Consider the following 114,077-nt stretch of genomic DNA (forward strand, 5'->3'; position numbering starts at 1 on the left):
CGCGAACACCATGGCTGGCTGCTGGGCTGGCTGCGCCGCCGCACCCACAACGCCGACTGCGCCGCCGACCTGACCCAGGACACCTTCCTGCGCCTGCTCAGCCGGCGCGTCGATCCGTCCGAACTGCGCCTGCCGCGCGCCTATCTCAGCACCATCGCGCACGCCCTGCTGGTCAACCACTGGCAGCGCGCGGACCTGGAGCGCGCCTATCTGACCGCGCTGGCCGCACAACCGGAGCCGGTGCATCCCTCTGCGGAGGAGCGCACGCAGGCGCTGCAGCTCCTGCATGCCATCGCTGACATGCTGTCCGGCCTGGCCGAGCGGCCACGGCGTGCCTTCCTGCTGGCCCGGCTGTCCGGACTGGGCTATGCGGAGATCGGCCAACAGCTGGGCGTGTCCGAGCGCATGGTCAAGAAGTACATGGCGCAGGCGATGCTGCATTGCCTGCGCCTGTCCGGCGACGCCCCCGAATGAGCACGGCATTGGCCAGCCCGGCGCTGGAGCAGGCGGCAGAGTGGTTCGCGCTGCGCCAACAGGGCTGGAGCGACGACGACCAGCAACACTGGCGTGCGTGGCTGCAGGCCGATGCTGGTAACGTCGATGCCTGGCGCCGGGTCGAGGCTGTCTGGCAATCGTTCGCTCCCCTGTCGGCACCGGCGGCCGCAACCGCATTTGATGCTGCGCGCCTTCGCCGGCGGCGGGCGCTGCGCAGCATCGGTGGCGCGCTCGGCATCGGTGCGGTCTCGCTTCTCGGCCTGCACGGGCTGCAGGCGCAGCGCCACCTGCAGACGCAACGCACCGCTGCCGGGCGCACCGGTCATTGGATGTTGGCCGATGGCAGCCAGTTGTGGCTCAACGCCGGCAGCGAAGTGACCGTCGACATCGGCAACGGCAACCGCGCCCTGCATCTGCTGCGCGGCGAACTGCTGCTGCAGACCCGCCACCACCCAGCATTCACCGGGTTGCCCCTGAGCGTGCATGTACCCGGCGCGCGCCTGCAGCCAATCGGCACCCGCTTCGCGGTCGGCCGCGAAGCCCAGGACAGCCGGTTGGACGTGTTCGAGGGCGTGGTGCGGTGCCTGCCGATGTTCGGCGCGGCGCTGGATGTGCCTGCGGGAAGTGCGCTGCAGATCGGACCGATGGGGGGACTCACATCGGTGGCCGCTGATCCTCTGCGCGGCGACTGGCAGGACGGACGCCTGCAGGTGCAGGACACGCAGCTGATCCGGGTGATCGACGAACTGGCCCGTCACCATCGGGGCTATCTGGGCTGTGATCCGGCACTGTCCGCATTGAATGTCACCGCGGTATTGCCGCGCCTGGACAGCCTGCAGGCCCTGAAACTGCTGGCGCGCGCCCTGCCGATCCGCATCGAGCAGCGCTGGCCATGGTGGACCGTTGTGCGTCCGATCTGAAATGGCGGTTCCCTTTCTGCGCGCTCGGCGGGCCCTACAAGGGAACCCATTGCGGATGTCGCCGCCCCCATGAAACTACCCTGCCCTTCCCCTCGCCCGCTTGCCATCGCACTGTGCCTGGCCCTGGCGACGCCGTGCCTGTTGCCGGCCGCCGCCCACGCACAGGATGCTGCCGCTGCCGTCCGCTGGCAGATCCCGGCCGGTCCGCTCGACCAGGCCTTGACCGCGTTCGGCCAGCAGTCCGGCCTGTCCATCGCTGCCGATGCGCGCCTGACCCGCGGCCGGCACAGCGGTGGCGTGCAGGCCTCGCTCAACACCGAGGCCGCGCTTGCACAGCTCCTCGCCGGCACCGGCCTTTCGTTCCAGCGTGATGCCAGCGGCGTGGTGCTGCAGGCCGCCCCCGCCACCGACGCTGGCGTGCGCCAGATCGGCACCCTGCGTGTGGCCGGCCAGGCCAGCGAAGGTGCTTCGCCGTGGGGGCTGGCCGATGCCGACGCCGTCTACCGCGACAGCGGCTCGCGCGTGCACCTGGACCACCAGCAGCTGGAGCGGTTCCGCGGCCAGTCGATCGGTGATGTGCTGGCCGGTGCGGTCGGCGTGCACACCGCTGACGTGCGCAACGGCGGTGCCCTGGACGTCAACATCCGTGGCCTGCAGGGCCAGAACCGGGTGCCGGTGATCATCGACGGCGGCCAACAGGCCATCGATGTCTATCGCGGCTATGCCGGCGTGCAGCAGCGCAGCTACCTGGACCCGGACCTGATCAGTGCGATCAGCATCGAGAAGGGGCCGAGCCTTGCCGCCAATGCCGCCAGCGCGATCGGTGGCGTGGTCTACATGGAAACGTTGAAGGCCGAGGACATCCTCGACGACGGCCAGGACTGGGGGCTGCGCGTGCGTGGCGGCGTGGCCGACAACAGCATCGACCGCACCCGCACCTTCAAGCAGATCGCGCGTGGCAGCGACAACCGCAACAGTCTGCGCGACCCGCGCGACTGGAACGGCAGCGTGGCCTTCGCCCAGCGCAGCGAGGACTGGCAGCTGGTCGCGGCCTACGCACGGCGCCGCCAGGGCAACTACTTCGCCGGCAGCAATGGCGCCCACCGCTACGACGACCAGCATCTGTCCAGCGGTGGTACCGGCATGTCCAGCCAGGCGGTCTCGGACATGTACCACCCCGGCGATGAAGTCCTGAACACCCATACCGACAATGAATCGGCGCTGCTGAAATTCACCTGGACGCCCAACCCGGACCAGCGCCTGGAGTTGAGCCACCGCTACTTCAACTCCAGCTTCGGCGAGATCATGCCATCGGCGATCGGCCGCGTGGGTGAGTCCAACGAATGGGTGACCTACGTGGACAAGGCCAACACCATGTTCCAGTTCGAGCCCGGGAAAATGCGGCTCAACGCCACCTCGCTGCGCCATCGTTACCGCCCCGAGGCGCACCCGTGGCTGGACCTGAGCAGCACGCTGTGGTTCACCACCGCCACCAGCCGCATGTTCAACAGCAACATCGCCAACACGCCGCTGTTCAAGGACGTGCCCAACGATCAGATGCCCGACACGCTGGGCGAGACCTACGGCCCGGGCCTGCAGTCGGACGTGAAGACCCGGCGCTGGGGCCTGGACAGCAGCAACACCACCCGCTTCAGCAATGATCTGGGTGACTGGACGCTGCGCTATGGCGCGTCCTTCCAGCACGAAGACACCGCACCCAACTCGCCGGTGCTGCCGGTGGACTACAACAACAACCGTTACCTGCGCTCGGGCACGCGCCGCGAGGCCAGCGTGGTGGCGTCGTTGCAATGGCAGCCGTGGGACTGGCTGTCGCTGACCGCTGGCGGCCGCTTCATCGACTACCGCACCCGCGACCGCAACCGCGTCGCCTTCGTCAGTGAATCGCGCGACCTGCGCTACACCTTCGCGCGCCTGAGCAAGGGCGGCCAGCTGCTGCCGGGCTGGTACAAGGAGTGGTACCCGGATGCACAGGGCAACTACACCTACGACTCGCTGCGGGCCACGCCCTACGGCGACCGCACGCTGGGCCAGAGCTACGACTTCGATGGCTTCATTCCCGACCCGCGCGGCGCGAACGGTTTCTACACCAAGCAGATTCCTACCGCGTGGGGCTACAAGCCGGCGATCCGGCGTTCCGGCCACGGCTTCGCACCCTATGCAGAGGCCCGCTTCAACCTCGACGAGGACATGTTCTTCTACGTGAAGTACGCACAGGGCTGGAAGATGCCCAGCCTGTTCGAATCGACGCTGGGCAACAGCACCTCGGCGCCGGTGGCCGACCTGAAGCCGGAAAAGAACCGCTCCTGGGACATCGGCTTCAGCCTGCTGAAGCAGGACCTGTGGCGCGACGGCGACCGCCTCGCGTTCAAGGTGGCCTGGTTCAAGAACGATATCGACAACGCGATCACCCGCCGCTTCGACTCCAGCAACTGGGCGTTCTACGTCGACAATGTCGACAACTACACGGTGTCCGGCTACGAGCTGCAGTCCGGCTATGACGCCGGCATCGCCTACCTGGACCTGTCGGCCAGCTACTACCAGCGCGCGCGCACCTGCGATGCGGCCACCGCCAAGCGCCTGCGCGAAGACCCGTATGCGAAGTGGAGCAAGCTGGACACCACGCCGGACTGCGTGGACGGCGGCTTCGGCACCTCGTTCGTCAACGCGCAGAATCCGCCCAAGTACTCGATCCACAGCACGCTGGGCTTCCGCCTGTTCGACAAGCGGCTGGATACCGGCATCCGCCGCACCTACAACAGCGGCCCCACCCATGAACTGGACAAGCCCTGGAACACCACCGGTTCGACCGGCCTGCAGAACATCTACCTGCCCACCGCGATCTATGACTTCTATGCGCGCTGGCAGTTCACCCCGAAGGCCGAAGTGGAACTGGTAGTCAGCAACCTGCGCAACACTTACTACATGGACACGCTGGCGATGAGCCTGATGCCGGGCCCGGGCCGCACCACGCGACTGAACTTCACCGCACGTTTCTAACTGCGGCAGAAACAGCAAGGCCCCGGGGAAATCATCCCCGGGGCGCTTGCCTGCGGCGACTCAGCACTGGCAGATGCCAACCTTGGTTGGCACGGCGACGCGTTACTTCGCGGTACTCAGCAGCAGTACCGCGACGGTCACCAATGCGATGCCGACCCAGCCGATCGGGCGCAGTCGGTTACCGAACAGCAGGCGGCCGCAGGTGGCGGTACCGATCACGCCGATCGCACCCCACATCGCATACGCGGTGGCCAGGTCCATGTAGCGCACGGCCTGGCCCAGCAGGGCGAAGGCGATCCAGACCATGACGATCGCACCAACGCCCCAGCGCCAGCGGCGGAAGCCCTCCGACTTTGCCACCATCATGTTGGCGGCAACGTCGATCAGCGCCGAACAGATCACGAAAAACAATGCCAGGGTGTTCATCAGTGCGCCTCCCCGAGGGTGACGCAGACGATGCCGACAACCGCCAGCACCAGGCCGGCCAGCTGCTGCAGCGACAGGCTCTCGCCGAACACGGTGAGGCCGACCACGGTCAGCAGGGTCAGGCCCAGGCCTTCCCACACCGCGTAGGCCACGCCCACGGCGATGCGGCGCACCGACTGCGCCAGGAAGAAGTAGGACAGCGCCAGCGCGCCGGCCATGATCAGATAACCGGTCCAGCCGCCATCGCGGGCGGCATGGGCCATGAACGAGGTGCCGACCACTTCGGCGACGATCGCCACGGCCAGGCAGGCCCAGGCGACCAGCGCGCCACGGGCGGGAACAGTATGGGACATGTGAAACTCCTTGCAGGACGGGGACCACGCCGCCTCATCAATAGATCCACGGCATGCGTGGAGGGCCCGGAACGCCCCGCAGACAGGGGCGACGGCGACCAGTATCATCGGCTTTTACGGTGGGATCAAAATGGATTCCATCGACAGGAGCGATGGATCAATGCCCTACTCCCCTGAATCCCTGCAGGCCTTCGTGGAAGCCGCGGCGCTGGGCTCGTTCTCGGCCGCCGCGCGACGGCTGCGCAAGACCCAGTCGACGGTCAGCACCGCCATTGCCCACCTGGAGGCCGACCTGGGCGTGCACCTGTTCAATCGCAGCGGGCGCTATCCGCAGCTGACCGAGGCCGGGCGCCAGGTGCTGGGCCACGCGCAGGAGATCCTGGCCGCCGATGCCCGCCTGCAGCAGTTGAGCGTGCGCCTGGCGGCGCCGGTCGAGCCGCGCCTGACCGTGGTGTTCTCCGACGTCTACCAGCTCGATCCAGCGCAGCGGATCCTGCAGCGCTTCGCCGAGGCGTTCCCGGAGATCGAACTGGAGTGGCTGGATGCCGAGGGCGAGGACGTGCTGGAGCTGGTCGGCAGTGGTCGTGCCGGGCTGGGCCTGCTGCCCAGGCAGGAGCGCTATCCCGATGGACTGGTGGCGCGGCCGCTGGCGCACCACAGCGAACTGTCGGTGTACGTGGCGCGCGAACACCCGCTGGCCAGCGCCGGCCGTCGCGCCGCCGCACAACTGGCGCGGCATCGGCAGGTGCGCCTGAGCGCGGAGGTCGATCAATCCCGCGTGGTCACCGGCCTGGCCTGGACCGCCACCGACTACCTGATGGTGATGGAGATGGCCGAGGACGGCATCGGCTGGGCCGAGCTGCCGCGGGCGCTGGTGCAGCGCTATGACCGTGGGCGACTGGTGGAACTGGTGCTGCCCGGCTGGCCGAGGCGCATCCACAGCGACCTGCTGTGGCGCCGCGACACCCCGCCGGGACCGGCCGCCCTGTGGTGGGCCGACGCATTGGGATGAACCGAAAAAGGGGACGGAGGGGATTAAGTCGTTTGTGGCACAAACGACTTAATCCCCTCCGTCCCCTTTTACGTGTCAGCGGTGGGCGAGCGCGTATTCCAGCGCCGAGCACACCGCAGCCACCTGCGCGTCGTTGCACTGCTGCGGGGTCGCCCGCGGGCTGTCCGGGTAGACCTCGGTGGTGGTGGTGTACTTCGCGCCGGTGATGCCGGCGCACAGGCCCAGCTTCACCAGCGGGTACTCGATCACGCCATGGGCCACCACCGGCGAACCGATGATCTCGCCCTTGTCGTCGGCGGGGGCGATGTGGGTGACCTTCTCCACCGCAGCGATCACCGCCTGCTGGAAGGCCGCCTGCGGGGCCTCGCTGTCATCCACCAGATAGAAGCCATCGGGAATCAGGCCCGGCTCGAACGGCTTGCCGTCGCGCGCCGCCAGCGCCGGGCGGAACTCGCTCTCGTCGCTGTCGGTGGTTTCGTGCAGATCGATGTGCAGCACGAACTGGCCCTTGTACGGCGCGATCAGTTCGATGACGGCGGTCGATTCACGCGCCGGGCCATCGTTGCGGAAATTGCGGTTCGGATCGATCGCATCGAAGTTCCAGCGGTTGATGCGCTCGAATCCCCACGGGTTCACGCACGGCGCCACCAGCAGGTTGGCCTTGCCGGCATAGTCGGCGGCGTGCTTCTCGAGGAACTCCAGCGCGCCCATCACGCCGCTGGTTTCGTAGCCGTGCACACCGCCGGTGATCAGCGCGGCCGGGAGTGCCGGGTTCCAGTCGCGGCTGCGCAGGGCGAACAGGGTGTAGGTCTCGCCAGCGTAGTCGAGCTGGCCATAAGCCACCTTGTCGAAGCGCGAGGCCAGCGCCTCGATGCGGGGCAGCACCTCCTCGTCGTAGCGACGCAGGCGCTGCTGGCGGCCACGCCACGCCTCCCGTTCCGCCGCTCCCCACGGCTGGCCAGGGGTTCCGACGGGGTAGAAAGCGGCTTGGGACATGGCGGATCTCAGCGAGTCAGGAAGCAATCGCCCACTCTACCACCGGGGGAACAGCGTGAACTGGCGACGCATTCCATTGGCGAATGGAATCAGCAATAATTCTCATTTACCACCTTCCACAGCCCGCACCGATGCCCATCCCTGCCCTGCAACCGGCCCGCCTGCCGCTGGCCGCCGCCCTTGCCCTGTGCCTGCTCCCGACCGCCGCCGCCTTCGCCCAGGACGGCGCCACCACGCTGGACAGCATCCAGGTCTCCGGCAGCTGGCTGGGCACCGGCCTGCATGACAGCGTCAAGAGCTTCGCCGGCGCACGCACCGTGGTCGACCGCCAGCGCATCGAGGCCAGCGGCGCGGCCAGCATCGGTGATGCCATGCGCCGCATCCCCGGCGTGCAGGTCACCGACAACTCCGGCACCGCCGGCAGCTCGGTGTCACTGAACATCGGCGTGCGCGGCCTGACCGGGCGCTACTCGCCGCGCTCGACGGTACTGCTGGACGGCGTGCCGCTGGCGGTCGCGCCATATGGCCAGCCGCAGCTGTCGTTCGCGCCGACCAGCCTGTCCAACATCGAATCGATCGACGTGGTGCGCGGCGGCGGCGCGGTGCGCTACGGGCCGCAGAACGTCGGTGGCATCATCAACTTCAGCACCCGCGCCATCCCGACCGGCGCGGGCCTGCACGGCGAAGCGGGCGTGCGCTACACCGCCTACGACCATGGCGGCGGTGACAGCACCCAGTACAACGCCTTCCTTGGCGGCACCGGCGACAATGGGCTGGGTGTCGCCCTGCTGTACTCCGGCCAGGACGGGCGTGGCTGGCGCCAGGGCAGCGATGACCGCTTCAACGATCTCGCGCTGAAGTTCGCCTACGCCATCGACGAACAGCAGGAGCTGCGTGCCAAGCTGTCGTACTACGACGTGCGCTCGCTGACCCCGGGCGGCCTGACCCGTGCGCAGTACGAGGCCGATCCGTTCCAGAACACCCGCCCCACCGATTTCTGGAAGGGCCACCGCACCGGCATCGACCTGGGCTACACCAACACGCTGTCGGCCAACAGCGAATTCGAGGTGCTGGCCTATTACAACGAAAGCAGCCGTGCCAGCTCGCTGATCAATGCCGCCAATACCCAGCTGACCGTACAGCCGCGTGACTACCGCGTGCTCGGCATCGAGCCGCGCTACACCCAGCGCCTGCACTGGGGCGCCAGCGTGCACGACATCACCGCCGGCTATCGTTTCCTGCGCGAGCGCGGCAACGACCGCAGCTACACCGTCACCCGTCGTACCGGCGTGGCCAGTGCCACCAACCGCTTCGACAACGCCACCGACGCCCACGCGTTCTACATCGACGACCGCATTGCGATCGGCCAGTGGCGGATCACCCCGGGCGTGCGCATGGAATGGATCGACATGGACCGCCGCCAGGCCGGTGGCACGGCGACCTTCAGCAGCCGCAACGACAAGGCCCTGCCCTCGCTCAACATCGCCTACCTGCTGACCCCGCAGCTGACCGTGTTCGGCAACTACACCACCTCGTTCGGGCCGGTGCAGAACATCCAGCTGAACTCGCAGACCGCCAGCAATCCGCTGAACCCGGAAATCGCCAAGACCACCGAACTCGGTGCGCGCTGGCAGGACGGTGCACTGCGCGCGGAAGTGACCGTGTTCAAGATGCGCTTCGACAACCAGATACTGCAGGTGCCGGGCATCACCCCGCCGACCTTCCAGAACATCGGCGCCACCGACCACAAGGGCGTGGAGAGCGCGCTGGAGTACCACTTTTCCGAGGACGGTGCGCTGGCCGGGTTGGAGCTGTACGCCAACTACACCTGGACCAAGGCGATCCAGCAGTCGGGCGACAACCGTGGCCTGGACGTGCCCTTCTACTCGCGCGACACCGACAGCGTCGGCGCCCGCTACGCGCTGGCCGGCTGGACCTTCAATGTCTCCAGCACCCACCAGAGCGGCCAGTACTCCGATGCCGCCAACACCTGGGCCGAGAGCGCCGATGCGCGCGTAGGCCGCGTGCCGGGCGTGCGCCTGTGGAATGCACAGGTGGCCTGGCAGGTGCCGGGACTGGGCGACAGCGAGATCGCACTGGGCGTGAACAACCTGGCCGACAAGCGCTGGTACACCCGCAACGTCGATGGCAACGCCGGCCGCATGGTGGCCGCGCCGCGCACCTTCTACGTGCAGGGCCGCTACCGCTTCTGACGCCGTAACCGCCCGATGCAGTGACGGTGGCGATCACGGTGGCGGCGTATCATGCCGCCACCATGTCACTGCCTGTTTCGCCATCGCGCCTGCATTCGGCCTTCCAGGGCCTGCGCCTGCGGCTGCGCGGCAGTGATCTGTGGTTCATCGCGCTTGCCCTGCTGGTCGGCCTGATCGCCGGCTACCTGACCCTGCTGCAGTCCGGCATCGCACGCTGGCTGCAGGGCACCCTGTACGGGCTGGATGAAGGCATGCGCCTCAGCTCCCTGCCCTCGCTGACCTGGACCGCGCTGCTGGTGCTGCCACTGGGCGGCCTGCTGGTCGGGCTGGTCAGCCTGGCCGCGACCCGGCGCAAACGCCCCCTGCTCGATGCGGTGGAAGCCAATGCCCTGCATGGCGGCCGCATGTCGATGCGCGACAACCTGATCGTGCTGACCCAGACCCTGCTGTCCAATGGCTGCGGCGCCTCGGTCGGGCTGGAGGCTTCGTATACGCAGATGGGCGCCGGCAGCGGTTCCCAGCTGGGCCGGGTGATGCGCCTGCGCCGCAACGATGTGCGTATCCTGGTCGGCGCCGGTGCCGCCGGCGCCATCGCCGCCGCCTTCGGTGCGCCCCTGGCCGGTGCGTTCTACGCCTTCGAGATCGTCATCGGCGCCTACACCCCGGCCGCACTGGCGCCGGTGGCGGTGGCTGCACTGGCCGGCGCGTTCGTGGCCGACCAGGCCGGCATCGAGGCCTACCTGCTGCCGGCCGCCTCGACGATTGATGTCCGCGCCGCCGACTACGCCATCTACGGCCTGCTCGGCTGCTGCTGCGCGATGGTCGGCATCGCGGTGATGCGGCTGATCGCCTCGATCGAGGGCACGGTCAAGCGCAGCCGGTTGCCGCTGTGGGGCCGCCCGGTGGTCGGCGGCCTGCTGCTGATTCCACTGGCCCTGGCCAGCCCGCAGGTGCTGTCGTCCGGCCATGGCGCGCTGCACCTGGACCTCACTACGCACCTGCCGCTGATCTGGATCGGCGGCCTGTTGACTCTCAAGTGCCTGGCCTCGGGCATCTCGCTGGGCTTCGGCTTCCGTGGCGGCCTGTTCTTCGCCTCGCTGTTCATGGGCACCCTGGTCGGCGCGTTGTTCGCCGGGCTGCTGGCGATGGCCACCGGCGTGCCGGTGATCGACGCCACCTCGGCCGCACTGGCCGGCATGGCAGCGCTGGCCGCGGCGGTGGTCGGCGCGCCGATGACCATGGCCATGCTGGTGCTGGAAGGCACCCACGACTTCCTGCTGACCAGCGTAGTGATGAGCGCGGTGCTGGTGTCCAGCACGCTGGTGCGGCAGTGGTTCGGCTATTCGTTCTCGACCTGGCGCATGCACCTGCGTGGCGAGACCATCAAGAGCGCACGCGACGTGGGCTGGGTGCAGAACCTCAATGCCGGGCGGATGATGCGCAAGGGCGTGGCCACCGCACCGGCCGATCTCGATGCCGCCGCGTTCCGCCAACGCTTTCCGCTGGGCTCGGGCAGCCGGGTGATCCTGATCGACAGCGAAGGCCATTACGCTGGCATCGTGCAGATTCCACGGGTCTACGGCGATGGCGTGAAGCCGGAAACCCTGATCGGCGAACTGGCAGAGAACCGTGACGTCTCGCTGGCACCGTCCTCCGACGTGGTCAGCGTGATGCAGCGCTTCGACCAGACCCAGGCCGATGAACTGGCGGTGGTGGCCGCCGACGGCCAGGTAATGGGCGTGGTCTCCGAGGCCTTCGTCCGCAAGCGCTACGCCGAAGAACTGGACAAGCGCCAGCGCGAACTGATGGGCGAGCGCGTCGAGGACACCGACTGATCCCGAAAAAGGGGACGGAGGGGATTAAGTCGTTTGTGGCTCATCCGGGTATCCACGCATGGCATGGATCCACCGTCACATGACCGGGGTAGACTCCGGCCATGCGCTTCATTGAAACCTTCCAGGCCGGCCCCTTCGCCGACACCGTGGTGAGCCTGCTGGCCGCCTTCGTGCTGGGCACGCTGATCGGCGCCGAGCGTCAGTACCGGCAGCGCACCGCCGGCCTGCGCACCAACGTGCTGGTGGCCGTGGGCGCGGCTGCCTTCGTCGACCTGGGCATGCGCATCGCCGGCAGCGCCGAAGCCGTGCGGGTGATCTCCTACGTGGTCTCCGGCGTCGGCTTCCTCGGCGCCGGCGTGATCATGAAGGAAGGCATGAACGTGCGCGGCCTGAACACCGCCGCCACCCTGTGGTGCTCGGCGGCGGTCGGCAGCTGCACCGGCGCGGACATGCTGGCCGAGGGCGTGCTGCTGACGGTCTTGATCATCGCCGGCAATACCCTGCTGCGCCCCCTGGTGAATGCGATCAACCGCATTCCGATCAATGAGGCCGCCACCGAGGCCACCTACGAGGTGCGCCTGAGCGTGGATGCCGACGCCGTGCCGCGGGTGCGCGAGCGCCTGGTCGATGCGCTGGAAGCCGCGCAGTACCCGGTCGGTGATGTGCAGCTGGTCGAGCATGCCGACGCACCCACCGATGTGATCGCGGTGCTGGTCAGTACCGCCGTGAGTGCTGATGAGCTGGACGTGGTGCTGGCGCGGATGGAGCACGTGCCGGGCGTGCTGCACGCCACCTGGGAAGTCAGTACCCGCGATTGATTCCTCCACGCAGGGCGTGGATCTACCGAGGTCGTGGTGCAGTAGATCCATGCCATGCGTGGATGCCCGTCTCTCACCCACCCGCCATGCGCTGCTGTGCCCGCAACAGTTTTCGGAACGAGCCGCACTTCCGGGCATCCTCTGCCTGCGGGCAGGCCGCCGCACGTTGCAGGTGCCGGCGTACACGTTGCAGATGGGTGATCTGCCGCCGCAGCACATCGGCCTGCGCCAGCAAGGCCTCGCGGTCCAGCGGGATGCACCCACGCTGCGGCGGCAGCGACGCCCCGATCTGCTGCAGCGACAGCCCGGCTGCCTGGCCGAGACCGATCAGTGCCAGCCGTTCCAGCACCTGCTCGTCGTACTGCCGGCGCAGGCCACGACGGCCCAGTGCCTGCAACAGCCCCAGCTGTTCGTAGTAACGCAGGGTCGAGGCCGGCACGCCGCTGCGCCGCACCACCTCGCCGATATCCAGTTCATGCACGGGCTTGACCTCAAGTGACCTTCAAGCGCCAACCTATGGGCAACTACCCACCGAGGCAAGGCCATGGCCAGCACATCCCCCGTTGATCAGAACGCCCTGTGGAACGGCCCTGGTGGCCAGGTCTGGGTTGCGCAGCAAGCCATTCTCGACGGCCTGTTCCAGCCGATGGCCGACCTGCTGGTGGCCGAACTTCCAGATACCGTCACGCAACTGCTCGACATCGGCTGCGGTACCGGCGCCAGCCTGCTGGCCGCCGCCGCAGCGCGCCCAGCGGCACATTGCACCGGCCTGGACATCTCCGCGCCGATGCTGGCGCTGGCCCGCCAGCGCGGCGAGGCGGCAGGACTGGACGCAGACTTCATCGTCGCCGATGCGCAACGGCATCCGCTGCCAACCGCACACTTCGACTGGGTCCAATCTCGTTTGGGCGTGATGTTCTTCGAGGATACCGAGACCGCCTTCGCCAACCTGCACCGCGCCGCGCGGCCGGGTGCCGGCCTGCGTTTGATCGCTTGGCGCAGCGCAGCGGAGAACCGGTTCATGACGACGGCCGAGCGCGCCATTGGCGATGAACTCGATCTACCCCCACGCGCGCCAGGAGCACCCGGCCAGTTTGCCTTTGCCGATGGCCAGCGCGTGCAGCGCCTGCTGCAGGCCGCCGGTTGGACGGATGTGGAGATGGTTGCGGTGAACCTGCCGTGCTCGATCGCCCGCGATGAGCTGCCAACCTACGTTGGCCAGCTGGGCCCTTTGGGCCTGGCGCTGCGCAACCTGCCCGAAGACCGGGCCACCTCGCTCCGGAACAAGGCAGTCGCGGCATTCACCCCGTTCATCGAGGGCGACCGTGTGCGCGTGGACGCAGCCTGCTGGCTGGTACGCGCCCTCGCCTGATGCAAAAAGGGGACGGAGGGGATTAAGTCGTTCTTGCGCCGGCTGTGCCGGAAACGACTTAATCCCCTCCGTCCCCTTTTTTCTTCTACAGCGCCTCGCCGGCGTCGGCCAGGCGCGATTCGATCAGGGCATACCACTGCTGCAACACGTCGATGAGCATGTCCAGCTCGGCGTCGGTGCGCTGTGCGCGGCCGCTGCGCAGGCAGGCCTGGGCTTCCTGCAGCTGGGCCAGGAACCCGGCCACGGTATCGGCCTGCAGGATCAACCCTGGCAGGCGCCGCCCGGGAATGCGCACCACGGCATGGTTGCCGAGCTGGCCATACACACTCAGTGTGGCTTCCGTCTTCATGGAAAGAGGCAGGAATTGGGCATTCATCGCGTGCACCATGGAGAAAACCTGAGCCGCCGGCAGGCGTGGTCGACGGGGGAGACGTAACCACGTCCTGCCGGCGGTCAGGGGGGACTCGGAATACCGGGACACTTCCCCGGCGTGGAACTGTCAGCGCGGCTGGGCCATCCCGGCGATCTGCACGCGCCGGTTCGGTGCCAGGCACGCGATCAGCTCGCGACGGTTGCGCTGCTCGCACTGCACGATCGGCTCGGCTGCGCCCCGCCCTTCGGCGCTGATGCTGGCCGCAGGCACCCCACCCTGCACCAGCGCGCTGCGCACGGCCTCGGCACGTCGCTGCGACAGGGTCTGGTTGTAGCTGGCACTGCCGATACGGTCGGTGTACCCGGTCACCCGGATCGACTGCACCTGACTGGCCTCGCGCACCTGCGCCAGCACGCCCTGCACCGCCTGCTGGCCTTCGGCGCTGAGCACCGCGCTGTCGAAGCCGAACAGCGCGTCGGCCGACAGGCGCAGCGGCTGCTCCGGCAACGGTGCCGGTGCCGGCGGCGCCGGTGGCCGTGGCGGTTCGATCACCGCCGCGCACGATTCCGGCTTCCAGTAGCCCCCCTGGGCGATGCCCTTGCTGTCGAAGCGCACCTGGAACTGGCAGGTGAAGTACTCCGCGCCCTGCGCGGTGCGGAAGTTGAACAGGTAGTTCCACTCGCGCACGCCCCACATGCCTTCGTTGAAGTGCGGCGTTCCCAGCAAGGTATACAGCTGCCGCTTGCTCATGCCCGGCGCGAAGCGGCGCAGGTCGGCGACGTCGGGATAGATGCCTTCCTTCAATGAGGCCTTCGAGGCCTCCGGGAACTGCACGGCGGTGGTTTCGGCAGGGCCGTCGGCGGCCGGCGCATGGCTGCGGCAGGCGGCCAACAGGCCCATTCCCAGGATCAGGCCCAGCACTGCGACCATCTGGCCGGTGCGGGCGATGCGATGCTGTTTCATGTCATTCCCCCTTTGGACGTTTCCGCGATGCCGGGCCGCGCCTGCGGCCCGGCGGCGGCGATCACCACTGGATGCCGGCACCGACGGCCACACCGGCCTCGCCACGGCTGTTGGTCGAGCCGCTGAACTTGTAGATCCAGCGCCCTCCCTCGGAGACACCGGAGATGCCGACCGCCACGCCCGACTCGCCGTTGTAGCTGCCGGCGGCAACCGAGGCCATGCTGCGGCCCGCTTCGCTGGGCTGCGGCAGGGCTGCGGTGGCCATCGCCGACGCGATACCCGCCGAGGCGCGGTTGTCGGTCTTGCGCAGGTCGCGCTCGAAGCCACCCATGCGCTCGTCGGTGTACGCCTTCGACCAATCCAGGGTCTGGGCCATGCCCGACTTCAGCTGGTCCACGTTGACCGCGTCGGTACCGGCGGTGCCGGCGGCGACGTTGCGCACCGTGGTCGGGCCGCTGTTGGTACTGCCCAGCGTGACACTGTTGAAGTTGGTCGCGCCGTTCACCGTGGTGTCGTAACGGATCGTGCCCTGCTGCGAGGCCTGCAGCTGGCGCACGTTGACCGCATCGGTGGCCTGCGAACCGTCGGCCACGTTGACGACCTGGCGTTCGGCACCGGCGGCACCGACCGAGACCGTGTTGGCCCGGTTCGCCACCGAACCCGCACCCAGCGCCACCGAGTTGTCGGCCTGCGCCTGCGAACCATTGCCCAGCGCGGTCGAGTTGGCACCCGCGGCGGTGGAGCCTGCGCCACCTGCGGCCGAATTGGCCCCGCTGGCGGACGGATCGGCCAGGTTGTTGGTGTTGTTGGCGCGGAAGCTGCCGGCCACGTTGGTGATGTTCTGGATCTTCTGGTCGGTGTACTTCTTCGATTCATCGATGGCGTAGTTCACGCCGTTCTTCAGCTGGCCCACATTGGTTGCGTCGTACGTATCGGAGCCGTCGGCGACATGGGTGATCTTGCGCTCGCTGCCGGTGCTGCCGACCGAGACCTCACCGGCCGAGTTGCTGGCGCCGGTCTGCCCGTAGGCACCGGTGTAGCCACTCTGGGCACCGACGCTGGCCACCGAACCGGCACCCAGCGCCACGCTGTTGCCGGCACTGGCGCTGGCACCGTTGCCGACCGCGACGCTGTTGGCACCGGCCGCACTTGCCTGCGGGCCGACCGCCACCGCTTCCGCGCCGGCCGCCGTTGCAGCCGCTGCCGTCGAGTTCACCGCCAGGTAGGCGCTGCCACCGCCACCATTGGTGATGCGCTGGTTGAGAACCTTCAGCGAGCCGTCCACCGCGGTGAATGCGGCGGTGACGTTGTTGTAGTCACCGCTGGTGAAGGTGCCATCGGTAGCGATGCTGGAGATGCTGAACTTTGGCGCGGTCCACACGTTGGTGGTGCCGTTGTAGGCGGTGGTGCCACCGAAGTAGTTGGCGATGGTGCTGTTCGTGCTGAACAGCTGGTCGCCGGTGATGGCATCACTGCTGCCGGCCAGGATGCTGCCGGCGGCGACGTTGGTCACCTTCACAGCACCGGTGCCGGTGCCCTTCAGCGAGACACTGTTGATCACGTTGCCGCCGCCGTCGACGTCGTACTTCACGGCCAGCTTGTCGATCTCGCCGGTCTGGTCGGCCACATTGGCCAGCGAGTTGCTGACCGCGTCGAAGGCCGTACCGACGTCGTTGTAGTTGCCCTTGGTGATCGTGCCGTTGGCGGCCACGTTGTTGATCGAGTAGGTCGGGGCGGTCAGCACACCGCTGGCGTTGACCGCTGCACCACCACCGAGGTGGGTGGCCACGGCCTGGTTGGCGGCGAACAGCTGGGCACCGTTGATGGCTTCACTGCTGGTGGCACTGACCTGGCCCGGGCCGAGGTTGCGCAGCGTGGTGGCGGTGCCGGTCTGGCCAAGCGTGGCGCTGGCGTAGTTGACGCTGCCGTCGCCGTTGAGGTCGTAGCGCAGGGCGCCCTGCTCGGACGCCTGCAGCTGGCCCACGTTCACCGCATCGGTCGCCGCCGTACCGGCGGCCAGGTTGGTGACCTGGCGCTCGGCACCGGCCGCGCCGATGGACACACTGTTGGCACGATCGGCCAGGCTGCCAGCGCCCACCGCGATGCTGTTGGCGGCGGTGGCGCGGGCGTTGGTACCCACTGCGATTGAATCGGTGCCGCTGGCCACAGCCTCGGTGCCGGTGGAGTTCACCCGCAGGTACTTGGTTCCGCCATTGCGGATATCGGTGATCTGCGTGTTGAGGTTGACCAGCGAGCCATCGACGGCCGCGAACGCGTCGGTGGCGTTTTCGTACAGGCCCTTGGCGATGGCACCACCGGTGGAGATGCCGCTGATCTCGAACAGCGGTGCGGTGAAGACACCACTGGCCGGATCGAACGCCGCGCGACCACCGAAGAAGCTGGCGATGGCTGCATTGGTACCAGCCAGCTGGCCACCGTTGACCGCCTCCAGGCTGCCTGCGGTGATCGCGCCGCCGGCCAGGTTGCCGATGGTCGTGGTGCCGGTGCCCGCACCGAGGGTGACGCGGCGATAGTTCGGGTTGCCGGCACCGTCCAGGTCGTAGGTCACAGCGGCATCGGCCACGCCGTTGATCAGGCTGATCGCGCCCTTCAACTGGGCCACGTTGACCGCGTCGGTGTTGACGCTGCCGGCCGCGACGTTGGTGATCTGGCGCTCGCCGCCACCGGCGGTACCCACCGACACTTCACCGGCCGAGACCTGCGGCGCAGTGAGGCCGTAAGCGCTGTAGCTGGCCTGTGCACCGCGCAGTGCGGCCGAACGGTAACCCAGTGCCACCGAGTTGGCCTGGCTGGAGGTGGCTTCAGCACCCAGCAGGGTCTGGCCGTTGGCGGTACCCACGGCACTGTCACCGACGATCACCGAATGGCCCATGCGTGCAGCGTAGTCTGCGGTCGGCACACCGGTCGGGTTGCTCGGGTCGTTGACCCCATCACCCGGGAAGGCGACGTTCGCATCAACCTTCGGCAACTCATGACGTGCGTTGGCACCGATCACCACTTCCTTCGAACCGTTGGCGAACGCACCGTCGCCCATCAGCACCTGGTAGTCCTGCGCGGCGTTGACCGCCCAGCACGAGATGTCAGCCAGGGCGATGTCCAGGCACTTGGCTGCCCATGCAGGTGAATCCTTCGGCAACAGCAGGCCCAGCAGGCCGCCCGGATTGCCGTTGTTGATGTTGTAGATGTAGCTGTCGGAGGTGACACCACCGATCAGGGTCAGGTGCGAGCTGCCACCCGTGGCCGCGCCGCCCAGACCGTTGAGCGTGCTGCCCACTGGCGACAGGTTGACCACCGGCAGGCCCAGCACATTGACCGTCGAATAGGTCTGCATCACGTTGGCGTTGCTGAGCTTGAGATTTCCGTTGCTCAGGTAGCCGTTGCCGCCGAACAGGCTGGTGGTGGTCGGCCCGATCAGCTGGCCGACATTGCCGACCAGGCCACCGGTACCGATGATCAGCCCCGCATTCGGGTCGGCCGCCGCCGGCGCCTTCGGGCTGGTCGGCGGGATCGCCGAGGGTTTGGTCAGGCCGAGACCGCCCAGCGTGCCCCCCACCAGGCCACCCACCGCGCTGCCCAGGTTGCCGACCGTGCCGTTGAGATTGCCGTTGAGCAGGTTGCCTACGGCGCTGCCGACGTTGCCAAGCGTGTTGCCCAGCAGGCCACCCAGGCCAGTGCCGGAGCCGGTGGCGCCATTGAGCAGGCCGCCGACGGAACCAACCGTGTTGTTGAGCGTGCCGCCGACCGCAGTGCCGACGCTGCCAACCGTGCCGCCGACGGCGCCTACGGTATTGTTGAGCGTGCCGCCTACCGCGCCGCCCACACTACCGACGGTGCCATTGAGAGCTCCGCCAACAGCGCCTCCAACCGCGCCGACAGTGCCTGCTGCACCATTCAATGCGCCGCCTACGGCGCCTACGGTGTTGTTGAGCGTGCCACCCACGGCGCCGCCCACGCTGCCGACGGTGCCGTTGAGCGCACCACCGACGGCGTTGCCCGCGGCGCCGACCACGCCACCCACCAGCCCCCCGACACCCAGTGCGCTGTTCTGCGCCGCAACCGTTGCCTGGCCCGCCAGTTTCAGGTTGCGATCAGCAACCACTTCCTGGCCATCCGGCGCCTGCACGCGCACCTTGCCAGCTGCACCGGCATCGAATGCTGCGGTGATCGCCCGATCGTGGGTTTCTCCCGGCAGTTCCTCCCTGGCAGGCAGCGTGATCGCCGCCGTCGCCTTTGCCTGGCCCTGGGCGTCGATCTGATGGCCTGCCACCGTCACCTTCGAATCGAGCGCCCCATCAACAGAAGCCTTCAGGCCCCGCAGCGCACCTGTCGGCGCGCCGCTGATGCCGGCGGCCGCCTGTGCACCGGTATCGATTGATGCCACCTGCGCACCGCCGAGGCCGATGTTGGCTTTCGCACGGACATCAGCAGCAAGCCCAGGGACGGCGACCTGCTTCGGCGCCGTGTTCGCGGCCAGCTTCACCTGCACGGTGGCCGGCAGCACGTCACGCACCACCGGCAGCGACGCGGTGCTCAACTGCAGGCCGACCCGCGCATCCGCGCTGATTGCCGGGCTGCTCTGGGCCTGGCTTGCGGCAGCCGCGAGGGCTACCTCGGCATCGACCTTGACCGGCATGGGCTGCGTGTACTTGGCTGCAAGTGCCTGCAGATCACGCAGCGATTGATTGGATTCGGATGCCCCTGCGTGGCCACTGGCCAGCGCACACAGCAGGGCCAGGGCGAGCGTGGTGGGCATCAGCAGGAAGGCGCGCGGATCCCGCGCGGCACTGCCACCGCTGTCGCCGGTGGCCAGTTCGGAGGCCACGACCAGAGCATTGAGCTGGCGGTTCCATACACGCCGGTAGATGCGATTCATGAGCACTTCCCCCGTAGGCGAACAACTGGAATGTCAGTGGACTTGCCGTTTGGCAGGTGATTGACATTTCAGCGCTCGCCGCGGCGGCTGCGCACTTCATTCCGGCACGGCAATCGCGCATTCCGGCAAATCCACGGCCGGAATCGGCAGCCGGTTATGCAGAAGCGGCAACGATATCGGCAAGCGCATGCGCAATTCCGGCAGAAACCACCCCGAAACCCTTGCGGCGCTTGATTCAGGCCGGCTGGCCGATCTGCGCGGGAGCGCGCATCAGCGTATCGCGCGGCAGTTCGCCGAAGACCTTGCGGTAATTGTCGGCAAAACGAGAGAGGTCCCAGAGGCCGCAGCTGAGGGCGATCGCCTTCACCGAACGGCGGCTGGAATCGGCCATCGACAGGCTGCGGCAGGCAGCGCACAGCCGCAGCATGGACAGATAGCGGTTGGGCGAGGTTCCGAACAGATCCTCGAAGGCATAGCGCAGGCCGCGTTCGCTGACACCCGCCGCGTCGCATATCTCGTTCATGTAGATGTTGCGGCGCAGGTTGAGCCGCATGAAGTTCTCCGCCCGCTGCGCGATCAGATAATGCGTGCGCCGCGCGCGGCTGCAACCAGGGCGATCGGCGGCGCCTGCACCGAGCAGGGCCTGCACGTGCTCGTGCAGCAATCGTTCGGTTTCCTCCGGCTGCAGGCCAGCACCCTGGCCGAGCTGAAGATGCAGTTGCTGATAATGATGGGCGAGTGGTGCCGAATCGTTCGCCAGATTGAACAGTGAAAGTGCCTGGCCTGCGGGTGGCGTGCTGCGCAGGCTCAGTTCGGTCAGCTTGCGTTGCACCCGTGCGACCGGCACCAGCATCAAGGTCATGTGCGTACCGGGGCTCAGCGTGAACTCGCTGATGCCTTCGGGCATCACCGTCAGCGCCATCCCAGGAGTAAGCGGCACCCCGTGGCACCAGCTCAGTGTTTCATCGGTCGCGTGCAGATACCCCAGCATCGCCCAGTCGGGTGGCAGCATGAAGCGGCCACGGCAATGGAAGCCGCAACTGATGCTGCAGAACAGGGCTTCCTCATGCACGCGCGAAGCGAAGGCCGCCCGCGGCCCGTTGCCATCGAGCAGCAGCAGTTCGACATCGCACACACGAAGTACGCCGCTCAGCGTCGCCAGATCGATCGATCGCAGGCCGCTGTCGTCGCTGTCTTCTACCCCACCATCGACCATGACAGTGTCGTCCCCCCGTTGATCCGCAACACGCTGCAGCCCCCACTGCCTGACAGGGCCACACCATTCCTCCAGGAACCTTCGCTATTTCCGGGAGGGCTGCGACCGGTGCCGCGCGACCCACCCTGTTGAAAGCAGCAACTTGAAACCGAGTATGCCCGATAATCATCGAAGGTAAACCCGAACCCTGCATTGAAGAAAATAGATACACAGATGAAGAAAATGTGGTCGCCAGTGGCACGATTTTCGCATGCGCCATTTGCGACATCACATTATCTGCACGTCGATGAATCGTTTTGCCAGCGAACGGATATACGTCACAGAAACAGCCTGAAAGTTTAAGGATCGACGCGTTTCTGCCGAATTTGCATATAGGTTCCAGTTGCAGCCAACCGCCATTCAGGCAAAGTCGATAACACGGTGATCCGGTCGCTTCAGAACGGCCACACCTGGGGGAGCGCATGACCACGACCGTATCGCAGAACAGTTCGGCCACCGGCGCAGCGCCGCGTGGTTGCAACGTTGCGGCCGGTATTTCTCCCGGGGCCGATTACCCAGAATGAGCACGGCGGGTCATTCCCGTCATGCCACCCCGCCAGGACGTGCGGGGCCCACGGACGATCCCGGCGGAGCCGGGCCACCGCCCAACAGGTGTCCTGCATCTGCAGACAACAAGTAGAGGGAGACAAGGCCATGAACGCATCCATCCGCAAGTTCCTGAAGGAAGAAGATGGTGTCACCGCGCTCGAGTACGGGCTGCTGGCCGCCGTCATCGCCGGCATCCTGATTGCGGTCGGCAACAAGGAGATCAAGGGGTTCTTCGAGACGCTGTTCAAGAACCTCTCCGACCTCGCCACCAAGGCCTCCGGGTCGACACCTGCGACCGGCGGCGGCTGAGCCTGCGTGCATCGCACATCCCTGCAGCGGTGCTGGGATGTGCCCGGTGGCAACTGCAGACTGTCCAATGACGGACGACGGAGCGTGCGATGACGTTGCTGGGACTATTGGCCATCGGCGTGTGCCTGCGGATCGCGATCAGCGATCTGTATGCCCGCCGGGTGCCCAATGCCTGGCTGCTGTCTGCATCCGTCATTGCCATCGCATTGATCATCGCGGGGCAGTTCAGCGCGCCGCGCCAGCCGTGGCTTGCCCACGCAGCGGGCGCGGCGCTCGGCCTGGTGGCCCTGCTGCCGTTCTATGCCATCCGCTGGATGGGCGCCGGTGACGTCAAGTTCTTCGCGGTACTGGGCCTGATGCTGGGCTGGAAAGCCCTGCTGCCGATCTGGGTGGTGGCCAGTCTCGCGGCCGGCCTGCACGCGGCAGTGATCATTGTTGGCCGCCGTTTGGGCGTGATGCTGCCTACGAGCCTTCAGATGCAGGTCAACCGCGCCAGCAGCCAATGGCAATCAAACCCTGCCCTGCGCGACATGCAGGCCGCCCGCCAGGGACGACACGGCATTCCCTATGCAGCCTACCTGGCTATCGCCGGCATCGGCTGGGTTCTGGCAAGCGTCTATGGAGGTGTGGCATGAACATCCGCAATCCACGGCGTCAGCGCGGCGTGGCCAGCATCGAATTCGCCCTGATGCTGATGCTGGGCCTGCTGCCACTGCTGCTGTTCACGTTCTCCGGCGTGATGATCATGGCCGCGCAACAGACATTGGCGACGGCCTCGGCCGAGGGCGCTCGCGCTTCATTGCGCTATGGCAGCGCCAATGAACGGCGTACTGCCGCCTGCGTTGCAGCCCGCAGTTCGATGCAGTGGCTGTTGAAGTTCTCTGGACAGGGTGTCGACTGCAGCAATGGCGGTAGCAACGCCATCCTGGTCTCCGCACAGGCGCCCTGCGCCGGCCTGGCCACTGCCCAATGCATGACGGTGACGGTCAGCTATGACTACGCCAGCCATCCCTTCCTGCCGGGCACCGCCACGCTTTACAAGTGGGTGATGCAGGCTCCCATCCGTAGTGTCGCGGTCGCCCAGCTCGACCTCGGCAGCGGCAACTGACGATCGGTACAGGAGACGGTTCCATGCTCAAGTTGACCCGCATCGCTGCCGTCGCCCTGATCGGGCTGGCCGTGCTGCTGGCAGTGATCGCCCTGATGATCGGGCGCAAACCGGCCGCGCCGGCGGCGGCTGCCCCCGTCGCGCACAGCGAAGCCCAGGCGATCACCGTGGTCGAAGCCGTGGCCCGGCTGCCTGCCGGTGAACCGATCACCGCCAACGGCCTGCGCCTGGCGCAGCGGACCAACGCGGTAGCCGGTGCTGCCACCACCCTCTCTGCCGTGGTCGGCAAGGTACCGGTGCAGGACATCGCCGAGGGCACCGCCATCAGCAGCAGCGCCCTGGCACAGGGATTCTCCCTGCAGCTGCGCCCGGGCGAACGCGCACTGGCCGTTCCGGTGGATGAACTTGTCGGTGCTGGAAACCGCATCCTGCCGGGTGATTTCGTCGATGTCTTCCTCAACCTGCGCAATGCCCAGCCCAACGCCAGCGGCCCGGCGGAGGCCGCGCAGACCCGCCTGCTGCTGTCAAGGCTGCGCGTGCTCAGCTACGGTCAACAGGACATCGCTCCGGTCACCAGCGATGCAGTCGCCGGCAACGAGGGCGATACCCGCAACGACCCCCGCGCCGCCGACATCACCGGTAATGGCAGCAGCCATGGCGCTGGCAACGAGGCCACCCAGCCGGCACGCAGCGCGGTGCTGGCAGTGCCGGTGGCCGATGCCAACCGGCTGCTGCTGGGGGCGCAACAGGGAAAGCTGTTCCTGGCCCTGCGCAACCCGGCTGATACGGGGCAACCTGACCTTGCATTGTTTCCACAGGCGCGTGGCGTGATCGATCCTGTGCGTGGCCTCGATGCCGAACAGCAGCTCGCACTGCAGCGGCCGGAGAACCACGCCTTCGCCGGCATCGATGGTGATGCCCTCGCCGGCCGCGGCAACACCGCTGCCCGCAGCAACCCGGAGGCCCCGGCGCGTGCGCCGGCGGCTCGGCGCAGTGCACCGCGTGCGTCGGGCATCGAGATCATCCGTGGCGACAGCTCCGCCCCCCGTGGTTCCCTTTGACCTGCATCGAGCGCATCCATGACCGAACGCCGCCGCCCACGCCCTTCTCCCCGCCAGCGCTGGCTGGCCCTGCTGCTGGTGCTGCTGGCTCCGGCGACAAGCGTGGCCGCCGACGATCTCGTGCTGCAGGCGCGTGAGCAGCGCCCATGGACCCTCCCGGCCGATCTGGAACGGGTCGCCATCGCCGACCCGGGCGTCGCCGACATCGTGATGCTGCGTGGGCAGCGCCAGGCACTGCTGGTCGGAAAGGCGCCGGGTACGACGACGCTCCTGCTGTGGCACCGCAAGCAGGCCGAGCCGCAACGCCTGCAGGTGCGCGTACAGAGTGCCGTGCAGGGCGCGGCAGACGCAGGCTCGAATGGGCTGGTGTTTACCCAGCAGGACAACCAGGGCCTGCTGCAGGGAAGCACCGACAGCGTGCTCTCGCACATGCAGGAGCAGAAGACCGCCGCCATGGCGCTGGGCAAGGACGGGCTGCTTGCCGATGCGTCGACGGTCAGCAGCGGCGGCGTGGTCCAGGTCGAGGTCAAGGTGGTCGAATTCAACAAGACCGCGTTGAAGCAGATCGGCATCAGCTTCCAGAACCGCAATGGCAACTTCGCCTACGGCTTCGCCCGCCCGGGCGGACAGCTGCCGGGCAATACCGGCATCCTGCCGGGCATGAAGGAAGGCAACTCCGGCAATGAGGCCGAGTCGCCCATCTCTTCGGCGTTCCGGCTGGTGTTCGGCTCGACCAAGGGCCTGTGGAACGCCGATGTCGACCTGCTGCAGAGCAACGGCATGGCGCGCGTGCTGGCCGAACCTACCCTCGTCGCATTGTCCGGCCAGAGCGCCAGCTTCCTGGCCGGCGGCGAGCTGCCTATCCTGGAACCGCAGGGACTGGGCACCACCACCATCACCTACAAGCCGTTCGGCATCGGCCTGACCGTGACCCCGACGGTGCTGGCCCCCAACCGCATCGCCCTGAAGGTCGCCCCCGAAGCCAGTGATCTGGACTACAGCAACGCCATTGCCCTCAATGGCGTGCAGATTCCGTCGATCACCACGCGCCGTGCCGACACCACGGTCGAACTGGGCGACGGCGAGAGCTTCGTGATCGGTGGCCTGGTCAGCTCCAATGTCGTCTCCAACGTCGGCAAGATTCCCCTGCTGGGCGACCTGCCGATCATCGGTTCGTTCTTCCGCAACTTCGACTACAAGCGACAGGACAAGGAGCTGGTGATCATCGTCACGCCGCGGCTGGTGCAGCCGCTGGCGCGCAATACCGAGCTGCCGTTGCCTGGCGAACGCGAAGCCAAGCCGAACCTTCCCGAGTGGGGGGCCTGGCTGCTTGGCCCGATCAGCCAGGATCCGGTACCTGGCTTCTCACGCTGATTCTCATGATGCCTGCGATACCACGCCCATGCCCTACGCCACCGCCCAGCCGCTGCATCCGCAAGGACCGCCGATGAATCTGGTCCTGTACGGGATGGATCGCGAACTGCTGCCCCGGCTGGCGGCGAAACTGCCGCCGACCACCACCCTGCACTGGCAGGACAGCAGCATGCCGACCTCCGCACAGGATCTGCAGCGTGGGCCACAGAGCCTGGTGCTGCTCGACTTCCGCCCGGAACACGCCGCGGCCTCCAGCCTGCTGGCGCAACAGCTGCAGCAGACCCAGCCTGACCTGCCTCTGGTCGCGGTCGGCGCCACCAGCGCCGCCCAGGTCGAAGGCGTGGTGATCGCGCTGCGCGCCGGCCTGCGCGATGTGCTGGACCTGGACAGCGACAACATCGGCATCGAGGCTGCATTGCGCCGTGCCCTTTCGCCGCGCCCAGCCGCCACCGCCCAGCATGCGCACAAGGCGCGCCTGATCGTGCTGCTGGGCGTGCGTGCCGGGGTCGGCACCAGCACCCTTGCCGCGCATCTTTCGGTACTGGCCCAGCAGACCCGCGCACTGGCGCAGGGCGAGGCCCTGCAGCAGGACGGCCTGTTGATGGAACTGGCGCAGCCGTCCGGCGACCTGGCGCTGTACCTCAACCTGGACAGCCGCTTCCACTACGAAGATGCACTGCGCAACGCCAGCCGCATCGATGCCACCCTCGCACGCACCGCGATGGCTCGGCATGACACCGGCCTGGTGCTGCTCGACCGCGCCAGCGGCAGTGATGCCGTGCCGCCGTCGGACCCGGGCGCACTGCTGCAGCGCCTGCGCAGCGTGTTCGCCAGCGTACTGTGCGATGCCGGTGGCTGCCCGCTGCGGCAGCTGCCGCCCCTGCTGCTGGACCAGGCCGACGAGATCTGGCTGGTCACGGACGCGTCGATCGCCACGCTGGTATCGCTCGACCAGGCCTTGAAACACCTGGCCGGCCAGCGCGAACGCGAGAAGCGCCTGCAGCTGGTGATCAACCGCCACGACGACAGCAGCGGCATGAGCCCCGACCAGATCGCACGCCGATTCGAAGTGCCACTGCTGGCCACGCTACCCGAGCGCCCGCGCGTGCGCCTAGCGGCCAGCCAGGGGCACCTGCTGCTGCAGGACGCACCGCGCGACCCCTACCTGCGTGCCCTCGCCCCGCTCGTGTCGCGCCTGGATCCGGCTGCCTGCCCGGTCCAGGCACACGGCCTGCGGGAAAGACTCTCCCTTGCCCTGGGTGGATCGCAATGGAAGACAAGGTAACCCCGTTCCCGCATGCCGCCACCCGCCCGGTGCTGCCCGACAGCACCCCGGGACACCTGCCGTTCGCGCAGACCGAGCAGTACCAGAAGGTGCTGTCGGCCGCGCATGAGCACCTGCTCAACAGCATCGAGGACGAGCGCATCGACATCGATTCCTGGGCGCCTGACACCATCGCCCGCTGGGTGCAGGTGCAGACGGTCGGCTTCATCCAGGAATGGCGCATCCCGATCAACGAGGAGGAGATGCAGGTGGTCGCCGAAGGCCTGGTCAAGGAGCTGACCGGCTTCGGCCCGCTCGACGACCTGCTGCACGACCCGACGATCGAAGACATCCTGATCAACGGATTCAAGGATGTGCACGTCTCGCAGGGAGGGCAGCTCAAGCGCGCCACCCAGCGATTCACCGACGACACCCACCTTCTGCGCATCCTGCGCCGCATCCTCGCCCCGCTGGGTCGCCGCCTGGACGACTCCAACCCGATGGTCGACGCGCGCCTGCCCAACGGCGGCCGACTCAACGCGATCATCTCGCCGCTGGCGGTGGATGGGCCGATGGTCTCCATCCGCAAGTTCCGCAAGGACCCGTTCACCCCCGACGAGCTGCTGGCCAAGGGCACCTTCGATGCGCCGATGCAGGCGCTGCTGAAGGCGATGGTGCTGGGCCGCTGCAACATCCTGGTGTCCGGCGGCACCAGCTCGGGCAAGACCTCGCTGCTGAACGCCCTGGCCAGCTACGTGCCGCCGAACGAACGCGTGATCACCGTCGAGGACACCGCCGAGCTGTCACTCAACCATCCGCACGTGGTCCGCCTGGAAAGCCGCATCGGCGGCGCTGAAGGCCATGGTGCGGTGAGCATACGCGACCTGGTCCGCAACAGCCTGCGCATGCGCCCCGACCGTATCGTGGTCGGCGAGGTGCGTGGTGCCGAAGTACTGGAGATGCTGCAGGCCATGAACACCGGCCATGACGGATCGATGGCGACCATCCACGCCAACTCGCCCCGTGACTGCCTGTACCGCATCGAGATGCTGGCCGGTTTCGCCGGGTTCCAGGGCAGCGAGGACAGCCTGCGCCGGCAGATCGCCAGCGCCATCGACTTCATCGTGCAGATCTCGCGGCTGGGCAGCGGCCGGCGCGTACTGGTCTCGATCACGGAAATCACCGGTGTCAGCGACAACCTGATCACGACCCAGGAAATGTTCCGTCACGAACTGCAGATCGACGGCAACGGCAAGGAAACCGATCGCTGGATCGGCCTGGGCTTCCATCCGCATTCGCACAAGCTGGAACCGTTCCGCCAGCAGTTGCGCGAATCGTTGTACGGAGACTTCTGAGCATGGGCACGGGCCTGCTGCTGGGTGTACTGAGCATCATCTCGGTGCTGCTGGCGCTTGCGGTGTGGCTGTGGGGCACCGCCAGCAACCGCGAACAGCGCCAGGCCTCGCTGCAGCACGCCGAGCAGCAGCTGGCGCGCGGGGGTGCCAGTGGCGGCGCCCCGGCCGGGGCATCCGTGGCCGCCGCCAACGACCCGGCGCGGCCGGCAAGTGCCGGGCGCCGGGTGTTGCCACTGGACGGCCTGCTGCAACGTGCCGGCCTGCAGACGGGTTGGAAGCTGCCCATCATGATGCTGGTGCCGGGCCTGGTGCTTTCGGTCGTGGCCATGCTCAGGCTCGGCACGGCGTGGATGTTCCCCTTGACCCTGCTGCTGTACCTGCTGGCCTGCTGGCTGTGGGTCATGCGCCGCACCACGAAACTGCGTGCACAGCTGCTGCATCAGCTGCCGGACTTCCTCGACAACCTGGTGCGGCTGACCGCGCTGGGCAACAGCCTGCAGGCGGCCTTCCAGGTGGCGTCGATGCAGACCAGCGCGCCGCTGCGCGGACTGCTGGACACCACCGTGCGCTACGCACGCAGCGGCATGGACCTGGACCGTGCCCTGAGCCTGGCAGCACAGCCCTACCGGATGGATGTGCTCAAGGTGCTGTCCGTGGTGATCGGGGTCAGCGTGCGCATCGGCGGACGTTCCGATCAGATCCTGCAGCGCATGGGCGATTTCATGCGCGACCTGGAGCAGGCCCAGCAGGAGCTGGCCGCGACCACGTCGGAAACGCGCATGTCGGCCTGGGTGCTCGGCCTGCTGCCACCGGCCAGCGCGGTGCTGATGGCGATTTCCAGCCCTGAGTTCTTCCAGCCGGTGCTGCACGATCCACTGGGTCACAAGATCCTGCTGATCGCGCTCGGGTTGGAACTGCTTGGCGCGTTCCTGCTCTATCGCCTGGCCAAGTCGCTATGACCACCCGGATCCGCCACGGAGGTGCCCGATGAGTGCCAGCACCTGGTTTGCCCTGTCGCTGCTGGTGCTTGCTGCTGGCGTTGCCCTGCTGGGTATTGCCGGGTGGGTCCGCAGCCACCGCGAACAGCGCACCTCGGCCACCTTGAAGACCGCACTGCAACCCCGGGATGAGGCACGCGACACGGAGGCAGCGCGCCGTGATTCGCTCGGTTGGCTGGAACGCTTCGGGCGCGCACTCAGTGGCGGCCGTCTGGAATCTGCATTGCTGGCCAATGAAGACCGGCTGCTGCTGGACCTGGCGGGCTGGAACACACGCCGTGGCACCGCCATCTATCTTGGCCTGCGCCTGCTGCTGGGCGTGCTGGTGCTGGTGCTGGCCCTGGCATTCAGCAGCGCCCAGGGGCTGGCCAAGATGATGGTCGTGATCGGTGCGCTCGCAGCTGGCCTGCTGCTGCCGAAGTTCATCCTCTCTTCGTGGGTGAAGCGGCGCCGACGCGCCGTCGACAACGAGCTGCCCCTGCTGATCGACCTGCTGCGCCTGCTGCAGGGCGTGGGGTTCAGCATGGACCAGAGCCTGCAGACGCTGGGCGACAAGCTGCGCGATGCGTTGCCGGTGCTCGGCGGCGAACTGCAGGAGGCCAACGTCGCGTACACCCATGGTCGCACGCGGGCGCAGTCCCTGCGCCGCCTGAGCGAGGTCTACGCCGATGATGACCTCACCAGCCTGATGCAGTTGATCCTGCAGGTGCACGCACATGGCGGCGCGGTGCAGGAGCCGCTGCGGCAGTTCAGCATCCGGCTGCGGGAACAGCGCCGCAACACCCTGAAGGAAAAAGTCGGCAAGCTCTCGGTGAAGATGACCGTGGTGATGATGCTGACCCTGCTGCCAGCGCTGATGCTGGTTCTTGCCGGACCGGCGCTGGTCGCGCTGGCCACCACCATGTCCAAGATGGGATCGCCCTGATGCCTGCCCTGCGCACCTCCTGCCTGCTTCTTGCCCTCGCCGCCGTTGCCAGCGGCTGCGCGTCGACGACGCCGAAGTACCTGCGCGCCCCCAGCCTGGCTGCACCCGAACCGGCACCGCAGGACAGCCGCAATGCCTACCTGGAACTGATCGGGCGCATGCAGCAGCAGGGTGCCTGGTATGCATCGCTGGCCCACGTCGATGCCTTCCGCCAGCGCTACGGCGATCCGCCGGCGCTGCGCCTGCTGCAGGCCGATGCCCTGCGCGAGACCGGGCAGGCCGACGCTGCCATCACCCTGTACCGCGAGCTCTCCACTGGCCCGCAGGCCGCTGCAGCCGCCCACGGCCTGGGCCTGATCGCGGCGCGCCGTGACGACGATGGCGGCAGCGAGGAGGCACTGGCCCGGGCCACGCAGCTGCAGCCCTTGAACACCGACTACCTGGGCGATCTCGGCTATGCACGCCTGCGCGCAGGCCAGTTCGAACAGGCCCGTGAACCGTTGGCCAAGGCACTGGAGCTGTCTCCAGGCAACCCCAAGGCCACGGCCAACCTTGCCCTGTGGGCCGTGCTGCGCGGCGACGCCGCCACCGCAGAGCGCCTCGCCGAGCAGGCCAACCTCAACGAGGACACCCGCCGCAGCATCCAGCAGCAGGCCGCGCAGATCCGTGCTCGCCTGCAGCAGCGCCAGGCCGCCGCGGCACAGGTTGCCCCTGCGTCCCCGTCCACCCGCGCAAGCGCCGATGCCACCTCCCGCGCGCCGCAAGGCGCCACGCGCCTGGCCGCCGAACCACGTCGCGACATCCGTGATGCGCGCGATCCACAGCGCCTGCCGCCCTCGATGCTGGAACGCTTCAGCACCTCCGATCAGCCGAACGGGAACACTCCATGAGCGCGATGCCCCTGACCCGACGCCTGTTGCCTGCACTTGTCTGCCTGCTGATGGCCAGCGGCGCGCGGGCGCAGCAGCAACCCCTGACCGGGCAGATGCTCGGCGGCAGCGCACCGGTCGCAGCGGCCACGCAGCCACTGCAGTCCGAGGCATTGGCCACGGTGGACCTTGCAGCCCCTGCTCCATCGGGATCACCGGCCACCGCCCCGCCGATCATTGCCACCGACCACCTCGCACCAGCGCCCCGCCCTGCACGCACGCAGATCGGCGATACCGCGCGCGACCTGTTCCGCCTGCAGGCATCGGGGCAGCAGGCCGGGCAACGCCTGCCGATCCTCGGCGACCAGGCCACGTTGAGCTACGCCCGCTACTTGAAGAGCTTCGAACACGAGATCCCGGACTTTTTCGAAACCGATGTCGCCAAGTCCAAGGGAACATCCTCATCCGGACGCTGAGGTAGGCCATGAAACGCCCACGCCAGTTCAGTTTCAGCCGCCCACGCGGCGGCATGTCGGTCACCATGATGCTGGTCATGCTGGCGCTGCTCGCCATGCTGGGCCTGATCGAGATCGGCTACCTGTTCTGGGCCAAGCGTGACGCACAGAAGGTCGCAGACCTTGCTGCACTGGCCGGTGCACAACGGCTGGAACTGTGCACGTCTGACAACAGCGACAACAGCGCGGCGCGGCAGAGCGCGGTCACCCAGAACAGGTTTGCAGGCTCCCTGCAGATCCGCTGCGGCAACTGGAGCGCCGCACGCAGCACGTCGAACCGCTTCGTCACCACCGTCGATGCCAGCAACCCACGCAATGCCGTGCAGGTGGTCGCACAGCGCAGCGTGCTGCCGTTCTTTGGCCAGAACACCAGCCTGCCCACCGTCAGCGTGGAGGCGGTGGCCCGACGCTCCGAACCGACTGCGGTGTTCGCGGTCGGTTCGCAGCTGCTGCGCACCAATGGCGACTCGGTACTGCTGTCGACCCTGCGCCTGGTCGGCCTGGATGTCACCAATGCCACCGTGCTTTCCTATGACGGCCTCGCCCAGGCCAACGTCACGCCGTCGGGCCTGCTCAAGGCGTTGAACATCCCGGTCAGCGCCAACCTCAGCGTGGCCGACTTCAACCGGTTGCTGTCGGTCAACAAGATCTCGCTGGCGCAGCTGGTCGATGCCACCGCCACCGTGGTCGGCCGCGATACCACCGTTGGCGTACAGCTGCGCGCGCTGTCCGACCTGGTCGCCACCCAGCTGGACATCAACAAGCTCAATATCGTGCTGGGCAGCCAGTCCGGCGGCGGTGGCCTGTTCGCCGAAGTCGTCTCGCCGGATGGCACCGTCGGCAGCGCGCTGGAAACGAAGGTCAACGTCCTCAACCTGATCAGCACCGCCATCTCCATCGCCAACGACGGCAACGGCGTGGCGGTCAAGGGATTGGACCTGCTGGGCATCAACATCCAGGCCGGCGTGGTCGAGCCGCCCTCGATCGCCATCGGTGGTGTCGGTACCCGCGCGTACAACGCGCAGGTGCGGCTGATGGTGGACGTGGACAGCAACAACCTGTTCGCGGTGGGCCCGCTGCTGAACCTGCTCGGCACGCGACTGCACCTGCCACTGCATGTCGATGTCGCCAATGCGATGGGCACGCTGACCGGCATCCAATGCGGCGCCAGCCCACAGAAGGCCACCATTCGGGTCGACTCGTCGGTGCTGCGCGCCTGTGTCGGCAATGTCGACCCGGCGCAACGCTTTTCCAGGAGTAATGTCTGCGACGACTCCCTGAAGAACGAGCAGCTGCTGAAACTGCTCGGGCAACCCTTGATCAATGACAGGATCACCCTGCCTGCCCTGACCAGCTCGCAGAACCTGACCCTTGCCGCCGGCGAGACCGCTTCGACCCGGATCAATCCACTTGCAGTGGGCAACGCGGTGTCGGACCTGGTCAATGAACTGCTGCGCGTGTTGTCGGGCATGCTCAGCTCACCCAAGCAGGGCATGAGCGCCAACGACACCGCCAAGGCACTGGCCGACCGCTACCTGCAGGCCACCTTCCCGCCGAACACCCGCTATGAGGTGGACAAGTTGATTCCACTGCTGCGCGATGGCGACGCAAGCCGGCAACTGGCCCCGCTCAACAGCTGGACCGTGCCCGGAGGCCTGCCCTACGCCTGCGGCCTGCTGAACCTGGCCACCTGCCACAAGGACGGTCCGGTCTGGGATGCGTTCAAGGTGACCGTCACCGGCCAGGGACTGGGCGTGCTCGATGGGCTGCTGGGATCGCTGGTGGGTGGCCTGCTGATCAACCGCTGCGACAGCCTGCTGGGCAACCTGATCGACTACAACGGGTGTGTACGCAACAACCTGGCCTCGTACATCCAGACCGCACCGGCCGGCTTCCTCGATGGTACCGGTGGAACCGGCGTCACCAATCCGGATGGCAGCGTGAGCTGCAGCGGCCTGCTGTGCACGCTGCTCAAGCCGATCCTGGCCGCCCTGCGGCCGGTGCTCAACAGCGTCGGCACCCTGCTGACCAACCTGCTGGCGAGCGTGCTGGGCCTGGAACTCGGCCGCACCGACGTCAACGTGCAGTCGATCCAGTGCAGCGCGGCGCAGCTGGTCTACTGACCCGTGACGGGCGCCCTTGGCGGCGCCCGCGCCCATGCTAGACTCCCGGCGGGGAACCACCTTCATCTCAACCCACACTCATCCGTGGATGGTCTAGACATGCGAGAAACTTCAGGGGGCGCGGTCTTCGCCCGGCACGCGCGCGGCGCGGCACTGCTGGCCGTGGCCATGATGCTGGTGGCACCGGCGGCGATGGCTGCCCGTGGCGACCGTGAGGCAGCCGCAGAGCCGGCCGCACGCAGCGCGCCGGTGGTGCGCAACACCGTTGACGAACTCAAGCAGCTGATGGATTCGCGCCAGCTGACCGAGCTGCGCACGACCTACAACGGCAACTACGGCGCCAGCCTGCTGTTCAACGCCAACACCCTGACCTACTACGTCGCCCTGTTCCAGGAGAAGAACTTCTGGCGGGTGATCAAGACCGATGCCGTCGACAACGCCGAGCGGGTCTACCGTACCTTTGCCCAGCAGTCCGAGCAGCTGGCCCAGGTGTACATCGATACCACCCGCCTGGAAGCCGGCAAGCGCTACACCGAGCGCCTGGTGGCCTACAACGAGGAACGCCTGCGCACCCTGCAGCAGGAAATGGAACAGCAGCAGGCGCAGTCGGCCCAGGTCAGCGCGGCCCTGCAGCAGGCGCAGCAGCAGGCGGTCAGCCTCAGCACCGACGTGCAGAGCACCAACAGCCAGCTGGACGCCCTGCAGCGCCGCATCCAGATCCTGCAGGCCGAACAGGGCAACCCGGAACTGAGCCTGCCCAAGCCGGAAAGCGTGCCTTCGCCGGCACCGGCTGCCGCCAGCGACGGTCGCTGAGGCCCGGCCATCCGCATCCACGCACAACGGCGCCAAAGGGCGCCGTTGTCGTTTTCGGCCTTTCGTGAGCCACCACGCTCAGCGGCAGGCGTCGTACACCGCGTCGTCCAGCTGACGGCGTTGCACGAAGTCCAGGCGCTTGCTCCTGGCCAGCACCTCCCCGCGTTGCTGTCGTGCGCGCTCACAGGCCCCGGGGTCCGTACTGATCGGTATCAGCGCGGCCTGCGCCCGCCCCGAGCGCACGATGCGTGGTGGCGCCAGCACCGCGCCACCCGCCCTGGCCGGCTTTGGCACTGCTCCGCGCGACAGCGACTGCTCCTCCGGCACCTCCCAGCGCCATTCCGCGCGCCCCTGGCAGGGTGTCTGCTGATAGACCGGATGCGGACCGTCCACGCATTTGTAGACGTTGGTCTGCGCGTGAACCGCTGTGGCCAGCAGCAGGCACAGCAATGGGCTGCATCGCACTCTCGACATCGCACGCTCCTGGACAGGCCGGCCATCATCGTCAGCGCGGACGCCGCCGGGTTCCAGAGCGATACACGTCACACCCCGGTCAATCCAGCACAGCCGTGCAAGCCACCCACCGGGCCGTGCGCTGTACTGCCGGCGGTACCGGCATGTCCGCCGGCGCCGCCCCTCCCTTCCGCCAAGGAAACCGCAATGAGCAACTTCGTCACCGTCGCCGACGGCGCCCGCATCTTCTACAAGGATTGGGGTACCGGCCAGCCGATCGTGTTCGCCCACGGCTGGCCGCTGTCGTCCGATGCCTGGGACCCGCAGATGCTGTTCATGGGCCAGAACGGCTTCCGCGTGATCGCTCACGACCGTCGCAGCCACGGCCGTTCGAGCCAGACCTGGGATGGCAACAACATGGACACCTACGCCGATGACCTGGCCGCGGTGATCGAGGCGCTGGACCTGAAGGACGCGATCCTCGTCGGCCATTCCACCGGTGGTGGCGAAGTGGCGCACTACATCGGCCGCCATGGCAGCCAGCGCGTGGCCAAGGTGGTACTGGTCGGTGCCGTGCCGCCGTTGATGCTGAAGACCGCCAGCAACCCGGCAGGCACCCCGATGGAGGTGTTCGACGGCATCCGCAAGGGTACCGGTGGCGACCGCTCCCAGTTCTTCAAGGATCTGGCCACGCCGTTCTTCGGCGCCAACCGCGATGGCAACAGCGTCACCCAGGGCATGCGTGATGCGTTCTGGCTGCAGGGCATGCTCGGCGGCGTCAAGGGCCAGTACGACTGCATCCATGAGTTCTCGGAAGTCGACTACACCGAAGACCTCAGGAAGATCGACGTGCCAGCACTGGTGGTGCATGGCGATGACGACCAGATCGTGCCGTTCGATGCTTCGGCCAGGCTGTCCTCGCAGATCATCAGGGACGCCGAGCTGAAGGTGTACGCCGGTGCCCCGCACGGCCTGACCGTCACCCACGCCGACCAGTTCAACGCCGACCTGCTGGCCTTTGCACGCAATTGATGTCCCGCGGCGGCGCCCCACAGCGCCGCCGCTCCCCCGGTAGTGCCGGCCGCTGGCCGGCAACCCGATGAATCCATCGCGATCTGCGCAGACGGCCAGCGGCCGGCTTTACCAGGTGCCGCTCAGATATCGCTGTGGTGGTGTGGGACCTCAGTCCTGGGTAACGGATCGTGGCCGCCCACGAAGTGACGCACCACCGGCGCACGCTCGCCGCGATGCAGCCCACGCAGCACTTCCTGGATGGCCTTGTCATCGGCGGTGATGCGTTCGTGCTGGCGCAGATGCTCCAGCCATGACGGGGTCACGAAATACTCCAGGTGGATGCCCGGGGTGGCCACGTCCTCGACCACGCCCCAGACCACGGCACCATCGCGCCGGCGGATCGTTCCCAACGCGCGCATCTGTGCCTGGAACGCAGCACGATCAGCATCGTCGATGCGGTACTCGATGGTGACCAGCACCGGACCGCGATCGTTCGACACCGGCACCGACAGCTCCGGCGCCGGCCAGTGCCCGGCCGGTTGCAGGTTCAGATCCTCGGTACCAGCAATGCGAACGCGCCACACCAGCAGCCCCCCGATCACCGCGCCTGCGGCAGCCACCAGCAACGCCAGCTCCGGCGAGGTGCGCTGTGCCAGCGCGCCCCAGCTCAGGCCACCGGCCGCCATGCCGGCCGAGAACACCATGATGTACAGCGCCAGCGCACGCGCACGCACCCATGCGGGAACTGCCGTCTGCGCGGCAATCTGCAGCGACGACAGCACGGTGATCCAGGCAAAACCGTTGATCAGCATCACCAATGGCAGCACGTACCAGCTGCGGGTCAGCGCCAGCCCGACCAGGCTGAGCGCCAGCGACAGCGTGGCCAGCAGCACCAGCAGGTCGCGATCCAACTGCGCACGCAGCTTCGGCAGCAGCAAGGCCCCGCCCACTGCACCGATACCGATGCAGCCCAGCAGCATGCCGTACTGCCCCGCCCCACCCTGCATCTGGCCGCGTACCACCACCGGCAGCAGTGCGTTCATCGCCGCAGCAAAGAAGAAGAAGCCCACCGACTTGATCAGTACCGCCTGCAGCCGCCCAGCGCGGCTGGCGTAGCGCAGGCCCGCCTTCAAGCCTGCACCGAAACCTTCCGGTGGCAGGCTGGACTGCTTCGGATCACGCTTCCAGCCCCACACCACGAACAGCATCGCGGCAAAGGTGATGGCATTGAAGCCGAATGCCCACATCGCGCCCAGCTGCGCCACGATCACGCCACCAATGGCCGGGCCGATCGAACGCGCGATATTGATACCGATCGAGTTCAGGGCTACCGCCGAGGCCAGCATCGGCTGCGGCACCAGCTCGGACACGATCGCCGCCTGCGCTGGCATCGCCATTGCCGCACCGCAGCCCATGCAGAAGGTCAACAGCACCAGCAACTGCGGGGTCAGCATGTCCATCGCCGTCAGCGCGGCCATCACTGCGGCCACCAGCAGCATCCACCCCTGGGTCGCCAACAGGTACTTCCGGCGATCGACAATGTCGGCCAGCGTTCCGGCCGCCAGTGCCAACAGCACGATCGGTACCGTTGTGGCCGACTGCACCAGCGCCACCATCAGCGGCGAACCGGTGCGTTCGGCCATCACCCAGGCGGCGGCCACGTCGTTGACCCAGGTGCCGATGTTGCTGGCCAGGATTGCCAGCCAGATCGAACGGAACATCTGGATCTTCAGCGGGGACCAGGCACCTGCGGCCTGTGCGGAGGGTTGCGACGCGTTTGCGTTCACCATTGCCATGCTCCAACGATCGAGGCGAACAGCGTGTCCTGGCCGCCGGCCTGCTTCAGTGCAGGACCGGCATCGACCCAGGCCAGCTGCAGCTGCCATTGCCAGTGTTCGCTGGCCTGCCAGCGGGTTTCGGATTTGTATTGATTACCGATGCGGCGCGCGCCACCGGCACTGCCTGGCAACGCCACCAGCGGCGCCGGCGTGGTGTAGACCGCATCGGCGCGACGATGCTTCCAGGCCATCTGTACGCCCAGCTCCGTCGTCACCGCGTCGTGCAGGCGCAGGGTCAGGGTCGGCTGGACGTCCATCAGATTGGCCGGGGCCAGCAGGCTGGCCTCGCTGAAGTAGGCCGATTTCGGGAACAGTGCATTGAAGGTTCCCAGGCGGCTGTCCCGCGGATTGCCATCGCCGCTGGCGACGTCGGCCTTCAGCCCCAGACGCGGTTGCAGCGGCACATCGTTCCAACGCCAACCGGTATCGGTAGCCAGCGTCCAGGCGCGAATGTCGAGGTTGCCGGTCGCGGTGCGCAGTTCACCGCCCTGCGCCACCAGCTCGCTGTTCCAGTCCAGTGCACCGGCCTGGCCGAACCAGCGCGCACCCAAGGTCTGCCGCCGCTCGATGCCGGAACCCGCCGCGAAGCGTGCGCCTTCACGGCGATAGTCCAGCAGATACAGGTCCCACTGTCCCGTGCCCTGCCCGCGTGCCGTGGTGGCATAGGTACCCCACAGGTGGGCACCGTGTTCCCCGCGATCATCAAAGGCACCCGGTCGGTTCTCCACCGGTCGCAGTGCCAGCAGATCAAGCGTGCCGAGGCGGCCCTTCCAGCCCAGGCGCGCACCATCGAAGGCCAGGCGGATGTTCGGCCCATCGCGCACCGACAACAGTCGTGAACTTCCGTAGCCGGCTTCCTGCCGACCGAGTTGCAGGTGGAAGCCGCCGCGCTGCCAGCGCCAGTACGCCTGCTGCACGTCCAACGCGCTGCGGTCGGTGCGGCCGGGTCCGCCGGCCTTGCCATTCTCGGCATGCACGCCCAGCTGCAGCTTTGCCTGCCAGCGGTCCTCCACATAGGTGGCCGAGGCCAGCGCACGCAGCAGGCCATAGCCATCTTCGCTGCCACCAATACCGAACCGGGTCGGGTCGTAGTACAGGCCACGCACGCGCAGTGAGGCATCCCACTGCAATTGGCCGTCACCGGCGTCAGTGCAGTGGCCACCCTCGCAGGCCAGCGCCAGCGAGGGCACGGCCAGCAGCGCCAGGCTCAGAACGCGAAGCACGAGCATCCCATCGCGCCCCAGAACGCGGTCAGGTCATCGGTGGGCGCCGCGTGCTGCGCGGCATGCCCGTGCGCGCCGTGGGTGCTGCAGGCCACGCCGTGATGGTGGCGATGGGTGGCGGCCAACCCGGTGGCGGCACCGCCGACGTGGTAGCCACCGAACCGGTTGACCGGCGACCAGTCCGGCATCGCTGGCGGCAGCTGCGGCGCCAGCCCTGCATAGTCGGCATCTGCATGCACGATGCGTCCGCCGACCACGGTCAGCACGCTGGTGATGTCGGCGATCTGCGCGTCATCCACGCGGAAGAAGTCGGCCGAGAGCAGGATGAAGTCGGCCAGCTGACCGGCTTTCAGCGTGCCCTTCACCGCTTCGTCGCCGGAGAACCAGGCGCTGCCCTGGGTCCACAGGCGCAGGGCCTGCTCGCGTTCAAGCAGGTTTTCCTCGCCATACAGGGCCAGTCCACCCACGGTGCGCCCGGTCACCAGCCAGGACAACGCTACCCACGGGTTGTAGCTGGCCACGCGGGTGGCGTCGGTACCGGCACCGACCGGCACGCCTTCGGCCAGCATGCGCTTGACTGGAGGCGTGTGCCGCGCGGCCTGCACGCCATAGCGCTCGACGAAGGCTTCGCCCTGGTAGGCCATGCGGTGCTGCACGGCAATGCCGCCACCCAGCGCACGGATGCGTTCGATGTTGCGCGGGGTGATGGTCTCGGCGTGGTCGATGAACCAGTGCAGGCCATCGAACGGCACCTCGCGGTTGACCTGTTCGTAGACATCGAGGATGCGGGTGATGCTCTCGTCGTAGGTGGCGTGGATGCGGAACGGCCAGCGCTTCTCGACCAGCAGCTTCACCACGTCATGCAGTTCGGGCTCCAGCTCCGGCGACAGTTCCGGGCGGGGCTCGTTGAACAGTTCGAAGTCGGCCGCCGAGAACACCAGCATCTCGCCGGCACCGTTGTGGCGCAGCAGATCGTCGCCCTGGCGCGGCTGCAGGATCTCGCTCCAGCCACGGAAGTCATCGACCTCCTTGCCCTTGTTCTGGGTAAACAGGTTGTAGGCGATGCGCACCGTCAGCTGGTCATCGCGATGCAACTGCTCGATGACCTGGTAGTCCTCGGGATAATTCTGGAAGCCACCGCCGGCGTCGATCACCGAGGTGATGCCCAGCCGGTTCAGTTCGCGCATGAAGTGGCGCGTCGAGTTCGCCTGGTACTCGATCGGCAGGCGCGGGCCCTTGGCCAGCGTCGCGTAGAGGATCAGCGCGTTCGGCTTGGCCAGCAGCAGACCGGTCGGATTGCCCAGCGAATCGCGCACGATCTGCCCGCCCGGCGGATCCGGCGTGTCCTTGGTATAGCCGCAGGCGCGCAGCGCGGCACGGTTGAGCAGCGCGCGGTCGTACAGGTGCAGCAGGAACACCGGCGTTTCCGGCGCGATGTCGTTGAGCTCCTGCAGCGTCGGCAGTCGCTTCTCATTGAACTGTGCGGCGGTGAAGCCACCGACCACGCGTACCCACTGCGGTGCGGGCGTGCGGTCGACCTGGGCCTTCAGCATGTCCAGCGCGTCACCCAGCGAGCGCAGGCCGTCCCAGCGCAGCTCCAGGTTGTAGTTCAGGCCACCACGGATCAGATGGGTATGGCTGTCGTTGAGGCCGGGCAGCAGGCGCCGGCCCTGGGCGTCGATCAGGGTCGCTTCATTGCCCCAGCCACGCATGATCTCCTCGTCGCTGCCGACGGCAACGATGCGTCCTTCCTGCACGGCCAACGCCTGCGCATGCGGCTGCTGCGGGTCGAGGGTGGTGATGCGGGCATTGCGGATGACCAGCGTGCTCATGCGACGCTCCTTGGAAGTGGAATCGAGTGCGCCAGCGGCGCGACCGGCCAGGCCGAGCGCAACAGCGGCGCCGCTGGCCAGCACGATGTTGCGGCGGCCGTGATCGAGTGGATCGTGACTCATGCGAGGTCTCCCGGAAGACGGTGGACGTCCAGTGCCCAGGTGCCGGGCCCGGCCAGCGCGATGGCCAGCAGTACCGTGGTCCACATCAAGGGGTACTCACTGCCGCCACGCATCCAGAACCAGCCCTTGGGCAGGGCCAACAGGACGGTGAAGCCGATGAAAGCGGCCGCTGCAAGCGCGGCGATGCGGGTCTGCCATCCCAGCAGCACGGCCAGCCCGGACAGCACCTGCAGCAGGGCCAGCAGCGGCGGCAACGGTGCCACCGCTGGCAGCCCGAAGCCGCGCAGCTCGGTAGCGAAGCCGGACAGTCCCGGTCCACCGAACCAGCCGAACATCTTGCCCAGCGCGTGTGGCAGCAGGAAGCCTCCTGCGGCCACACGCAGCATCAGCAGGGCCAGGTCGAGGCCATGGCCGGCCAGCATGCTCAGTGCCCGCCTTCCTGCGCGCCGAACATGCTCTTGGCGTACTGGATGCCGATGCCGTAGCCGCCAGCATGGTCGCGGGCAATGCCGGTGGTCAGATCGTAGGTTTCACCGCGTGCCCAGTCGCGCTGCAGCTCAAGCAGGTACTGCACGCTGGTCATCGGCACCGCGCCGGCCTGCACCATGCGGGTGATCGCACGCTCGTGCGCCTCTTCGCTGACATCGCCACAGGCATCGGTGATCACGTAGACCTCGAAACCCTGCGCCAGCGCCGACAGCGCCGGCCCGACGATGCAGACGCTGGTCCACAGGCCAGCAACAACCAGACGGCGCTTGCCGATGCGGTTGATCTCATCGATCACCGGCTGGTCTTCCCAGGTGTTCATCGAGGTGCGGTCGAACACCGTCTGGCCCGGAAAGATCTGCGGCAGTTCGGGGAACATCGGGCCGGAGAACGACGTTTCGGCGACGGTGGTCAGCACCACCGGCACGTTGAAGCCCTTGGCGCCCTTGCTGATCAGCGACACGTTGTTGCGCAGCGCGGAGATGTCGATGGTGTGGGTGGCAAACGCCATCTGCGACTGGAAGTCGATCAGCACCAGGGCATGGTCGGTCGGCGACAGCAGCGCCGGGGCGGGAGTAGCGGTGGCAAGGCTCATGGGTGGACTCCGTTGGAAACACGATCAAGGGGAAGCAACAGGGCGGCATCGCCGGCGACGTACTGGCCGGGGCTGCAGCCGGTCTCCGCGCGGAAGCTGCGGACGAAATGGCTCTGGTCAAAGAAGCCGAGCTGCTGCGCCAGGCAGGACATCGGCAGATGCTGGGCCGACAACAGCTGGCGCGCACGTTCGATACGGCGGCGGCGTACATAACGCAGCGGGCTGGCGCCGGTACCGCTGCGGAACAGGCGCACAAGATGGAAGCGACTGACGCAGGCGGCGGCCGCCAGTTCGGTGACCCGCAGCGGCTGTGACAGGTGTTCATCGACATAGCGCAATGCACGCTGCAATGCTGCGACCTGCTGCGGTGCCAGCGACGCAGCGGGGAATTCCTGTGGAGTAACGGTGGCCATCGAGGACGCCGCGAGGGGGTGGCCCATGGTGCGGCCCCCCTGCGCGACGCCCTACCCCCGTCGGTCGAGGCCCACACCTACCCGAATGGGGGAGGCCGGCGGCCGATCACGCGGCGACCGAACAGCCGTGCGTCCAGCGAATAGGCGCCCGGCCCCAGCACCAGCAGTGCCAGAGGCAGCAGCGCCAGTGGCCAAGGCCCGGGCAGCGTGGACAGAAACGCGGTCGCCATCACCGCCGCCAGTGGTGTCAGCGCACCAAGTGCGAGCATCGCCACGGCCAGCAGGCACAAGGTCGACAACCAGCCCCCTGGCATATCGGGCGCGCAAAGTGCGGCCGCAACGCACAGCCGCAACCACAGCAGGCCGACGCCCGGGCCACGGTCGGGAAACATCACGAACAGGCGCTGCATGGCCGGGCTCCACGGGGTATGCCGGCGTGATACCGGATGGGGCCGCGTGCCGCCTACCCCGTTCGGGTCACCCTGGCCTGCCCCGCACCTGCCAGAATGCGCACCATGCGTGGCCGCCCCTTCCCATTCCTGCGTCGCCTGCCGGCGCTGCTGACGTGCCTGCTGTTGATGACCGCCCTGCCCGCGCTCGCCGTGCAGCGTCCCGCGCTGAGCAGCGGACTGCCCGGCTACGAGCACACCGCATGGCGGGTCGGCCAAGGGGCGCCTGGCGATATCTGGGACATCGCGCAGGACCGTGATGGACTGCTGTGGCTGGCGACCGGTTCTGGCCTGTACCGCTTCGACGGCCGCCGTTTTGAACGCCAGGCGCCGCCACCGGGCAGCAGCTTCCCGTCCACCAACATGGTCACCCTGGCAGTCGGGCGCGATGACGCAATGTGGATCGGCTACTTCCAGGCCGGCATCAGCCAACTCGCACGCGGCCAACTGCACAACTACGGCCGGCAACAGGGCGTACCAGTCGGCGTCGTGCCGCACTTCAGCCAGGACCGCGAGGGCCGCCTCTGGGCAGCGATCAACGGCGGACTGCGCTGGTTCGATGGCCGGCGCTGGCAAGCCCCGCCCGCCTCCGCCGGGCTACCGGAACGCCGCGTGCAATGGGTGTTGCATGACAGCCGTGGCACGTTCTGGGTACTGGCCGATCTGAAGATCTGGATGCGCGGGCCGCGCCAGGCGGCCTTCGTCGATACCGGCATCGCCGTCTCGCAGATGGCAACACTGGTGGAGAGCCCGCAGGGTGAGGTGTGGCTGGCCGACCGCCTCCGTGGTGCCTCGCCACTGGCAAACGCACACGGGCTGCTGGCCGAGCCCGAACGTGAGGCACGGCGCCTGCCCGACCTGGTCGCTGCCCGCATGCAGTTCACCACCGACGGCGCGCTGTGGGCGACGATGAGCCCGCATGGAGGCGTCGCCCGGGTCACATTCGAGGGCACCCGTGCCGTGCGCATGGAGCGCTTCGATTCGCCGCACGGACTGACCGCCACCTCGGCGGTGCCGATCATCGTCGATCGCGAAGGCAATCTCTGGGTCGGTACCAATCTCGGCCTCAACCGCTTCCGCGCGCGCAGCGTGCACACCCTTGCGGTCGGCCCCAGTGATCCGTACCGCTCGCTGGTGCGCACCACTGACGGACGGGTGTACGGCTACGGTGAAGACCTCAAGCCTTACGACCTGCGGCGCTCCCTGCTGGAAGGCAGCGCCGCACAGCTGCAGGCCGCGGCGCGGCAGGCTCCTGCACCGATCTGGCAGTTCGATTGGGTCAATCTTGCGCGCACGGTCGCCGGCCACACCTCGTTGATCCCGCTGCCGGCCCCGTTCACCGGGCAACCATTGCATGCGCTGCTGTTCCCTGACGACGCGCAGGCCTGGGTATGCGCCGGCGAACGCGGGGTGCTGCACTACCAGCACGGCCAGTGGCAGCGCGAGGTCCGCCTGCCCGAACAGGCCTGCTCGTCGCTGGCGCTGGATGCCCAAGGCCAGCTGCTGCTTGGCTATGCCGACGGCCGCCTGCGCCGGATGAGTACGAACCGCATCGAGAGCTTCGATGCCAGCCAGGGCCTGTCGGCGGGGCCGATCACCGCAATGCTGCATCACCAGGACCTGCTGCTGGTCGCCGGCGAAGCCGGCCTGGCTGCGCGGCTGGGCAATGGACGTTTCGTTCCGGTGCGCACTGACATGGCCGGCGTCCTGGAAGGCATCACCGGCATGGTCGCCGATCCGAACGGACACCTCTGGTTCAATGGCAGCCGTGGCCTGGTGCGGATGGAAAGCGGGCAGCTGCGCCGCGCCTTGCGCAGCGGACTACCGGTCACGCCACGCCTGTTCGACGCGATCGACGGCATGCCTGGCATTGCCCTGCAGAGTGGACCAATCGCAACCGCGACGCTGGCCGACGACGGCCTGCTATGGCTGGCCACCAACCAGGGCCTGGCCTGGCTGGACACCACGCGTTCGCACGTCAACACGCTGGCACCCAGCGTTCGCATCGGCGACGTGCTGTATGGCAGCGAACAGCAACCACTGCAGGACGGCCTGCGCCTGCCGGCCGGCACCAGCCAGCTGCAGATCGACTACGTGGCCCTTTCACTGGCCCGACCGGAGCGCAACCGCTATCGCTATCGCTTGTCCGGCGTCGATGTCGGCTGGCAGGACGCAGGCAGCAGCAACCGCGCCTATTACACCAATCTGGCGCCGGGTAGCTATCGCTTCGACGTGGAAGCCGCCAATGAAGACGGCATCTGGAGCACGGTCCCGGCCAGCCGCAGCTTCCGCATCGCACCCACCTTCACCCAGACCGTGTGGTTCAAGCTGCTGTGCGTGGCCGCCGTGCTGGCGCTGCTCGTGCTGGCCGTGCGCATCCGCAGTGGCCAGCTCGCTGCGCTGTTCCGTGCTCGCCTGCAGGAGCGCAATGGCGAACGTGAACGCATTGCGCGCGACCTGCACGACACCCTGCTGCAGGGCAGCCAGGGCCTGATCCTGCGCCTGCATGCAATCAGCCAGTCCGCGCAGACGCCAGAAGCAGTACGCGGCCAGCTGGAGTCGGCGATGCAGCTGGCCGAGCGCAATCTGGCCGAGGGCCGCGAGCGCGTCAACGCATTGCGCGACGGCCCATTCTCCGGTCGCGACCTGGCTTCGGCATTGGCCGATGTGCATGCCGAGTACGCCGGGCATGGCACCAATCCCCTGCGCCTTACCGTTGAAGGCGCGACGCCGCCACTGCAGGCCGATGCCGCGGAGGAAGTATTCCTGATTGGTCGCGAGGCCATCCGCAACGCATTGCGCCACGCCGATGCCAGTGCCATTGAAGTGGAACTGTCCTACGGCACGCGCTGCTTCCTGCTGCACGTACGGGATGACGGTGTCGGCATCGCCGATGAAGACGCTGGACACGGCCATTGGGGTCTGCAGGGAATGCGTGAGCGTGCACAGCGGCTCGGGGCCGAGCTGCAGCTGTGGACCCGCCCCGGACTGGGTACCGAAGTAGCGCTGGCGGTCCCCGCCCGACGCCTGTATCACCGCCGCCCATCGCGTTGGCGCTGGCCCTGGAGTAGCGCAAACCATGACTGAGTCACCTGCCCCGATCGGCGTACTGGTGGTCGACGACCACCCGCTGCTGCGTGACGGCCTGGCGGCGCTGCTGGGCGCGCAACCCGATCTGCGCCTGCTCGGCGAAGCCGCCGATGGCGAGGAAGCCATCGCACGCTACCAGCAGCTGCAGCCGGACGTGGTGCTGATGGACCTGCAGATGCCACGCCTGGATGGTGTGGAAGCCATCGTGCGGATCCGCGCGATGGACGCGCGCGCACGCATCATCGTGCTGACCACCTACCGCGGTGACGTACGTGCAGTGCGGGCGCTGCAGGCCGGCGCCAGTGCCTACCTGCTGAAGGACATGCTGCGCCACGAGCTGGTCGATACGATCCGCATGGTCGCCGGCGGCCGCCGCGCACCGATTCCCCCGGCAGTGGCGGCGAGCATCGCCGCACATGTGGTGGAAGACCGGTTGTCGCCGCGCGAGACCGAAGTGCTGCGGCACGTAGCCGGAGGCCTGTCGAACAAGCGCATCGGCGAGCGCATGCAGATTTCCGAGCAGACGGTGAAGGCGCACATGAAGAGCCTGATGGACAAGCTGGGCGTGGGCGATCGCACGCATGCGGTGACCCAGGCGCTGCGGCGCGGCATCATCAGCCTGGACGACAGCGGTCACGATTAAGGGGTTGTTCGGCAGGGCCTGCGGCCCTGCACCCACGGTAGTGCCGGCCGCTGGCCGGCAACCTCAACAGCAAAATCAAAAGCGGGCTCTCCGTGGGATGGCGCGGCGGTGTCGGAGTGCGGGGACGCTGCAAGTACGTCCCTGTAAGCTTGGCAGCCGCATCCATGCGGCTGACACCCCGCACTCCGACACCGCCCCACCTCTGACAGATTCCGATGACGGTTGGTAGGTGTCGACCTTGGTCGACACGGTAGATCCACGCCATGCGTGGATGCTTCTGGATTCCAATTCGAAATATTCGATTCCGATGGAGATTCATCCACGCATGGCGTGGATCTACTGCAGATCGCGGAGATCTGTCGAAGGCGGGGTGGGTCCGGTTGCGGGGGTGACGGCGTCCCCCGCAACCGGACCCACCCCGTCTGCCTACAGGAAACCCGCTATTTGTGCTGTTGCCGGCCAGCGGCCGGCACTACCGCAGGTGCAGGGCTGCAAGCCCTGCCGAACACCATTCCTTACTTAAAACGCAGCAGCAGGCTGCCGCCCGCACACACCACCGCCAGCCAGGCCACGCCGTACCAGCCCCATTGCGCCAGCGCCAGGCTGCCCAGCGCACCGCCAGCGGCCATGCCGATGAACATGCCGGTGAACAGCAACGCGTTGAGCCGGCTGCGTGCCGGCGGCACCAGGCCGTAGACCAGGGTCTGGTGCGCCACCAGCGCCGACTGGAAACCGAAGTCGAACAGCAGCGCACTCACCGCCAGCAGCGGCAGCAGCGCGGCGGCCGGCAGCCAGGACTCGGCCAGCAGAAGGCCGAAGCCCAGCAGCGCCACTGCGATCGCCAGCCGCGCCACTGCATGGCAGCCCAAGCGATCGGCGAAACGACCGGCGAACGGCGCGGCCAAAGCACCGGCCGCACCCGCAATACCGAACGCACCCGCCGCCGCACTACCCAGGCCCAGGCGGGCATGCAGCATCAGCGCCAGCGTCGACCAGAACGCGCTGAAGCCCACTGCCAGCAACGACTGGCTGGCCACCGCACGGCGCAGCTGCGGCTGCTCGCGCCACAACGCCAGCAACGAACCCAACAATGCCGGATAACGCAGCGTGCTGGTCGGTGCGAAACGCGGCAGCGCACGCGCCATCACCGCGCCCATCGCCGCCACCGATACCGCGGCCAGCACGAACTGGGTGCGCCAGCCCCAAGCCTCGGCCACTACGCCGCTGACCACGCGCGACAGCAGGATGCCGAGCAGCAGGCCGGTCATTACCCGGCCGACGATCTGGCCGCGCTGAGCATCCGGCGCCAGCACCGCAGCGGCCGGCACGATGTCCTGTGCCAGCGTGGCCATCAACCCGACCAGCAGGCTGGCCATCAGCAGGCCCGGCAGGTGCCCGGCCATCGCTGCAGCGCCCAATGCCAGTGCCAGCAACGCGGACTTCAACAGGATCAGGTTGCGGCGGTCGAACCGGTCGCCCAACGGCGCCAGCAGCAGGATGCCCACCGCATAGCCGAGCTGGGTCAAGGTCGGTACCAGGCCGGCGGCGCGCTCACCGGCGCCGAGGTCCTGGGCGATCAGGCCCAGCATCGGTTGGCTGTAGTAGAGCGAGGCGACCGAGAAGCCGGCGCCGGCCGCCATTGCCAGCACCAGCGGGGTGGAGGGTGCGGTCGCGGGTGCGGCGGCGACGGACAGCGAAGGGGTAGACATGGGGAGTCCGGTGGAGGAAGTGGACGCATCGTGCCTGTATTCACCAAACGTCTGTAGTAGGCTTCATTACATATCCTTCATACGCACTACGCATGAATGACCTCGCTACCGGTGCCGATCGCCTGGATCTGCTGCGCACCTTCCTGCGCATCGTCGATGCCGGCAGCCTGTCTGCTGCTGCCGTGCAGCTGGGCACCACCCAGCCGACGGTCAGTCGCCGCCTGCAGGCACTGGAGCGACAGCTCGGCCTGCGCCTGCTGCAGCGCTCCACCCACGGCCTGCAGCTGACCGAAGATGGCCTGCGCTGCCAGCGCCATGCGCAACGCGTGGTCGACGAATGGGAGTCGCTGCAGGCCGAACTGCACGGCGAACCGGAAACGCTGCGCGGACGCCTGCGGGTAATGGTGCCGCACGCCTTCGGCCAGGCGCAGCTGCTGCCGACCATGCTCGCGTTCCTCGCCCAGCACCCACAGCTGAGCCTGGAGTGGATCCTTGAAGATCGTCGCCCGGATTTCATCGCCGAAGGCATCGACTGCGCGGTGCGGGTGGGTCCGGTCGACGAACCGCGCATGGTCGCACTGCCGCTCGCCGAAGTGCCGCGCATCGTCGTGGCAGCGCCGTCGCTGGTGCAGGCCACCGCGATCAGCACACCAGAACAAGCGCAGGCACTGCCGTGGATCTCACTGGTCACCTACTACCGCGAACGCCTGCTGCTGCATGACGCACAGGGCCGCGCGCATACGCTGTCGATCAGCCCACGCCTGCTCAGCGACAACCTGTTCGTGGTGCAGCAGGCCGCACGCGCTGGGCTGGGCGCAGCGGTGGTCTCGGCCTGGCTGGTAGCCGACGATCTCGCACAGGGGCGGCTGGTACAGCTGCTGCCGGACTGGCAGGCGCCGGCACTGCCGGTGCACGTGGTATTTCCCGCTGCGCGTCAGCAGCCGCCGCGGCTGCGCGCCTTCATCGATGCAATGAAGGCCGCACTGCCGCAGCTGCACGGAATGCGTCCGGCGCCGCGTTAGGTCATCGGCCGCATCATCCACGCATGGCGTGGATCTACTGAGGGTACGGGTAGTTCCACGCCATGCGTGGATTCCGTCCAACCCCACAATCAGTCAGCTTTCGCCGCCCCTGCATTCCACGCCGCCACCTTGGCCTTGGTATCAGCCAACATCCTGTCCAGCGCGGCACGGTCATACACGTTGCCACGCAGGATCACGCTGTCGATCTTTTCGGTGGCAGCGATGTCCTGCAGCGGGTTGGCGGTCAGCAGCACGAGATCGGCAGCCTTGCCCTGCGCGACACCGCCGTAGCGGTCCATCTGGCCGAACCAGGCCGGGCCGGAACGGGTTGCGGCCGACAGCGCCTGCGGTGCGCTCAGGCCTTCCTTCACGAACAGCTGCAGTTCCTGGTGCAGGGCGATGCCCGGGAAGTTGAACGAGTTGAGGAAGCCCGCATCGGTACCGGCGATGATCGTCACGCCGGCCTCCTGCAGCATCGGCAGCACTGCAGCGACCTGGTGGTACTGCGCGTGGCGCGCCTCGATCTGCGCCGGCGTCGCCTTCGCCGCGCGGTCCACGCGCCACTGGTAGGTCGCGCGCAGGCCCGGGCCGATGTAGGCCAGGTACGGATCGTTGGCGTGGTCATCCTGGTCAAGGAAGTCGAGGATGCGGCCACCGTTGAGGGTCGGGGTCACGAATACGCCACGCTTGGCGAAATCACGGTAGGCGTGCATCGCCGTGTCACGGTCGAAGCTGGCGTCGAGGCGGCGGTTGGCTTCGGCGCGGTCGATGCGGCCGGCACCGAAGTCGGCGGCGATCTTCGCTTCGTCCTTGCTGCCGGCCTTGAATGCGTAGTCCAGGTGCTCGATCGAGGCAAGGCCGGCATCGACCGCCTGCTCCACGGTCAGCGCCATCGGGATGTGACCCGAGGCCTTGAAGCCGGCCTTGCGCGCGGCACTGGCCGAGTACAGGAACAGTTCCGGCTTCAGCGTGCTGTCGGTGATCTTCACAAAATCAACCTTGTCGTGCTGCAGGCGGGCGATTGCCTTGTCGGCGTCGGCCTCGCTGCCCACTTCGATCGTGCCCTTCCAGACCGGCTTGATGCCCTCGATCTTCGCGCCCGAACTAAGCAGGCGTGGGCCGAACAAGGTGCCCTTGGCGATCTCGCCGCGCCACTGCAGCACCTGCCCGGGCAGATCACCGGAACAGTCGCGCACGGTGGTGATGCCGTGCGCGATGTACAGCGGCAGCAGTGCCTTGTTCTCTTCGATCAGCGCCGGGCCACCACCGAAGTGCACGTGCATGTCCCACAGGCCCGGGATCAGGTACTTGCCCTTGGCATCGATCTGGCGGGCCGCACTCCACTGGCTGCGCAGCTGCGCGTCCGGGCCAACGGCGACGATGTCCTCGCCACGGATCACCACGCTCTGCCCGGCCAGGGTGCTGGCGTGCTCGACATCGACCACGGTGGCATTGCGGATCAGCAGGTCGGCGCGCTCGGCGGCAGACGCCGACAGCGGCGCTACCGCAAGGAGGATGGCAAGGGACAAAGGACGGGAACGGAACATGGACAGCATCCTGGTGAGCACGCCCAGCGTGCGGGTGGAAGGGGTTTGCATTCAGCGCACCGCGCCGTGCTGGCGCAGCAGGGTTTCAATTCCGGTATAGCCGCGCTGGCGCGCGTGCGCCAGCGGCGTCACGCCGTCGCCGTCGGCCAGCTCCGGGTTGGCGCCGGCCTCCAGCAGCAGCTGCACGATCTGCACATGGCGCGCGCCGCCATCGCCAAGCAGGATCGCTTCCAGCAGCGCGGTCCAGTGCAGCCGGTTGACATGGTCCACCGCCACACCGGCGCGCAGCAGCGTGCGCACGGTGGCGACGTGCCCGCGCTCGGCGGCCGGAATCAGCGCGGTGCCACCATAGCGGTTGGTGCTGCGCAGATCGGCGCCATGCGCCAGCGTCATCGCCAGGATCTCGTCCAGGCCCCGCGCACCGGCGTACAGGTAGGCGCTGTCCTGCAACGCATCCTTGGCATTGACGTCGGCGCCGGCTTCGATCAGCTCACGCGCGGCATCCACGTTGTTGCCGTGCGTGGCCAGCAGCAGCGCGGTGCGGCCCTGGCCATCGCGCGCCTCCAGCGTGGCGCCATCCTCGATCGCCTGTCGCACCGCATCGGCGTCGCCGCGGCTGGCGGCATCACGCAGGCGGCCATCGATGTCGGCTTTGGACGTGGCGGTGCAGGCTGGGGTGACCATGGCCAGCAGGCACAACAGCAGCACGCGCGTGAACGGCGCAGGCCAGCCAGGGGAACGATGGACGCGCATGACAGTGTCTCCTCATGTCCGTCGCCACGGAACGCCGTGCGACGGTAGCAACAGCCGGGCATTGCCGGCCCCTGCCCTGCATGGTAGAAGTCGGCCTGGGTATCCAGAAGTGAAATGTTCAAATGCAAGACAGTGCCAAATCGAATAGAACCCTGTTCGAACTGGACCTGCTGCGGGCGCTGGTGATGGTGGCCGACTGTGGCAGCTTCACTACGGCGGCTACGCGCCTGCATTCAACCCAGTCCACGGTCAGCCAGAAGGTGCGACGGCTGGAAGAGCTGGCCGGGCACCGTCTGCTTGAACGCAGCCACCGCGACGTGCACCCCACCGACGCCGGCCATACCCTGCTCGGCTACGCGCGGCGGATGCTGGATCTGAACGACGAAATGGCCCAGGCCCTGGCCGGGGCTACGGTGGAAACCGCCGTGCGCATCGGCGTGCCGGAGGACTTCGTCAATGCACAGACCACACGCATGCTGGCCGCCTTCAGTCGCCGCCACCCGCAGGTGAAGCTGGAGATCAGCAGTGGGCTGAGCCGTGACCTGGCGCACGGCTTCGATCACGGCGAGCTGGACCTGGTGCTGGTCAAGCAGCGGCGCAACAGCCGCCAGGCCGTACACTGCCGGCGCGAGCCGATGCACTGGATCGACAGCCTGCGCAGCAGCTGCCTGCTGCAGGACCCCCTGCCACTGGTCACGTTCCCGCCGCGTGGGCTGTACCGCGATGAGATGATCCACGCCGTGGAAGCGCTGGGCCTGCGCTGGCGCATCGCCTTCACCAGCTCGTCGCTGAGTGGCATCCAGGGCGCGGTGGCCGATGGCATCGGCATCAGTCTGCTGCCGCGTCGCGCGGTCACCCGCGAACACCGCATCATCGATGGCGAGCGTGAGCTGCCGGTGATCAACAACTACGAAATCGGCCTGCTGCATCGCGCGGACGCTGATGATGCCGTGCGCGCTCTGGCCAGCGAGCTGTGGCGGCAGGTGCAGCGCGAACCGGACTGACCACAGCAGATCCACGCCCTGCGTGGATGCCTTTCGCGCACCGCGCATCGAAACATGGCCACTCCGGCCGTACGGCGGGCACCATCGCCTCGTACAGTGCCTGTTGTTTCCGTGCTCCACGGCGCCTTGCGATGTCCGACGAAATCCCGACCCGCTTCGATCCCCTGCCCGCTGCCCTGCAGACGCATCTGCAGCACCAGCGTTCGCTGATCGCCGCGCGCGTGGCCGTCGGCTTCCCGACGTTGCCGGTGCAGTGGCCGCTGGCGGCCACCACCCTGCAGCGCGTGGTCGATGCCGAGCTGATCGATCGTGACGACTGCGATGGCTGGGAAGCGCTGGGCGTGGCGTTCGGTGACACCCTGGCCCAGCGCGTGCCGGGCCTTGCCTGGATGCAGGTCACCGATGCCTGGGGCATCGACGCGGTGCTGCGCTATGCCGACAGCAGCCTGCAGATCGGCGCCAGCACGCTGCTGCTCAAGCGCGTCGAGCAGGGCGAGATCATCGACATCGCCCACCTGCTTGCGTGGCTTGAGGAATTCGTCGCCACCCGCGCCGACGATTACGCCTGACGGCCCATCGGGGGAGATCCAGGCCATGCGTGGATGAATGAGACCACGCGATGGTGCCATCCACGCATGGCGTGGATCTACAGCCAGCGACCATCAACCACCACCCGGCGCTCCACCGGCACCGCAGCCACTGCGGCCGGGCCGTGGTCGGCGCGCACCGCCACGAAAGTGGCCGGCAGGTCTTCGGCAGTACCGTAGCGCGGTAGACCGATCACCTGCGCGGCATGGGTGGTGACCATGTCCAACGCGAGCATCAGGTCGGCATCGGTGTAGAAGCCCGAGCGATAGCCGAGCAGCATCGCCCGCTGCAGCAGGTCGCCATTGCCATACGGCCACCAGCAGTCGCGGATGTTGTCGTTGCCTGCGAACACGCGCACGCCGGCATCATGCAGCGCGCGCAAAGGCGGGAACGGATGATCACCCGGCGCGTTGCTCATGATCGCTACGCCCGCCGTGGCCAGTGCCTCACCCACCTGCAGCGCGCGCGCCAACGGCACGTCGCCCAGCGAGTAGGCATGGCTGACGGCAACGCGCCCCTGCAGGCCCGCGGCACGGGTGCGTGCGGCGATGCGCAGCAGCTGGGCCAGCCCGGTTTCACCGGGCTCGTGCAGGTGGATGTCCAGCTGCACGCCATAACGCTCGGCCAGGCCGAACAGCAGCGCGAGCTGGCCTTCGGCATCGCCATCCAGCGTGGTCGGGTCGATGCCACCCAGTACCTCCACGCCCGCTGCGATGGCCTGCTCGAGCACGGCAGCGGTGCCCGGGCAGGACATCACCCCGGCCTGCGGAAACGCCACCAGCTGGATCCGCATGATGTCGGCGCAGCGCAGCGCCGCCTCGCGCACCGCTTCGAGATGGCCGAGACCGGTGCTGGCGTCGATATCGACATGGCAGCGCATCGCCACCGTACCGAACGCACTGCACTGGCGGATCAAGGCCTCGGCACGGTCCACCATCGGTGCCGCACCCGCCACCGCCGCCTTCTCCACCGCCAGCCGCTCACGCAGGCTGTTCACCGGCTGGTGCGGGTGCCAATGGTCGCCGACGAAGCTCTTGTCGAGGTGAATGTGGCCGTCGACCAGCCCGGGCAGCACCGCGAAGCCCTGCAGGTCGACGCATTCCGCCCCTTCGGCCGGCGCGGTCTCGCCATTGAAACCACTGATGCGGCCATCACGGATATGGAAATGCAGTGGCGCACCGTCGCGGTCGACACCGCCATGGACGAACTGAAGCGTCATCGGAAACTCCCGGAAAGCCAAGAATGGCGCCATCGTGCGCCTCGCCACAGCCATCGGCCAACGAAATATCTGGATGGCACGCATTCACCGGAACGATGATTACCCCTGCGACAACCGGTCACAGCCACGCCGTGCACACGCCTGAACGGGTAACATGGGCGCCTGTTTCCGCAGTGATGCCGCATGGGCCCGTCCGACCGCCACGATCGTCTCCGCCGCTGGCAGGCCGCGTCCCTGCTTGCCGCCGCCCCGATCGCCAGCCTGTCCGCCACTGATGCCGGGGCCAGCACCCCGCCGCAGGCGCCACCGGGCCAGCAACGCATCGCCTCTGCCGCCCTGGTGGAAATGCTGCATCAGCGCGTGCTGGCCGGCCAGAGCGCCACCGCCACGCTCGAAACCTGGTGCGCCGAACATGGCCTGGCTGAGCAGGCCCGGGTCCGCGCCGTGCGCGTGCGCGGTACCGACAAACCGGCCCCGACCGAAGTGCTGCAGGCGCTGGGCGCGAAACCGGGCACCGAACTGCGCTATCGCCGCGTGCAGCTGGTCTGTGGCAGCCGCGTCCTGTCCGAGGCCGACAACTGGTACCTGCCCGGCCACCTCAGTCCGGCCATGAACCAAGTGCTCGATACCACCGATGAACCCTTCGGCCGGGTGGTCGGCCCGCTCGGCTTCAAGCGCCAGACGCTGGCCGATCAGACCTTCTGGCCGCCACGCGGTGAAGGCGACCAGGGCGTCATCCTGGAAGTTCGGGCCCTGCTCCGCGACCGCCAGCAGCAGCCTTTCAGCTACGTCATCGAGTCGTACCTGCAACAAGCGCTGCCCTAGCTGCATGTGTCACCGGTCAGGGCCCCACTGCGCGGTAATGCTGTTGGATGCCGGGTCCACCGAGAATACGAAGCGCCCACCATGCTGATCCCTGCCCCACGTCATCGGCGCAGTGGTCAGGCTGTAGACCGGGGCACCCTTGTCCATACCGATCGCCTCGGACCAGGCACTGAAATCCTCATCGGTACGGCTTCGTATCTCGCCGACACACAGGCTGTAGCCACAGGCGAAAGACACCAGCGTGCCGCCGCTGCCGATGAGCCGGGTCGCGGCCGCCCTGTAGAGCCGGGTCAGGTCCTGCACTTCCGGGTGGCCCGCCGCGTCCCGCTCGAACTGGCTGATCGCCTGTGCAAAGGCATTGTCCGAGCCAAGGACCACGTCGCTCTTTTCCGTCGACAGTGCACCTTCGGTCAACAGCAAGCGCTCGCCCTCGAGGAAGTGACCCTCCGCATCCGCAGGCCCCTGCCTGGCCATTGCACGCGTCGATGCCGTTGGCACGCGCACTGATCCAGCATCGGTCGCTGGGTTGGAAAGGGACGGCATGGGCGCGGCACTGGTCGCGTCCGCAGCCTCGTCCACGCTGGCCGCCTGCTCGCTGCTGCAACCGGCAACGGCCAGTACGGCAATCACACTCCACATCCTGACATCCATGCGCATCCTCCTCCATGTATCGCCACAGCATGCCACGTGCGCGCCGGCAACACGGATGCACCGCACAAAGAAAAGCCCGGCAATGCCGGGCCTTTCGTTCGCCTGCAGGATCAGCGGAACCGGTAGTCCAGCTGCACCCAGTACTGGCGGCCATACGGGTCGTAGTTGCCGACCGGGTAGAACGGCCAGCCGCCACCGTTCCTGTCCGCTGGCGGGCGGCTGTCACGCAGGTTGTTGACGATCACGCCCACCGACAGGTTCTCGCCGAACTGGCGGAAGACGCTGGCGTTGTACGTCATGTACGGCGCAATGCGGCCACTGCCATCGGTCTTCGGCAGCGAGCCGAAGCGGTTGCCGTACAGCGTGGTGGTCCAGTCACCCTGGTTCCAGGTGATGCTGCCGTTGGCCTTGCTGCGCCACTGGTAGTCATCCAGCGAATTGCGGATGTCACGCTCCGGATCATCGGAGAACTGCCGGTACTTGTGCTCCAGCACCACGGTATAGGCCAGGCGCGTGGTGAAGCGGCCATAGCGGCCGGCATCGAAACGCCAGTTGCCCTTCAGGTCCAGCCCGCGAACCGATTCAGAGGCGGCGTTGATCGGGTTGATCAGCACACGGGTCACCTGGTCCGGCTGCACCGTGGCATTGGACGGGTTGCGGATCACACGCGACAGCGCGTCCTGGCACAGCGGTGAACCGATATCACGCGCCTCGCCGCCCAGCGTCTTTCCCAGCCGGCAATCGGCCTCGTCACGCAGGATGCGGCTGGTATCGAGGCTGGTCACCTCGTTGTCGATGCGGATGTCGTAATAGTCGGCACTGAAGTCCAGGCCGGCCAGCGGCGACCAGACCACGCCGAAGCCATACGACTTGGCCGATTCAGGCTGCAGCTGTGCATTGGCGCGGTTGCTGTAATCGATCGACAGGCCGTTGTAGTCGCAGTTGTCGTACGACTGGCCCGCCGTGCGGCAGCGCCAGTAGTCGGTCATGCCCGGGTTGTAGCCGCGGGTTTCGGTGGCGAACACGTAGTTCATGTCCGGCGCCCGGAAACTGGTCGCCGCCGTACCACGGATCAGCAGGCTCTCGATCGGACGGAACTCGACGCCGAAGCTCCAGGTCGCCTTGCCGATGTGCTCGCCACCGGCACGGTACTGGTCATAGCGACCGGCCAGGGTGGTGGTCAGCGACTGCAGCAACGGCAGCTGCAGCTCCAGGCCGGCAGCATAGCGGTCGCGCTCGCCACCGGCACCGATACCGGCGCTGGTGTTCCAGAACTCGCCGGTGCCCAGGCGCGGGTCCGGGCGATTGCGGTAACCCTGGCTGCCGGCCTCGACCACGGCGGCCAGCGCGGCATCGCCACCGGGCAGTGCGAACAGCCGGCCGTTGACGCTGGCGCTGAAAGTCTGCAGCCACGCCGCGTTGCGGCTCTCCTGGTAGCCGGACAGGTCCTGGTACTCGTTCGGGCTCAGCGGCTGGAACAGGCGCGCCGGGTCCGGCGCATAGACCTCTACGCCATTGCGCACGCCCAGCTTCGGGCCAAGCAGGTATTCATTGATGCCGGCCAGCAGCACTGGGCGACGGGTGCGGTTCTCGTAGCGTGAGCGGCTGTAGACCGCTTCATAATCCCAGCCACTGTCACCGATCTGGCCGCGCGCGCCGACGTTGAACGACCAGGAGTTTTCCAGGAAACGGTTGGCATTGCGCGGCAGGCCACCGATTTCCTCGGGTGCAAAGCGGCGGTACCAGCTTTCCAGGTTGCCGGTGGTCTGGTTGTAGAAGTAATTGCGGGCCGAGGTCCAGGTGGGCGCACGGGTGTTGTTGGTGATGCGTGCGCTGCCCACGGCCAGATCGGCGAACAGGTCGGTGGTCTCGTTGACGTGGAAGGTCAGCAGGCCGTAGCCGTTGAGATTGCGCTTCTCGGTCTGCACCGTCCAATAGCTGGCGGCGGCCTCGTTGCTGCCGCAATACCAGCCCTGGCGCGGGTTGAAGGCGCGGAACACGCTGCCGCCATAGATGTCCGACGCCGCGTCGCAGCCATTGACGCCCGGATCGATGTTGCGACCGGTGGCAGCGTTGCGGCGATACGCGATCGCGGTCGCCTGCGGCGCCTTGCCGGTCGGATCGTCCTCCAGCGAATCCATGAAGTCGCGCTGGCGCGCATGGATCGCCTTGCGCACGTCGAACTCGAAGCCGAACAGGGCATCCCAGCGCTCGCCGGAACTGCCACCGACCACCTGCGCGCGCTGGTTGTCGCCACCGCCCTGCTGGGTGCCGCCGGCGCGCACGTTCACGTCCACACCTTCAAAGCGGTCCTTGAGGATGATGTTGACCACGCCGGCGATGGCATCCGAGCCGTACACCGCCGACGCACCGGCAGCCAGCACCTCGATGCGCTCGATCAGGGCGCTGGGAATGTTGGCCAGGTTGACCACGTTCACCGAGCCTTCGTAGGCCAGCGGGTAGTCGGCCTGGCGGCGTCCGTTGACCAGCACCAGCGTGCGGTTCGGGCCAAGGCCGCGCAGGTTGATGGTGTTGGCCGCCGGAGTGAAGGTGTTGCCGAAGTCCTCGCCCTGCACGTTGCCGGTGTTTTCGGTCAGGGCGCTCAGCGCGTCGAACGCATTGCGGTAGCCCTGCGCGTCGATCTGCTCGCGGCTGATCACGGTCACCGGGGACGGCCCTTCGACGCTGGCGCGCGGAATGCGCGAGCCGGTGACCTTCACTTCCTGCAGCGAGGTGGGTGCGCTTTCCTGCGCGAAGGCCGGCAACGAGACCAGCATCAGGGACGACAGCGCGAGCACCAGCGGACGCGGGCGCAGCGCCTTGTGAGAGGCGGACATGGGCTTCCTGGGGGAGTTGGGCGGGTGGTACGGGACCGGAGGCGTGCGCGGCACATAACGATCCCGTAACGAAAGTGTCCTGAATGGGTGGTTTCAACGGAAATGACCAGCCCTGATGGCCTTATGCCTGAACCGAATCAGGCTCCGCCCGGTGGTCGTCGTGTTTTTGCAATCTTTTGAATGGTCTGGCGAACCGGGCGTTGCCATCGTTCCGGGGATGATGACCCCGTACCCCACATCCCTCCTCCCCCCTTTGCGCCCTGTGTCGCGCCGCCATCTGCTCCAGCTGCAGGTGGCGCCGGTCACCCTGCGCCCGTTCCAGCGGGCCGACCTGCCGGCCTGGCGCCTGTTCGACGACCGACGCCGGCGCGGTCGGCATCTTCACCCTGGTCTTGACGAAGAAGCACGTTTCCTCGCCCACATGCACCGCTCGCGCCTTGAGCAGGACAACGACCAGTTGATGCTGGGTGTTTTCGATGACCAGCACGGGACCGTGCTGGACCAGTTGCACGTCCGCCTGCATTCGCTGCACTCGCGCTGCGCCGAGCTGCTGTCACTGCAGCACTGGCACGCGCACACCGACGCGATGCTGCACGCACTGTGCCCGTTCCTGTTCGAGGATGTCGGCCTGCACCGCCTGTTCGTGATGCTGCCGCCGGACTGCAGTGACCCGTTCGCCACTGCGCTGCACGCCTTCGGCTTCGAGCAGGAAGGCCTGCTGCGCGACCATCATCTGGATCTGGATGGCTGGCAGGATCGCAAGCTGCTGGCGCTGACCGCACCGGTCTGGCGCAGCCGCCAGCAGCCCCAGGGTTAGCGGACCCGCTCCAGGGAGTCGCTTGCGCCGGTCAACACCGAGCAGGCGTGGTCCTGCAGCTCTTCGGCGCTGGCCTCATTGCCGGTGCCGGCGTCCACACGGGTCGCCAGCAGAATGAAGCCCGGGCCGCCCTGCACGGCGTCCCGGCCGGCCACGACCAGGCTCCACTGGCCCACGTCGTCCACGCCAGCGAGGTCATAGGCCAGCAGATTGAGCGGATTGGCGGTCAGCTCCGCGCCCGGCAGCAGCCGGGCCCGGTACTGATGGCCGCGCAGCAGTACCGGCAGTGGCGCCCACCGGGTGCCCAAGGCACCGGCATGTGCATCCAGGGCCTGCAGCACATCGGCGCGCAGGCAGTCGACATGGATATGCAGCTGGTGCTGCGAGCGGCCATGTGGTGAATTCAGCGCCAGGCTGGCGACGCTGCGCGGCAGTGGTTGGCCCAGGGCCCGTTCGGTGTGGCTGCGTGCCTGCCAGGCTGCGGCAAAGTAATTCGGCGCACCGCGCTGGTACAGGGCGAGGTTCTCGATCCCGCTGACCTTGTCCAGCGGCATCAGCAGGAACTGATAGTCGCCGTGCGCGTCCTTGACCAGCACATCGCGGCGGTCCGCAGCCGTCTCCACGCGCAGGCAGTCGCCGCGTGGACCTTCGGCGCCCCGGCAGTCACGTTCGATCAATCGCCACAGTGCATCGGAATGCACCGGCGGCGGCGTTGGAGCGCTGGCACAGGCGGACAACAGCAGCAGGGATGGCAGCAGGAAGGGGCGCAGGGACACGGCAACGGCTCACGGAACAGGCACGGCAGACGGCGCCGCGCCGCATTCTAGCCAATGGAGTGCTGCAATCAGTAAGTGCCGAACGGCACTTCAACCACGATCGGGGCGGCGCCCTCACCTGTCTGCAGGGTGTAGCGATCCAGCGCGCCATCGTCATCGGCATGCGGCTGGCGCTGGAAATGCAGCGGGTAGCGGGTGTCCCCCAGGCGCACGGCACTGCCGTCGGCCTCCAGTGCGGCACCTTCCGGAATCAACAGCCCGCCCAGGTCGCTGTAGGCGCCCGGCACATCGGCGAAGCTGTAGTCGGCCAGTTCGTCCACCCGTTGCATCGCGTAGACGTGCGGAACATAGGGGCGTGCCGGGCTGCGGCCATTGCTCAGGTCGGTCACCCAGGCCTGCGGCAGGTGGTACTGCTCGCGCAGCGCGGCCACGCCCAGCGACGGACTGGCCACCTGCAGGCAGCACACCGCGCGCTTGCCCTCACGGTCGACAATGGCGAATCGATCACCGCGGGTGGAGGCCTGCGGCAGCATGGCAAAGGCGAGGTCGCGCTGGGCCGGCGTGTAGCCGGCCTCGGTCTGCAGGTTGCGCCAGGCGCCGAACACCGGGGGGTCGACCGGCACAGGTTCCGGTGCGGCAGCGGAGGCGGCAAACGCCATGCCCAGCATGGACAGCGCCAGTGCCATCATCGTCCTGCCCTTGTCGCGGAAACTGCCTGCCGTCATACCGTGTCCAACGCCTGCGCCGGAAAGGCCCGGCCTGCCCGCTGGCGTACTGCCAGCCATTCCTCCCACTATGCAATGACCACGCTGTGCCGGCAATGACCGGGGCGCTGACGCCTTTCGCACGCTCGGTGCTATCGTTCCCGCCATCTTCCCCTGCGCAGGAGCGCTCGCATGTCTGCATTCCGTCTGTCCCTGTTGCTGCCGGCCTCTGCCCTGCTGCTGTCGGCCTGCGTCAGCACCCCTGGCCCGGAAGTCAAAGGGAGCGGCCGCTGCGACGCCAGCCAGCTGGGCTGGGCGATCGGCCAGCCGGCCAATGAGCCCAACATCCGCCGCCTATCCCGCGAGAGTGGTGCCGGCCTGGTCAACCCGATCGGCCCCAGCACCATCACCACCAAGGACATCCGCCAGGACCGCCTGCGCGTGTTCGTGGACAAGGACAACATCATCACGTCCACGCGCTGCGAGTAAGCGCCGCCACGGGCTTCTGTAGAGCCGAGCCCACGCTCGGCTGCTCTCTGGTCGGGCCACGCGGGAACCCGAGTCGAGCATGGCTCGACGCTACATTTCAGGGTTCGGTATAGCCGGCGCAGTCCGGCAATTCCTGGTCCGGGTGGAACATGCCCTCGCGGAAGTGGAACAGCCGGGTATAGGTGCATGCCGGATCCTGCTCGCTGCGCAGGTCCTTCTTCTTCAGCGGCCCCTTGGCCAGCGAATCCTCGAAGCGCGAAACACCGGCCGGGAACCGGGTCGCGACGGTCTGGTAGCGCAGCACCGGCATGCCCCCGGCAACCGTATCCAGCGCAAGCTTTGCCGAGAAGCCGTACTCGTCGTGGCAGGCACCTGCGCGCTGCTTGATGTCCTGCTCGCTGAAACAGGCGCGGATCATCGCACTGCCCAGCCATGGCACGGTCAGCACGTCGTCGTCCACCTGGATGTCGTCCTGCAGGTGGCGCACGCGTGCCAGCTGCAGCGTGGACGCGTCGGCACCTCCACCGGAGTACATGGCGCTGAACGTGACGATGCCACCCACCAGCACATTCTGGCGGGCGCGCTGCTGCGGATCGGTCACTGGTTCATCGCTGCCCACGCCTGGGGCAAGCCGCACGATCCATGGCCACAGCGACAGCTCGCTTTCCTGCGGCACGTCGATGCTGACGCGATAGCTGTGGGGCTTGCCTTGGCCCTGCACCTTTTCCAGCACCTCAAGCATGGTGGGCCGGTCACCCTCCTCGGAGACCGGCTGCACGCGCACGCACCAGTTGCCGTCCCGGGTGCAGTCATAAAGACCCGACGGTCCAGTCTCACTCGCGATCAGCACCTGCCCCAGCGGCTCCATCACATTGCCGGCGGCATCGCGCTGCTGCGGCAGGATCGCGCTCTGGGCCAGCGCCAGCAGCGGGGTGGCCAGCAGTGCAACGCACAGGGTGGCGCGGGCGCCAGCGGTGGGCATGGAGGAGATTCCTGCTCGTGGAATCCAGATGGTAGCGCAGGAGTAACAGGACGATCGCGACCAGTCAGAACGGCGCTCCCAACTACGCCCCGCCAGCAGTCCGGAGAATGGCCGGGGGAGCGAAGCCGTCATCAGTTGGCGACTCGAGATTCTCACCATCCCAGCTTGCCTGACTGATCCACTCCACAGCCTTTTCAGCGAACTCAGCGAAAGTGGGAGCGAGAAGGTACTTGGTGTCTTCATCCGCACCAAAGGCAATCATCTGTCCTTCAGCACCGCCAATGTCGGGATCGAAATCCAATCCCATGTGATTGCCGCCACCATCGTGAGTCAGCGGTATCCAACGCGCATTGGTGTACATCGGCTTCACCACCCCCGCGGGACTCGCCTTCATGAACTCCGCGCAGTCCTCGTTCATGCCGTCGGCCTCGATCTCACGCCAACCGCGCCACTGCCGCCTGATCTCCATGGACGAGAGCATCTGACTACCGAACAGAAGCCCTACCCCATCCTGGCCATCGTGAATCATCAGCAACTGCCTTAGCAGATCTGGCAAAGCGACTCCAAGCTGAGCCTCCAGTTCAGCCAACTCGCTTTCGGAGGCTCCCGTCCGCAACTGCACTTCATCCAGGCAACTCTTCTCATGAAGCGACGCTTTGATGGACGCCCATATCTGATCGGCACTCTGCATTGGTTCTGTATCCGTCTCGGCCAAGACCTCAGCCTAGTGCCCACCCGATCAGTGAGGAATGCAAGAAATCCGAACTTTCGGAGAGTGCGCCGCTAGTGCCCACTACAGTCGCAGCCACCCCAGCCCTTGGCTTTCGAGGTCTGGCCGATGCCCGGATTGAACGTATTGCTCGGGTCCAGCTGCTTGTAGAACCCGGCCAGCGCCGGCTTGGCCGGGTACAGGTGGCCGACGTTGTGCTCGGCCGGATACTCGGCGCCGCGCTGGTCCAGCAGCGCCCACATCGCGTGCTCGATCGCCATCGGGTCTTCGCCCTTGCGCGCGATGTAGTCCTGGTGGAACACGTGGCACAGGAAGTGCCCGTAATACAGCTTGTGCAGCAGGCGGTCGTCGATATCCGCCGGCAACTGCTCGAACCAGTCGGCATCATCGCGACGCAGGGCGATGTCCAGCGCCACGATGTCCTGCACCTGGTCGCGATGCACTTCGCGGTAGCGCACTGCCGCGCCGGCCACCGCGAAGCGATGCAGGAACGCCTTGCGCCCCTCCTCCGACGTGCAGTGGAAATAGCCCCCTTCGTGCCCGGCGAAGAATCCGCGCAGCCAGGCCTCGGTTGTCGCCGCGTCCTGCGCGGAGACCTTCAGCAACAGGTGATGCTCGTAACGCTGGCGGAATTCTCCCATGCGCTTGGGCAGGTGCGAGGGCAGCAGGCCGGTCAGCACCTGCATCACCCGATCAGTCACCCCGCGCAGACCCAGCCGCTCGAACCAGCCATCCACACGGTTCTTCAGCGCGAACGCGGCCGGCACGCGCGCGGTACCGAGGCGATCGATCAACAGGAAACTGTCCTTGCCGTAGCGCTCGCCGATGTCATAGGCATCGCGGTGGATGTACTCACCGGCAATCGGCAGGCGCTCGAAGCCGGTCAGCAGCTGGCGCCGGATCGCAGTGAGGCTGTCGGTGCGGTTGCTGCCGATGTAGAAGACCTCGGCGGCCTCCTTTTCAAAGGTGTCCAGGCGCACCGCGAACACCGCCAGCTTGCCGGCCGAACCGGCAGCTTCGAAGTGGCGGCTGGGGTCGGCGTTGAAACGCGCCGGCGTATCGGCATCGACCCTGCGCACTTCCTCGGCGTAGCGTGGATCGGAGGCGGCGCGGCCATCGCCGTCACCCACGTCGCCAGCAGCATAGTCGCCGGCCTGCAGGCGCTGTAGGATCTGCTCGGGCGTATCACCCAACGCAATGCCCAGATGGTTGACCAGCTGCAGCTGGCCCTGCGCATCGACCTGCGCATACAGCGCCAGCTCGGTGTAGGCCGGCCCACGGCGCACCAGCGCACCGCCGGAGTTGTTGCAGATGCCGCCCAGCACCGAGGCGCCGATGCAGGACGAGCCGATCACCGAATGCGGCTCACGGCCCAGCGGTGCCAGGGTCTGCTCCAGGCGGTCGAGCGTGGCGCCGGGCAGGCACAGCACCTGGCGGCCTTCGTTCAACAGCTGGATGCCGGTCAGGCGCAGCGTGCTGACCAGCACGATCGGCCGCCCATAGTCGTTGCCATCCGGGGTCGAGCCGCCGGTCAGGCCGGTATTGGCCGCCTGCAGGATGATCGCCGCCCCACCCTGCACCGCCGCCTGCAGCACGCGCCACAACTCCAGCAAGGTGCCCGGGCGCACCACCGCCAGCACCGGGCCGTCGCCGAAACGATAGCCACGGCGGAAGCGGCGCGTGGCCTTGTCGCCGGTCAGCACATGGCGGCTGCCGACGGCGTCGCGCAGCTGTGCCAGCACGGCATCGTGGCCACTCATGGCAGGCTGACCAGCGAATCGCGGCCGATGTCGGCGATGCGACGCGCGCCGGTCAGTGTCATCGCCACGCGCATTTCCTTGGCGATCAGGTCCAGCAGGTTGGCCACGCCGGCCTCGCCCTGCGCGGCCAGTGCATAGACGAAGGCACGGCCCAGCAGCACGGTGTCGGCACCCAGCGCCAGCATGCGCACCACGTCCAGGCCGGTACGGATGCCCGAATCGGCGAGAATTTTCAGATCGCCCTGTACCGCATCGGCAATCGCCGGCAGTGCGCGCGCGGTGGACAACACGCCGTCCAGCTGGCGGCCACCGTGGTTGGAGACCACGATGCCATCGGCGCCGAACTTGACCGCATCGCGCGCGTCATCCGGGTCGAGGATGCCCTTGATCACCATCGGGCCCTTCCAGAATTCGCGGATCCACTCCAGGTCCTTCCACGAAATGGAGGGATCGAAGTTGCTGCCCAGCCAGCCGATATAGTCCTCCAGCCCGGTCGGGTTGCCACGGTAGGTGGAGATGTTGCCCAGATCATGCGGGCGGCCGAACAGGCCCACGTCCCACGCCCAGTGCGGATGGGTGATGGCCTGGCCGATGCGGCGCAGCGAGGCATTCGGGCCGCTCATGCCGGAGTGTGCATCGCGGTAGCGCGCGCCCGGCACCGGCATGTCCACGGTGAACACCAGGGTGGTCACGCCCGCGGCCTGCGCCCGCTCCAGCGCGTTGCGCATGAAGCCACGGTCGCGCAGCACATACAGCTGGAACCACATCGGCCGCTGGATGGCCGGTGCCACTTCCTCGATCGGGCACACCGATACGGTGGACAGAGTAAACGGGATGCCGCGGCTGTCGGCCGCGCGCGCCGCCTGTACTTCACCACGCCGGGCATACATGCCGGTCAGGCCGACCGGCGCCAGCGCCACCGGCATCGCCAGTTTTTCGCCGAACAGCTCGGTTTCCAGGCTCAGGTCGGACATGTTGCGCAGGATGCGCTGGCGCAGCGCGATGTCGGACAGGTCGGAAACGTTGCGCTTCAGCGTGTGCTCGGCATACGCGCCGCCATCGATGTAGTGGAACAGGAACGGCGGCAGCCGGCGTTGCGCTGCAGCACGGTAATCGGTGGAGGCGGAGATGATCATGGGGTCAACCGTGTGGGGAAGGTAGACGCGAGGCCCGCGCACGCCGGGCTTCGTTGTCATCGAGGGTGCGCAGCGTGGTGTGCACGAACTCGAGGTGGGCATGCGCGGCGGCGCGCGCGCGTTCGGGGTCGCCGGCCAGCACCGCATCCATCATCTCGCGATGCTGGTCGGACAACGGCGAGAAGGTCCTCGCCGAGGTGTAGAGCTTTTCGCGGCTCTGCGAGATGTTGGTCTGCAGCAGTTCGAACAGGCCGCGCATCACCTGCAGCAGCACCAGGTTGTGTGAGGCCTCGGCGATGGACAGGTGGAAGGCCGCGTCAGCCTCCGCTTCACCGGTGGGGTCGTCCTTGCCGTGCGCGTCCATCATGGTCTGGAAGGCCTGCGCGATGCGCGTGCGGTCCTCGTCGGTGGCACGCAGCGCTGCATGCCAGGCAGTCGCACCTTCCAGCGCGTGGCGGATCTCCAGCACGTCGAAGCGGTATTCCGGGTCGCCCTGGAACAGCGGCAGGTACGGCGCCAGTGGTTCGTCCAGCGCCTGCCGCGCGCGCGCCGCAGGTTCGGCCACGTAAGTACCGCCACCGACGCGTGCGGTCAGCAGGCCCTGGCTGGCCAGCTGCGCGATGGCCTCGCGCAGCGCGGTGCGCGAGACCCCCAGCTGCACCGCCAGAGTGCGCTCGGCCGGCAGCCGGTCACCCGGCTGCAGCCGTTGTTCCTGCACCATGCCGCGCAGCTGTGCGGCCACCTTGTCGGAAATACGTTGCGTGCTCATGGCGCCATTGTGGCCCGAAGCGCGCAGTGGGTGGTCTGCTGGCCGTGCATGGCTCAGGGAATCATCCAGGTCAGCCAGTAGGCCTGGGCCAGGGTGATCAGGCCGACCATGGTGGTGAAGATCAGGCTGTGCTTGACCGTGAAACGGAACAGGTCCGATTCCTTGCCGGCCAGGCCGACCGCCGCACAGGCAATGGCGATCGACTGCGGCGAGATCATCTTGCCGGTGACACCGCCGGTGGTGTTGGCCGCCACCAGGAGCACGTCGGACACGCCGATCTGCTGTGCGGTGGTGGCCTGCAGCGCCGAGAACAGCGCATTGGACGAGGTATCCGAACCGGTCAGGAACACGCCCAGCCAGCCCAGGAACGGCGAGAAGAACGGGAACGCGTCGCCGGTGTGCGCCAATGCCAGCGCCAGCGTTGCCGACAGACCCGAATAGTTGGCGATGAAGGCAAAGGCGAGCACCATGCCGATCGAGTAGATCGGCATGCGCAGCTCCCGCACGGTTTCGCCGAAGGTGTGCAGCGCCGAGCGGGCCGGCATGCGCAGTGCGATGATCGCGATCACCGCCGCGAGGATGATCGAGGTGCCGGTGGCCGAGAACCAGTCGAATTTGTAGACCGCCTCGTAGCTGAGCGGTGCGTCCACGATCGGCGGCATCTTCTGCACCATCTGGTCCAGGCCCGGCACCGGGATCTTCAGCACCCAGCCTTCCAGTGGGCCGCCGGCCGCGAACAGCGACTTGAACGGCTTGATGCTCCACAGCGTGACCATCGCGGTGAGGATCAGGAACGGCGACCACGCCTTGGCGATCTGGCCGACGCTGTAGCGCGGTGCCTCCAGTGCCTGTGCGGCCGCCTCGGCGCTGGTTTCGGTATCGAAGCGGAAGATCCGTACCGGCTTCCAGCGGCGCAGGAACAGGGTCAGGCAGACCAGCGACGCCAGCGACGCGGTGATGTCCGGCAGTTCCGGGCCGATGAAATTGGAGGTCAGGTACTGCGCGATGGCGAACGAGCCACCCGCAACCAGCACCGCCGGCCAGGTTTCCTTGATGCCGCGCCAGCCATCCATGATCGCCATGATCCAGAACAGCACGATGATGGTCAGGAACGGCAGCTGGCGACCGGCCATCTGGCCAATCTCGAATGCATCCAGGCCGGTGACCTGCCCGGCCACGATGATCGGAATGCCCATTGCGCCGAACGCCACCGGCGCGGTGTTGACGATCAGGCACAGGCCGGCGGCATACAGCGGCTTGAAACCCAGCCCGACCAGCAGTGCCGCAGTGATCGCCACCGGTGCACCGAACCCGGCCGCACCCTCCAGGAAGGCACCGAAGGCGAAGCCGACCATCAGCATCTGCAGGCGCTGGTCTTCGGTCACCGACAGGATCGAAGCGCGGATGATGTCGAACTGGCCGGTCTTGACCGAGACCTTGTAGAGGAACACCGCGCCGATGATGATCCAGGCGATCGGCCACAGGCCGTAGACGAAGCCGAAACCGGCCGCTCCCAGCGCCTGGCTCAGCGGCATGCGGTAGAACAACAGGGCCACGCCAAGCGCGATGGCGACGGTGATGGTGCCGGCCAGCCAGCCCTTCATGCGCAGCACGGCCAGGGCAATGAAGAAGAACGCGATCGGCAGCAGCGCGATCAGGCTGGACAACCACAGGTTGCCGGCGGCGTCGTACAGGTGTTGCCAGGGCTGCATGAAGACTCTCGACTGGATGCGGAAGATGCCCCACCGCAGGCGGTGGATCGCCGTGGCCGTCGATTATTGGTCGTACCAATAATGAGTTCGATCAGACCACTTGCAGCGGATTTAACCGCCACTCCGACGAAGAGCCTATTAGACCATAGGGCTAGACGACATATTGGTACGACCATCAGGGTCGCCCCGGTAGTGCCGGCCGCTGGCCGGCAACTCGGGATTCCCTACGAAATCCGCTTCTCCAACCGCCGCATCACCGCCAGCACCAGCACGCACAGCACGCTCACCCCGATGGCAATCACGTATTTGCCGATACCCACGGCGATCCCGATCGCTGCGGCCATGATCAGCGAGCTGGCCGTGGTCAGGCCGCTGACCTGATCCTCGCGTGACCCACGCAGGATGGTGCCGGCGGCAACGAAGCCGACACAGGCCACCACCGCTTCGATCAGGCGCACCGGATCGACCTGCAGCAGGTCGCGGTAGCGCTCCTGCTGGAAATGTTCGGCCACCGAATCGCCGAGGCCGACGATCAATGCGGCAGCCCCCGCGATCAGCATGTGCGTGCGCAGACCGGCAGCGTGCTTGCCCATCTCGCGCTCGACGCCGAGTACGCCGCCGAACAACATGGCTGCGGCCACGCGCAGCAGGATCGAGACATCCTGGGTGAGTTCCATGGGCAAGGCTCCGGGATTTTCCCGGAGCGTCGCGCGGCGATCGTGGGACGGGGGTGAAGGCGATGGCACGCCTTCTTCACCGCGCGCTTTCATCCACGCATGGCGTGGATCTACTGACCGCATTCGCTCACTGCGCGAGGTAGCCACCATCGATGGCGTAGTACGCGCCGGTCGCGAACGAAGCGTCGTCACTGGCCAACCAGGCCACCAGTGCTGCCACTTCTTCGGCCGTACCCAGCCGCTTCAGTGCATGCCGCCCTTCCAGCGTGGCGCGTACCTTTGGATCCATTTTTTCCAGCAACGGTGTGCTGATGAAGCCCGGGCCGACCGCATTGACACGGATACCGTCGGCCGCGTATTCCCAAGCGGCGGTCTGGGTCAGCCCGACCACGCCGTGCTTGGCTGCAACATACGCGGTGGAGCCGGCATAGCCCACCTGGCCCAGGATCGAGGCCATGTTGATGATGCTGCCACCCGTGCCGGCCGCACGCATGGCCTGGATCTGCGCACGCTGGCACAGGAACACGCTGGTGAGGTTGACGTCGATGACCCGCTGCCAGCCATCGATCGGATAGTCACCGCTGCTGGCGGCCGGCCCACTGATGCCCGCGTTGTTGACCGCGACATGCACACCGCCCAGCTCCCTTACCGTGCGCTGCACCGCCGCCTCGACGGCAGCATCGTCAGTCACGTCCAGCGCGATGCCGATGGCCTGCGCACCGCTGCCCTGCAGCCGTGCCACCGTGGCATCCACTGCGTCCTGTTTCAGGTCCCATACCGAAACGCGCGCACCGGATGCGGCAAGGGTCTGCGCGGCCGCCAGGCCGATGCCGGATACGCCGCCAGTCACGATCGCGGTCTTGCCGGTGAGCTGGTAATCGATCATCTGCATTCTCCTTCTGTGGAGGTATCGATGCGGCGTGTCGCCGCGAACCCCTCACGCTACGCCTTCATCCGTGATGACCCGGCAGACAGCGCGTCCACGGCTGATCGTTCCACGCGTAAAACCTCAACTCCAGTTGATGTATGGAATTACGTACGGATATGCATGCAAAACGCTGGCGTATGTTCAGCAGCATTTTCACTTTGGCCGTAATCGTCAATCGTTTTGACCATCTCGAAATCAAATGCAGATGAATCAAGGCGACAATGGGAAACGTTTCCAGTTTCTTCGACACACTCATTCCAATCTGGCGTTTCCCCAGCCATCCAGCGTGCCATCGCCACCGCATCGCAGCGGGTCCGCACAGGCCACGACCGGAACTGCATCTGCAATGCAGAGCGCATGGGCGAGGTACTGCCAGCGTCCACCTCCTGCGCACGTGCCGAGCAATGTCCCGATACTTCACTTTTGCCGATTACCGCCGCTTCGGCCACCGCCACGGCTTTGACTACCGCGCTGACCCCGAACACCTGCGCGACGACCAGTGGGCGGGCCATGGCGAAGTCAACGAGCAGTTCCTGCGCGGTGGCATGAGCCTGATCGCATCCGACGTCCACAATCGCTTTCCATACGTCGCCACTGCCCAGCAGAGTCCCGGGCTGGCCATCCGCGTGATGCTGCAGGGGCAGGTGGATGTACGCATTCCCCGGCGCAGTGGCTTCACCCTGCGCGCGGGCACTGCGATGACCGCGCACCACCGCGAACAGGTCGAAATGACCGGTGCACATCCCGGCGAAACGCGCATGCGCGGCGTCAGCGTGATGGTACCGGCGGAGATCGATCCGGATCTGTTCCAGCTGCCGCAGCTGCACACGGCGCTCAGCACTCACCTGGAGTGCCGCCACTGGGCGATTCCGCATACCCTGCTGCCGGTGCTGGGCCAGTTGTTCGACAGTCCCTGGCAGGACGGCATCGATGCGCTGTGGCGCGAGGGCGTAGCCCTGCAGCTGCTCGCCGTTGGCCTGCAGGCCGAGGATCTTCAGACCGAACAGGTGCGCACCCTACGTGCGGGCCAGCGCGAACGGCTGGAGCGCGTGCGCGCCTACCTGCATGATGACCCAAGTCACGCCCACAGCCTGGTCGAACTGGCGCAGCTGGCGTGCATGAGCCCAAGTTCGCTGCGCCGTCATTTCGCCCAGCAGTATGGGAGTTCGGTATTCGATTATCTGCATGAGCAGCGCATGCGCCATGCCGAGCAGGGCCTGCGCGAAGACGGCTGGACGGTCGAGCAGGCCGCCGCCGCCAGTGGTTACCGCCACCCCAGCAACTTTGCCGCTGCATTCCGCAAGCGCTTCGGTCTGGTGCCCAGCCGCTGGCGCACGGGCCCCTCGAAGGTGGGCTGAAGGCCTGTGCCCTGGCAGGTGTCGATCTTGGTCGATCGGCATACCATGGCCCAGCCCTGGCAGGTGTCGACCTTGGTCGACACGCTCTCGCGCCATTGCAGTTGCCGGCCAGCGGCCGGCACTACCGCAGCCGCCTGAATCGACGTGCCATGGCCCAGCTCTGGTAGGTGTCGACCTTGGTCGACACGCTCCTGCGTCATCGCGGATGCCGGCCAGCGGCCGGCACTACCGCAGCCACCTGAATCGACGTGCCATGGCCCAGCTCTGGTAGGTGTCGACCTTGGTCGACACGCTCCTGCGTCATCGCGGATGCCGGCCAGCGGCCGGCACTACCGCAGCCACCTGAATCGACGTGCCATGGCCCAGCTCTGGTAGGTGTCGACCCTGGTCGACACGCTCCTGCGTCATCGCGGATACCGGCCAGCGGCCGGCACTACCGCAGCCGCCGGGCATCGCGCACCCGGCGGATCTCACCAACCTCAGTACACCGGAAGATCGATGTAGCTCGCCTGCGCGGCACTGTGCCAGACCCGCTGCGTGGCCTTCTGGTAATCGCCCGGCTTGGCCAGGTAGACGTTAGGCACGTAGGTCTGCGGGTTGCGGTCATACAGCGGGAACAGGCTGGACTGCACCTGCACCATCACCCGGTGCCCCTTCTGGAAGGTGTGGTTGGCGTTGGGCAGGTCGAAGCGGTACGGCAGCACCTGGTTCGACGCCAGCGGCTTCGGATCGCTGAAGCTCTCGCGGTAGCGGCCGCGGAAGATCGCCAGCGACACCGGCAGCTCGTAGCCCCCCATCTCCGGCGTCGACGCTTCCTGGTCCGGATACACGTCGATCAGCTTCACCACCCAGTCGCTGTCGGTGCCACTGGTCGAGGCCTGCAGGTGCACCACCGGCGCGCCGCCGATGCGCAACGGCGCGGTCAGCGGTTCGGTGATGAAGGTCAGCACGTCCGGACGACCATCGACAAAGCGCTGGTCCTTGACCAGCCAGGTGGTCCACATGTCGCGGTCACCGAAGCGGACCGGCCGCGGCACGAACGGCACCGGCTTGGCCGGGTCGGACACGTACTCCTCGAAGTCGCCCTCGCCCGCCGCCGGCGCCTGGAACGCCAGCTTGCCGCCGGCGCGCAGGTACAGCGGCTTGTTGCTGGCGGCACAGCCCTTGTCGCAGCTGCGTGGCCAGCCCTTCAAGCGGTCCCAGTGGTTCTCGCCAGTGTTGTAGATCAGCACCGGCGGCGTATCGGCCTTTGGCGCACCGTCCACCAGGTACTGGTCGAAGAACGGCTTGAGCACATCGCGGCGGAACTGCAGCGCGGTATCGCCATCGAACTTCAGCGCACCCAGCTCGCTGCCGCTGTAGTTCACCTGGCTGTGCCGCCACGGGCCCATCACCAGGTAGTTGCGGTTGTTGCCGCTGTCGCGCCCTTCCATCGCCTGGTAGGCGTGGTTGGCGCCCCACATGTCTTCCTGATCCCACAGGCCCTGCAGCCACATGGTCGGCACCTTCAACGGTGTCTTCGCCATCACCGCGTCCAGCGCCTGGCCCTGCCAGAAGCCATCATAGGCCGGATGCTCGACCAGCTTCTTCCACCAGGTCAGCTGGTCCACGCCGGTGAAGCGCGCGTAGTCGCCAGCCGAACCGATGCGCAGGAAGGTGCTGTAGTCGTCGTAGCCGAGGCTGGGCAGCGGCGTACCCTTGCCGCGCTTCTCGGTCTGCATCGCGAAATAGTTGAAGTTGACCTGGCGGAACGCGCCGTAGTTGAGCCAGTCGTCACCCATCCAGCCATCGACCATCGGGCTCTGCGGTGCCGCCACTTTCAGCGCCGGATGCGGGTCGGTCAGCGCCATCACCACGGTGAAACCCTCATACGATGAGCCGAGCATGCCGACCTTGCCATTGCTCTCCGGCACGTTCTTGACCAGCCAGTCGATGGTGTCCCAGGCGTCGGTGGAATGGTCGACTTTGGTGTTGTTCAACGGTCCGCGCAGCGGCCGGGTCATCACGTAATCGCCTTCGGAGCCATACTTGCCACGGATGTCCTGGAACACGCGGATGTAGCCGCCGTCGACAAACACCTCGTCGCCCTGCGGCAGCAGGTCGCGCATGCGCGGCGAATCACTGCGGCTGGCGCGTCCAGCGGCATCGTAAGGAGTGCGGGTCAGCAGGATCGGCGCGTTGCGGGCGCCCTTGGGCACCACGATCACCGTATACAGCTTGGTGCCATCACGCATCGGCACCATCACCACGCGCTTGTCGTAGTCACGACCGACATCGGGGGCAACGAAGGGCTTGCCGCTGATGTCCGGGGTCATCGGCGGGGTATCGGCGGCCAGCACAGTGCTGGACAGGCAAAGGGCAATGGCTACAGCGACGGCACGCACACGCATGGACAACCCCTCCCGGCAGGAAAGCCTCAAGCCTACTCCTGCCTTGAGTCGTGAAGTGTGTGCGGGCTTTGCATTCTGCGGTGGATGCAGGCAGGACTGATGGCACATGTGCCTGCCGTGCCGCTGCGCTCGCCGACGGCCGGTACTACCGGTCAGGCCACCGGCACTTCATGCAGCGCCAGCCAGCGCCAGCGTCCCTGCTCCTGGCGCAGCACCGCCAGCGATTCGCGCCATGTGGGCTGGCCTCCATCGACCGAATGCCCTTCGCGATAGCGCAGCACCGCCAGCGGCGACGGCGCATCCACCACCTGCACGGCGTCGATGGAAATCTGCAGGCCTGGGCGCGCGCCGTGACCACTCGCGAACAACGCCTGCACCGCCGGCCGATCCAACCGACGCCCGGCGATGCCGACCATGCTGAAGTCCGCGCAGAAATGCGCCATCAGATCATCCAGCGCATCCGCACCCACCTCGGCCCGGAACCAGACCTGTAGTTTGTCATGCAGGTAGTGGATTTCATGTTCTGCGGTGGTATCCATCAAGTGTTCTCCGGTTGCGAAAGGGTGATCCTCTGCGGCCGACGCAGCAACGCCATCGGCAACAGGGTCAGTACGGCGGCCAACCCCAGCGCCACGCGCGTGGCGCTTGCCGGCAGCCATTGCATGGCCAATGCCAGCAGCAGCGCAATGACGGCAGTACCGAGGCAGAAACTGAGCTGACGATTGAGGTTCCAGAGGGCACTTGCATCGCCCAGCACTTCATCCTCCACGCCGTGGAAGGCCAGCGTCTGCGCCGTGCTGCTGCACAGGCTGCCGCCCGCGCCCATCAGCGCGAACAACAGCGTGGCCAGGGCGAAGGCCGGCTGCGGCAGCAGCGCCATCAACAGCAGGCCGCTGGCCTGCAGGACCATGCCCGCACGCAACACCCTGGTTGCGCCAAAACGGGCCAGCAAGCGCTTGCTGGCTGTGATCGCAATGGCCGAGGCCAGCGCCCAGGGCAGCATCAATGCGCCGATGCGTGCGGCGCTGTAACCGGCCTGGTGCAGCTGCAGGGTACTGACCAGCTGGCTGCCGATGAACACACCGGGTACGGCCAGATAGATCAGCATCGCCAACCGCAGACCACGGTGGGACAGCAGCGACCAACGCAGCAGTGGCTGCACCTGCCGACGCGCATGCCGCAGGTGGGCCGCCGCCAGCAGCAGTGCGACCAGCAGCAACACGGCACCTGCGCCACGATGTCCGGACTCGCCCAGCCAGGTCAGCGCCAGCAGCAGCGCGCCCAGCGCCAGCATCGCGGTGGACAGCGCATAGGCCTGCAGGCGCGGCGCACTGCGCGCGCCATCGGCCGGCATCCAGGCCAGCACCAGGCCGATCGCTACCACCGCCAACGGCAGGCTGGCCCAGAGCACGCCGCGCCAGGACAACCACTGCACCAGCAGGCCGCCCAACGCGGGCGCCAGCGCCGGCACCAGCAGCGCCACCAGCAGGATGCGCCGGGTCAGCGCGCCACGCTGCCCGGGCGTGCACTGACGGTAGGCCGCCGCCTGCGCCACCGGAATCAGCAGGCCGCCGGCCAGCCCCTGCAGCAGGCGCCAGCCCAGCAGCCAGCCGATCCCCGGTGCTGCGCCGGCCAGCGCAGCGGCAACCGCGAACAACAGCAGCGCCACAAGCAGCAGACGACGCTCGCCACAGCGCGCGGCCAGCCAGGGGGCCAGCGGAATCACCACGCTCAGGCCCAGCATGTAGGCGGTGCCCACCCAGGCCAGGGTGCTGATGTCAGCGTGCAGTTCCGCGGTCAATGCCGGATAGGCCACCGTGGCGATGAACATGTTGACCAGGTCCAGGGCGAACACCAGCAGGAAGATCGCCTCATGGCGCAGGCGGGGGGACGGCATCGGCGGCGCTCCAGCAGGGAAGCGGCCAGCATGCCGTGCGGGCCTTGTTGGAAAAACACGACAACAACTGCAACACTGTCAAATCTACTTTGACAATGAATTGCCATGGTCAGCCTCGATCGCTTCGATATCTTCCGGGCCGTGGTCGAGGCCGGCAGCCTGACCGCTGCGGCCGATCGCCTCGGCCTCAGCCGCGCGGTGGTCAGCTTCAACCTGAAGCGGCTGGAGCAGGAACTGGGCGTGACCCTGCTGTTGCGCAGTACCCGCCACCTGGCCCTGACCGAGGCCGGCGAACAGTTCCTGCAGCACTGCTTGCAGGCGCTGGATGCCGCACAGGCAGCGATCGATGCCGCGCGCCGCGACCAGCATCAGCTGCAGGGCGTACTGCGCCTGACCACGACGCCGGAATACGCGCAGCTGCGCCTGATCGCAGCGCTGGAGGCCTTCCGTGCCCGGCATCCGGCCCTGCAGCTGCACCTGTCGACTTCACCGGCACCGGCCGACCTGATTCCCGAACGCTTCGATCTGGCGATCCGCCTCGGCCGCCTGCCAGATTCGGGCCTGCACGCCAGTGAACTGGAGCGCCACCCGCTGTGCGCGGTGGCGGCTCCGTCCCTGCTGGCGCGCCTACCCTCCGCCGAGGCGGCCGATGATCCTGTACAGCTGGGAACCCTGCCCCGCCTGGGCTACCCGCGTCTGGCCGATGTGCCGGTGGTGGCACCGGATGGCAGCGACGCCCTGTTTGCCACCAACCCGGGCAACGCGGTGGTGCGCGTGGATGGCGCCAGCAGCCTGCGCGCTTTCGCTGTGGCCGGCGCCGGGGTCACCGTGCTGCCACGCTGGCTGATCGAGGACGACCTGGCCCAGGGTCGCCTGCGGCCGGTACTGCGCCAGCACCGCTTCCCGCAGCAGAGCGTGTACGCGGTCTACCCGCACAGTACGCAGCCCTCACCAAAGGTGCGGCAGCTGATTGATTTCCTGCGCGACCGGTTCGCCACATAAAAAGGGGACGGAGGGGATTAAGTCGTTTATGCATAAACGACTTAATCCCCTCCGTCCCCTTTTTTCAGACACGGCCCTGTGCGGGCCGTGTCTTCAGGCATCAGCGCAGCACCTGCTCCACCAGCTGCACGTCCACGCTCTGCAGCGGTTCGGCGGCATTGCGCGACAGCTGCACCTGGTAACTGCCGCCGTCGATCTTCCACTGGCGGGCCTGCGCATCGTAGTGGGCCAGGGTCTTCGGCTCGGCTTCGATGCGGATGCGACGCTGTTCGCCCGGCTGCAGGGTCACCTTGTCGTAGCCGATCAGGCGGATCGGCGTGCTGCTGCCAGCCGGCAGCTTCAGGTACAACTGGGCCACGTCGGCACCGGCGCGCTCGCCGGTGTTGCGGATGTCGACGCTGGCGACCAGGCGCGAACCCTCCACGCTCACTTTCAGGTTTTCATAGGCGAACGAGGTGTAGGACAGGCCGTGGCCAAAGGCGAAGGTCGGGGTCAGGCCCTTGGCCGCCATCCACTTGTAGCCGACGTTGGCACCTTCGATATCGAAATCGAACACATCACCAAACGGCTTGGCCGGCTTGAAGCCGAGGCCGTCGATGTGCGGGCGCGGCAGCTGCGATTCATCCACCACCCAGGTCACCGGCAGGCGACCCGACGGATTGACCTGGCCGGTCAGCAGCGCGGCGATACCTTCGCCACCTCGGATGCCCGGGTACCAGGCCTGCAGCATCGCCGGCACCTGCGCCAGCCACGGCGTGCGCACCGGGCCGTTGGTTTCCAGCACCAGCACCGTCTTCGGGTTGGCCTTGGCCACCGCCGAGATCAGTGCGTCCTGGTTGTCCGGCAACTGCATGTCCGGCAGGTCCACCGATTCGGCGGCCCACTGCGTGGCGAACACGATGGCCACGTCGGCCTGCGCGGCGGCCTTGGCCGCAGCAGCGGCGTTGGTGCCGTCCACATACGTGATGGTCGCGTCCGGGCGCGCTGCACGCAGCGATTCCAGCGGCGAGGACGGGTGGAAGATCACCGGGCCCGGCCAGGTGGTCGGCAGCACACCCGGCACCGCATTGGTGCCCTTGGCGGTCACGCCCACCATCGACGAACCACCGCCACCGATCACGCCCTTGTCGGCATGGCCGCCGATGATGACGATGCGCTTCACGCTGTCGGCCAGCGGCAGCAGGTTGCCCTCATTGCGCAGCAGCACGCTGCCCTCTTCCACCGTACGCTGGGCCACGGCGAAACCGGCCTCCGCGTCGACCTTCTGGTGCTGCGGCGGGTTGTCGAAATTGCCGTGCAGGAACATCGTGCGCAGGATGCGCGCCACCATGTCATTCAGGCGCGCCTGCGGCACCACGCCGCCATGCACGGCCAGGCGCAGCGGTTCATCGAAGAACACCGCCGCGTCGAACACTTCACCGGCCGACTGCTGGTCCAGGCCCGCCAGCGCTGCCTTCGAACCGCTGTGCACGCCGCCCCAGTCGGACATCACGAAACCGGGGAACTTCCATTCCTGCTTCAGCACCTGGTTCATCAGGTAGCCGTTCTCGCAGCCGTAGGTGCCGTTGATCTTGTTGTACGAGCACATCGCCACGCCCGGGCGACCGGCGTCCAGCGCGATCTCGAACGCCAGCAGGTCCGACTCGTGCATGGCCTGTTCGCCGATGCGCACGTCGTGGAAGTTGCGGCGGGTCTCCATGTCGTTCAGCGCGAAGTGCTTCATCGAGGAGATCACGTGCTGGCTCTGCACGCCCTGGATCAGCGCACCGACCATCGAACCGGCCAGCAGCGGATCTTCACCGGCATATTCGAAGTTGCGGCCGTTGCGCGGGTCGCGCTGCAGGTTGACGCTGCCCGACAGCAGGATGTTGAAGCGCTGCTGCCACGCCTCGCGGCCCATTGTCGCGCCACCGGCAAAGGCGACTTCGCGGTTCCAGCTGGAGGCGGTGGACGGGCCCGAGGGCATCGCCGTGGCGAAATCGCCCGGGCGGATGCCGCCCGGATTGGTCACGCCGACGCCGGCATCGGCCGACTGCTGCGACGGAATGCCCAGCCGCGCCACGCCCGGCACGAAACCGGCCGAACCGACCGCGCCTTCCGGCAGCGGGCCACCGTCCTTGCCCAGCCCGAAGTAGCTGTGCAGCATCTGGAACTTCTCATCCTCGGTCATCGCCTTCAGCAGCAGCGCAGCGCGCGCATCGGCGTTGAGCGTGGTGTCCATCCACGGCCTGTCGCCATGCGTGTCGGCGGCATAGGCCAGGGTCAGCAGGGTGGCACGCAGGGTGCTGCCTTCCACCTTGAACGGCGCACTGCTGGCGGCCTGGAAACCGTCGCTGAAATAGCTGGCATCCGCTTCCAGCGCCACACGCGCCGGATCGAAGCCTGCGGCCTTGGCCGATTCACCAGCCACCGCGCCGAGCAGCACCGCCGGTGCACCCAGCCGCGAACGGGTGACCAGTGCCGGCAGCTGCGCGGCACCTGCACCGGCATCGGTATAGACCGCCACGGTGTGGCGGCCGTCGTCCAGGCGCAGGTAGTTCAGGCCCGGCTGGTCGGGGCCGGATTCAGCGGCGATCGGCAGCCGGGTCAGCACGGCCTGGCCGCGCTGGGTCTGGCCATCGTCCTTGCCCGCAGCAATGAAGCGGTATGCGTAGCCCAGGCCATCGGCCAGCACCTGCAGCGGATCGACCTGGCCGATGCCGCGCTGCACCTGGCGCACGCTCACCGCGTCCACCTGCAGGGTCTTCAGCTGGGCGGCCAGGGCCGGCATCGCCTCGGCGGTCGGGGCCTGTTCCAGGGTCAGCACAGTGAACGCGGCAGGGTCGGCCCAGGCCGGGGCGGCCAGTGCGGCAGACAGGGCCAGGGACAGTGCAAGCGGCTTTGTAAACGTTTTCATCGGCAGGCGTAATTCCGTTGCCAAGGCAATCGGTCCAGGGAAAGTGCCGCCGAAGGGTGCAGCGTTCATGCCGCGCAGGGGTTGCCAGGCAACGTCCCGCAGGCCGAAGGACGGGCCGGTCTGCGCGCGGGACCCTCCTCCCGGCGTGACAACCTGCCTGTCCGGGCCGCGCAGGGCGACCCAATCATGTGAAGATTGTGCGAGGGCGTTCACACCTGTCAACAGGACCTAAGTCACAGAGGCAACCCGGCCAGCGGTTATCAGGCCATCACCGGCAGTCATCAGTGCACCGCGCGGGGCTGCCGATAATGGAGGTCCCTGGCCACGAACCGAGCCCATGACCGTCCACCGCGACTTCGACCATCTCTGGCGTGACCGCTGCGATACGTCCAGCCAGCGCGCGCCGCGCGTGCTGATCCGGGTGTTCGTGGCCCCCGGTGAGCTGGAGCGCAGCGTGGCCTTCTACGAGCAGCTGCAGGGCGTGGTGGCCGATGCGGGGTTCCCGTTTCCGGAGGCCGGGCTGCGTCTGGCGATGGTCGGGGCGTTCCTGTTGATCGAGGGTAGCGAGGCGGCACTGGCGCCGTTCACCTCGACCACCGGGACACTGCTGGTCGATGACGTTCGGCCCTATCACGACAAACTGGTCGCGGCTGGCGCCAAGATCATCTTCCCGTTGCAGGTGGTACCGACCGGGGCGGCGTTCAATGCAGTGCATCCCGATGGCACGGTGGTCGAGTACGTGCATCACCGGCCGGATCCGCACGGGCGCTGAGGGCGCGCCCGGCACCCGCGGTAGTGCCGGCCGCTGGCTGGCAACCTCCATGCCGCGGACACCCCCGCCAACGGACCCACCCCGCCTTCGACAGTTTCTCGCGACCTGCAGTAGATCCACGCCATGCGTGGATGCTTCTTTTTTCCATTGTCGGAGTATTCGATTTCGATGGAGATTCATCCACGCATGGCGTGGATCTACAATCCCGTCATGTCCTCCCCCGCCCTGCCCTGGAATGGCACGTTGCTGCTGGATGCGCACGCCGCCGTGCTTCACGGTCATGCCGGTGACAGCGCCGCGCATGCGCACTACGCCCATCAACTGCTGTTGAGCGACGGTACGCCCTGGCAGGTCGAGGTCGATGGCGTACGGCAGCAGGGCCAGCGGCTGTGGCTGCCCTCCTTCCAGACACACGCGATCCTGTCGGCGCCGGAGGCGGGCTGCACGGTGTTCCTTGAGCCGGCGCATGCCGACCTCGAACAGATCCAGCAGCACCTGCACGCGCTGCCCGGCACTGCGATGGAACTGCAGGACTGGCTGCCACGATTGAGCCGCGCGCAGCCACTGGACCGCCGCGTGCAGGCAGCATTGGCCCGTATCGCCCAGCAGCTTCCCGGCCCGGTGCCGGCCGCCGACATCGCCGAGGCGGCGCACCTGTCCACCAGCCAGCTGCACCGGCGTTTCCAGGCCGAGCTGGCGGTGACCCTGCGCGGCTGGGTGCTGTGGCAACGGCTGCGCAACGCGCTCATGCATCATCTGCGCGGACACAACCTGACCGACAGCGCGCATGCCGCTGGATTCGCCGATCTGGCTCATCTGTCGCGCAACCTGCGCCGCATGTTCGGCATCGGTGCCGCGCAGCTGCAGGGCCTGCAGCTGCACGCGGGCTGACATGTTCGATCATTCGCGCCTGCGCAGGCCTTCCGGCAGCTCCGGCACGTCACCATGCGGCAGCTCGCGGAACGGTGCCAGCAGCTGCCCCGGATAATCGCGCGGATAGTCCGGCTGGCTGCCGATGCCGAGGTCGTGCTGCCGCAGCCGATAGCCCGGCGCATCGAAGGCGGTCCCCAACAGGTGATCCCAGATGGTCAGGAACAGGCCGAAGTTGACGTCGCCAGCGGTGCCGTAACGCATGTGGTGGAAGCGGTGCAGCGGCGCCCAGGCCATCACCCGGCCCAGCACACCGGGACGCATGTCCACGTTGGAGTGCTGCAGCAGCAGCTGGATGGCAATGGCGAAGGCCAGCACCGCAGCCACCGGCATCGGCAGGCCCAACAGCAGCAGCGGCAGCACGCCACCCACCGCTTCGGCTGCCTGGTGCAGCGGATGCTTCATCAGGCCGTTGAAGCCGTACATGCGGGTGACGCTGTGATGCACCGCATGCAGCCGCCACAGCCAGCCGATGCGATGGCTGGCGTAGTGCACCAGGGTGATGCCCAGGTCGGCGCAGACGATGGCCAGCAGCACCTGCAGCGCGAATGGCCACTGCAGCGGCCACAACTGCCACGGAATGATTGCCGCCAGCAGCGGCACCGCCGCGATCGACAGCAGGTTCAGGCTTTCGTTGACCAGTGCATGCAGGGTGTCACGCAGGCTGTCGCCGTGGTCGTGGTTGAACGCCGGGTCATACGGCCACGCGCGTTCGGCGGCGAACGAGAGCCCGATGGCAAGCGCCAGCAAGGCCAGCAGCCACAGCGGGTCACCGTGGCAGTGGCCGACCCAGACGACGGCAGCGGCAACGAAACCCAGCAGGAACAGCGGGGCATACAGGCGGAGCATCCAGTGCTTCATGGGCAACCCGGAGAATGAGGGGGCTGCATGCTGGCGCAGCGTATGGGCTGCCGGCTTGAACAAACGGCGCAAGTGCGTGCCGCGGGTGGATGCGGAGCGTGGTCGGCACCGTGTTTCCTGCATCCACGCGTGGCGTGGATCTACAATGGCGCCCTCATCGCACCCGGGGCCGGCATGGATTCCTTCAACCTGATGCGTGCCTTCCGCCGCATCGTCGAACGCGGCGGGCTGGCCCGCGCTGCCGAAGACCTGGGCATGTCGCCCGCCGGGCTGAGCAAGCAGCTGCGCACGCTGGAAACTCACCTGGGGGTAGTGCTGCTGCAGCGGACCACGCGGCGCATGAGCCTGACCGAGACCGGCCACGCCTATTATCGCGAATGCTGCCGCCTGCTCGACGAGCTGGATGCATTGGAACGTGGCATTGCCGAGCAGCGCGGCGAGGTGGCCGGGCGCCTGCGCGTCAATGCCCCGCAGTCGTTCGCGCTGAGCACGCTGTCGCCGCTGCTGCCACGCTTCCTGCAGCAGCACTCGCAGCTGTCGCTGGACCTGGTGATGGAAGACCGGTTGCTCGACGCGGTTGGCGAGGGTTTCGATGTGTCGCTGCGGCTGCGTGCCGAACTGGATGATTCACGCCTTGTGGCGCGCCGGCTGGCGTCGCTGCAGCAGGTGCTGTGCGCGGCCCCGTCCTACCTCCAGCAGCATCCGGCACCGCAGGCGGTGGACGATCTGCAGGCGCACAGCGTGCTGGCCTACAGCCTGTCCGACTCCCCCGGCAGCTGGCCGCTGCTCGGCCCCGATGGCCAGGTGACGATCACCCTGCCGGCGCGTGTCACCGTCAACAACAGCCTGCTGCTGCGCGACCTGCTGGTGGCCGGCATGGGCATCGGCGCCCTGCCCTCGTTCCTGGCGGCACCGGCGCTGGCCCGTGGCGAACTGCAGCAGGTGCTGCCCGACCACCGCTATCCGCCGCGCTTCGTGCATGCGGTCTACCCCACCTCGCGCCACCTGCAGCCCAAGGTGCGTGCCTTCATCGATTTCCTGCACGCCGAGCTGCCCGGCTGCGCCGGACTGGATTCGTAACCGCCAGCGAAAACTGAGCTGCCCGCGGCGTGCTGTTTCGGCCACGCCGCGCTGCCTAATCTGCCGCCTCCCCTCTCACCGATGGCAGGCAGATGTCTTCCGCTCCTTCCCCCGCCACCGCAGCGCCAGTGGTCGATTTCTTCCACGACGTGGTCTGCGGCTGGTGCTTCGTGCTGGCCCCGCGCCTGCAGCAGGTCTCGGCCGAACTCGGCATCCAGGTGCGCCACCGCAGCTTCGTGCTGCAGGACTCGCGCGCGCAGATGGTCGAGGTGTTCGGCTCGATGGAGCGCGCCAAGGCGATCATCCTGCGCCACTGGACCGACTGCGCCGCGCATGAAGACACCGCGCGCATCGATATCGAAGGCATGCGCGCACAGGACTTCGAGTATCCGTCCGGCTGGCTCGGCGCACTGGCCTGCCAGGCCGCCGGCATGCTCGGCGGCAATGATGCCCATGGCGCGATGTTCGATGCCGTGCAGTGGGCGCACCTGCACCAGCACCGCAACATCGGCGATGCCGAAGTACTGCTGGATATCGCCGAATCGCTGGGCCATCCACGTGGCGCCTTCGCTGACCACATGCACAGCGACGTGGTGCGCCAGCGCGTGCAGGCCGATCGTGCCGAAGCCGCTGCCCTCGGCATCCGTTCCATACCCACCGTGATCGGCGGCAACGGCCTGCGCCTGCAGACCCTGCCGCTGCCGCAACTGCGCCAGGCCCTGGCGCACCTGGTCGCGGCCTGAGCCGCACCATCCCCCACCCTGCAAGGAGATTTCCCATGACCCCACATACCCTGGCCACCGCGCTGGCCCTGCTGCTGGCCGGCACCGCCGCGTCCACCCCCGTGTCCGCGCACGAACGCGTTCCCTCCGGCCAGCAGGTCGGCACCAGCCCCTGGGGGCCGAAGGACGAGATCGGCCGCCTCAACCTGATCACCGAGGCCTCGCGTGCGGCGATCCTGTCGCGGGTGAGCGGCGGCAAGGCCTATGACCTGGCCACCGACTACTACGTCGGCATGCCCAGCTGGCAGGATGCCGGCGACCCGCACTACCAGTTCTGGATGACCCACACCCCGCGCGGCACGGTGATGGATGATCCGATGGGCGTGGGCGAAACCATGAACCTCACCCGCAGCTACACCGGCACCGCGTTCTCGATGTACAGCCACACCGGCACCCACATCGATGCGCTGAACCACTTCGGCATCCATGGAAAGATCTGGAACGGCTTCGAGGCCGACAAGCACCTCGGCGACCGTGGCTGGAATGTCACCGGCATCGAGAAATTCCCGCCGCTGATCGCGCGTGGCGTGCTGATCGACGTGGCCGCCGCCAAGGGCGTGGACATGCTGCCGGACAGCTACCGCGTCACCCGCCAGGACCTGAAGGATGCGCTGGCACGCCAGAAGGTGAAACTGCAGCAGGGCGACGTGGTGCTGATCCGCACCGGCCGCATGCGCCTGTTCGAACAGCCCAAGGCCTACATGGCCAACCCGCCGGGCATGGGCCTGGACGCGGCGCGCTTCCTGGTTGAAGACAGCGGCGCGATGATCGTCGGCGCCGACAACCTCAGCTTCGAGACCTTCCCCTCGGAGGTGTCTGACGACTACGTGCCGCTGCACACCTACCTGCTGGCCCAGCAGGGCGCGCCGATCATCGAGCTGGTGGCGCTGGACGAACTGGCCCGCGACAAGGTCTACGAGTTCGCCTTCATCGGCGGCCCGCTGAAGATCCGCGGTGGCGATGCCGCGCCGCTGCGCCCGGTGGCGTTGCCGGTGCGCCCGTAACCGGCACCGTTGCCCCATCCACGCATGGCGTGGATCTACCGGACTGCGGCATGGATTGGTCGGGGCTCTGTCCAGTAGATCCACGCCATGCGTGGATGCTTTAGCCCTTCAGCAACCTGAAACCCGACCCTCCGATTTCATTAGTAATTCTACTCACAACGCGAGTAGCATGTCCGGTCTCAGCCCCTGATACCGGCCCGTCGATACTCGCTCCATGTCCGCCGTTTCCGCCCGTTCCTGCCGTTTCCAGCCCGCCAGGCGCCCCTCCTGGAGGACCGGCTGATGGGTGCCGTCGTCGCCCTCGACCGGCTGCTTGACGGCCGCCAGCTGTGGCGTGGCCCGGCCCGCCAGGGGCCAGCCAGCGACCATCTGGCCAGCGGCCACCCGGCACTGGACGCACGCCTGCCCGGCGGCGGCTGGCCGGCCAGCGGGCTGTGCGAGGTACTGCAGGCGGCGCCCGGGGTGGGCGAGCTGGCGCTGGTCTGGCCGGCACTGGCCAAACTGAGCCAGCGCGACCGCCCGATCGTGCTGGTCGCCCCGCCCCATCGCCCGCATGCCCCGGCCTGGGCCGCCGCCGGGCTGGACCTGGCCCAGCTGCAGATCATCCATGCCGCTCCGAAGCAGGCGCTGTGGGCCGCCGAACAATGCCTGCGCTCGGCCGCCTGCGCGGCGGTGCTGTGCTGGCCACACCAGGCCGACGACCGCTCACTGCGCCGCCTGCAGGTGGCTGCCGACAGCGGCCAGTGCCTGGGCTTCGTGTTCCGCGAGGCGCAGGCGGCGCGCAACCCCTCCCCGGCCAGCCTGCGCCTGCAGCTCGACCACGGCCAGGTACGGGTGCTGAAGTGCCGTGGCGGCCTTCCGCCGGCGCAGCCGTTGCCGCTGGCCATCGCCCACTGAGGCCGCGCCATGCACTGGGCCTGCCTGTTGTTGCCGCAGCTGGCGCTGGACAGCGTGCTGCGCCTGCAGCCGGACCCGCAGCGGCCATTGGTGCTGCTGCAGGGGCCGGCACAGCGTCGCGTGCTGCGTGCGGTCAGCCCGGCCGCCCGCGCAGCGGGGCTGCGCCCGGGCATGCTGCTGTCGGCCGCGCAGGTACTGGTGCAGGACATGCACCTGCACGACTACGACCCGAACGCCGAACAGCACACCCGGCAGCTGCTGGCCAGCTGGGCCTACGCCTACAGTTCGCAGGTCAGCCTCGATTTTCCGCACGCGCTGGTGCTGGAGATCGGCGCCAGCCGCGCCCTGTTCGGCGACTGGCTGACCATCGAGCAGCGCCTGCGCAACGAACTGCATGAACTCGGTTTCCGCCATCGCCTCGTGGCTGCACCCACCGCGCATACTGCACGCGTGCTGGCCAACGTCCACGACGGCCTCGGCATCGATACGCAGCAGCTGCCGGCGGCGCTGGCACAACTGCCATTGCCGCGCTGCGGCCTGCCCAGCGAAGTGGTGACCGTACTGGGCCGCTCCGGGCTGCGCACGCTGGGTGCGGTGCTCGAACTGCCGCGCGACAGCCTGGCCCGGCGCTTCACCCCCGAGGTACTGCAGCAGCTGGATGCATTGCGTGGGCTGCCCACCGCACCCCTGCGCTACTACCAGCCACCGGACCGTTTCGATGCACGCATCGAGTTTGAATACGAAATCGAATCCAGCCAGGCCCTGTTGTTCCCGCTGCGTCGCCTGCTGCTGGACCTGGCCGCATTCCTTTGTTCGCGCGATGGCGGCGTGCAGCGCTTCGACCTGCATTTCGAGCATGACCTGCTGCCGGCCAGCGTGCTGACCATCGGCCTGCTGGCGCCCGAGCGCGATCCCGCGCTGCTGTTCGAGATCGCGCGCAACCGCATGGAGGCCTTCGCCCTGCCAGCCGGCAGCCGCGCACTGCGCCTGCAGGCCGAGCAGCTGCCGCCGTTCGTGCCCGCCGCACGCGACCTGTTCGATACCCGGCCGGCGCAGGCGATGCCCTGGAGCCAGCTGCGTGAGCGCCTGCGCGCACGGCTGGGCGATGACGCCGTGCAGCCGCTGGCGGTACAGGCCGACCATCGCCCTGAACGCGCCAGTGGCATCCAGCCCCCGACCAAACCGCCCGCTTACTGGCCACTGCGCCCCGGCTGGCTGCTGGACACCCCGCAACCACTGCGTGATCCGCGTCTGCGCATCATCGCCGGGCCGGAGCGGATCGAATCGGGCTGGTGGGACCAGGCCGACGCGCGCCGCGACTATTACGTGGTGGAAACCGCGCACGGCCAGCGTGGCTGGGCGTTCCGCACACGCAATGACCCGCATGCGCCGTGGATGCTGCACGGCTGGTTCGGCTGAACCGCGATGCACAGCGAACTGCCCGGCTACGCCGAACTGCACTGCCTGTCGGCCTTCAGCTTCCAGCGCGGCGCCTCGATCGCCGAAGAACTGTTCGCGCGCGCCGCCGGCCAGGGCTACCGCGCGTTGGCGATCACCGACGAATGCTCGCTGGCCGGCATCGTACGCGCCTGGCAGGCGGCGAAGACGCATGGCGTGGCGCTGATCATCGGCGCCGAATTCCAGGTCGAGGATGGGCCGAAGCTGGCACTGCTGTGCACCGACCAGGCCGCCTATGCGGGGCTGTGCCAGTTGATCACCACCTGCCGGCGGCGCGCGGCCAAGGGCGAGTACCGCTGCCTGCGCGAGGACCTGCTCGGCCTGCCCGACGGCCTGCTGTGCCTGTGGCTGGACCGGCAACCGGCCGCCACCGACCTGGAACTGCTGCGCGCCGGCTTCGATGATCGGCTGTGGCTGGCAGTGGAACTGCACCACGAACACGACGACGCACGCCGCCTGCAGCAGCTGCAGGCCTTCGGCGAACGCCATCGCCTGCCGCTGGTCGCCAGTGGTGACGTGCACATGCATGTGCGCCGCCGCCGCGCTCTGCAGGATACGCTGACCGCGATCCGCCACCGCTGCAGCGTGGCCGAAGCTGGCTGGCGCCTGTTCCCCAACGGCGAGCGCCACCTGCGCCCTCGCACCGCGCTGGCCCAGTTGTACCCACCCGAACTGCTGGCCGAGACCCTGCGCATCGCCGAACGCTGCCACTTCACCCTGGAACAGCTGCAGTACACCTATCCGCGTGAACTGGTGCCCGAAGGCCACGACCCGGACAGCTGGCTGCGCGTGCTGGTCGAGCGCGGCATCCCGTGGCGCTGGAAAGACGGCATCAAACCGGCACAACGCACGCAGATCGAGCACGAACTGGCGTTGATCAGGCAGAAGAACTACGCGTCCTATTTCCTCACCGTGCAGGACATCGTGCGCTTCGCCCGCAGCCAGGACATCCTCTGCCAAGGGCGTGGCTCGGCGGCCAACTCGGCGGTGTGCTTCGTGCTGGGCGTGACCGAGATCGACCCGGCGCGCAGCAACCTGCTGTTCGAGCGCTTCATCTCCGCCGAGCGCGACGAGCCGCCGGACATCGACATCGACTTCGAGCACGAGCGCCGCGAGGAGGTGCTGCAGTACGTGTTCAAACGCTACGGCCGCGAGCGCGCGGCATTGACTGCAGTGGCAATCAGCTACCGTGGCCGCAGCGCGATCCGCGACGTGGCCCGCGCGCTTGGCCTGCCGATGGACCAGGTCAACGAACTGGGGGCGGCGATGGACCACTGGGGCGGCCACGTACCGCTGCCGGAGACCCTGCGCGAGCGCGGCTTCGATCCGGACACGCCGTTGATGCAGCGCCTGCTGGCACTGACCACCGAACTGATCGACTTCCCGCGCCACCTGTCGCAGCACCCGGGCGGTTTCGTGATCTCCGAGCACCCGCTGTCGACGCTGGTACCGGTGGAAAACGCGGCGATGGCCGACCGCACCGTCATCCAGTGGGACAAGGATGACCTCGATGCCACCGGCCTGATGAAGGTCGACTGCCTGGCGCTGGGCATGCTCACCGCCATCCGCAAATGCCTGGCGATGCTGCAGCAGCATGGCCTGCACAGTGGACGCATGGATGCGATCGAGGATGACGACAAGCCCACCTACGACATGATCAGTGCCGCCGACACCATCGGCGTGTTCCAGATCGAATCGCGCGCACAGATGGCCATGCTGCCGCGCATGCAGCCGCGCAACTTCTACGACCTGGTGATCGAAGTGGCGATCGTGCGCCCCGGCCCGATCCAGGGCGACATGGTGCATCCTTACCTGGAGCGGCGCCGGCTGCTGCGTGAACAGGGCCCGGAAGCGCTGGACAACCTGGAAGAACCGCTGTATCCGCCGCAGCTGGAGCGCGTGTTCGCGCGCACCCTGGGCGTTCCACTGTTCCAGGAACAGGTGATGCAGCTGGCCGTGGATGCGGCCGGATACACCCCCGGCGAGGCCGATGCCCTGCGCCGCTCGATGGCCGCGTGGAAACGGCGTGGCGGGCTGGAACCGCATCGCGAAAAACTGCTGACCGGCATGCTGAAGAACGGCTTCAGCCGCGAGTATGGCGAGCATCTGTTCGAGCAGATCAAGGGCTTCGGCGATTACGGTTTCCCGGAAAGCCACGCCGCCAGTTTCGCCCTGCTGACCTATGCCAGCTGCTGGCTGAAGTGCCACCACCCGGCCGCGTTCACCGCCAGCCTGATCAACAGCCAGCCGCTGGGGTTCTACAGCCCCGACCAGTTGCTGCAGGACGCACGCCGCCATGGCATCCGCGTGCTGCCGGTGGACGTGCGCCACAGCGACTGGGACTGCACCCTGGATTTCAGCAAGGGCGCGGCGTCGATCAGGCTTGGCCTGCGCCTGATCGACGGCTGCAACGAAGCGGCCGTGCAGGCCATCATGCACGAGCGTGCACGGCGACCGTTCGACGATGTCGGTGACCTGTGCCAGCGCACCGCCCTGGACCGCCGCCATCAAGGCCTGCTGGCCGATGCCGGTGCGCTGCGAGGGCTCAGTGGCCATCGCCATCGTGCGCGCTGGGATATCTCGGGCGTAGAGAACCGGTTGCCACTGTTCGACCAGGCCCGTGCCACCGCCGAGGCCCGCGTGCCGTTGCCACTGCCCAGCGCATGGGACGACATGCAGGCTGACTACCGCAGTACCGGCACCACCCTTGGCCGCCATCCGATCTCGTTCCTGCGTGCACAGCTGCGCAGCCGTGGCTGCCTGGATGCCGTACAGCTGGCGGGCCACGGCCATGGCCGTCGCGTGCGCATCGCCGGCCTGGTACGCATGCGCCAGCGCCCGCAGACCGCCAGCGGCGTTACCTTCCTCACCCTCGAGGACGAGACCGGCATGGTCAATGCGGTGGTCTGGCGCCACCTGGCCGATCGCCAGCACCGGGTTCTGGTCGACACCCAGCTGATGCAGATCGATGGCCGCCTGGAGCGCGTTGATGGCGTGCAGCATGTCATCGTGCAACGCATGCACTGCCTGGATGAGCTGCTGCAGGGACTGCGCAGCCACAGCCGCGATTTCCACTGATACCGGGAATGACGGCGTGATGGCTACTGGGTGATGGCTACTGGGTAGAGTCGACTCTACCCAGTCGACGCTGCCCGGCCGGCTCTACCCATCCCCTTTTGCATCCGCTATCGTCGGCCTATCCAAGGAAGGACGACCCGATGCCCCGTGCGCTGCTGCTGACCACCCTGGTGGTCTCGACCCTTGCCCTGCTCGTTTCCGGCTGGACCGCCTGGGGCCTGCATCGCAGCCAATCGCCAGAGCGGATCATCGAAGCGCGCGGCCTGGTCATCCACGATGCAGGCGGCCAGCCGCGGGTGATCCTCGGCGCACCGGTTCCCGATCCGCTCAGCCAAGGCCGCCCCCAAGGACCGCGTGCCACGGCACTGTCCGGCCTGATCCTGCTTGGCCCCGACGGCTCCGAACGTGGCGGCTATGGCACCAGTGACCGTGGCGGCGAAGCGCTGCTCACCCTCGACGATGCCACCGGCACCACCGAAGTCTTCAAGGTGGTGGCCAACCCGGATCGTGGCGCCAGCCTGATGGTCAAGCACCAGAACAACACCGGCGCCATGCTCACCTCCTGGCAGGGCAAGCCGGAGCTGATGTTCGTCGATGACAGTGGCCAGTCCTACTACGTGCGCCCGGGTACGAACGCCGCACCCTGATCGGCTTCTGTAGGGTCGAGCCATGCTCGACTTTGCCTCATCTTCGTAGAGCCGAGCCATGCTCGGCTGCTGTCGGTAGAAGCAGTCGAGCATGGCTCGACGCTACATGACCGGGGGCAAGCATGGCACGACGCTACACCCCACAGACCGCCGCCAGGTCATCGGCCAGCTGCCGCAGTTGCGCCGGCCCCAGTGCCGCGCAGGTGATGCGCAGGCCATGCCCCGGTGCAGCCACCGCGAACACCTCGCCTGCACGCACATGCCATCCGCGCGAAGCCAGCGCCAGCACATGCGGATGGCTGTCGGCCTGCAACGGCAGCCACAGGTTCAACCCCTCCATCGGCAGCGGCGTCGGCATGCCACGCGCGCGCAGCAGCTCCTGCAGCGACTGCAGGCGCTGCTGGTAACGTTCACCTGCCGAGGCGATCTTCGCCCGCTGCGTTGCCGACGCCAGCACCGAGGTCGCCGCATCCTGCAGCAGGTGACTGACCCAGCCGGTGCCGGACGCCAATCGCAGCCGCAACCGCATCGCGGTTTCTTCATCGCAGGCCAACCAGGCCAGCCGCAGGTCCGGGCCGAGCGGTTTGGACAACGAACGCAGCAGCGCCCAGCGCCGGCCATCCAGCGGCAGCACCGAGTGATAGGCCTGCTGCGAGAGCAGCGCGTAGTGATCGTCGATCAACACCGCCACCTGCGGGTAGGCCGCCAACAACTGCCGCAACGCCCGCGCACGCTTCGCATCCAGGCTGGCCCCGGTCGGGTTGTGTGCCCGCGGGGTCAGCAGCACCGCGCGCGCACCGGCCTCCAGTGCCTGCCGCAGCGACTCGATCTGCATGCCATGCGCGTCCACCGCCACCGGCAACGGCGCGTGGCCCACGGCGTTGAGCACGTTGAGGCTGCCGAGGAAGCACGGATCCTCCACCGCGATGCGATCCCCCGGCAGCAGCCACGCCGCCAGCAGGCGCTCGATGCCATCGACCGCGCCATGGGTCAGCTCCAGCGCATAGCCCTCCGGGCAGTCCGCATCCAGCGAGGCGCGCGCCAGCGCCTGCAACCTCGGGTCGACCGTACCCACGCCATACAACCGTGGTGCGGCCGGGGCCAGGCGCAGGTTCGGCAGCAGGCGCGGATCCGGATTGCCACCGGCCAGGTCCTGCAGGGCCAGCCCGGGCGTACTGCCCTCGCGCGCCAGCGGCGGCGGCAGGCCACGCACCACCGTGCCGCGGCGGCCCGCCGTGCTGGCCAGGCCCGCCGCATCCAGGCGCTTGTAGGCAGCGGCCACGGTGTTGCGGTTCACTCCCAGCTGCTCGGCCAGTTCACGCACCGGCGGCAGCACGCTGCCGGCCGGCAGACGGCCCTTGCCGATGCCGTCGCGGATGCTGTCGAAGATCGACTCGGCGCTGTGCCCGGTGATTTTCATTTTGTCCTATGCCAAAATATCTCTTGTCCTGTGCCAGTGTATCCCACCCTGGCCGCCCTGCATTGGAGGTGCCCGCATGCCCCTTGCCGCTGCCGACTGGCCCATCGCCCAGTCCGTTGAACAGATCGCCGCCAACCTGGTCACGGTGCGCCAACGCATCGCCGATGCCTGCGCCCGCGTCGGCCGGGACCCGGCCAGCGTGCGCCTGCTGCCGGTCAGCAAGACCGTCGATGACGCCCGCATCCGCATGGCGGTGGCCGCTGGCTGCCACGAATTGGGCGAGAACAAGGTGCAGGAAGCACAACGCAAGGCCGAAACGATGGCCGACCTGGGCGTGCACTGGTCGGTGATCGGCCATCTGCAGACCAACAAGGCGCGCTACGTGGCGCGCTTTGCCAGCGAGTTCCAGGCACTGGACAGCCTGCGCGTAGCCGAGGCCCTGCAGCAGCGGCTGCAACTGGAAGAGCGCACGCTGGATGTGTTCGTGCAGGTCAACACCTCGGCCGAACCCAGCAAGTACGGACTGGAACCCGACGCGGTCGAGGCCTTCGTGCAGCAGCTGCCCGCGTTCGATCGCCTGCGCGTGCGCGGCCTGATGACCCTGGCCATCTTCACCCCCGACGTCGAGCGCGTGCGCGCCTGCTTCGTGCGCCTGCGCGAACTGCGCGACCAGCTGCAACGCACCGCCCCGCCCGGTCTGGACCTGTCGCAGCTGTCGATGGGCATGTCCGGTGATTTCGAAGTGGCCATCGAGGAAGGCGCCACCGTGGTCCGCGTCGGCCAGGCAATCTTCGGCGCCCGCGCCACTCCGGACAGCTTCTACTGGCCGAACAACGGAGCCCCGGCATGAAGCACGCGGTTGTCGTGCAGCACGTTGCCTTTGAAGACCTCGGCACCCTGCAGCCACTGCTGTTGGCGCAGGGCTGGCAGCTGCAGCTGCTGCAGGCCGGCGTCGATGCGCTCGATGACGCCGAAACAGCTGACCTGCTGGTCGTGCTGGGCGGTCCCATCAGTGTCAATGACACAGGGACCTATCCCTTCGTCAACGACAGCATTGCCCTGCTGCAGCGCCGGCTGCTGCAGCAGCGGCCGACCCTGGGCATCTGCCTGGGTGCACAGCTGATGGCGCGTGCACTCGGTGCCAGTGTCGCTCCCAGTGGCGGCAAGGAAATCGGCTTTGCGCCACTGCTGCTGACCGATGAAGGCCAGCGGTCTCCGCTGCAGTCCCTGCAGGGCATTCCGGTACTGCATTGGCATGGTGAGGCGTTCGAACTTCCGGCCGGTGCACGCCGCCTGGCCAGTACGCCGGCCTGCCGTCACCAGGCGTTCGCCATTGGCAGCCACGCACTGGCCCTGCAATGCCACCCGGAACTGGATGCCCGCCAGTTCGAGCGCTGGCTGATCGGCCACACGCTGGAGCTGGCCCAGGCCGGCATCGATCCCAACGACCTGCGTGCGCAGGCGCGTCGCTATGGCGCACCGCTGGCTGCGGCCGCCACCGCGATGTTCGACCATTGGCTGCAGGACCTGCCGGAGACACCGCAATGAACTACCGATTGCAGATCCACCGCGATGGTGCCCACTGGGGCCACTTCGACTGCAGCGGCCCCGATGCCCTGCAACGCATGGACGCCATTGCCGCACAGCTGCCTGCCGATCAGGGCTTCCAGCTGAAACGGCAGAAAGGTGTCGGCGAAGAGCGCATCCTGTCCAGCAATGCCGATGGCCTGCGGGTACTGGCTTCGCAGATCCAGTACCGCGACCTCTGACCCGATGGTAGTGCCGGCCGCTGGCCGGCATCCGGATCTGCCGGCCAGCGGCCGGCACTACCCGACGGCATTCCGGCATGCCAATCTTCCACCATGCTGACCCTGCAACGCGGCAACCACCACGGACTGCTCATCGCCCCGCGCTGGCCCTCCACCCGCATCCAACTGGAAGAAGAGGTACTGCAACGCCTGCTCGACGCGCAGGCAATGCTACCTGCCGGGCTGCACCTGCTGCTCACTCGTGGCTTCGAACCCAGCCGCAGCCGTCTCGGCGGCTTCCGCCGCGCGGTGCGACGGCTCGGCATTGCGGTGTTTCGCACCTGCTACCCGCAGCGCCGCGATGAGATCGATGCCATCTTCGGCGCCAACGGCCACGACATCGATGGCCGTCATATCGATGTCTCACTGGTACTGCACGGCAAGCGGCTGCGGCTGCTGCCCCTGGGCGTGTTCACCCCACCGCGCTGGCAGGATCGTCGCGTCGCCCACCATGCCGAAGCGGTCGCGCGGGTGAAGCGCAGCCTGCAGCACTGCGGCTTCGAGCTGCATCACAACCCCACCGAAGCCCTGCAGATCCACTGCGACTATCGCCCGCGCTGACGCCGCGGTGGCCCATGCGTGCTGTGTCTCGCGCCATAGATGCAAATGATTCTCTTTTGCTGTAAGGTGCAGCCGCTGCCCTTGCCGCCGCGGGCTGTTCCCTTTCCCAGTTGTCGCCCGCCCCGTGTCCACGCCTGTCGAACCGACGGATGTCGCGCAGCTGTGCGCGGCCCATTACCGGCCGCTGCACGCCCATGTCCGCCGCAAACTCCCGCAACGCAGCGACGCCGATGACGTCGTCCAGGAAACCTGGCTGCGTGTCGTCAAAGTCGCCGCCAGCGGCCTGCTGAGCAACGGCCGCGCCTATCTGTACCGTGTCGCCCACAACCTGATCGCGGATCACTACCGGCAGCGCCAGCGCCGTCGCGAAGAGGCACTGGATGACACGCAGTTGCAGGCCATCGCCGATCCTGCACCACTGCCCGAGCAGCGACTGCTCGACGCCGAACAGCTGCGCCACCTCGACGCGATCATCGCCGCGCTGCCACCGCGCTCGCGCCAGGTGTTCCTGCTGGCGCGGGTTGAACAATTGGCGCTGGCCGAGATCGGGCGCCAGCTCGGCATCAGCCGGCAGACCGCGCACGGCCATCTGCTGCGCGCCCTCGTCGCCCTGCAGCAGGTGCCCGGCGCATGAGCCAGGACGCGATCGCGCGCGAAGCCGCACGCTGGTGGCTGGACGGGCACGACGGTGACCGCGACGAGAACGCGTTCGACCAGTGGTACCAGGCCGACCCCCGCCATGCCGCGCAGTACCAGCATCTGCAGCACCTGTGGCAGGCAGGCGCGACGCTGCCCAGCCTGCAGCGGCAACAGCAGCGCAGGCAACGCCGTCGCCTGCGCGAAGCCGGCATTGCGGTTCTGTTGCTGTGCGCGCTGGGTCTCTACAGCCGCCATGCCTCGCCGCCCGTGGCGCAGGTACTGCGTACGGCCGCTGGCGAGATCCGCGAAGAAACCCTTCCGGATGGTTCGCATGTCCTGCTGTCACCCGGCAGCGAAGTGAAGGTGCGCATCGATGGGCAGCGCCGCCAGCTCCAGCTGCAGCGCGGCCAGGCCTGGTTCCAGGTCGCTGCCGATGCCGACCGGCCCTTCCAGGTGCATACCCCACAGGGCACCGTCACTGCACTGGGGACCGCATTCGATCTTGCCGTGCAGGGCAACAGCAGCGTGGTCACCGTTACCGAGCATCGCGTGCGCGTGGACAGCGGCAACGTCAGCATGCTGGCCGACGACGGCGAGCAGCTGCGCTTCGATGGGCAGGCAACAGCCCATGCAACAACCGCCGCCCCCGGAACACTGGCCTGGCGCGAGCGGCGCCTGCACTGGGTGTCGGCCCCGCTGGCCGACGTCACGCAGGGCCTGGACCGCTGGCACGGCGGGCACACATGGGTCGTCGGCGAGCAGCTGCGCCAGCAGCCGGTCACCCTGCTTGGCAGTGCCGACGGTGCAGCCAGCAACCGCGACCAGTTGGCCACTCAGTTGCAGGTACGCGTGCTGCGCCTCGGCGCGGGCATACAGGTGTGGCTGCCGCCACGCAGGGAACAGCGTGATGGACCCTGACATCCGGCCTGCGGCTGCGTCTACCCAGGATGACGACGCTCTGCGTCAGCCCCTGGAGCCCCCGATGCTGTGCCCCCGCCCCCTTGTCCTCGCCCTGTCGCTGGCCTGCGCCAGCACCGTTCCACTGCTGCCAGACAGCGCCCACGCGCAGGCCGCCACTCGAAGCTACGATCTTCCCGCCCAGCCACTGGCCGCCGTGCTGGACGCCTACAGCCGGCTGACCGGTGTAGATCTGGTGATCGGCGCGGCGCTGCCTGCCGGTCATTCGGCGCCTGCGCTGCGCGGTGACTTCGACGATGCGCAGGCCCTGACGCGCCTGCTGGCGGGCAGCGGCCTGCGCCCGCGCTTCGTGGATGCGCGTCGTGCCGCCCTGGAACCGGCGCCGGCTGAACGTACCGATGGCAGCCGCCGCACCGGCCCGCTGCGGGTGCAGGGCACAACCACGCACGGCCAGGCGCCGGGTGCCGGCGCCAGCCAATATGTACCGGCCACCCGCGATGGCTTTGCGCCCACGGTCGGCAGCGAGCGCGTGGCGATGGCCGAACGCCAGGAAGGCAACAGCCTGCTGCGCTCGATGCCCGGCACCCACAGCTTCCATTCGCGCAGCCAGCCGGGCCTGCAGGTCAACATCCGCGGCATGACCGGTGCCGGCCGGGTCAACACCATGATCGACGGTGTCACCCAGACCTTCCGCAACAATGCCGGGCATGGCTCGGGCGGTCCGTTCGCCTATGTCGATCCTTTCCTGCTGGCCGGCGTGGACGTGCAGCGCGGTGCGGTCGCCGGTGGTGATGGCGCGGGCACGCTGGCCGGCAGTGCCAACTTCCGCACGCTGGATATCGACGATCTGCTCGATGAGGGCCGTGACTGGGGCCTGCGTGCAGGCTATCGCCACGGCAACAACGGCTACGGCAGCGGCCGTACCTTCGCCGGTGCCTGGCGCCACAGCGAAGAGGGGGGCGACCGCCAGTTCGGCCTGCTGGCCGCCGCCAGCAGCAGCCGCAGCAGCGAATACGCGACCGCGCGTGGGCAGAAGAACAACGCCGACCCGGGCAGCCAGCAGCCCAGCAGCTGGCTGTTGAAAGCACGCCTGCAGCCCAGCGACCAGCACCGGCTGGACCTGAGCCACATGCGTTACGAAAACGACTTCTACCACAACTATCCGTGGCAGATTTCCGCGCGCAACCAGCGCGCCAGTTACCACTACACGCCCTATTCGCCGTGGATCGACCTGCGTGCGACCTTCGCCAGCAACAAGACCCGGCTGTTCTATCCGCCGGTGGAGGCATCCAGCTACATCGGCCGCCGCACCCACAGCAGCCTGAGCAGCTGGACCGTGGACAACACCAGCCGCTTCGACATCGGGGCACTGCAGGCGCGCTGGAACACCGGCATCAAGCACCAGTCGGACATCTATGTGGCCGATACCCCCATCCTGCGCGGTGCCAACCCGCAGGGTCGCAGCCAGCTGGACAGCGTGTTCAGCACGCTGGAGCTGCAGTACGACATCTACGCACTGACCGCCGGCCTGCGCCAGGACCGCTTCGGCATCCGTGGCCACATCCCGGTGTGCTCGGACGTGCCCGGCCAGTGCACCGAGATCAATGGCGGCGACATCGACGTGCGTCGCACCGAGCGCGCACTCAGTCCGAGCCTGGCGGTTTCATTGCAGGCCACCGACTGGCTGCAGCTGTTCGCCGAGGTCTCGCGCACGTCGCGGCCGCCGCGCGTGCAGGAAATGTTCTTCGAGAAGATCCCGCTGGAGGACGCCAGCGTCGCCGACGGCATCGGCGCCAATCCGTTCCTGCACCGCGAGCGCTCGCGCAACCTGCAGTTCGGCGCCAACCTCAGCACCGACTCGCTGCTGGTCGACGGTGACCTGGCACAGCTGCGGGTCACCCGCTTCGACAACCGCATCCGCGACTACATCAAGCCGCAGTACCTGCTGATCGTGCATCCGCCGGAAGTGGAACCGTTCGTGGTGCCGATCGACAGCGATCCGCAACTCAACGCCTGGACCGATGTGCTGGACGCCGACGACTTCAGCGCCACCACGCGCTGGATGAACCACCCCGGCGTGGTGCGCATGCGCGGTATCGAACTGGAAGCGCATTACGCCAGCGAGCACTACCACGCCACGCTGAGCTGGACCCGCTCGCGCACCAGTGCGCCGGCCATCGAGTTCGTCAACCTGGAAGACATCACCGCCCTGCCCGACCGCTACTGGACGCTGGACGTGGGCGGCCGCTGGTGGCAGCAGCGCGTGCAGGCCGGCCTGCGCGCCGAGTACTCCGGCCCGACCGAGGAAGGCTACGACTTCTTCCAGACCCGCAAGACCGGCGGCACCGGCGTGCTGCTGGACTTCTACGCGAGCTTCAAGCCCCAGGCCAACACCACGCTGTGGCTGAACATCGAAAACCTGCAGAACAAGGCCTATGACAACAATGCCTCGATCGACAGCATCTTCAGCCCGATCCTGGACCGCGGCAACGGCCGTGGCCGTACCGTCTCGATGGGCGTCAATGTGGCGTTCTAGCCGTCGCTGGCTGCCCGGATGCCTGCTCGCGCTGGCGACAGTGGCCAGCGCGCAGCCGATGCCTGGCACGGTGATCGACCTGGCCAACGGCCAACATCTGGACGAAGCCGCATTCGTGACGCGTGCGGCGGACGCCCAGAGGCTGCTGCTGGGTGAACGCCATGATCTCGCCGGAGACCACGCCGCCCAGCGCTGGCTGCTGCAGTCCCTGCAGCGGCAGCGCCCGCAGGGTTCGCTGGTGCTGGAAATGATCGCCAGCGAGCGCCAGCCACGCCTGCAGCGGGTGCAGCGCTGGCTGGCCAAGGGCAACCAGGCCGAAGGTGCACGCCTGCAGGAACTGCTGGACTGGGATACGCGCTGGCCGTGGGCCGCGTATGGCGGGCTGGTACAGGATGCTGCCGATGCAGGTACGCCGCTGTTCGGCGGCAACCTGTCACGTGCCGAGGTCAACGCGCTGCTCGCGTCCACCGAGGGCGTGCGGTTCCCGGTGGCCGCTGCCCGCCAGCGCCTGTCGGCGGTGGTGCTGGCCCAGCACGCAGACGCAGCACCGATGCTGGAAGGAATGCTGGCCGTGCAACAGGCCCGCGACGCGCGCATGGCACAGGTGCTGCTCGATGCGCCCGCGCCGGCGCTGCTGGTCGCGGGGCGCTGGCATGTACTGCGCGGTACCGGGGTACCGGGGTACCTGTCAGCGGCTACGCCTGCGCTGGTGATCGCATTGGCTTCGCCGGGTGAAACCGTCGATGCGACGGATGCCGATCTGCTGTGGGTGCTGGACGATGAGTGAGCGTGGCCAACACTGGCAGGCGATCGCGATCACCGTCGTCCTGCACCTGCTGCCCCTGCTGCTGTTGGTGCACTGGGTCGCTGTGCCGCCGATGCTGCCGCCGCCGGAGCAGGACGTGCGCATCAGCCTGCGCCTGCTGGCACCGGCCACGCCGCCACAGCCCGTAGAGGAGCGCCAGGCCGACACCCCCAGCCAGGCGCAGCAGGCGCGTGCATCGCAACCGACAAAGTCGCCCCCGCCACCGAAGCCCACCGCCGCGCGCGAGGGCGAGTTGGCCGCCAGCGAAACGGGCGGGACGGGTCGAAAGCCGCTGCCGGTCGCCCCGCCGGCGGCCGCGACCGATGCCAGTCCCGCACCGGCATCGATCACGGCCGCTCCGCCTGCTCCAGACGCGCCACCGGCGGACTTCCAGGCCGGCGCCGCCAGCGACCAGTGGGAAGCCCGCCTGATGGCGCGGCTGGAGCGTTACCGCTATTACCCTGCCGCCGCCCGCTCGCGCCGGCAGCAGGGCACTGCCTGGGTCAGGGCCAGCATCGACCGCGAAGGCCGCCTGCTGGCACTGCGGCTGGAGCAGTCCAGTGGCCAGCCGATGCTCGATGACGCTGCGCTGCAGACCTTCCGTCGTGCGCAGCCGCTGCCGCCCATTCCCGATGAACTGAAGGCACCACAGGAACTGGTGGTGCCGGTGGAGTACTACCTGCGCTAGGCGGCGTAGGCCTCCGCCTCGATCTCGAACAGCATGCCGTCCAGCGCCAGTCGCGGCACCGGGATCAACGTGCAGGTGGGCGCCGCACGGTTCGGCCAGCGCCGCCGCACCTGGTGGGCAATGATGCCCAGCCGGTCCTCATCGTGGCCGACCACCAGGATGCGCAACCGCGTCACATCAGCCAGGCTTGCCTGCGCCGAGCGCAGCGCGGTCTGCAGGTTGTCCAGCGCCTGCCCGACCTGGTCTTCGAAGCTGGGCGAAAGACGGCCCTGGGCATCTTCACCGCCCTGCCCGGCGACGTGGATCACCCGTGCCGGCAGGCGCACCACCGCCACGTGTGAGTAGCCGTTGGCCGAAGGATCATAGAGGCCCGGTGGATTGAACAGCTCCAGCAGGCCATGGCTGAGGTCCGGTGTGGTCAGCAGGTTCATGCCGCGCGCCTCGTAGGGGTTGCCGGCAGTCTGTGACCTCAACCCGGGTTGAGGTCAAACGGATCCGGTGCAACAGACCGGTCTGCCACGCGCAACGATCACGCGTTCCCGTGGACTCGAGCCTGCTCGACTTCCGCCGACCAAAAGCAGTCGAGCAAGCTCGACTCTACAGAAGCGTGGTCACGTCCACGCGGGGTCTGCAGTGAAATCGATGGTCAGCCAGAACGTGCTGCTGCGCGCATCCAGCCGCACCGCGATCTCGTCGCGCATCGCATCGACCTCACCCACTGAACCCAGCGGCATGGCCGGGTCGGCCAACACATGGATCTCGATGAAGCGCATCCGTCCCATCTTCGCCACATGACTGGTGAAACCGGCATAGCCGCGCTCGGCCACGAACGCCTGCATCACCTGCTGCACGCGCCGGTCCAGATCGTCCGGCGCCACCTGCAGCACTTCGCGCATGGCCTTCCACGCACTGCGTGCCGGCACCGGCAACACCGCCAGGCTGATCAACGCCAGCACGATCGAATCCAGGTACGGCACCCAGTGGTGCCATTCGCCCCCCTGCAGGGCCAGGGCCAGTAGGAAGGCCAGTACCACCGCCAGGCTCATCAACCCACCCAGCAGCCAGCCACGCACGTCCAGCCACAGCAGCGCCGAGCGCAGGTGCCGCGCCCGCTGGGCGACAAACGCCGCCATCGCCAGGTTGCTGGCACTCAGCAATGCCGCCCACCACAGCGCGGGCCCGAATTTCACTTCGTGCCCGCCCGTGGTCAAACCAATCACCGCGTTGGCCAGCGCATACACGCAGGCCAGCGACAGGATCACCCCGCCGAGTGCCTCGACCATCGGCTCCAGGTGCCAGTAGCCGTACTGGAAGCGCGGGCTCTGCTCCCGCGCCACCAGTCGCAGCACCGACAACGACACCAGGGTCAGGGCGACGTCGACCAGGCTGTACACGCCGTCGAACAGGATGGCCTGCGATCCCACCAGCAGGCCACCGCCGAAGCCGACCGCGCTCACCGCAAGGGTGACCCCGATCGAGAACTTCAGGATGCGTTGCTCGCGCGCGGTATCCATCGTCCGCCGAAAGGCCGACCGTTGCCGGTCAGGCCTTCAGCACCTCCACCCTGTACGAAACCGCATCACCCTCCTGCTCGATGATGAGCCCGTGAACGTCCGACTCGAAGCCCGGGAAACGGGCGTTCTGCTCGCGGGCGATGCGCAGCGACTGGATGATCGGCTCATCGCTGTCGCCAAAGCGTTCGCCCGGCATGATCGTCGGGATGCCCGGCGGGTACGGCACCAGCATGGTCGCGGCGATGCGGCCACTGATCTGCTCGATGTCGACCCGCTCGATCTCGCCCTTCACCAGATGGTTGTAGGCATCGGCCGGGGTCATCACCGGCGTCGGCAGATCCACGTACATCTCGCGCATCACCTTGGCCACCGCGAATTCCTGGTTGAACGCATGCAGCGCGTCACACAGGTCACGCAGGCCCCAGCCCGCATAGGCGTTCGGATAATCGGCGGCCAGCGTCGGCAGTGCCTGGCTCAGCGGCGCGTTGCGGTCGTAGAGCTCCTTGAATGCCATCAGCTCGGTGACCAGGGTGCTCCACTTGCCCTTGGTGATGCCCATCGAGAACAGGAACAGCACCGAGTACAGGTTGGTCTTTTCCACAGTGATGCCGCGGCCCCACAGGAACTTGCTCAGCACCGCCGCCGGGATGCCCAGCTTGCCCATGCTGCCGTCCATTGCCAGGCCCGGCGTCAGCAGGGTCACCTTGATCGGGTCGATCAGCACATAGTCGTCAACCAGGTTCTCGAAGCCGTGCCAGTGTGCATCCGGCTGCAGGTACCACTCCTCGCGCTTGGCCACCAGCGGTGCCGGCGTATCGCCCTTGTCCAGGCTGCGCTCGACCTGGGTCGGCTGCCACACGCTGAACCACCAGTCGTCACGCCCCAGGTCATCGCGGACATGCAGCATCGCGCGGCGGAAGGCGATGGCTTCGTCGTGCATTTCCTGCACCAGCGAGCGGCCAGCGTCGCCTTCCATCATCTTCGACGCCACATCACAGGCCGCGATCACCCCGTAGTGCGGGCTGGTCGAGGTATGCATCATGAACGACTCGTTGAAGCGCTCCGCGTCCAGATTGCGCTGCGCCGAATTGCGTACGTGGATCATCGACGCCTGCGAGAACGCGGCCAGCAGCTTGTGGGTCGAATGCGTGGTGAAGATGATCGCATCCTGCTCACGCGGCTTGCCCTTGGCCATGCCATAGTGGTTCTCGTAGAACGGATGGAACGCAGCATAGGCATACCAGGCTTCATCGAAATGCAGGAAATCGACCGCGCTGCCGATCTCGTCAGCGATCTTCTCGGCGTTGTAGCACAGGCCATCATAGGTCGAGTTGGTGACCACCGCGATGCGCGGCTTGGAGCCGGCCTGGTAGGCCTGGCTGGCCAGCGGGTTGGCGGCGATGCGCTGCTGCAGCGATTCCGGCGTGAACTGGTCCAGGCTGATCGGGCCGATGATGCCGTGCGCGTTGCGGCTGGGGGTGAAGTACACCGGCACCGCGCCCGTCATGATCAGCGCGTGCAGCAGCGACTTGTGGCAGTTGCGATCGACGAACACCACGTCACCGCGCGCCACCGTGCCATGCCAGACGATCTTGTTGGCGGTGGAGGTGCCATTGGTGACGAAGAAGGTATGGTCGGCACCGAAGTTGCGTGCCGCCTCGTTCTCGGCGTCCTTGATCGGGCCGGTGTGATCGAGCAGTGAGCCCAGCTCCGGCACCGAGATCGACAGGTCGCTGCGCAGGGTGTTCTCGCCGTAGAACTGATGGAATGCACGGCCGACCGGCGATTTGGTGAACGCCACGCCGCCGGCATGGCCCGGCGTATGCCAGGAATAGTTCGACTCGGCCGCATGATGGATCAGCGCCTTGAAGAACGGCGGCAGCAGGTTCTTCATGTAGTCTTCGGCCGCGCGCATCACCTGCCGCGAGATGAAGCTCTTGGTGTCTTCGAACAGGAAGATGAAGCCGTGGATGTATTTGAGCAGCTTGCTCGGCACCTTTTCGATGGTGCGGCGCTCGCCGTACAGGAACACCGGCAGGTTGGCGCGGCGCGCGCTCTGCTCGCGCAGGAAGGCGGTCAGGCGCTGGAACTCGCCATCCACCTCTTCGCTGCCGTCGATCGAGATCAGCACCGCCGAGGCCGCCACGTAGGTGCGGGCACCGGCGCGGGCATCATCCAGGTTCAGGCCGCACAGCACGCGCTGGTCGTTGCTGCGCAGCTCTTCCACCAGGGCACGGATCAGGATGCCGCCGATGCGCGGCGACTCGTAGTCGTTGTCGATGACAATGACCGGATAGTCCAGGGACTTGAAGTACACGTTGATTCTCCTTGTCGAACTCAGGAACGCTGGGCACCGGCGCTGATGGCCGAGGCCTCGCGGGCGCGCTGCCGCTGCTGGCGGCGCTCCTCGCTGAAGAAGGGATAGAACACGGTGATGAACAGCACGAACAGGAAGGCGTACTGCACGATGGTTCCCGACGAGCCGTAGATCGCCCACAGGCAGTACACGACGGTCAGGCTGGTCAGGGTCCAGAACGCACCGGTGTGGACCAGGGTGTGCGAGCGCTCGACCACGAAGTAGCAGGCCACGCACGAGTAGATGTAGGGCAGCAGGGTCAGCACCACGGCCGCCGACGTGATCACGTCGAACTGTGCCGACGCGGTTTCCGAGGTGGAAGTGACCAGCACCGCCAGGGTCATCAGCACGGCCACGATCAGCACGCCCTTGACCGGCACGTCGTCCTTGTTGGTCTTGCTGAAGATGCTCGGGAAGAGGCCGTCGTCGGAGGCTGCCTTGGCACTCTGCGCGGTCAGCAGGATCCAGCCACCCAGCGAACCGGCAGCACCGATGAAGGCGCACAGGCTGACCAGCGCACCGCCCCAGCCACCGACGGCCTTGGCGGCAGCCAGTGCGAACGGCGCATCGGAAGTCTGCAGCTCGCCGTTGGGCACCATGCCCATGATCACCGAGGAGCTGGCGATGTAGGCGATGGCGGCCAGGAACACACCGGCCAGGGTGGCGCGGGCCACGTTCTTTTCCGGGTTCTCCACCACGCCAGCGGTGACCGAAGCGGATTCAACGCCGATGAAGGCCCACAGGGTCAGTGCCGCAGCGCTGGAGATCGCGCCGAAGTTGGATTCACCGGACACGTTGTAGGCGCCCTTGAAGATGTCGGCATCGAAGAAGAACCAGCCGAAGATGGCGATGCCCAGGATCGGCACCAGCGCGAAGCTGGTGGTGACCGTCTGCACGCGGCTGACGAAGGCCGGGCCGATCATGTTGGCGAAGCTCAGCGCCCACACCAGCACCAGCACCGCGATGCAGCGCACCAGCGGCTCGGACAGGATCGGGAAGAAGTAGCTGAAGTAGCCGACCGCCGCGATCGGGATGGCGACGTTGCCGATCCAGTTGGCGAACCAGTAGATGGTGTTGGTCTGGAAGCCCATGTAGGGCCCGAACCAGTCACGCGCATAGGCATACGGGCCGCCCGCCTTCGGTGCCAGCTTGCCCAGCTTGGCGAACACGAAGGCCAGCAGCAGCGCGCCCGCGGTGGTGATCAGCCAGCCCCAGATCGAGGCGGTACCAATCTTGGCCAGGCTGGATGGCAGCAGGAACACGCCTGAGCCCATCATGTTGCCGGCGACGAGGAAGGTGGCTCCGACCACCCCGATTTTCTTTGCTTCTGCCATGACAATCTCCTGTACTGGCATGAGCCCGGTGCAACCGGGCGTGGGGACGGTTACGCTGGCGTACGACCGCTGGCGCCTATCTGATGAAGTTGTATTGCAGGCTGCCCTGCACCCGGACGGTGTCGCCGCGCGCGCCACCCTGCTGTTCCAGGCGGCCATACAGCAGCTCCATGCCCATCGTCCACGACGGTGCCGGGCTCCAGATCAGGTTGAACACGCCGTAGCGGCTCTGACGGAATGCGTCGGCCGCCAGTGCAGCATTCCGCTCCAGGGTCAGCTGGCCGAAGATCAGGTTCGATCGCCACAGCTCGGACCAGTAATGGGTGTAGCCCACGAAGCCGCCGTGCAGGTCCAGCGCGTCGAGACGGCCGTCGGCACCGACCACCGCGTCCAGCCCGGAGCCGGTCAGGTCGGCGGTGTAACGGCTGAGGCCGCGGCCACCCAGCGCACCGAACAGCAACAGGTCACGCTCGCCCACCGAGGCCGAGCCGCTCAGCTGCAGGCCACCGGCCATGCGCCGGTCGCGCTCGCCCTCTCCGTCATAGGCGAGGCTGCGCGCCACCGCGCCCAGCTGCAGATGGCCCCAGTCACGCTCCAGGCGCGCGGTCACGGTTACATCCGGCAGGCGGTTCACCGCAGCCCGCTCGTCGCTGGCACCAGCAAGTTCAGTCTTCGGGTCTTCGGCCGCCACGGTCAGCGTGTTGCCCTTCCCCATCGCGAAGCTGTGGTGGATGCCGGCCACCAACAGATAGCCGGCGCCGCCCGGCCCGGCGAAGTCCAACGTGTCGGGCAGGCTGTCCGGGTCCATGAAGCTGGAGTAGCCATAGCCGGCATAGGTATTACCGAGCTGCCCATAAGCATGCCGCAGGCGGAATTCATAGCCATCGCTGCTGCCGAAGAAGTCGTTCTCCAGATAGAAACGCAGGTTGCCGTGCGTGGTCGGGCGCCGCGCCTCGAAACTGAAGCGGGTCTGCTTGGCGTGGATGTTGAAGTTGGAGACATCGCGGTGGCTGCCGCCGACCGGCATCGACGAGGGAATGAACTGGTCCTCGTCCCCGGCCGCGCGCGAATCGGTGATCGCATCCAGCTTGGCGTAGCCGCCGATGCGGATCACCGTATCGGTGCCGGGAATGGCAAAGAACCCCTTCAGATCGGGATCGGTCGGGCCCGCCGCACTGTCCGGTCGCGATGCGGCAGTGGATGGATCAGCGACCGAATCGCGCTGCGGCAGTACCGGCTGCGCCACACCCGGCACCTGGGTGCGATGGATCACATCGGAAGGGGCGGCGGAGGCAATCGGCGCCGTTGCAGGCATGGCTGTTGCCTGCGCAGGCGTAGCATCGCGCTGCTCCAGCCGGTCCAGCCGTTGCTGCATGCCTTCCAGCGCCTGGCGCATTGCGGCAATCTCACGCCGCAATGCCTGCGCATCCTCCGCGTCACCCTGGTGGGCGTACGCCGGCGTGATCGCCAGTGCCCCCATACACGCCAGACTCAGTACCGCCAAACGCATTGCATACTCCCCGGACGAACACTCGCATCACGGTTCCGGAGCGCACGCATGCGCCGCCCTGGCTTCGCGTTGCCGTTGCTGGAAATGCGGGTACTGCGTCGACGACATCGGCCAGCCTGCGCGTGGCAGGCAACAGGACGATGACACTGTCCCGCCTGCACCCATGTCGACCCCATCAAGGTCGCGCTGCCAGAGAGGTGGCGACCGCAGCGGTCTGGGTAACAAGCAGGAAGTGAGAGTGTCGTGAATGGCTGTGCCGACCTGCCCGGATCAGGGCAGCCGCGGCGCGGCATCCATGGCGCGTTGACGCTGTATTCCATGCGTCAAAGGCTAGTCCGTTTGTCGTTTTTGGCCTTGATTGGAATCAAGGCACGACGCTTGATCTCAGTCACGATTCAGACGTGACGGCGAACAGACTATGCGCAAGCGGTTGTGTTCGCCTGGGGCACGGAACGCAACAGGCCCGCATGTCACCATGCGGGCCTGTGGTCTACATCAGCATGCAGGCATGGATCAACGCGGACCGAGCACCGTCTGCAGGTCGTCACCCTGCGGCAATCCAGCCCGGCGCTGCACCTGGCCCTGTGCATCCTGGAACAGGATACCCGGGGTGCCCTGGAACCCCATCTCCAGCATCAATACCTGGTTGGCATCAAGCTTGCCGGCGATCTCGCGGCTGATGCTCGGCAGCGCCTTGATGCCGCCACGGTCGAACTGGCGCTCGTTCTCCAGCAGCGCCGCACTCGGATCACGTGCCGCGAGAATGGCTGCGGCCTTGGCCGGGCTGTCCTCGCGGATCACACCCACCATGATGTGACGCAGCTGCACCTTGCCGGCGTCGACCCACGGACGGGCCGCCTCCCAGAACTTGTGGCAATAGGGGCAGTTGGCATCACTGAAGGTATAGACCACGCGCGGGGCGTCGGCCTTGCCGTCACGCACCCAGGCGCTGGCGTCGAGCTTGGTCCACATTTTGGCCGACATCGGTGCGGCGACCAGCTTCTCGACCGCTTCGGCAGCCACATCATTGCCTTCGGCATCGAACAGGCTGCCCACCAGCACGTGCTTGCCATCGGCCGTGACATAGGCCGCTGCAGGCTGCTGACCACCCACCACACCAGCAAAACCGCGCAGGCCACCGGGCGCATCGAATTCGGCAACGACCTCGAAGCCGTGCTTTTCGATGCCCTTCAGCACTGCAGGGCGATCGCCCTTGGCGGCAGAGGCCGCAGCACTCGTCGCCGGTGCCGTGGGGGCCTTGCCCGGCGGCGTCTGTGCCTGGCTGCAGGCGGCCAATGCCAGCATGACCGGCAGCAACAGCACCGCCGGGGCGGTGCGCAGGGAAGTCGACAACATGGGAACTCCGTAGTGAGATGCCCGCGCAGGCTACCGCAGCCGGCGCAGTTTGTGTTCAAGGCCGGCCGCGGTCAGCTCGCCCAGGTGCAGTTCACGCAGGCGTCCATCGGCATCGAAGAAGAGTGTCGAAGGATAGGCCTGTACACCCAGCACTGTTGAAGCGGCCGCTTCGTCATCCAGCAACACGTTGCCCAGCATCAGTCGCTCACCGGCAAGAAAACCCTGGACCTCATCCAGGGTTTCGCCCTGATTGAGGAAGACGAACTGCACGTTGCCATGTGCCTGCTGCGCCGCTGCGAGCACCGGCATCTCCCGTCGGCAGGGGCCGCACCATGTGGCCCACAGGTTCAGCACCACCGGCCGGCCACGGAACTGCTGCAGGTCAACCGTTCCGCCCTGCAGGTCCGCGACCTGCAGCGTTGGCAATGGCATCTGCCGCTCCTGCCAGGCCGACAGCAGCTGCCCCCCAGCAGCCCAGAGCAGCACCCCCACAAGTGCGCTCGTCAGTACCGGTGCACGCAACTGACGCCACGGCCGCAGACGCCATGATCCCCACGCCAGCCCGGCCACCAGCACCACCATCAGGTGATAGCCACCATCGGTGACCTGCAGGATGCTCCAAGGCTCCGATCGATAGAGCGCGAAATTCAGCACAACAAAACTGATACGACCACACAACAGGCCGATCAGCAGCATGTCCAGCACCATGCTTGCTGCCGACGGCAGCGGCATTCCGACGGCCCTGCGCGGCCAAAGACGGGCAACGATCATGGCCAGCAACGTGCACATGAGGATCAACACCACCGGCATCGGTACCGGTCCAACACTCGACATCAGCCCACCTGCTCAAGTTCCACTGACTGCATGGTCAAAGCGTCACGCCCAGGTTGCAAGCGCTGGCCCGCCACCCGTCATCAGGCCGCACTCCGCCCCAACTGCATGCCGGGGGGCGTCTGCAGGCCGCGCAGACTGCCGGCCACCGACGGCATCAACGGTCTTTCCCGCCGCTTGCAGTTGACGTGGCGACGATAGTTGGCCGGTGTCATGCCCACGATGCGGAGGAACAGACGCCGGAACGCGCTCTGATCAGCGTAGCCCACACCCCAGGCCACCTCTTCGATGCCTGCGCCCTGCTGCAGCAGGGTCTGCGCCTTGGCAATGCGCAGCCGTTGGCAGTATTCGATCGGCCGCAGACCGGTCGCACGGAGGAAGCGCCGCTGCAAGGTGCGCGGTTCCAATCCGGAAACCTCGCAGATTGCGGCCAGAGTGGCCCCTCGTGCCGCAGTGGTATGCAGCCAGCGCTGGGCCTTCAGTACATCGCGGTCACCGTGGGCGAAGTTGGCACTGAAACGCTCAAGATCCTGCTGGATGCCTGCGGGCACGACAATCCCGAGCTGTTGCGCGACCGCACTCGCCACGCCCTGCCCGTGCAGCCGATACAGCAAACGCAGCCCGAGGAAACGCCAGGCCTGCGATCCGCCAACGGTCAACAGATCACCATCATCGACCAGCGCCCGCTCACTGGGGACCCAGCTCACCGCCTGCGCCTGCAACCCCGGATGTCGCCCCAGATCCGGGCCGCTGACCGTTCTTCCGGCCAGCAGTCCCGCACGGGCCAGCACACCGACCCCCTCACTGGCAGCAGCCAGCAGGCTGCCACCGTCATAGTGGGCCCGCAACCAGTCCAGCAGGACCTCCTCGGCGCGCAGACAGGCTCCAGGGCTGATCTGGCCGGGAACCGCGATTACCGCAGGAATGGCGGCGTCAAGCATTTCAGCACCCGCGATGCGATGTACACCGGTCTGGCTGGCGGGCACGATCCAGCGGGTGACAAGCACGCGTTTGAACGGTCGGCGCTGCTGTTGGGCCAGGCGGTTGGCGACGTGGGCCATTTCGGCCAGCACCGAGGCGGCGGAGGGGTCCCCTCCCGGGTATTCGACCACCGCAACCTCGACGAATGCTTCGTTCCTGACTCCCTCCACAGACCACCTCCTCGGTTCGTTGCAGGCCATCGAACGGCCGGTTCAGGCGAAGGGTAGGAACAGGCCCATCTGCGGGGCTATGAAGAAAGTTGCAAAGTGGGCTGAATGCGCGTGCCGGGCTGAAGCCTTGACTCTCGACCAGACTCCAGGCTTCACAATGGCGGCAGGATCCGCAGGAAAACTGCCATGAACATTGGACAACTGGCCCGTCAGGCGGGCGTTCCGATCGATACGGTCCGCTATTACGAGCGGCAGCAGCTGCTGCCGACAGCCGCGCGCTCGGCTGGCGGCTACCGCATCTTCGGCGAGCCGGACCTGCGCCGGTTGCGCTTCATCCGCCGCGCCAAAGCACTGGGATTCAGCCTCGAGGAAATCGGCGAACTGCTGGCGCTCAGCGATCACCACCGGCAGGACATGGGAAGCGTGCGCGACACCGCCCAGGCCCGCCTGCAGGACATTGCACAACGGATGGCCGAACTGCAGCGCATGCATACCGCGCTTTCGCAGCTGGTCGATGCATGCCCCGGTCATGGCACCCTCGACCAATGCCCGATCCTGGCGGCGCTGACCGACGACAACGCATAGACATCCCTGGCGCAGATCGGCATTGCAACGCACGTGAAGAAAAGTGCAACAAATGCTTGCCAACCCCCTGGGGCAAGGCTATTATTTCGCTCCTCAGCGACGTGGGGCCATAGCTCAGCTGGGAGAGCGCCTGCATGGCATGCAGGAGGTCAGCGGTTCGATCCCGCTTGGCTCCACCAATCTTTCGGCATTAGGCCGTCGAAAGGTCGCTAAAGAACATTGATGAGAATTGCGTCCCCATCGTCTAGAGGCCTAGGACATCACCCTTTCACGGTGGCGACCGGGGTTCGAATCCCCGTGGGGACGCCACTCATCACGAACAACGAGGACCCGGCCGATAACCGGGTCTTTTTTGTTCACCGCCTACCGGCATTCAGGCTGTGGCGTTGCGGTTCCCCTGCCCTCGTGGCTGCGGTTGAACCGGAACGAAAAAAGTTGAAAAAAAGCTTCCACAAACGTGAACACGCAGGTATGATAGGCGGCTCGGTAACACGGGGCCATAGCTCAGCTGGGAGAGCGCCTGCATGGCATGCAGGAGGTCAGCGGTTCGATCCCGCTTGGCTCCACCACTTTCGACATTAGGCCGTCGAGAGTTCTACAACTTGAAGTTTTTCGTGCGTCCCCATCGTCTAGAGGCCTAGGACATCACCCTTTCACGGTGGCGACCGGGGTTCGAATCCCCGTGGGGACGCCAGTTTCAAAACGGACTCTGCTCCCGGCAGATCATCCGGAGTTTCATGGGGCCATAGCTCAGCTGGGAGAGCGCCTGCATGGCATGCAGGAGGTCAGCGGTTCGATCCCGCTTGGCTCCACCACTTCGACATTAGGCCGTCGAAGCATCTACAACTTGAAGTTTTCGTGCGTCCCCATCGTCTAGAGGCCTAGGACATCACCCTTTCACGGTGGCGACCGGGGTTCGAATCCCCGTGGGGACGCCAATTCTTGAAAACCCTGGCTTCGGCCGGGGTTTTTCTTTGCCTGCGATTCCCGGGAAGGCCCTGTCCGCGCATGGCGGGGATCCACTGCAGGGCCCGGGTAGATCCACGCCATGCGTGGATGGTTTCACCTCCGCCGCACCTCAGAACCGGCGATACATCCCGATCGACGCCGGTGCTGTCGGCGCAAAACCAAACTGCGCATACAACCGGTGCGCCTCACCATCGGCCAGCAGGCTGACGTATGCCGATGGCGGCAGGTTCGCCTGCATCCAGCCATCCAGGCGCCGCATCACTTCCTTGCCCAGGCCCTGCCCCTGCAGGCGCGGCAGCACCGCGATATCGCAGACCTGCAGGTGGCACCCACCATCGCCGACGATGCGGCCCATCGCTACCAGCTCATTGCCCTGGTAGGCACACACGCCATACAGGGTGTTGGGCAGCGCCCGCGTCGCCGCCTCATGGCTCTTGGCACTGAGGCCGGCCAGCACACGCAGCCGGCAGTAGTCTTCAACCGTGGGGACAGCCTCGCGGAACTGGCAGCTGACGGAATCATTCATGCGGTATCTCCCTGTAGGTCGGGCTATCCTGCCGTATCCACGTCGCAGCGACTGCGACCCAGGCCTGCAGAGTTCCCATGTGCTATTCCGCCCTGATCCGCGCCGACTACGCCACGCTGGTCCGCGAGTTCGGTGCCATCCTGTCGCTGGAGGAGTTCGCCGAACTGTACGCACACGACCCCGGCAAGAAGCGACCGAAAACTCCGAAAGCAATGGATGACGGCTTTGCCGGCGCACGCACCGGACAGGGCCGCGACATCGTCGCGAAGATCCAGCACTGGCATGCACTGGAACGCCAGGTTCTGGAGGCGGAGCTGGCCGGCCAACGCGAGCGCCGCGATATCGCCCATGCAACGCTCGCCACGCGCCCACCCAGAAGGCACGCAACGACCTGCGCGTGGCCGGCAACCGCATCGAACGCGCCCAGGCCCGGCTCGAAGACCTGCACCGGGTCCAACTACTGCCGCGCGACAACCGCATTTTCCCCGGCACCTACGCGCCGGTGATGGTCAGCGAGAACGGCCGCCGGGTGATCAAGCCGATGCGCTACCAGTGCCGGCTGCCCGACAAACCGGCACGCAACGACGTGCTCTACCCCGGCACCTACAACGCACGACGTGACAGCCTGGAAGGCTATTGGCGCGGCGCGTTCGGCCTTCGCCACGGCGTTGTCGTGGTGCGGGCGTTCTATGAGCACGTACCACGCCACGCCATCGCAGGGCGCGCGCTGGGCGCCGCGGAAAAGGAACAGGATGTGGTGCTGGAGTTTCGCCCCGATCCGCCCCGCGACCTGCTTTTGGCCTGCCTTTGGGCGGAATGGGAGGGACCGGAAGGACGCCTGCTCTCGTTCGCCACGATCACCGACACCCCGCCACGCGATGTCGCCGCGGCAGGTCACGATCGCGGCGTGATACCTATCCGCAGGGAACATCTCGATGCGTGGCTCAATCCCGACCCGGACAACCTGGCCGGGCAGTACCGCATCCTCGACGACCGCGAGGACATCCGATACGTGTACGACGAGGCCGGCTGAAGCGCCGTTCTCACGCCGTTGCGCTGGAACGGCCCACCGCACGGGTCAGCGCCCGGGTCAGATCCGCCGACAGGTACGGCTTGACCAGCAGTATTCCGGCCAGCATCGACTCGGGCAACTGCTCAGCCAGCATTCCGGTAGCGAGCACGAACGGTACGCCACGCGCCGACAATGCTGCCGCCACCGGCTCGCTGGTCTCGTTGCGGGCCAGGCGATAGTCCAGCAGGGCCACGTCCGGGGCCGAGTCTTCCAGCATGCGCAATGCCTCAGCCACGCTCGCCGCCAACCCGACCACAGTCGCGCCGGCATGCACCAGCTGCATCTGCAGCAGCGCCGCGCTCATCTCGTCGTTCTCGACCACCAGCACCCTCAGGTCCTGCAACACTGTCATCGGCTATGGCTCCTGGAGGCATTCAAGCCGGCGCAGTATAGCCATCACAGAGCCGATGCCGACAGGAAACGCCCCGATCTGCCTTGCCCCTATG

100 protein-coding genes, 6 tRNA genes and 1 pseudogene (1 of these 107 only partly in view) are annotated in these 114,077 nt (G+C 67.2%); 58 read left to right on the forward strand and 49 right to left on the reverse strand.

Features of this window, described 5'->3' with window-relative positions; genetic code table 11:
• From ACZK4H_RS12650 to ACZK4H_RS12660, 3 genes are all read left to right on the forward strand, one after another.
• Positions 1-474 carry the 3' portion of a sigma-70 family RNA polymerase sigma factor gene (locus ACZK4H_RS12650; protein WP_099553315.1) on the forward strand. It extends 45 nt beyond the left edge of the window, so 474 of the gene's 519 nt are visible here — the last part of the coding sequence; its start codon lies off the left edge, out of view; its stop codon occupies positions 472-474.
• Complete coding sequence (locus ACZK4H_RS12655; RefSeq protein ID WP_099553312.1) at positions 471-1,415, forward strand: FecR family protein; 945 nt, start codon at positions 471-473, stop codon at positions 1,413-1,415. The genes ACZK4H_RS12650 and ACZK4H_RS12655 overlap by 4 nt, the downstream gene beginning before the upstream one ends.
• A 69-nt stretch (positions 1,416-1,484) precedes the next feature.
• Positions 1,485-4,433, forward strand: coding sequence for a TonB-dependent receptor (locus ACZK4H_RS12660; RefSeq protein WP_099553310.1), 2,949 nt, complete (start codon positions 1,485-1,487; stop codon positions 4,431-4,433).
• Between the two features lie 102 nt (positions 4,434-4,535).
• Here ACZK4H_RS12660 and ACZK4H_RS12665 read toward each other — a convergent pair whose 3' ends face one another.
• Positions 4,536-4,859, reverse strand: a complete 324-nt coding sequence (locus ACZK4H_RS12665; protein WP_005409978.1) for a DMT family transporter — start codon at positions 4,857-4,859, stop codon at positions 4,536-4,538.
• The gene (locus ACZK4H_RS12670; protein WP_099553308.1) at positions 4,859-5,212 is read right to left on the reverse strand and encodes an SMR family transporter; all 354 of its coding nucleotides are present in this window, start codon (positions 5,210-5,212) and stop codon (positions 4,859-4,861) included. Before ACZK4H_RS12670 ends, ACZK4H_RS12665 begins: the two co-directional genes overlap by 1 nt.
• A gap of 160 nt (positions 5,213-5,372) precedes the next feature.
• On the opposite strand from ACZK4H_RS12670, the gene ACZK4H_RS12675 reads away from it, so the two are divergent.
• Entirely contained in the window at positions 5,373-6,224 is an 852-nt protein-coding gene (locus ACZK4H_RS12675) for a LysR family transcriptional regulator (protein WP_099553306.1), read from the forward strand.
• A gap of 75 nt (positions 6,225-6,299) precedes the next feature.
• On the opposite strand, the gene ACZK4H_RS12680 is transcribed toward ACZK4H_RS12675, so the two are convergent.
• Positions 6,300-7,220 (reverse strand): M14 family metallopeptidase, encoded by a 921-nt coding sequence (locus ACZK4H_RS12680; protein WP_099553304.1) that lies wholly within the window; start codon positions 7,218-7,220, stop codon positions 6,300-6,302.
• Positions 7,221-7,351: 131 nt separating this feature from the next.
• Here ACZK4H_RS12680 and ACZK4H_RS12685 point away from each other — a divergent pair, with 131 nt between their 5' ends.
• The 3 genes from ACZK4H_RS12685 to ACZK4H_RS12695 all read left to right on the forward strand — a co-directional run bounded on the left by ACZK4H_RS12685 (position 7,352) and on the right by ACZK4H_RS12695 (position 12,086).
• The gene (locus ACZK4H_RS12685) at positions 7,352-9,433 is read left to right on the forward strand and encodes a TonB-dependent receptor family protein (protein ID WP_099553302.1); all 2,082 of its coding nucleotides are present in this window, start codon (positions 7,352-7,354) and stop codon (positions 9,431-9,433) included.
• 62 nt (positions 9,434-9,495) lie between these two features.
• Positions 9,496-11,268, forward strand: a complete 1,773-nt coding sequence (locus ACZK4H_RS12690) for a chloride channel protein (protein ID WP_239503731.1) — start codon at positions 9,496-9,498, stop codon at positions 11,266-11,268.
• Positions 11,269-11,369: 101 nt separating this feature from the next.
• The gene (locus tag ACZK4H_RS12695; RefSeq protein WP_099553298.1) at positions 11,370-12,086 is read left to right on the forward strand and encodes an MgtC/SapB family protein; all 717 of its coding nucleotides are present in this window, start codon (positions 11,370-11,372) and stop codon (positions 12,084-12,086) included.
• 73 nt (positions 12,087-12,159) lie between these two features.
• Here ACZK4H_RS12695 and ACZK4H_RS12700 read toward each other — a convergent pair whose 3' ends face one another.
• Complete coding sequence (locus ACZK4H_RS12700) at positions 12,160-12,567, reverse strand: MerR family transcriptional regulator (protein WP_099553296.1); 408 nt, start codon at positions 12,565-12,567, stop codon at positions 12,160-12,162.
• A 63-nt stretch (positions 12,568-12,630) separates the two neighbouring features.
• Here ACZK4H_RS12700 and ACZK4H_RS12705 point away from each other — a divergent pair, with 63 nt between their 5' ends.
• Positions 12,631-13,458: a class I SAM-dependent methyltransferase gene (locus ACZK4H_RS12705; protein ID WP_099553294.1), complete on the forward strand. Its 828-nt coding sequence runs from the start codon at positions 12,631-12,633 to the stop codon at positions 13,456-13,458.
• 85 nt (positions 13,459-13,543) lie between these two features.
• Here ACZK4H_RS12705 and ACZK4H_RS12710 read toward each other — a convergent pair whose 3' ends face one another.
• The 4 genes from ACZK4H_RS12710 to ACZK4H_RS12725 all read right to left on the reverse strand — a co-directional run bounded on the left by ACZK4H_RS12710 (position 13,544) and on the right by ACZK4H_RS12725 (position 20,904).
• Entirely contained in the window at positions 13,544-13,834 is a 291-nt protein-coding gene (locus tag ACZK4H_RS12710; protein ID WP_014037513.1) for a DUF6959 family protein, read from the reverse strand.
• Positions 13,835-13,957: 123 nt separating this feature from the next.
• Complete coding sequence (locus tag ACZK4H_RS12715; RefSeq protein WP_099553292.1) at positions 13,958-14,794, reverse strand: OmpA family protein; 837 nt, start codon at positions 14,792-14,794, stop codon at positions 13,958-13,960.
• A 61-nt stretch (positions 14,795-14,855) separates the two neighbouring features.
• Positions 14,856-19,688, reverse strand: a complete 4,833-nt coding sequence (locus tag ACZK4H_RS12720) for a YadA-like family protein (protein WP_242884718.1) — start codon at positions 19,686-19,688, stop codon at positions 14,856-14,858.
• Between the two features lie 235 nt (positions 19,689-19,923).
• Complete coding sequence (locus tag ACZK4H_RS12725; protein ID WP_099553288.1) at positions 19,924-20,904, reverse strand: AraC family transcriptional regulator; 981 nt, start codon at positions 20,902-20,904, stop codon at positions 19,924-19,926.
• A 693-nt stretch (positions 20,905-21,597) separates the two neighbouring features.
• Here ACZK4H_RS12725 and ACZK4H_RS12730 point away from each other — a divergent pair.
• The 13 genes from ACZK4H_RS12730 (at position 21,598) to ACZK4H_RS12790 (ending at position 34,206) form a co-directional block, all read left to right on the forward strand.
• Complete coding sequence (locus ACZK4H_RS12730; protein ID WP_099553287.1) at positions 21,598-21,801, forward strand: Flp family type IVb pilin; 204 nt, start codon at positions 21,598-21,600, stop codon at positions 21,799-21,801.
• Between the two features lie 89 nt (positions 21,802-21,890).
• Positions 21,891-22,436 carry an A24 family peptidase gene (locus tag ACZK4H_RS12735; RefSeq protein ID WP_099553285.1) on the forward strand — a complete coding sequence of 182 codons (546 nt, stop codon included), beginning with the start codon at positions 21,891-21,893 and terminating at the stop codon, positions 22,434-22,436.
• On the forward strand, positions 22,433-22,909 hold the full coding sequence (locus ACZK4H_RS12740; protein ID WP_099553282.1) for a TadE/TadG family type IV pilus assembly protein: 477 nt from the start codon (positions 22,433-22,435) through the stop codon (positions 22,907-22,909). The genes ACZK4H_RS12735 and ACZK4H_RS12740 overlap by 4 nt, the downstream gene beginning before the upstream one ends.
• 23 nt (positions 22,910-22,932) lie before the next feature.
• Positions 22,933-23,970 carry a Flp pilus assembly protein CpaB gene (gene cpaB / locus ACZK4H_RS12745; protein ID WP_099553280.1) on the forward strand — a complete coding sequence of 346 codons (1,038 nt, stop codon included), beginning with the start codon at positions 22,933-22,935 and terminating at the stop codon, positions 23,968-23,970.
• An 18-nt stretch (positions 23,971-23,988) separates the two neighbouring features.
• Positions 23,989-25,344 carry a type II and III secretion system protein family protein gene (locus ACZK4H_RS12750; protein WP_099553278.1) on the forward strand — a complete coding sequence of 452 codons (1,356 nt, stop codon included), beginning with the start codon at positions 23,989-23,991 and terminating at the stop codon, positions 25,342-25,344.
• A 28-nt stretch (positions 25,345-25,372) separates the two neighbouring features.
• Positions 25,373-26,629, forward strand: a complete 1,257-nt coding sequence (locus ACZK4H_RS12755; RefSeq protein ID WP_099553276.1) for a CpaE/TadZ family protein — start codon at positions 25,373-25,375, stop codon at positions 26,627-26,629.
• Positions 26,614-27,963, forward strand: a complete 1,350-nt coding sequence (locus ACZK4H_RS12760) for a TadA family conjugal transfer-associated ATPase (RefSeq protein ID WP_099553274.1) — start codon at positions 26,614-26,616, stop codon at positions 27,961-27,963. The genes ACZK4H_RS12755 and ACZK4H_RS12760 overlap by 16 nt, the downstream gene beginning before the upstream one ends.
• A 2-nt stretch (positions 27,964-27,965) precedes the next feature.
• Positions 27,966-28,922 (forward strand): type II secretion system F family protein, encoded by a 957-nt coding sequence (locus ACZK4H_RS12765; RefSeq protein WP_099553272.1) that lies wholly within the window; start codon positions 27,966-27,968, stop codon positions 28,920-28,922.
• Positions 28,923-28,950: 28 nt separating this feature from the next.
• A complete protein-coding gene (locus ACZK4H_RS12770) occupies positions 28,951-29,886 on the forward strand; it encodes a type II secretion system F family protein (RefSeq protein WP_099553270.1) in 936 nt (311 codons plus the stop codon).
• Positions 29,886-30,776, forward strand: coding sequence for a tetratricopeptide repeat protein (locus ACZK4H_RS12775; RefSeq protein ID WP_099553268.1), 891 nt, complete (start codon positions 29,886-29,888; stop codon positions 30,774-30,776). The genes ACZK4H_RS12770 and ACZK4H_RS12775 overlap by 1 nt, the downstream gene beginning before the upstream one ends.
• Positions 30,773-31,231, forward strand: a complete 459-nt coding sequence (locus tag ACZK4H_RS12780; RefSeq protein ID WP_099553266.1) for a DUF3613 domain-containing protein — start codon at positions 30,773-30,775, stop codon at positions 31,229-31,231. The genes ACZK4H_RS12775 and ACZK4H_RS12780 overlap by 4 nt, the downstream gene beginning before the upstream one ends.
• A gap of 8 nt (positions 31,232-31,239) precedes the next feature.
• Positions 31,240-33,393, forward strand: a complete 2,154-nt coding sequence (locus tag ACZK4H_RS12785) for a TadG family pilus assembly protein (RefSeq protein ID WP_099553264.1) — start codon at positions 31,240-31,242, stop codon at positions 33,391-33,393.
• 99 nt (positions 33,394-33,492) lie between these two features.
• Positions 33,493-34,206 carry a DUF2968 domain-containing protein gene (locus ACZK4H_RS12790; protein ID WP_012480553.1) on the forward strand — a complete coding sequence of 238 codons (714 nt, stop codon included), beginning with the start codon at positions 33,493-33,495 and terminating at the stop codon, positions 34,204-34,206.
• 78 nt (positions 34,207-34,284) lie between these two features.
• On the opposite strand, the gene ACZK4H_RS12795 is transcribed toward ACZK4H_RS12790, so the two are convergent.
• A complete protein-coding gene (locus ACZK4H_RS12795; protein WP_099553262.1) occupies positions 34,285-34,680 on the reverse strand; it encodes a DUF4124 domain-containing protein in 396 nt (131 codons plus the stop codon).
• A gap of 186 nt (positions 34,681-34,866) precedes the next feature.
• Between ACZK4H_RS12795 and ACZK4H_RS12800 the strand changes: the two genes are divergently transcribed.
• Positions 34,867-35,691, forward strand: a complete 825-nt coding sequence (locus ACZK4H_RS12800) for an alpha/beta fold hydrolase (protein WP_099553260.1) — start codon at positions 34,867-34,869, stop codon at positions 35,689-35,691.
• A 122-nt stretch (positions 35,692-35,813) separates the two neighbouring features.
• On the opposite strand, the gene ACZK4H_RS12805 is transcribed toward ACZK4H_RS12800, so the two are convergent.
• The 7 genes from ACZK4H_RS12805 to ACZK4H_RS12835 all read right to left on the reverse strand — a co-directional run bounded on the left by ACZK4H_RS12805 (position 35,814) and on the right by ACZK4H_RS12835 (position 42,593).
• Complete coding sequence (locus ACZK4H_RS12805; protein WP_099553258.1) at positions 35,814-37,463, reverse strand: MFS transporter; 1,650 nt, start codon at positions 37,461-37,463, stop codon at positions 35,814-35,816.
• Positions 37,457-38,740: an alginate export family protein gene (locus ACZK4H_RS12810; protein WP_099553256.1), complete on the reverse strand. Its 1,284-nt coding sequence runs from the start codon at positions 38,738-38,740 to the stop codon at positions 37,457-37,459. Before ACZK4H_RS12810 ends, ACZK4H_RS12805 begins: the two co-directional genes overlap by 7 nt.
• Positions 38,719-40,566, reverse strand: coding sequence for an amidohydrolase (locus ACZK4H_RS12815; RefSeq protein WP_185959238.1), 1,848 nt, complete (start codon positions 40,564-40,566; stop codon positions 38,719-38,721). The genes ACZK4H_RS12810 and ACZK4H_RS12815 overlap by 22 nt, the downstream gene beginning before the upstream one ends.
• A 119-nt stretch (positions 40,567-40,685) precedes the next feature.
• On the reverse strand, positions 40,686-41,111 hold the full coding sequence (locus tag ACZK4H_RS12820; RefSeq protein ID WP_099553251.1) for a DoxX family protein: 426 nt from the start codon (positions 41,109-41,111) through the stop codon (positions 40,686-40,688).
• 2 nt (positions 41,112-41,113) lie between these two features.
• A complete protein-coding gene (locus ACZK4H_RS12825; protein ID WP_024956239.1) occupies positions 41,114-41,770 on the reverse strand; it encodes a hydrolase in 657 nt (218 codons plus the stop codon).
• Positions 41,767-42,210 (reverse strand): helix-turn-helix transcriptional regulator, encoded by a 444-nt coding sequence (locus tag ACZK4H_RS12830; RefSeq protein ID WP_099553249.1) that lies wholly within the window; start codon positions 42,208-42,210, stop codon positions 41,767-41,769. The genes ACZK4H_RS12825 and ACZK4H_RS12830 overlap by 4 nt, the downstream gene beginning before the upstream one ends.
• 50 nt (positions 42,211-42,260) lie before the next feature.
• The gene (locus tag ACZK4H_RS12835; protein WP_099553247.1) at positions 42,261-42,593 is read right to left on the reverse strand and encodes a hypothetical protein; all 333 of its coding nucleotides are present in this window, start codon (positions 42,591-42,593) and stop codon (positions 42,261-42,263) included.
• Between the two features lie 96 nt (positions 42,594-42,689).
• On the opposite strand from ACZK4H_RS12835, the gene ACZK4H_RS12840 reads away from it, so the two are divergent.
• Positions 42,690-45,719 (forward strand): sensor histidine kinase, encoded by a 3,030-nt coding sequence (locus tag ACZK4H_RS12840; RefSeq protein WP_099553245.1) that lies wholly within the window; start codon positions 42,690-42,692, stop codon positions 45,717-45,719.
• Entirely contained in the window at positions 45,712-46,365 is a 654-nt protein-coding gene (locus ACZK4H_RS12845; RefSeq protein ID WP_099553243.1) for a response regulator, read from the forward strand. Before ACZK4H_RS12840 ends, ACZK4H_RS12845 begins: the two co-directional genes overlap by 8 nt.
• A 515-nt stretch (positions 46,366-46,880) precedes the next feature.
• Here the strand turns inward: ACZK4H_RS12845 and ACZK4H_RS12850 are convergent.
• Positions 46,881-48,074: an MFS transporter gene (locus tag ACZK4H_RS12850; protein ID WP_099553240.1), complete on the reverse strand. Its 1,194-nt coding sequence runs from the start codon at positions 48,072-48,074 to the stop codon at positions 46,881-46,883.
• A 92-nt stretch (positions 48,075-48,166) separates the two neighbouring features.
• Here ACZK4H_RS12850 and ACZK4H_RS12855 point away from each other — a divergent pair, with 92 nt between their 5' ends.
• Positions 48,167-49,096 carry a LysR family transcriptional regulator gene (locus ACZK4H_RS12855; protein ID WP_043035217.1) on the forward strand — a complete coding sequence of 310 codons (930 nt, stop codon included), beginning with the start codon at positions 48,167-48,169 and terminating at the stop codon, positions 49,094-49,096.
• 89 nt (positions 49,097-49,185) lie between these two features.
• Here the strand turns inward: ACZK4H_RS12855 and ACZK4H_RS12860 are convergent, their stop codons facing one another.
• Together ACZK4H_RS12860 and ACZK4H_RS12865 are read right to left on the reverse strand one after the other, a co-directional pair.
• On the reverse strand, positions 49,186-50,643 hold the full coding sequence (locus tag ACZK4H_RS12860; RefSeq protein WP_099553511.1) for an amidohydrolase family protein: 1,458 nt from the start codon (positions 50,641-50,643) through the stop codon (positions 49,186-49,188).
• Between the two features lie 51 nt (positions 50,644-50,694).
• A complete protein-coding gene (locus tag ACZK4H_RS12865) occupies positions 50,695-51,396 on the reverse strand; it encodes an ankyrin repeat domain-containing protein (RefSeq protein WP_099553238.1) in 702 nt (233 codons plus the stop codon).
• A gap of 122 nt (positions 51,397-51,518) precedes the next feature.
• Between ACZK4H_RS12865 and ACZK4H_RS12870 the strand changes: the two genes are divergently transcribed.
• Positions 51,519-52,400, forward strand: a complete 882-nt coding sequence (locus ACZK4H_RS12870) for a LysR substrate-binding domain-containing protein (protein ID WP_099553236.1) — start codon at positions 51,519-51,521, stop codon at positions 52,398-52,400.
• A gap of 131 nt (positions 52,401-52,531) precedes the next feature.
• Entirely contained in the window at positions 52,532-52,969 is a 438-nt protein-coding gene (locus ACZK4H_RS12875) for a DUF3806 domain-containing protein (protein ID WP_099553234.1), read from the forward strand.
• A gap of 77 nt (positions 52,970-53,046) precedes the next feature.
• On the opposite strand, the gene ACZK4H_RS12880 is transcribed toward ACZK4H_RS12875, so the two are convergent.
• Positions 53,047-54,207, reverse strand: a complete 1,161-nt coding sequence (locus ACZK4H_RS12880) for an amidohydrolase family protein (protein WP_099553233.1) — start codon at positions 54,205-54,207, stop codon at positions 53,047-53,049.
• A 183-nt stretch (positions 54,208-54,390) separates the two neighbouring features.
• Here ACZK4H_RS12880 and ACZK4H_RS12885 point away from each other — a divergent pair, with 183 nt between their 5' ends.
• Entirely contained in the window at positions 54,391-55,032 is a 642-nt protein-coding gene (locus ACZK4H_RS12885) for a hypothetical protein (protein ID WP_099553230.1), read from the forward strand.
• Between the two features lie 9 nt (positions 55,033-55,041).
• Here ACZK4H_RS12885 and ACZK4H_RS12890 read toward each other — a convergent pair whose 3' ends face one another.
• Positions 55,042-55,689, reverse strand: coding sequence for a hypothetical protein (locus ACZK4H_RS12890; RefSeq protein ID WP_239503822.1), 648 nt, complete (start codon positions 55,687-55,689; stop codon positions 55,042-55,044).
• A gap of 104 nt (positions 55,690-55,793) precedes the next feature.
• Entirely contained in the window at positions 55,794-58,520 is a 2,727-nt protein-coding gene (locus tag ACZK4H_RS12895) for a TonB-dependent receptor plug domain-containing protein (protein ID WP_099553225.1), read from the reverse strand.
• Positions 58,521-58,737: 217 nt separating this feature from the next.
• On the opposite strand from ACZK4H_RS12895, the gene ACZK4H_RS12900 reads away from it, so the two are divergent.
• Positions 58,738-59,337, forward strand: a complete 600-nt coding sequence (locus ACZK4H_RS12900; protein ID WP_099604049.1) for a GNAT family N-acetyltransferase — start codon at positions 58,738-58,740, stop codon at positions 59,335-59,337.
• On the opposite strand, the gene ACZK4H_RS12905 is transcribed toward ACZK4H_RS12900, so the two are convergent.
• Positions 59,334-60,113, reverse strand: a complete 780-nt coding sequence (locus tag ACZK4H_RS12905; RefSeq protein WP_099553221.1) for a CDP-diacylglycerol diphosphatase — start codon at positions 60,111-60,113, stop codon at positions 59,334-59,336. The genes ACZK4H_RS12900 and ACZK4H_RS12905 overlap by 4 nt on opposite strands.
• Positions 60,114-60,181: 68 nt before the next feature.
• A complete protein-coding gene (locus tag ACZK4H_RS12910) occupies positions 60,182-60,838 on the reverse strand; it encodes a decarboxylase (protein ID WP_099553219.1) in 657 nt (218 codons plus the stop codon).
• A gap of 171 nt (positions 60,839-61,009) precedes the next feature.
• On the opposite strand from ACZK4H_RS12910, the gene ACZK4H_RS12915 reads away from it, so the two are divergent.
• Positions 61,010-61,306 carry a hypothetical protein gene (locus ACZK4H_RS12915; protein WP_005413768.1) on the forward strand — a complete coding sequence of 99 codons (297 nt, stop codon included), beginning with the start codon at positions 61,010-61,012 and terminating at the stop codon, positions 61,304-61,306.
• Positions 61,307-61,403: 97 nt separating this feature from the next.
• On the opposite strand, the gene ACZK4H_RS12920 is transcribed toward ACZK4H_RS12915, so the two are convergent.
• The 9 genes from ACZK4H_RS12920 to ACZK4H_RS12960 all read right to left on the reverse strand — a co-directional run bounded on the left by ACZK4H_RS12920 (position 61,404) and on the right by ACZK4H_RS12960 (position 70,359).
• Positions 61,404-62,288 (reverse strand): hypothetical protein, encoded by an 885-nt coding sequence (locus ACZK4H_RS12920; protein ID WP_099553217.1) that lies wholly within the window; start codon positions 62,286-62,288, stop codon positions 61,404-61,406.
• A gap of 82 nt (positions 62,289-62,370) precedes the next feature.
• On the reverse strand, positions 62,371-62,979 hold the full coding sequence (locus tag ACZK4H_RS12925; protein WP_099553215.1) for an SMI1/KNR4 family protein: 609 nt from the start codon (positions 62,977-62,979) through the stop codon (positions 62,371-62,373).
• Between the two features lie 92 nt (positions 62,980-63,071).
• A complete protein-coding gene (dld, locus tag ACZK4H_RS12930) occupies positions 63,072-64,778 on the reverse strand; it encodes a D-lactate dehydrogenase (protein WP_099553213.1) in 1,707 nt (568 codons plus the stop codon).
• A complete protein-coding gene (gene lldD / locus ACZK4H_RS12935) occupies positions 64,775-65,914 on the reverse strand; it encodes an FMN-dependent L-lactate dehydrogenase LldD (protein ID WP_010485059.1) in 1,140 nt (379 codons plus the stop codon). Before lldD ends, dld begins: the two co-directional genes overlap by 4 nt.
• 4 nt (positions 65,915-65,918) lie before the next feature.
• Positions 65,919-66,683: a transcriptional regulator LldR gene (gene lldR / locus ACZK4H_RS12940; protein ID WP_099553210.1), complete on the reverse strand. Its 765-nt coding sequence runs from the start codon at positions 66,681-66,683 to the stop codon at positions 65,919-65,921.
• A gap of 53 nt (positions 66,684-66,736) precedes the next feature.
• Entirely contained in the window at positions 66,737-68,395 is a 1,659-nt protein-coding gene (gene lldP, locus ACZK4H_RS12945; protein ID WP_478472979.1) for an L-lactate permease, read from the reverse strand.
• Between the two features lie 224 nt (positions 68,396-68,619).
• On the reverse strand, positions 68,620-69,072 hold the full coding sequence (locus tag ACZK4H_RS12950) for an MgtC/SapB family protein (protein ID WP_005410036.1): 453 nt from the start codon (positions 69,070-69,072) through the stop codon (positions 68,620-68,622).
• Positions 69,073-69,199: 127 nt separating this feature from the next.
• Complete coding sequence (locus ACZK4H_RS12955; RefSeq protein WP_099553207.1) at positions 69,200-69,958, reverse strand: SDR family NAD(P)-dependent oxidoreductase; 759 nt, start codon at positions 69,956-69,958, stop codon at positions 69,200-69,202.
• 146 nt (positions 69,959-70,104) lie between these two features.
• Positions 70,105-70,359, reverse strand: coding sequence for a hypothetical protein (locus ACZK4H_RS12960; protein ID WP_142806210.1), 255 nt, complete (start codon positions 70,357-70,359; stop codon positions 70,105-70,107).
• Between the two features lie 45 nt (positions 70,360-70,404).
• Between ACZK4H_RS12960 and ACZK4H_RS12965 the strand changes: the two genes are divergently transcribed.
• Positions 70,405-71,358 carry a helix-turn-helix transcriptional regulator gene (locus ACZK4H_RS12965; RefSeq protein WP_099553206.1) on the forward strand — a complete coding sequence of 318 codons (954 nt, stop codon included), beginning with the start codon at positions 70,405-70,407 and terminating at the stop codon, positions 71,356-71,358.
• 479 nt (positions 71,359-71,837) lie between these two features.
• Here the strand turns inward: ACZK4H_RS12965 and ACZK4H_RS12970 are convergent, their stop codons facing one another.
• From ACZK4H_RS12970 to ACZK4H_RS12980, 3 genes are all read right to left on the reverse strand, one after another.
• On the reverse strand, positions 71,838-73,748 hold the full coding sequence (locus tag ACZK4H_RS12970) for a CocE/NonD family hydrolase (RefSeq protein WP_099553205.1): 1,911 nt from the start codon (positions 73,746-73,748) through the stop codon (positions 71,838-71,840).
• A gap of 152 nt (positions 73,749-73,900) precedes the next feature.
• Complete coding sequence (locus tag ACZK4H_RS12975) at positions 73,901-74,287, reverse strand: DUF4440 domain-containing protein (protein WP_099553204.1); 387 nt, start codon at positions 74,285-74,287, stop codon at positions 73,901-73,903.
• On the reverse strand, positions 74,287-75,645 hold the full coding sequence (locus tag ACZK4H_RS12980) for an MFS transporter (protein WP_099553203.1): 1,359 nt from the start codon (positions 75,643-75,645) through the stop codon (positions 74,287-74,289). The genes ACZK4H_RS12975 and ACZK4H_RS12980 overlap by 1 nt, the downstream gene beginning before the upstream one ends.
• Positions 75,646-75,750: 105 nt before the next feature.
• Between ACZK4H_RS12980 and ACZK4H_RS12985 the strand changes: the two genes are divergently transcribed.
• Positions 75,751-76,647 carry a LysR family transcriptional regulator gene (locus tag ACZK4H_RS12985; RefSeq protein WP_099553202.1) on the forward strand — a complete coding sequence of 299 codons (897 nt, stop codon included), beginning with the start codon at positions 75,751-75,753 and terminating at the stop codon, positions 76,645-76,647.
• 100 nt (positions 76,648-76,747) lie between these two features.
• Here ACZK4H_RS12985 and ACZK4H_RS12990 read toward each other — a convergent pair whose 3' ends face one another.
• Entirely contained in the window at positions 76,748-79,543 is a 2,796-nt protein-coding gene (locus ACZK4H_RS12990; RefSeq protein ID WP_099553201.1) for a beta-glucosidase family protein, read from the reverse strand.
• A gap of 337 nt (positions 79,544-79,880) precedes the next feature.
• Here ACZK4H_RS12990 and ACZK4H_RS12995 point away from each other — a divergent pair, with 337 nt between their 5' ends.
• Both ACZK4H_RS12995 and ACZK4H_RS13000 read left to right on the forward strand, forming a co-directional pair.
• On the forward strand, positions 79,881-80,315 hold the full coding sequence (locus ACZK4H_RS12995; RefSeq protein ID WP_099553200.1) for a VOC family protein: 435 nt from the start codon (positions 79,881-79,883) through the stop codon (positions 80,313-80,315).
• 186 nt (positions 80,316-80,501) lie between these two features.
• A complete protein-coding gene (locus ACZK4H_RS13000) occupies positions 80,502-81,206 on the forward strand; it encodes an AraC family transcriptional regulator (RefSeq protein ID WP_099553199.1) in 705 nt (234 codons plus the stop codon).
• A gap of 9 nt (positions 81,207-81,215) precedes the next feature.
• On the opposite strand, the gene ACZK4H_RS13005 is transcribed toward ACZK4H_RS13000, so the two are convergent.
• A complete protein-coding gene (locus ACZK4H_RS13005) occupies positions 81,216-82,094 on the reverse strand; it encodes a sterol desaturase family protein (RefSeq protein WP_239503820.1) in 879 nt (292 codons plus the stop codon).
• A 186-nt stretch (positions 82,095-82,280) separates the two neighbouring features.
• Here ACZK4H_RS13005 and ACZK4H_RS13010 point away from each other — a divergent pair, with 186 nt between their 5' ends.
• The 7 genes from ACZK4H_RS13010 (at position 82,281) to ACZK4H_RS13040 (ending at position 91,052) form a co-directional block, all read left to right on the forward strand.
• Positions 82,281-83,186 carry a LysR family transcriptional regulator gene (locus ACZK4H_RS13010; protein ID WP_099553509.1) on the forward strand — a complete coding sequence of 302 codons (906 nt, stop codon included), beginning with the start codon at positions 82,281-82,283 and terminating at the stop codon, positions 83,184-83,186.
• A gap of 92 nt (positions 83,187-83,278) precedes the next feature.
• Positions 83,279-83,929 (forward strand): DsbA family oxidoreductase, encoded by a 651-nt coding sequence (locus ACZK4H_RS13015; protein WP_099553197.1) that lies wholly within the window; start codon positions 83,279-83,281, stop codon positions 83,927-83,929.
• 35 nt (positions 83,930-83,964) lie between these two features.
• Positions 83,965-84,972, forward strand: a complete 1,008-nt coding sequence (locus tag ACZK4H_RS13020; protein WP_099553196.1) for a cyclase family protein — start codon at positions 83,965-83,967, stop codon at positions 84,970-84,972.
• A gap of 282 nt (positions 84,973-85,254) precedes the next feature.
• Positions 85,255-85,869 carry a translesion DNA synthesis-associated protein ImuA gene (gene imuA / locus ACZK4H_RS13025; protein ID WP_099553195.1) on the forward strand — a complete coding sequence of 205 codons (615 nt, stop codon included), beginning with the start codon at positions 85,255-85,257 and terminating at the stop codon, positions 85,867-85,869.
• A 9-nt stretch (positions 85,870-85,878) separates the two neighbouring features.
• Positions 85,879-87,288: a Y-family DNA polymerase gene (locus tag ACZK4H_RS13030; RefSeq protein ID WP_099553194.1), complete on the forward strand. Its 1,410-nt coding sequence runs from the start codon at positions 85,879-85,881 to the stop codon at positions 87,286-87,288.
• Between the two features lie 6 nt (positions 87,289-87,294).
• A complete protein-coding gene (locus tag ACZK4H_RS13035) occupies positions 87,295-90,405 on the forward strand; it encodes an error-prone DNA polymerase (RefSeq protein WP_099553193.1) in 3,111 nt (1,036 codons plus the stop codon).
• Between the two features lie 140 nt (positions 90,406-90,545).
• Positions 90,546-91,052 (forward strand): hypothetical protein, encoded by a 507-nt coding sequence (locus ACZK4H_RS13040; RefSeq protein ID WP_099553192.1) that lies wholly within the window; start codon positions 90,546-90,548, stop codon positions 91,050-91,052.
• 133 nt (positions 91,053-91,185) lie between these two features.
• Here ACZK4H_RS13040 and ptsJ read toward each other — a convergent pair whose 3' ends face one another.
• Positions 91,186-92,472, reverse strand: a complete 1,287-nt coding sequence (gene ptsJ / locus ACZK4H_RS13045; protein WP_099553191.1) for a MocR-like B6 salvage transcription factor PtsJ — start codon at positions 92,470-92,472, stop codon at positions 91,186-91,188.
• A 76-nt stretch (positions 92,473-92,548) separates the two neighbouring features.
• Here ptsJ and ACZK4H_RS13050 point away from each other — a divergent pair, with 76 nt between their 5' ends.
• The 9 genes from ACZK4H_RS13050 (at position 92,549) to ACZK4H_RS13090 (ending at position 100,427) form a co-directional block, all read left to right on the forward strand.
• Positions 92,549-93,322, forward strand: coding sequence for a YggS family pyridoxal phosphate-dependent enzyme (locus ACZK4H_RS13050; protein ID WP_099553190.1), 774 nt, complete (start codon positions 92,549-92,551; stop codon positions 93,320-93,322).
• Positions 93,319-94,020, forward strand: coding sequence for a glutamine amidotransferase (locus tag ACZK4H_RS13055; RefSeq protein ID WP_099553189.1), 702 nt, complete (start codon positions 93,319-93,321; stop codon positions 94,018-94,020). Before ACZK4H_RS13050 ends, ACZK4H_RS13055 begins: the two co-directional genes overlap by 4 nt.
• Positions 94,017-94,241: a hypothetical protein gene (locus tag ACZK4H_RS13060; RefSeq protein ID WP_046984670.1), complete on the forward strand. Its 225-nt coding sequence runs from the start codon at positions 94,017-94,019 to the stop codon at positions 94,239-94,241. Before ACZK4H_RS13055 ends, ACZK4H_RS13060 begins: the two co-directional genes overlap by 4 nt.
• Positions 94,242-94,334: 93 nt before the next feature.
• Entirely contained in the window at positions 94,335-94,841 is a 507-nt protein-coding gene (locus tag ACZK4H_RS13065; protein ID WP_099553188.1) for a hypothetical protein, read from the forward strand.
• 124 nt (positions 94,842-94,965) lie between these two features.
• Entirely contained in the window at positions 94,966-95,475 is a 510-nt protein-coding gene (locus ACZK4H_RS13070) for an RNA polymerase sigma factor (protein WP_099553187.1), read from the forward strand.
• Positions 95,472-96,398, forward strand: coding sequence for a FecR family protein (locus tag ACZK4H_RS13075; RefSeq protein WP_099553186.1), 927 nt, complete (start codon positions 95,472-95,474; stop codon positions 96,396-96,398). Before ACZK4H_RS13070 ends, ACZK4H_RS13075 begins: the two co-directional genes overlap by 4 nt.
• A gap of 64 nt (positions 96,399-96,462) precedes the next feature.
• Positions 96,463-98,934: a TonB-dependent receptor gene (locus ACZK4H_RS13080; RefSeq protein WP_099553185.1), complete on the forward strand. Its 2,472-nt coding sequence runs from the start codon at positions 96,463-96,465 to the stop codon at positions 98,932-98,934.
• On the forward strand, positions 98,921-99,721 hold the full coding sequence (locus tag ACZK4H_RS13085) for a ChaN family lipoprotein (RefSeq protein WP_099553184.1): 801 nt from the start codon (positions 98,921-98,923) through the stop codon (positions 99,719-99,721). The genes ACZK4H_RS13080 and ACZK4H_RS13085 overlap by 14 nt, the downstream gene beginning before the upstream one ends.
• Positions 99,714-100,427 (forward strand): energy transducer TonB family protein, encoded by a 714-nt coding sequence (locus ACZK4H_RS13090; protein ID WP_099553183.1) that lies wholly within the window; start codon positions 99,714-99,716, stop codon positions 100,425-100,427. Before ACZK4H_RS13085 ends, ACZK4H_RS13090 begins: the two co-directional genes overlap by 8 nt.
• Here the strand turns inward: ACZK4H_RS13090 and ACZK4H_RS13095 are convergent.
• The 8 genes from ACZK4H_RS13095 to ACZK4H_RS13130 all read right to left on the reverse strand — a co-directional run bounded on the left by ACZK4H_RS13095 (position 100,424) and on the right by ACZK4H_RS13130 (position 110,479).
• Positions 100,424-100,858, reverse strand: a complete 435-nt coding sequence (locus tag ACZK4H_RS13095) for a RidA family protein (protein WP_099553182.1) — start codon at positions 100,856-100,858, stop codon at positions 100,424-100,426. The genes ACZK4H_RS13090 and ACZK4H_RS13095 overlap by 4 nt on opposite strands.
• Positions 100,859-101,038: 180 nt before the next feature.
• Positions 101,039-101,941 (reverse strand): cation diffusion facilitator family transporter, encoded by a 903-nt coding sequence (locus tag ACZK4H_RS13100; protein WP_099553181.1) that lies wholly within the window; start codon positions 101,939-101,941, stop codon positions 101,039-101,041.
• 28 nt (positions 101,942-101,969) lie between these two features.
• The gene (locus ACZK4H_RS13105) at positions 101,970-104,258 is read right to left on the reverse strand and encodes an Orn/Lys/Arg family decarboxylase (RefSeq protein ID WP_099553180.1); all 2,289 of its coding nucleotides are present in this window, start codon (positions 104,256-104,258) and stop codon (positions 101,970-101,972) included.
• A gap of 20 nt (positions 104,259-104,278) precedes the next feature.
• Complete coding sequence (adiC, locus tag ACZK4H_RS13110) at positions 104,279-105,631, reverse strand: arginine/agmatine antiporter (protein WP_006461445.1); 1,353 nt, start codon at positions 105,629-105,631, stop codon at positions 104,279-104,281.
• Between the two features lie 76 nt (positions 105,632-105,707).
• Positions 105,708-107,141 carry a DcaP family trimeric outer membrane transporter gene (locus ACZK4H_RS13115; protein ID WP_099553179.1) on the reverse strand — a complete coding sequence of 478 codons (1,434 nt, stop codon included), beginning with the start codon at positions 107,139-107,141 and terminating at the stop codon, positions 105,708-105,710.
• Positions 107,142-107,654: 513 nt separating this feature from the next.
• Positions 107,655-108,497 carry a thiol:disulfide interchange protein DsbG gene (gene dsbG / locus ACZK4H_RS13120; protein ID WP_099553178.1) on the reverse strand — a complete coding sequence of 281 codons (843 nt, stop codon included), beginning with the start codon at positions 108,495-108,497 and terminating at the stop codon, positions 107,655-107,657.
• A gap of 30 nt (positions 108,498-108,527) precedes the next feature.
• Positions 108,528-109,331 carry a TlpA disulfide reductase family protein gene (locus tag ACZK4H_RS13125; protein WP_099553177.1) on the reverse strand — a complete coding sequence of 268 codons (804 nt, stop codon included), beginning with the start codon at positions 109,329-109,331 and terminating at the stop codon, positions 108,528-108,530.
• An 80-nt stretch (positions 109,332-109,411) separates the two neighbouring features.
• On the reverse strand, positions 109,412-110,479 hold the full coding sequence (locus ACZK4H_RS13130) for a GlxA family transcriptional regulator (RefSeq protein WP_099553176.1): 1,068 nt from the start codon (positions 110,477-110,479) through the stop codon (positions 109,412-109,414).
• Between the two features lie 186 nt (positions 110,480-110,665).
• Between ACZK4H_RS13130 and ACZK4H_RS13135 the strand changes: the two genes are divergently transcribed.
• The 7 genes from ACZK4H_RS13135 (at position 110,666) to ACZK4H_RS13165 (ending at position 112,002) form a co-directional block, all read left to right on the forward strand.
• Positions 110,666-111,064, forward strand: coding sequence for a heavy metal-responsive transcriptional regulator (locus ACZK4H_RS13135; protein WP_099553175.1), 399 nt, complete (start codon positions 110,666-110,668; stop codon positions 111,062-111,064).
• A 103-nt stretch (positions 111,065-111,167) separates the two neighbouring features.
• Positions 111,168-111,243: transfer RNA gene (locus tag ACZK4H_RS13140), tRNA-Ala, on the forward strand.
• A gap of 54 nt (positions 111,244-111,297) precedes the next feature.
• A tRNA-Glu gene (locus ACZK4H_RS13145) sits at positions 111,298-111,373 on the forward strand.
• Positions 111,374-111,557: 184 nt separating this feature from the next.
• Positions 111,558-111,633, forward strand: a tRNA-Ala gene (locus ACZK4H_RS13150).
• Positions 111,634-111,682: 49 nt separating this feature from the next.
• Positions 111,683-111,758 (forward strand) — tRNA-Glu (locus tag ACZK4H_RS13155).
• A gap of 45 nt (positions 111,759-111,803) precedes the next feature.
• Positions 111,804-111,879: transfer RNA gene (locus ACZK4H_RS13160), tRNA-Ala, on the forward strand.
• 47 nt (positions 111,880-111,926) lie between these two features.
• Positions 111,927-112,002 (forward strand) — tRNA-Glu (locus tag ACZK4H_RS13165).
• A 140-nt stretch (positions 112,003-112,142) separates the two neighbouring features.
• Here ACZK4H_RS13165 and ACZK4H_RS13170 read toward each other — a convergent pair.
• Positions 112,143-112,559, reverse strand: coding sequence for a GNAT family N-acetyltransferase (locus ACZK4H_RS13170; protein ID WP_099553174.1), 417 nt, complete (start codon positions 112,557-112,559; stop codon positions 112,143-112,145).
• A gap of 77 nt (positions 112,560-112,636) precedes the next feature.
• Here ACZK4H_RS13170 and ACZK4H_RS13175 point away from each other — a divergent pair.
• Positions 112,637-113,592, forward strand: a pseudogene (locus ACZK4H_RS13175) (SOS response-associated peptidase family protein).
• Positions 113,593-113,602: 10 nt separating this feature from the next.
• On the opposite strand, the gene ACZK4H_RS13180 reads toward ACZK4H_RS13175, so the two are convergent.
• On the reverse strand, positions 113,603-113,983 hold the full coding sequence (locus tag ACZK4H_RS13180) for a response regulator (RefSeq protein WP_049427448.1): 381 nt from the start codon (positions 113,981-113,983) through the stop codon (positions 113,603-113,605).
• Between the last annotated feature and the right edge of the window lie 94 nt (positions 113,984-114,077).

This window comes from Stenotrophomonas sp. 78350_Sma (assembly GCF_056482105.1).

Coding starts and splice junctions, on each gene's coding strand:
- ACZK4H_RS12655 (WP_099553312.1), top strand. CDS start 471: ATGAGCACGGCATTGGCCAGCCCGGCGCTGGAGCAGGCGGCAGAGTGG.
- ACZK4H_RS12660 (WP_099553310.1), top strand. CDS start 1,485: ATGAAACTACCCTGCCCTTCCCCTCGCCCGCTTGCCATCGCACTGTGC.
- ACZK4H_RS12665 (WP_005409978.1), bottom strand. CDS start 4,859: ATGAACACCCTGGCATTGTTTTTCGTGATCTGTTCGGCGCTGATCGAC.
- ACZK4H_RS12670 (WP_099553308.1), bottom strand. CDS start 5,212: ATGTCCCATACTGTTCCCGCCCGTGGCGCGCTGGTCGCCTGGGCCTGC.
- ACZK4H_RS12675 (WP_099553306.1), top strand. CDS start 5,373: ATGCCCTACTCCCCTGAATCCCTGCAGGCCTTCGTGGAAGCCGCGGCG.
- ACZK4H_RS12680 (WP_099553304.1), bottom strand. CDS start 7,220: ATGTCCCAAGCCGCTTTCTACCCCGTCGGAACCCCTGGCCAGCCGTGG.
- ACZK4H_RS12685 (WP_099553302.1), top strand. CDS start 7,352: ATGCCCATCCCTGCCCTGCAACCGGCCCGCCTGCCGCTGGCCGCCGCC.
- ACZK4H_RS12690 (WP_239503731.1), top strand. CDS start 9,496: ATGTCACTGCCTGTTTCGCCATCGCGCCTGCATTCGGCCTTCCAGGGC.
- ACZK4H_RS12695 (WP_099553298.1), top strand. CDS start 11,370: ATGCGCTTCATTGAAACCTTCCAGGCCGGCCCCTTCGCCGACACCGTG.
- ACZK4H_RS12705 (WP_099553294.1), top strand. CDS start 12,631: ATGGCCAGCACATCCCCCGTTGATCAGAACGCCCTGTGGAACGGCCCT.
- ACZK4H_RS12710 (WP_014037513.1), bottom strand. CDS start 13,834: ATGAATGCCCAATTCCTGCCTCTTTCCATGAAGACGGAAGCCACACTG.
- ACZK4H_RS12715 (WP_099553292.1), bottom strand. CDS start 14,794: ATGAAACAGCATCGCATCGCCCGCACCGGCCAGATGGTCGCAGTGCTG.
- ACZK4H_RS12720 (WP_242884718.1), bottom strand. CDS start 19,688: ATGAATCGCATCTACCGGCGTGTATGGAACCGCCAGCTCAATGCTCTG.
- ACZK4H_RS12725 (WP_099553288.1), bottom strand. CDS start 20,904: ATGGTCGATGGTGGGGTAGAAGACAGCGACGACAGCGGCCTGCGATCG.
- ACZK4H_RS12730 (WP_099553287.1), top strand. CDS start 21,598: ATGAACGCATCCATCCGCAAGTTCCTGAAGGAAGAAGATGGTGTCACC.
- ACZK4H_RS12735 (WP_099553285.1), top strand. CDS start 21,891: ATGACGTTGCTGGGACTATTGGCCATCGGCGTGTGCCTGCGGATCGCG.
- ACZK4H_RS12740 (WP_099553282.1), top strand. CDS start 22,433: ATGAACATCCGCAATCCACGGCGTCAGCGCGGCGTGGCCAGCATCGAA.
- cpaB (WP_099553280.1), top strand. CDS start 22,933: ATGCTCAAGTTGACCCGCATCGCTGCCGTCGCCCTGATCGGGCTGGCC.
- ACZK4H_RS12750 (WP_099553278.1), top strand. CDS start 23,989: ATGACCGAACGCCGCCGCCCACGCCCTTCTCCCCGCCAGCGCTGGCTG.
- ACZK4H_RS12755 (WP_099553276.1), top strand. CDS start 25,373: ATGCCCTACGCCACCGCCCAGCCGCTGCATCCGCAAGGACCGCCGATG.
- ACZK4H_RS12760 (WP_099553274.1), top strand. CDS start 26,614: ATGGAAGACAAGGTAACCCCGTTCCCGCATGCCGCCACCCGCCCGGTG.
- ACZK4H_RS12765 (WP_099553272.1), top strand. CDS start 27,966: ATGGGCACGGGCCTGCTGCTGGGTGTACTGAGCATCATCTCGGTGCTG.
- ACZK4H_RS12770 (WP_099553270.1), top strand. CDS start 28,951: ATGAGTGCCAGCACCTGGTTTGCCCTGTCGCTGCTGGTGCTTGCTGCT.
- ACZK4H_RS12775 (WP_099553268.1), top strand. CDS start 29,886: ATGCCTGCCCTGCGCACCTCCTGCCTGCTTCTTGCCCTCGCCGCCGTT.
- ACZK4H_RS12780 (WP_099553266.1), top strand. CDS start 30,773: ATGAGCGCGATGCCCCTGACCCGACGCCTGTTGCCTGCACTTGTCTGC.
- ACZK4H_RS12785 (WP_099553264.1), top strand. CDS start 31,240: ATGAAACGCCCACGCCAGTTCAGTTTCAGCCGCCCACGCGGCGGCATG.
- ACZK4H_RS12790 (WP_012480553.1), top strand. CDS start 33,493: ATGCGAGAAACTTCAGGGGGCGCGGTCTTCGCCCGGCACGCGCGCGGC.
- ACZK4H_RS12795 (WP_099553262.1), bottom strand. CDS start 34,680: ATGTCGAGAGTGCGATGCAGCCCATTGCTGTGCCTGCTGCTGGCCACA.
- ACZK4H_RS12800 (WP_099553260.1), top strand. CDS start 34,867: ATGAGCAACTTCGTCACCGTCGCCGACGGCGCCCGCATCTTCTACAAG.
- ACZK4H_RS12805 (WP_099553258.1), bottom strand. CDS start 37,463: ATGGTGAACGCAAACGCGTCGCAACCCTCCGCACAGGCCGCAGGTGCC.
- ACZK4H_RS12810 (WP_099553256.1), bottom strand. CDS start 38,740: ATGCTCGTGCTTCGCGTTCTGAGCCTGGCGCTGCTGGCCGTGCCCTCG.
- ACZK4H_RS12815 (WP_185959238.1), bottom strand. CDS start 40,566: ATGAGCACGCTGGTCATCCGCAATGCCCGCATCACCACCCTCGACCCG.
- ACZK4H_RS12820 (WP_099553251.1), bottom strand. CDS start 41,111: ATGCTGGCCGGCCATGGCCTCGACCTGGCCCTGCTGATGCTGCGTGTG.
- ACZK4H_RS12825 (WP_024956239.1), bottom strand. CDS start 41,770: ATGAGCCTTGCCACCGCTACTCCCGCCCCGGCGCTGCTGTCGCCGACC.
- ACZK4H_RS12830 (WP_099553249.1), bottom strand. CDS start 42,210: ATGGGCCACCCCCTCGCGGCGTCCTCGATGGCCACCGTTACTCCACAG.
- ACZK4H_RS12835 (WP_099553247.1), bottom strand. CDS start 42,593: ATGCAGCGCCTGTTCGTGATGTTTCCCGACCGTGGCCCGGGCGTCGGC.
- ACZK4H_RS12840 (WP_099553245.1), top strand. CDS start 42,690: ATGCGCACCATGCGTGGCCGCCCCTTCCCATTCCTGCGTCGCCTGCCG.
- ACZK4H_RS12845 (WP_099553243.1), top strand. CDS start 45,712: ATGACTGAGTCACCTGCCCCGATCGGCGTACTGGTGGTCGACGACCAC.
- ACZK4H_RS12850 (WP_099553240.1), bottom strand. CDS start 48,074: ATGTCTACCCCTTCGCTGTCCGTCGCCGCCGCACCCGCGACCGCACCC.
- ACZK4H_RS12855 (WP_043035217.1), top strand. CDS start 48,167: ATGAATGACCTCGCTACCGGTGCCGATCGCCTGGATCTGCTGCGCACC.
- ACZK4H_RS12860 (WP_099553511.1), bottom strand. CDS start 50,643: ATGTTCCGTTCCCGTCCTTTGTCCCTTGCCATCCTCCTTGCGGTAGCG.
- ACZK4H_RS12865 (WP_099553238.1), bottom strand. CDS start 51,396: ATGCGCGTCCATCGTTCCCCTGGCTGGCCTGCGCCGTTCACGCGCGTG.
- ACZK4H_RS12870 (WP_099553236.1), top strand. CDS start 51,519: ATGCAAGACAGTGCCAAATCGAATAGAACCCTGTTCGAACTGGACCTG.
- ACZK4H_RS12875 (WP_099553234.1), top strand. CDS start 52,532: ATGTCCGACGAAATCCCGACCCGCTTCGATCCCCTGCCCGCTGCCCTG.
- ACZK4H_RS12880 (WP_099553233.1), bottom strand. CDS start 54,207: ATGACGCTTCAGTTCGTCCATGGCGGTGTCGACCGCGACGGTGCGCCA.
- ACZK4H_RS12885 (WP_099553230.1), top strand. CDS start 54,391: ATGGGCCCGTCCGACCGCCACGATCGTCTCCGCCGCTGGCAGGCCGCG.
- ACZK4H_RS12890 (WP_239503822.1), bottom strand. CDS start 55,689: ATGCGCATGGATGTCAGGATGTGGAGTGTGATTGCCGTACTGGCCGTT.
- ACZK4H_RS12895 (WP_099553225.1), bottom strand. CDS start 58,520: ATGTCCGCCTCTCACAAGGCGCTGCGCCCGCGTCCGCTGGTGCTCGCG.
- ACZK4H_RS12900 (WP_099604049.1), top strand. CDS start 58,738: ATGATGACCCCGTACCCCACATCCCTCCTCCCCCCTTTGCGCCCTGTG.
- ACZK4H_RS12910 (WP_099553219.1), bottom strand. CDS start 60,838: ATGACGGCAGGCAGTTTCCGCGACAAGGGCAGGACGATGATGGCACTG.
- ACZK4H_RS12915 (WP_005413768.1), top strand. CDS start 61,010: ATGTCTGCATTCCGTCTGTCCCTGTTGCTGCCGGCCTCTGCCCTGCTG.
- ACZK4H_RS12920 (WP_099553217.1), bottom strand. CDS start 62,288: ATGCCCACCGCTGGCGCCCGCGCCACCCTGTGCGTTGCACTGCTGGCC.
- ACZK4H_RS12925 (WP_099553215.1), bottom strand. CDS start 62,979: ATGCAGAGTGCCGATCAGATATGGGCGTCCATCAAAGCGTCGCTTCAT.
- dld (WP_099553213.1), bottom strand. CDS start 64,778: ATGAGTGGCCACGATGCCGTGCTGGCACAGCTGCGCGACGCCGTCGGC.
- lldD (WP_010485059.1), bottom strand. CDS start 65,914: ATGATCATCTCCGCCTCCACCGATTACCGTGCTGCAGCGCAACGCCGG.
- lldR (WP_099553210.1), bottom strand. CDS start 66,683: ATGAGCACGCAACGTATTTCCGACAAGGTGGCCGCACAGCTGCGCGGC.
- lldP (WP_478472979.1), bottom strand. CDS start 68,395: ATGCAGCCCTGGCAACACCTGTACGACGCCGCCGGCAACCTGTGGTTG.
- ACZK4H_RS12950 (WP_005410036.1), bottom strand. CDS start 69,072: ATGGAACTCACCCAGGATGTCTCGATCCTGCTGCGCGTGGCCGCAGCC.
- ACZK4H_RS12955 (WP_099553207.1), bottom strand. CDS start 69,958: ATGATCGATTACCAGCTCACCGGCAAGACCGCGATCGTGACTGGCGGC.
- ACZK4H_RS12960 (WP_142806210.1), bottom strand. CDS start 70,359: ATGCGCTCTGCATTGCAGATGCAGTTCCGGTCGTGGCCTGTGCGGACC.
- ACZK4H_RS12965 (WP_099553206.1), top strand. CDS start 70,405: ATGTCCCGATACTTCACTTTTGCCGATTACCGCCGCTTCGGCCACCGC.
- ACZK4H_RS12970 (WP_099553205.1), bottom strand. CDS start 73,748: ATGCGTGTGCGTGCCGTCGCTGTAGCCATTGCCCTTTGCCTGTCCAGC.
- ACZK4H_RS12975 (WP_099553204.1), bottom strand. CDS start 74,287: ATGGATACCACCGCAGAACATGAAATCCACTACCTGCATGACAAACTA.
- ACZK4H_RS12980 (WP_099553203.1), bottom strand. CDS start 75,645: ATGCCGTCCCCCCGCCTGCGCCATGAGGCGATCTTCCTGCTGGTGTTC.
- ACZK4H_RS12985 (WP_099553202.1), top strand. CDS start 75,751: ATGGTCAGCCTCGATCGCTTCGATATCTTCCGGGCCGTGGTCGAGGCC.
- ACZK4H_RS12990 (WP_099553201.1), bottom strand. CDS start 79,543: ATGAAAACGTTTACAAAGCCGCTTGCACTGTCCCTGGCCCTGTCTGCC.
- ACZK4H_RS12995 (WP_099553200.1), top strand. CDS start 79,881: ATGACCGTCCACCGCGACTTCGACCATCTCTGGCGTGACCGCTGCGAT.
- ACZK4H_RS13000 (WP_099553199.1), top strand. CDS start 80,502: ATGGCGTGGATCTACAATCCCGTCATGTCCTCCCCCGCCCTGCCCTGG.
- ACZK4H_RS13005 (WP_239503820.1), bottom strand. CDS start 82,094: ATGCTCCGCCTGTATGCCCCGCTGTTCCTGCTGGGTTTCGTTGCCGCT.
- ACZK4H_RS13010 (WP_099553509.1), top strand. CDS start 82,281: ATGGATTCCTTCAACCTGATGCGTGCCTTCCGCCGCATCGTCGAACGC.
- ACZK4H_RS13015 (WP_099553197.1), top strand. CDS start 83,279: ATGTCTTCCGCTCCTTCCCCCGCCACCGCAGCGCCAGTGGTCGATTTC.
- ACZK4H_RS13020 (WP_099553196.1), top strand. CDS start 83,965: ATGACCCCACATACCCTGGCCACCGCGCTGGCCCTGCTGCTGGCCGGC.
- imuA (WP_099553195.1), top strand. CDS start 85,255: ATGGGTGCCGTCGTCGCCCTCGACCGGCTGCTTGACGGCCGCCAGCTG.
- ACZK4H_RS13030 (WP_099553194.1), top strand. CDS start 85,879: ATGCACTGGGCCTGCCTGTTGTTGCCGCAGCTGGCGCTGGACAGCGTG.
- ACZK4H_RS13035 (WP_099553193.1), top strand. CDS start 87,295: ATGCACAGCGAACTGCCCGGCTACGCCGAACTGCACTGCCTGTCGGCC.
- ACZK4H_RS13040 (WP_099553192.1), top strand. CDS start 90,546: ATGCCCCGTGCGCTGCTGCTGACCACCCTGGTGGTCTCGACCCTTGCC.
- ptsJ (WP_099553191.1), bottom strand. CDS start 92,472: ATGAAAATCACCGGGCACAGCGCCGAGTCGATCTTCGACAGCATCCGC.
- ACZK4H_RS13050 (WP_099553190.1), top strand. CDS start 92,549: ATGCCCCTTGCCGCTGCCGACTGGCCCATCGCCCAGTCCGTTGAACAG.
- ACZK4H_RS13055 (WP_099553189.1), top strand. CDS start 93,319: ATGAAGCACGCGGTTGTCGTGCAGCACGTTGCCTTTGAAGACCTCGGC.
- ACZK4H_RS13060 (WP_046984670.1), top strand. CDS start 94,017: ATGAACTACCGATTGCAGATCCACCGCGATGGTGCCCACTGGGGCCAC.
- ACZK4H_RS13065 (WP_099553188.1), top strand. CDS start 94,335: ATGCTGACCCTGCAACGCGGCAACCACCACGGACTGCTCATCGCCCCG.
- ACZK4H_RS13075 (WP_099553186.1), top strand. CDS start 95,472: ATGAGCCAGGACGCGATCGCGCGCGAAGCCGCACGCTGGTGGCTGGAC.
- ACZK4H_RS13080 (WP_099553185.1), top strand. CDS start 96,463: ATGCTGTGCCCCCGCCCCCTTGTCCTCGCCCTGTCGCTGGCCTGCGCC.
- ACZK4H_RS13085 (WP_099553184.1), top strand. CDS start 98,921: ATGTGGCGTTCTAGCCGTCGCTGGCTGCCCGGATGCCTGCTCGCGCTG.
- ACZK4H_RS13090 (WP_099553183.1), top strand. CDS start 99,714: ATGAGTGAGCGTGGCCAACACTGGCAGGCGATCGCGATCACCGTCGTC.
- ACZK4H_RS13095 (WP_099553182.1), bottom strand. CDS start 100,858: ATGAACCTGCTGACCACACCGGACCTCAGCCATGGCCTGCTGGAGCTG.
- ACZK4H_RS13100 (WP_099553181.1), bottom strand. CDS start 101,941: ATGGATACCGCGCGCGAGCAACGCATCCTGAAGTTCTCGATCGGGGTC.
- adiC (WP_006461445.1), bottom strand. CDS start 105,631: ATGGCAGAAGCAAAGAAAATCGGGGTGGTCGGAGCCACCTTCCTCGTC.
- ACZK4H_RS13115 (WP_099553179.1), bottom strand. CDS start 107,141: ATGCGTTTGGCGGTACTGAGTCTGGCGTGTATGGGGGCACTGGCGATC.
- dsbG (WP_099553178.1), bottom strand. CDS start 108,497: ATGTTGTCGACTTCCCTGCGCACCGCCCCGGCGGTGCTGTTGCTGCCG.
- ACZK4H_RS13125 (WP_099553177.1), bottom strand. CDS start 109,331: ATGTCGAGTGTTGGACCGGTACCGATGCCGGTGGTGTTGATCCTCATG.
- ACZK4H_RS13135 (WP_099553175.1), top strand. CDS start 110,666: ATGAACATTGGACAACTGGCCCGTCAGGCGGGCGTTCCGATCGATACG.
- ACZK4H_RS13170 (WP_099553174.1), bottom strand. CDS start 112,559: ATGAATGATTCCGTCAGCTGCCAGTTCCGCGAGGCTGTCCCCACGGTT.
- ACZK4H_RS13180 (WP_049427448.1), bottom strand. CDS start 113,983: ATGACAGTGTTGCAGGACCTGAGGGTGCTGGTGGTCGAGAACGACGAG.